The organism is Pseudomonas putida, from assembly GCF_002025705.1.
Lineage (GTDB): Bacteria > Pseudomonadota > Gammaproteobacteria > Pseudomonadales > Pseudomonadaceae > Aquipseudomonas > Aquipseudomonas putida_J.
The window spans coordinates 2,074,208-2,186,501 of the sequence record NZ_CP018846.1; the positions used below are offsets into that span (position 1 = coordinate 2,074,208).

98 protein-coding genes and 1 pseudogene (2 of these 99 cut by a window edge) are annotated in these 112,294 nt (G+C 64.7%); 52 read left to right on the forward strand and 47 right to left on the reverse strand.

The window, feature by feature from the left end; all coding sequences use genetic code 11:
* A protein-coding gene (locus BUQ73_RS09440) for an IS5 family transposase (RefSeq protein WP_152031532.1) occupies positions 1 to 434 on the reverse strand; the annotation gives its coding sequence in 2 pieces (ribosomal slippage) (positions 1 to 90 and positions 93 to 434; 855 coding nt in all) (it extends 423 nt beyond the left edge of the window).
* Between the two features lie 511 nt (positions 435 to 945).
* On the opposite strand from BUQ73_RS09440, the gene BUQ73_RS09445 reads away from it, so the two are divergent.
* Positions 946 to 1,227 (forward strand): hypothetical protein, encoded by a 282-nt coding sequence (locus BUQ73_RS09445; RefSeq protein WP_079227598.1) that lies wholly within the window; start codon positions 946 to 948, stop codon positions 1,225 to 1,227.
* 358 nt (positions 1,228 to 1,585) lie between these two features.
* Here BUQ73_RS09445 and BUQ73_RS09450 read toward each other — a convergent pair whose 3' ends face one another.
* Entirely contained in the window at positions 1,586 to 3,010 is a 1,425-nt protein-coding gene (locus tag BUQ73_RS09450; RefSeq protein ID WP_079227600.1) for a PLP-dependent aminotransferase family protein, read from the reverse strand.
* A gap of 325 nt (positions 3,011 to 3,335) precedes the next feature.
* On the opposite strand from BUQ73_RS09450, the gene BUQ73_RS09455 reads away from it, so the two are divergent.
* Positions 3,336 to 4,748, forward strand: a complete 1,413-nt coding sequence (locus BUQ73_RS09455) for an amino acid permease (protein ID WP_079227601.1) — start codon at positions 3,336 to 3,338, stop codon at positions 4,746 to 4,748.
* Between the two features lie 3 nt (positions 4,749 to 4,751).
* Here the strand turns inward: BUQ73_RS09455 and BUQ73_RS09460 are convergent, their stop codons facing one another.
* The gene (locus tag BUQ73_RS09460) at positions 4,752 to 4,931 is read right to left on the reverse strand and encodes a hypothetical protein (protein WP_079230516.1); all 180 of its coding nucleotides are present in this window, start codon (positions 4,929 to 4,931) and stop codon (positions 4,752 to 4,754) included.
* 96 nt (positions 4,932 to 5,027) lie between these two features.
* On the opposite strand from BUQ73_RS09460, the gene tam reads away from it, so the two are divergent.
* Complete coding sequence (gene tam / locus BUQ73_RS09465) at positions 5,028 to 5,804, forward strand: trans-aconitate 2-methyltransferase (RefSeq protein WP_079227602.1); 777 nt, start codon at positions 5,028 to 5,030, stop codon at positions 5,802 to 5,804.
* Here the strand turns inward: tam and BUQ73_RS09470 are convergent.
* Positions 5,801 to 6,166, reverse strand: coding sequence for a DUF2784 domain-containing protein (locus BUQ73_RS09470; protein ID WP_079227603.1), 366 nt, complete (start codon positions 6,164 to 6,166; stop codon positions 5,801 to 5,803). The two genes, tam and BUQ73_RS09470, sit on opposite strands and share 4 nt — an antisense overlap.
* Positions 6,167 to 6,223: 57 nt before the next feature.
* Complete coding sequence (locus tag BUQ73_RS09475) at positions 6,224 to 7,093, reverse strand: LysR family transcriptional regulator (RefSeq protein WP_060485825.1); 870 nt, start codon at positions 7,091 to 7,093, stop codon at positions 6,224 to 6,226.
* Positions 7,094 to 7,337: 244 nt separating this feature from the next.
* On the opposite strand from BUQ73_RS09475, the gene BUQ73_RS09480 reads away from it, so the two are divergent.
* The 5 genes from BUQ73_RS09480 (at position 7,338) to BUQ73_RS09500 (ending at position 13,573) form a co-directional block, all read left to right on the forward strand.
* Positions 7,338 to 8,654: an MFS transporter gene (locus BUQ73_RS09480; RefSeq protein WP_027920426.1), complete on the forward strand. Its 1,317-nt coding sequence runs from the start codon at positions 7,338 to 7,340 to the stop codon at positions 8,652 to 8,654.
* Between the two features lie 14 nt (positions 8,655 to 8,668).
* Positions 8,669 to 10,060, forward strand: coding sequence for an FAD-dependent oxidoreductase (locus BUQ73_RS09485; protein ID WP_079227604.1), 1,392 nt, complete (start codon positions 8,669 to 8,671; stop codon positions 10,058 to 10,060).
* Between the two features lie 95 nt (positions 10,061 to 10,155).
* The gene (locus BUQ73_RS09490; RefSeq protein WP_051097568.1) at positions 10,156 to 10,866 is read left to right on the forward strand and encodes a YebC/PmpR family DNA-binding transcriptional regulator; all 711 of its coding nucleotides are present in this window, start codon (positions 10,156 to 10,158) and stop codon (positions 10,864 to 10,866) included.
* A gap of 148 nt (positions 10,867 to 11,014) precedes the next feature.
* Positions 11,015 to 11,959 carry a LysR family transcriptional regulator gene (locus BUQ73_RS09495; protein ID WP_027920423.1) on the forward strand — a complete coding sequence of 315 codons (945 nt, stop codon included), beginning with the start codon at positions 11,015 to 11,017 and terminating at the stop codon, positions 11,957 to 11,959.
* A gap of 201 nt (positions 11,960 to 12,160) precedes the next feature.
* Entirely contained in the window at positions 12,161 to 13,573 is a 1,413-nt protein-coding gene (locus BUQ73_RS09500; protein WP_079227606.1) for a DOPA decarboxylase, read from the forward strand.
* Between the two features lie 149 nt (positions 13,574 to 13,722).
* Here the strand turns inward: BUQ73_RS09500 and BUQ73_RS09505 are convergent, their stop codons facing one another.
* Positions 13,723 to 15,096 (reverse strand): MFS transporter, encoded by a 1,374-nt coding sequence (locus BUQ73_RS09505; protein WP_079227607.1) that lies wholly within the window; start codon positions 15,094 to 15,096, stop codon positions 13,723 to 13,725.
* Positions 15,097 to 15,573: 477 nt separating this feature from the next.
* Between BUQ73_RS09505 and quiC the strand changes: the two genes are divergently transcribed.
* The 4 genes from quiC (at position 15,574) to BUQ73_RS09525 (ending at position 18,858) form a co-directional block, all read left to right on the forward strand.
* Positions 15,574 to 17,481 (forward strand): 3-dehydroshikimate dehydratase QuiC, encoded by a 1,908-nt coding sequence (gene quiC, locus BUQ73_RS09510; protein ID WP_079227608.1) that lies wholly within the window; start codon positions 15,574 to 15,576, stop codon positions 17,479 to 17,481.
* Between the two features lie 195 nt (positions 17,482 to 17,676).
* Positions 17,677 to 18,165: a chalcone isomerase family protein gene (locus BUQ73_RS09515; RefSeq protein WP_079230517.1), complete on the forward strand. Its 489-nt coding sequence runs from the start codon at positions 17,677 to 17,679 to the stop codon at positions 18,163 to 18,165.
* Positions 18,166 to 18,177: 12 nt separating this feature from the next.
* Positions 18,178 to 18,711, forward strand: coding sequence for a DUF3833 domain-containing protein (locus BUQ73_RS09520; RefSeq protein WP_079227609.1), 534 nt, complete (start codon positions 18,178 to 18,180; stop codon positions 18,709 to 18,711).
* Between the two features lie 9 nt (positions 18,712 to 18,720).
* Positions 18,721 to 18,858 carry a DUF2256 domain-containing protein gene (locus tag BUQ73_RS09525; protein WP_079230518.1) on the forward strand — a complete coding sequence of 46 codons (138 nt, stop codon included), beginning with the start codon at positions 18,721 to 18,723 and terminating at the stop codon, positions 18,856 to 18,858.
* Positions 18,859 to 18,882: 24 nt separating this feature from the next.
* Here the strand turns inward: BUQ73_RS09525 and BUQ73_RS09530 are convergent, their stop codons facing one another.
* Positions 18,883 to 19,131, reverse strand: a complete 249-nt coding sequence (locus tag BUQ73_RS09530; RefSeq protein WP_079227610.1) for a CsbD family protein — start codon at positions 19,129 to 19,131, stop codon at positions 18,883 to 18,885.
* Positions 19,132 to 19,321: 190 nt separating this feature from the next.
* Here BUQ73_RS09530 and BUQ73_RS09535 point away from each other — a divergent pair, with 190 nt between their 5' ends.
* Entirely contained in the window at positions 19,322 to 20,002 is a 681-nt protein-coding gene (locus BUQ73_RS09535; protein WP_079227611.1) for a dihydrofolate reductase family protein, read from the forward strand.
* A gap of 37 nt (positions 20,003 to 20,039) precedes the next feature.
* A complete protein-coding gene (locus BUQ73_RS09540; RefSeq protein ID WP_027920415.1) occupies positions 20,040 to 20,711 on the forward strand; it encodes a TetR/AcrR family transcriptional regulator in 672 nt (223 codons plus the stop codon).
* 6 nt (positions 20,712 to 20,717) lie between these two features.
* Here BUQ73_RS09540 and BUQ73_RS09545 read toward each other — a convergent pair whose 3' ends face one another.
* Positions 20,718 to 21,725 carry a GlxA family transcriptional regulator gene (locus BUQ73_RS09545; RefSeq protein ID WP_079227612.1) on the reverse strand — a complete coding sequence of 336 codons (1,008 nt, stop codon included), beginning with the start codon at positions 21,723 to 21,725 and terminating at the stop codon, positions 20,718 to 20,720.
* Between the two features lie 324 nt (positions 21,726 to 22,049).
* On the reverse strand, positions 22,050 to 22,949 hold the full coding sequence (locus BUQ73_RS09550; protein ID WP_079227613.1) for a LysR substrate-binding domain-containing protein: 900 nt from the start codon (positions 22,947 to 22,949) through the stop codon (positions 22,050 to 22,052).
* A gap of 176 nt (positions 22,950 to 23,125) precedes the next feature.
* On the opposite strand from BUQ73_RS09550, the gene BUQ73_RS09555 reads away from it, so the two are divergent.
* Both BUQ73_RS09555 and BUQ73_RS09560 read left to right on the forward strand, forming a co-directional pair.
* Positions 23,126 to 24,391 (forward strand): serine hydrolase domain-containing protein, encoded by a 1,266-nt coding sequence (locus tag BUQ73_RS09555; RefSeq protein WP_237772761.1) that lies wholly within the window; start codon positions 23,126 to 23,128, stop codon positions 24,389 to 24,391.
* A gap of 66 nt (positions 24,392 to 24,457) precedes the next feature.
* Complete coding sequence (locus tag BUQ73_RS09560; protein WP_079227615.1) at positions 24,458 to 24,670, forward strand: PLDc N-terminal domain-containing protein; 213 nt, start codon at positions 24,458 to 24,460, stop codon at positions 24,668 to 24,670.
* 41 nt (positions 24,671 to 24,711) lie between these two features.
* Here the strand turns inward: BUQ73_RS09560 and BUQ73_RS09565 are convergent, their stop codons facing one another.
* Complete coding sequence (locus tag BUQ73_RS09565) at positions 24,712 to 25,038, reverse strand: hypothetical protein (RefSeq protein WP_079227616.1); 327 nt, start codon at positions 25,036 to 25,038, stop codon at positions 24,712 to 24,714.
* Between the two features lie 202 nt (positions 25,039 to 25,240).
* Between BUQ73_RS09565 and BUQ73_RS09570 the strand changes: the two genes are divergently transcribed.
* The 4 genes from BUQ73_RS09570 (at position 25,241) to BUQ73_RS09585 (ending at position 29,773) form a co-directional block, all read left to right on the forward strand.
* A complete protein-coding gene (locus BUQ73_RS09570) occupies positions 25,241 to 25,648 on the forward strand; it encodes a RidA family protein (RefSeq protein WP_079227617.1) in 408 nt (135 codons plus the stop codon).
* Positions 25,649 to 25,893: 245 nt separating this feature from the next.
* The gene (locus BUQ73_RS09575) at positions 25,894 to 26,829 is read left to right on the forward strand and encodes an IS110 family transposase (RefSeq protein WP_079226748.1); all 936 of its coding nucleotides are present in this window, start codon (positions 25,894 to 25,896) and stop codon (positions 26,827 to 26,829) included.
* Positions 26,830 to 27,047: 218 nt separating this feature from the next.
* Positions 27,048 to 27,542: a GNAT family N-acetyltransferase gene (locus tag BUQ73_RS09580; RefSeq protein ID WP_079227618.1), complete on the forward strand. Its 495-nt coding sequence runs from the start codon at positions 27,048 to 27,050 to the stop codon at positions 27,540 to 27,542.
* A 140-nt stretch (positions 27,543 to 27,682) separates the two neighbouring features.
* Entirely contained in the window at positions 27,683 to 29,773 is a 2,091-nt protein-coding gene (locus tag BUQ73_RS09585) for a putative bifunctional diguanylate cyclase/phosphodiesterase (RefSeq protein ID WP_079227619.1), read from the forward strand.
* 133 nt (positions 29,774 to 29,906) lie between these two features.
* Here BUQ73_RS09585 and BUQ73_RS09590 read toward each other — a convergent pair whose 3' ends face one another.
* Positions 29,907 to 30,731, reverse strand: coding sequence for an aldo/keto reductase (locus tag BUQ73_RS09590; protein WP_079227620.1), 825 nt, complete (start codon positions 30,729 to 30,731; stop codon positions 29,907 to 29,909).
* Positions 30,732 to 30,956: 225 nt separating this feature from the next.
* On the opposite strand from BUQ73_RS09590, the gene BUQ73_RS09595 reads away from it, so the two are divergent.
* Complete coding sequence (locus BUQ73_RS09595) at positions 30,957 to 31,835, forward strand: DMT family transporter (protein WP_027920406.1); 879 nt, start codon at positions 30,957 to 30,959, stop codon at positions 31,833 to 31,835.
* A 155-nt stretch (positions 31,836 to 31,990) separates the two neighbouring features.
* Here BUQ73_RS09595 and BUQ73_RS09600 read toward each other — a convergent pair whose 3' ends face one another.
* Genes BUQ73_RS09600 through BUQ73_RS09610 form a run of 3 tightly spaced genes read right to left on the reverse strand, consistent with a single transcriptional unit; the run spans position 31,991 to position 35,809 of the window.
* Entirely contained in the window at positions 31,991 to 33,442 is a 1,452-nt protein-coding gene (locus BUQ73_RS09600) for an aldehyde dehydrogenase family protein (RefSeq protein WP_079227621.1), read from the reverse strand.
* The gene (locus tag BUQ73_RS09605; protein ID WP_079227622.1) at positions 33,439 to 34,407 is read right to left on the reverse strand and encodes an NAD(P)-dependent oxidoreductase; all 969 of its coding nucleotides are present in this window, start codon (positions 34,405 to 34,407) and stop codon (positions 33,439 to 33,441) included. Before BUQ73_RS09605 ends, BUQ73_RS09600 begins: the two co-directional genes overlap by 4 nt.
* A gap of 10 nt (positions 34,408 to 34,417) precedes the next feature.
* Positions 34,418 to 35,809, reverse strand: coding sequence for an NAD(P)/FAD-dependent oxidoreductase (locus BUQ73_RS09610; protein ID WP_079227623.1), 1,392 nt, complete (start codon positions 35,807 to 35,809; stop codon positions 34,418 to 34,420).
* Between the two features lie 197 nt (positions 35,810 to 36,006).
* On the opposite strand from BUQ73_RS09610, the gene BUQ73_RS09615 reads away from it, so the two are divergent.
* Positions 36,007 to 37,068, forward strand: a complete 1,062-nt coding sequence (locus BUQ73_RS09615) for a GlxA family transcriptional regulator (protein WP_079227624.1) — start codon at positions 36,007 to 36,009, stop codon at positions 37,066 to 37,068.
* A gap of 147 nt (positions 37,069 to 37,215) precedes the next feature.
* On the opposite strand, the gene BUQ73_RS09620 is transcribed toward BUQ73_RS09615, so the two are convergent.
* From BUQ73_RS09620 to BUQ73_RS09630, 3 genes are read right to left on the reverse strand one after another with little or no spacing between them, the layout of a single operon-like run.
* Complete coding sequence (locus tag BUQ73_RS09620) at positions 37,216 to 37,554, reverse strand: RidA family protein (protein WP_079227625.1); 339 nt, start codon at positions 37,552 to 37,554, stop codon at positions 37,216 to 37,218.
* A gap of 11 nt (positions 37,555 to 37,565) precedes the next feature.
* The gene (locus BUQ73_RS09625; RefSeq protein ID WP_079227626.1) at positions 37,566 to 37,916 is read right to left on the reverse strand and encodes a cupin domain-containing protein; all 351 of its coding nucleotides are present in this window, start codon (positions 37,914 to 37,916) and stop codon (positions 37,566 to 37,568) included.
* An 11-nt stretch (positions 37,917 to 37,927) separates the two neighbouring features.
* Positions 37,928 to 39,307 carry an MFS transporter gene (locus tag BUQ73_RS09630; RefSeq protein ID WP_079227627.1) on the reverse strand — a complete coding sequence of 460 codons (1,380 nt, stop codon included), beginning with the start codon at positions 39,305 to 39,307 and terminating at the stop codon, positions 37,928 to 37,930.
* Positions 39,308 to 39,656: 349 nt separating this feature from the next.
* On the opposite strand from BUQ73_RS09630, the gene BUQ73_RS09635 reads away from it, so the two are divergent.
* Positions 39,657 to 41,135, forward strand: a complete 1,479-nt coding sequence (locus tag BUQ73_RS09635) for an FAD-dependent oxidoreductase (protein WP_079227628.1) — start codon at positions 39,657 to 39,659, stop codon at positions 41,133 to 41,135.
* 108 nt (positions 41,136 to 41,243) lie between these two features.
* Here the strand turns inward: BUQ73_RS09635 and BUQ73_RS09640 are convergent, their stop codons facing one another.
* The 3 genes from BUQ73_RS09640 to BUQ73_RS09650 form a co-directional block, all read right to left on the reverse strand.
* Positions 41,244 to 42,026 carry an NAD(P)-binding domain-containing protein gene (locus tag BUQ73_RS09640; protein ID WP_079227629.1) on the reverse strand — a complete coding sequence of 261 codons (783 nt, stop codon included), beginning with the start codon at positions 42,024 to 42,026 and terminating at the stop codon, positions 41,244 to 41,246.
* Between the two features lie 12 nt (positions 42,027 to 42,038).
* Complete coding sequence (locus BUQ73_RS09645) at positions 42,039 to 43,358, reverse strand: NAD(P)/FAD-dependent oxidoreductase (protein ID WP_079227630.1); 1,320 nt, start codon at positions 43,356 to 43,358, stop codon at positions 42,039 to 42,041.
* A 156-nt stretch (positions 43,359 to 43,514) separates the two neighbouring features.
* Entirely contained in the window at positions 43,515 to 44,054 is a 540-nt protein-coding gene (locus BUQ73_RS09650; RefSeq protein WP_079227631.1) for a GNAT family N-acetyltransferase, read from the reverse strand.
* A 108-nt stretch (positions 44,055 to 44,162) separates the two neighbouring features.
* On the opposite strand from BUQ73_RS09650, the gene BUQ73_RS09655 reads away from it, so the two are divergent.
* On the forward strand, positions 44,163 to 44,786 hold the full coding sequence (locus BUQ73_RS09655; protein ID WP_079227632.1) for a glutathione S-transferase family protein: 624 nt from the start codon (positions 44,163 to 44,165) through the stop codon (positions 44,784 to 44,786).
* 88 nt (positions 44,787 to 44,874) lie between these two features.
* Here the strand turns inward: BUQ73_RS09655 and BUQ73_RS09660 are convergent, their stop codons facing one another.
* The gene (locus tag BUQ73_RS09660) at positions 44,875 to 46,962 is read right to left on the reverse strand and encodes a TonB-dependent receptor family protein (RefSeq protein ID WP_079227633.1); all 2,088 of its coding nucleotides are present in this window, start codon (positions 46,960 to 46,962) and stop codon (positions 44,875 to 44,877) included.
* 499 nt (positions 46,963 to 47,461) lie between these two features.
* On the opposite strand from BUQ73_RS09660, the gene BUQ73_RS09665 reads away from it, so the two are divergent.
* The 8 genes from BUQ73_RS09665 to BUQ73_RS09700 all read left to right on the forward strand — a co-directional run bounded on the left by BUQ73_RS09665 (position 47,462) and on the right by BUQ73_RS09700 (position 56,971).
* Entirely contained in the window at positions 47,462 to 49,159 is a 1,698-nt protein-coding gene (locus BUQ73_RS09665) for an ABC transporter substrate-binding protein (protein ID WP_322114588.1), read from the forward strand.
* A complete protein-coding gene (locus BUQ73_RS09670) occupies positions 49,156 to 50,088 on the forward strand; it encodes an ABC transporter permease (protein ID WP_079227635.1) in 933 nt (310 codons plus the stop codon). Before BUQ73_RS09665 ends, BUQ73_RS09670 begins: the two co-directional genes overlap by 4 nt.
* A gap of 21 nt (positions 50,089 to 50,109) precedes the next feature.
* A complete protein-coding gene (locus BUQ73_RS09675; RefSeq protein WP_079227636.1) occupies positions 50,110 to 51,354 on the forward strand; it encodes an acyl-CoA dehydrogenase family protein in 1,245 nt (414 codons plus the stop codon).
* 13 nt (positions 51,355 to 51,367) lie between these two features.
* Positions 51,368 to 52,720 carry an LLM class flavin-dependent oxidoreductase gene (locus BUQ73_RS09680; protein WP_079227637.1) on the forward strand — a complete coding sequence of 451 codons (1,353 nt, stop codon included), beginning with the start codon at positions 51,368 to 51,370 and terminating at the stop codon, positions 52,718 to 52,720.
* Positions 52,702 to 53,757 (forward strand): NADP(H)-dependent aldo-keto reductase, encoded by a 1,056-nt coding sequence (locus BUQ73_RS09685; RefSeq protein WP_079227638.1) that lies wholly within the window; start codon positions 52,702 to 52,704, stop codon positions 53,755 to 53,757. Before BUQ73_RS09680 ends, BUQ73_RS09685 begins: the two co-directional genes overlap by 19 nt.
* Before the next feature lie 123 nt (positions 53,758 to 53,880).
* Positions 53,881 to 54,729 carry an ABC transporter permease gene (locus tag BUQ73_RS09690; RefSeq protein WP_079227639.1) on the forward strand — a complete coding sequence of 283 codons (849 nt, stop codon included), beginning with the start codon at positions 53,881 to 53,883 and terminating at the stop codon, positions 54,727 to 54,729.
* Positions 54,726 to 56,375 carry a dipeptide ABC transporter ATP-binding protein gene (locus BUQ73_RS09695; RefSeq protein ID WP_079227640.1) on the forward strand — a complete coding sequence of 550 codons (1,650 nt, stop codon included), beginning with the start codon at positions 54,726 to 54,728 and terminating at the stop codon, positions 56,373 to 56,375. Before BUQ73_RS09690 ends, BUQ73_RS09695 begins: the two co-directional genes overlap by 4 nt.
* Positions 56,376 to 56,728: 353 nt before the next feature.
* On the forward strand, positions 56,729 to 56,971 hold the full coding sequence (locus BUQ73_RS09700) for a hypothetical protein (protein ID WP_079227641.1): 243 nt from the start codon (positions 56,729 to 56,731) through the stop codon (positions 56,969 to 56,971).
* 342 nt (positions 56,972 to 57,313) lie between these two features.
* On the opposite strand, the gene BUQ73_RS09705 is transcribed toward BUQ73_RS09700, so the two are convergent.
* Positions 57,314 to 57,769 (reverse strand): REP-associated tyrosine transposase, encoded by a 456-nt coding sequence (locus BUQ73_RS09705; RefSeq protein ID WP_079227642.1) that lies wholly within the window; start codon positions 57,767 to 57,769, stop codon positions 57,314 to 57,316.
* 545 nt (positions 57,770 to 58,314) lie between these two features.
* Here BUQ73_RS09705 and BUQ73_RS09710 point away from each other — a divergent pair.
* From BUQ73_RS09710 to BUQ73_RS09740, 6 genes are all read left to right on the forward strand, one after another.
* Positions 58,315 to 59,907 (forward strand): ABC transporter substrate-binding protein, encoded by a 1,593-nt coding sequence (locus BUQ73_RS09710; RefSeq protein WP_416171821.1) that lies wholly within the window; start codon positions 58,315 to 58,317, stop codon positions 59,905 to 59,907.
* The gene (locus BUQ73_RS09715; protein WP_079230519.1) at positions 59,904 to 60,890 is read left to right on the forward strand and encodes an ABC transporter permease; all 987 of its coding nucleotides are present in this window, start codon (positions 59,904 to 59,906) and stop codon (positions 60,888 to 60,890) included. The genes BUQ73_RS09710 and BUQ73_RS09715 overlap by 4 nt, the downstream gene beginning before the upstream one ends.
* Positions 60,887 to 61,750 carry an ABC transporter permease gene (locus BUQ73_RS09720; RefSeq protein ID WP_079227644.1) on the forward strand — a complete coding sequence of 288 codons (864 nt, stop codon included), beginning with the start codon at positions 60,887 to 60,889 and terminating at the stop codon, positions 61,748 to 61,750. Before BUQ73_RS09715 ends, BUQ73_RS09720 begins: the two co-directional genes overlap by 4 nt.
* Positions 61,747 to 63,459 carry a dipeptide ABC transporter ATP-binding protein gene (locus BUQ73_RS09725; RefSeq protein WP_079227645.1) on the forward strand — a complete coding sequence of 571 codons (1,713 nt, stop codon included), beginning with the start codon at positions 61,747 to 61,749 and terminating at the stop codon, positions 63,457 to 63,459. The genes BUQ73_RS09720 and BUQ73_RS09725 overlap by 4 nt, the downstream gene beginning before the upstream one ends.
* Before the next feature lie 162 nt (positions 63,460 to 63,621).
* Complete coding sequence (locus BUQ73_RS09735) at positions 63,622 to 64,833, forward strand: acyl-CoA dehydrogenase family protein (RefSeq protein WP_079227647.1); 1,212 nt, start codon at positions 63,622 to 63,624, stop codon at positions 64,831 to 64,833.
* Positions 64,830 to 66,212, forward strand: coding sequence for an MFS transporter (locus tag BUQ73_RS09740; protein ID WP_079227648.1), 1,383 nt, complete (start codon positions 64,830 to 64,832; stop codon positions 66,210 to 66,212). Before BUQ73_RS09735 ends, BUQ73_RS09740 begins: the two co-directional genes overlap by 4 nt.
* Before the next feature lie 82 nt (positions 66,213 to 66,294).
* Here BUQ73_RS09740 and sfnR read toward each other — a convergent pair whose 3' ends face one another.
* From sfnR to msuE, 3 genes are read right to left on the reverse strand one after another with little or no spacing between them, the layout of a single operon-like run.
* A complete protein-coding gene (gene sfnR / locus BUQ73_RS09745; protein WP_079227649.1) occupies positions 66,295 to 67,395 on the reverse strand; it encodes a sigma54-dependent transcriptional activator SfnR in 1,101 nt (366 codons plus the stop codon).
* Positions 67,396 to 67,404: 9 nt separating this feature from the next.
* Positions 67,405 to 68,589 (reverse strand): acyl-CoA dehydrogenase family protein, encoded by a 1,185-nt coding sequence (locus BUQ73_RS09750; RefSeq protein ID WP_079227650.1) that lies wholly within the window; start codon positions 68,587 to 68,589, stop codon positions 67,405 to 67,407.
* Between the two features lie 9 nt (positions 68,590 to 68,598).
* Entirely contained in the window at positions 68,599 to 69,159 is a 561-nt protein-coding gene (gene msuE / locus BUQ73_RS09755; protein WP_079227651.1) for an FMN reductase, read from the reverse strand.
* Positions 69,160 to 69,936: 777 nt separating this feature from the next.
* Between msuE and BUQ73_RS09760 the strand changes: the two genes are divergently transcribed.
* On the forward strand, positions 69,937 to 71,424 hold the full coding sequence (locus tag BUQ73_RS09760; RefSeq protein ID WP_079227652.1) for an aldehyde dehydrogenase family protein: 1,488 nt from the start codon (positions 69,937 to 69,939) through the stop codon (positions 71,422 to 71,424).
* A gap of 169 nt (positions 71,425 to 71,593) precedes the next feature.
* Here the strand turns inward: BUQ73_RS09760 and BUQ73_RS09765 are convergent, their stop codons facing one another.
* Together BUQ73_RS09765 and BUQ73_RS09770 are read right to left on the reverse strand one after the other, a co-directional pair.
* The gene (locus tag BUQ73_RS09765) at positions 71,594 to 72,442 is read right to left on the reverse strand and encodes an ABC transporter permease (RefSeq protein WP_079227653.1); all 849 of its coding nucleotides are present in this window, start codon (positions 72,440 to 72,442) and stop codon (positions 71,594 to 71,596) included.
* Entirely contained in the window at positions 72,439 to 73,455 is a 1,017-nt protein-coding gene (locus tag BUQ73_RS09770; RefSeq protein WP_079227654.1) for an ABC transporter substrate-binding protein, read from the reverse strand. Before BUQ73_RS09770 ends, BUQ73_RS09765 begins: the two co-directional genes overlap by 4 nt.
* Before the next feature lie 214 nt (positions 73,456 to 73,669).
* Here BUQ73_RS09770 and BUQ73_RS28595 point away from each other — a divergent pair, with 214 nt between their 5' ends.
* Positions 73,670 to 74,056: a hypothetical protein gene (locus BUQ73_RS28595; protein WP_237772804.1), complete on the forward strand. Its 387-nt coding sequence runs from the start codon at positions 73,670 to 73,672 to the stop codon at positions 74,054 to 74,056.
* Entirely contained in the window at positions 74,053 to 74,322 is a 270-nt protein-coding gene (locus tag BUQ73_RS28600; RefSeq protein WP_416171809.1) for a hypothetical protein, read from the forward strand. Before BUQ73_RS28595 ends, BUQ73_RS28600 begins: the two co-directional genes overlap by 4 nt.
* Here the strand turns inward: BUQ73_RS28600 and BUQ73_RS28940 are convergent.
* Together BUQ73_RS28940 and BUQ73_RS28945 are read right to left on the reverse strand one after the other, a co-directional pair.
* The gene (locus tag BUQ73_RS28940; RefSeq protein WP_371260267.1) at positions 74,307 to 75,062 is read right to left on the reverse strand and encodes a methyl-accepting chemotaxis protein; all 756 of its coding nucleotides are present in this window, start codon (positions 75,060 to 75,062) and stop codon (positions 74,307 to 74,309) included. The genes BUQ73_RS28600 and BUQ73_RS28940 overlap by 16 nt on opposite strands.
* Before the next feature lie 150 nt (positions 75,063 to 75,212).
* Positions 75,213 to 76,451, reverse strand: a pseudogene (locus BUQ73_RS28945) (chemotaxis protein); the annotation flags it as partial.
* 487 nt (positions 76,452 to 76,938) lie between these two features.
* On the opposite strand from BUQ73_RS28945, the gene BUQ73_RS09785 reads away from it, so the two are divergent.
* A complete protein-coding gene (locus tag BUQ73_RS09785; RefSeq protein WP_079227655.1) occupies positions 76,939 to 78,258 on the forward strand; it encodes a Na+/H+ antiporter family protein in 1,320 nt (439 codons plus the stop codon).
* Between the two features lie 4 nt (positions 78,259 to 78,262).
* Here BUQ73_RS09785 and BUQ73_RS09790 read toward each other — a convergent pair whose 3' ends face one another.
* The 3 genes from BUQ73_RS09790 to BUQ73_RS09800 all read right to left on the reverse strand — a co-directional run bounded on the left by BUQ73_RS09790 (position 78,263) and on the right by BUQ73_RS09800 (position 82,842).
* Positions 78,263 to 79,270, reverse strand: coding sequence for a FecR family protein (locus BUQ73_RS09790; protein WP_079227656.1), 1,008 nt, complete (start codon positions 79,268 to 79,270; stop codon positions 78,263 to 78,265).
* A 161-nt stretch (positions 79,271 to 79,431) separates the two neighbouring features.
* Positions 79,432 to 81,201 (reverse strand): acyl-CoA dehydrogenase C-terminal domain-containing protein, encoded by a 1,770-nt coding sequence (locus tag BUQ73_RS09795; RefSeq protein WP_079227657.1) that lies wholly within the window; start codon positions 81,199 to 81,201, stop codon positions 79,432 to 79,434.
* A gap of 18 nt (positions 81,202 to 81,219) precedes the next feature.
* Entirely contained in the window at positions 81,220 to 82,842 is a 1,623-nt protein-coding gene (locus BUQ73_RS09800) for an acyl-CoA synthetase (RefSeq protein ID WP_079227658.1), read from the reverse strand.
* A 194-nt stretch (positions 82,843 to 83,036) separates the two neighbouring features.
* Here BUQ73_RS09800 and BUQ73_RS09805 point away from each other — a divergent pair, with 194 nt between their 5' ends.
* The 6 genes from BUQ73_RS09805 to BUQ73_RS09830 all read left to right on the forward strand — a co-directional run bounded on the left by BUQ73_RS09805 (position 83,037) and on the right by BUQ73_RS09830 (position 89,516).
* Positions 83,037 to 84,443: a sensor histidine kinase gene (locus BUQ73_RS09805; protein ID WP_079227659.1), complete on the forward strand. Its 1,407-nt coding sequence runs from the start codon at positions 83,037 to 83,039 to the stop codon at positions 84,441 to 84,443.
* Between the two features lie 12 nt (positions 84,444 to 84,455).
* On the forward strand, positions 84,456 to 85,085 hold the full coding sequence (locus tag BUQ73_RS09810; RefSeq protein WP_079227660.1) for a response regulator transcription factor: 630 nt from the start codon (positions 84,456 to 84,458) through the stop codon (positions 85,083 to 85,085).
* A gap of 112 nt (positions 85,086 to 85,197) precedes the next feature.
* The gene (locus tag BUQ73_RS09815) at positions 85,198 to 85,671 is read left to right on the forward strand and encodes a MarR family winged helix-turn-helix transcriptional regulator (RefSeq protein WP_027920375.1); all 474 of its coding nucleotides are present in this window, start codon (positions 85,198 to 85,200) and stop codon (positions 85,669 to 85,671) included.
* A 30-nt stretch (positions 85,672 to 85,701) separates the two neighbouring features.
* Positions 85,702 to 86,895, forward strand: coding sequence for an HlyD family secretion protein (locus BUQ73_RS09820; RefSeq protein ID WP_079227661.1), 1,194 nt, complete (start codon positions 85,702 to 85,704; stop codon positions 86,893 to 86,895).
* Positions 86,892 to 88,427 carry a DHA2 family efflux MFS transporter permease subunit gene (locus BUQ73_RS09825; protein WP_079227662.1) on the forward strand — a complete coding sequence of 512 codons (1,536 nt, stop codon included), beginning with the start codon at positions 86,892 to 86,894 and terminating at the stop codon, positions 88,425 to 88,427. The genes BUQ73_RS09820 and BUQ73_RS09825 overlap by 4 nt, the downstream gene beginning before the upstream one ends.
* Positions 88,428 to 88,769: 342 nt before the next feature.
* Positions 88,770 to 89,516 (forward strand): SDR family oxidoreductase, encoded by a 747-nt coding sequence (locus BUQ73_RS09830; RefSeq protein WP_079227663.1) that lies wholly within the window; start codon positions 88,770 to 88,772, stop codon positions 89,514 to 89,516.
* Positions 89,517 to 89,526: 10 nt separating this feature from the next.
* Here the strand turns inward: BUQ73_RS09830 and BUQ73_RS09835 are convergent, their stop codons facing one another.
* The 5 genes from BUQ73_RS09835 to BUQ73_RS09855 all read right to left on the reverse strand — a co-directional run bounded on the left by BUQ73_RS09835 (position 89,527) and on the right by BUQ73_RS09855 (position 96,519).
* A complete protein-coding gene (locus BUQ73_RS09835; RefSeq protein ID WP_079227664.1) occupies positions 89,527 to 91,587 on the reverse strand; it encodes a hybrid sensor histidine kinase/response regulator in 2,061 nt (686 codons plus the stop codon).
* A 63-nt stretch (positions 91,588 to 91,650) separates the two neighbouring features.
* The gene (locus BUQ73_RS09840) at positions 91,651 to 93,279 is read right to left on the reverse strand and encodes a PAS domain-containing sensor histidine kinase (RefSeq protein ID WP_079227665.1); all 1,629 of its coding nucleotides are present in this window, start codon (positions 93,277 to 93,279) and stop codon (positions 91,651 to 91,653) included.
* A 58-nt stretch (positions 93,280 to 93,337) separates the two neighbouring features.
* The gene (mapR, locus tag BUQ73_RS09845) at positions 93,338 to 94,747 is read right to left on the reverse strand and encodes a GntR family transcriptional regulator MpaR (protein WP_079227666.1); all 1,410 of its coding nucleotides are present in this window, start codon (positions 94,745 to 94,747) and stop codon (positions 93,338 to 93,340) included.
* 39 nt (positions 94,748 to 94,786) lie between these two features.
* Positions 94,787 to 96,157 (reverse strand): cytochrome c oxidase accessory protein CcoG, encoded by a 1,371-nt coding sequence (gene ccoG / locus BUQ73_RS09850; protein ID WP_079227667.1) that lies wholly within the window; start codon positions 96,155 to 96,157, stop codon positions 94,787 to 94,789.
* Positions 96,158 to 96,279: 122 nt separating this feature from the next.
* Positions 96,280 to 96,519, reverse strand: a complete 240-nt coding sequence (locus tag BUQ73_RS09855) for a DUF3203 family protein (RefSeq protein WP_079227668.1) — start codon at positions 96,517 to 96,519, stop codon at positions 96,280 to 96,282.
* A gap of 238 nt (positions 96,520 to 96,757) precedes the next feature.
* Here BUQ73_RS09855 and BUQ73_RS09860 point away from each other — a divergent pair, with 238 nt between their 5' ends.
* On the forward strand, positions 96,758 to 97,276 hold the full coding sequence (locus tag BUQ73_RS09860; protein WP_079227669.1) for an MgtC/SapB family protein: 519 nt from the start codon (positions 96,758 to 96,760) through the stop codon (positions 97,274 to 97,276).
* Between the two features lie 532 nt (positions 97,277 to 97,808).
* Here the strand turns inward: BUQ73_RS09860 and BUQ73_RS09865 are convergent.
* The 3 genes from BUQ73_RS09865 to BUQ73_RS09875 all read right to left on the reverse strand — a co-directional run bounded on the left by BUQ73_RS09865 (position 97,809) and on the right by BUQ73_RS09875 (position 100,063).
* Positions 97,809 to 98,708 (reverse strand): hydroxymethylglutaryl-CoA lyase, encoded by a 900-nt coding sequence (locus BUQ73_RS09865; RefSeq protein WP_079227670.1) that lies wholly within the window; start codon positions 98,706 to 98,708, stop codon positions 97,809 to 97,811.
* Between the two features lie 14 nt (positions 98,709 to 98,722).
* Positions 98,723 to 99,121, reverse strand: coding sequence for a MerR family transcriptional regulator (locus BUQ73_RS09870; RefSeq protein WP_027920364.1), 399 nt, complete (start codon positions 99,119 to 99,121; stop codon positions 98,723 to 98,725).
* Positions 99,122 to 99,184: 63 nt separating this feature from the next.
* Positions 99,185 to 100,063 (reverse strand): helix-turn-helix domain-containing protein, encoded by an 879-nt coding sequence (locus BUQ73_RS09875; protein ID WP_079227671.1) that lies wholly within the window; start codon positions 100,061 to 100,063, stop codon positions 99,185 to 99,187.
* A gap of 129 nt (positions 100,064 to 100,192) precedes the next feature.
* Here BUQ73_RS09875 and pobA point away from each other — a divergent pair, with 129 nt between their 5' ends.
* From pobA to BUQ73_RS09890, 3 genes are all read left to right on the forward strand, one after another.
* Positions 100,193 to 101,380 (forward strand): 4-hydroxybenzoate 3-monooxygenase, encoded by a 1,188-nt coding sequence (pobA, locus tag BUQ73_RS09880; protein ID WP_079227672.1) that lies wholly within the window; start codon positions 100,193 to 100,195, stop codon positions 101,378 to 101,380.
* 300 nt (positions 101,381 to 101,680) lie between these two features.
* Entirely contained in the window at positions 101,681 to 103,483 is a 1,803-nt protein-coding gene (gene ggt, locus BUQ73_RS09885; RefSeq protein WP_079227673.1) for a gamma-glutamyltransferase, read from the forward strand.
* 70 nt (positions 103,484 to 103,553) lie between these two features.
* A complete protein-coding gene (locus BUQ73_RS09890; RefSeq protein WP_079227674.1) occupies positions 103,554 to 104,435 on the forward strand; it encodes a LysR substrate-binding domain-containing protein in 882 nt (293 codons plus the stop codon).
* A 144-nt stretch (positions 104,436 to 104,579) separates the two neighbouring features.
* Here the strand turns inward: BUQ73_RS09890 and dctM are convergent, their stop codons facing one another.
* The 7 genes from dctM to BUQ73_RS09925 all read right to left on the reverse strand — a co-directional run.
* Positions 104,580 to 105,863 carry a C4-dicarboxylate TRAP transporter large permease protein DctM gene (gene dctM, locus BUQ73_RS09895; protein ID WP_079227675.1) on the reverse strand — a complete coding sequence of 428 codons (1,284 nt, stop codon included), beginning with the start codon at positions 105,861 to 105,863 and terminating at the stop codon, positions 104,580 to 104,582.
* Positions 105,863 to 106,495 (reverse strand): TRAP transporter small permease, encoded by a 633-nt coding sequence (locus BUQ73_RS09900; protein WP_079227676.1) that lies wholly within the window; start codon positions 106,493 to 106,495, stop codon positions 105,863 to 105,865. Before BUQ73_RS09900 ends, dctM begins: the two co-directional genes overlap by 1 nt.
* Before the next feature lie 69 nt (positions 106,496 to 106,564).
* A complete protein-coding gene (locus BUQ73_RS09905; protein WP_079227677.1) occupies positions 106,565 to 107,563 on the reverse strand; it encodes a TRAP transporter substrate-binding protein in 999 nt (332 codons plus the stop codon).
* A 258-nt stretch (positions 107,564 to 107,821) separates the two neighbouring features.
* Entirely contained in the window at positions 107,822 to 108,640 is an 819-nt protein-coding gene (locus BUQ73_RS09910; protein WP_079227678.1) for an HpcH/HpaI aldolase/citrate lyase family protein, read from the reverse strand.
* Positions 108,637 to 109,836: a CaiB/BaiF CoA transferase family protein gene (locus BUQ73_RS09915; RefSeq protein ID WP_079227679.1), complete on the reverse strand. Its 1,200-nt coding sequence runs from the start codon at positions 109,834 to 109,836 to the stop codon at positions 108,637 to 108,639. The genes BUQ73_RS09910 and BUQ73_RS09915 overlap by 4 nt, the downstream gene beginning before the upstream one ends.
* An 18-nt stretch (positions 109,837 to 109,854) precedes the next feature.
* Complete coding sequence (locus BUQ73_RS09920) at positions 109,855 to 111,204, reverse strand: MmgE/PrpD family protein (protein WP_079227680.1); 1,350 nt, start codon at positions 111,202 to 111,204, stop codon at positions 109,855 to 109,857.
* Between the two features lie 10 nt (positions 111,205 to 111,214).
* Positions 111,215 to 112,294, reverse strand: partial view of an acyl-CoA dehydrogenase family protein gene (locus BUQ73_RS09925; protein ID WP_079227681.1) — the 3' portion only. 84 nt of this gene lie beyond the right edge of the window; only the last 1,080 of its 1,164 coding nucleotides appear in the window; its start codon lies beyond the right edge, outside the window — the gene reads right to left on this strand; its stop codon occupies positions 111,215 to 111,217.

Consider the following 112,294-nt stretch of genomic DNA (forward strand, 5'->3'; position numbering starts at 1 on the left):
GTTAGCGTCGCAGAGCATGTGGATTTTGGTTGTCAGGCCACCGCGACTGCGGCCTAGAGCGTGATCGGCAGGCTCGTCAGGCCCCCTTTTTTCCCGGCGCCAGAAGAGGCTCGGGTTGCGCGTACAGCAGTTGAGTCGATCATCCAGGTTTGCAAATCGATCAAGCCTTGCTCATTCAATCTCAGGTGCAAGCGTTTGAGCATCTGATCGAAGGTGCCCTGGTTTCGCCAACCCCGAAACCGTTGATACACCGTTGACCATGGGCCGAAGCGTTCCGGCATATCTCGCCACGCAGCGCCCGAACATAGTACCCAGAGCACGCCATCGAGCATCAGGCGGTCGCTCAGGCGGGGCCGCCCCCGGCCATGGGTTTCAGTGAAAAGATCGGCGACCACAGTCCAGGCCTCATCCGAGAGTTCGTAACGCTTTGCCATCACAGAATTCCTTTCCGTAGATGGCCGGGAACCCTACAGAATTTCAGCGTCCAAAGGGCGCCGATTGGGTTTCTCGGGATTTCGTACAGAGCCTAGAGCCACGCGCGCAGCGATCGATTTCACAGGCGCAGAAAATGCCAAGGCGAACACCCCGCCGCCCATGCTTCACCAGCACCGTCTCCCATAAATGGCTCCCCTACAATGGATTCAGACCATTCCTACAAAATTGGGCTGGAGGTCTCTGGGGCTGGGAAATACCCTACAAGTCCTGTCGACAGGCGTCTGATTGTTCCTGGGAAGCGCACCCTCTAGGCTTTTCGGGTCGCTGAGGGTTCAGCGATCGGGTGTGGAAACCCGGCAATTCGTATGGTGACTTGTTGTCATGACAGCTGTGCACGGGAGGCTTTCGCGCCTACCGGGTTCGCCATACGCCTGGTTTTCCACCCCGTGTGCAGCTGTCACCCCAATGTGTGGAAACGGACGGGTGGCACATGATCAGTATGGTGCCGATATGAAAAAGCTCGTTCCAGACCCACCTCACACCTTCGGTCATCCGAATGACAGATCCCTGTCCCGCGCCATCAGCGATGACATCGTTCCCATGGAATATGTACTGCTGAATGTCTCCAACTACCTGACCTTCGCCTATAGCGACAGTCGCCAGGCGCTTGAGCGTGTCGAGGATGAAGAGACTCGGCAGTTGTTGCTGCATGGGCTGCGGGCGATACAGATTGCCTGGGGGCAGGCGGATGCGCTGGCTTCGGCTTTGGAGCGCAAGGGGCTGGGGAGGTAGGGCGGGGGATTGGGGCTGGGGCTTACAGGTGCTTGCCTTGACAGGTTCAGCGCCTATGAGATCGAGCGCCGCCCGCGCGGCGCATCGCGGATGAATCCGCTCCTACATTTGTTGCAACGTGGCCATGCCTGTGAGGCCATGGATGTCAGCCTTGTTAGCATGACGGGATTTGGAAGTGTGCATTGATGCTGCCTCACATGACTTGAGACATGCGCCAGGCAGGCGACCATGGCGTATCAGGTTCGGCACGTTGCAACAAATGTAGGAGCGGATTCATCAGCGATGCGCCGCGTGGGCGGCGCTCGATCTCACAGGCGCTGAAAATGCCAAGGCGAACTCCCCGGCCTCATCACAATCCTTACAACCCACCCCGCCGCACGTGCTTCACTAGCACCTTCTCCAACAACTCCCACATCGCCGGATCCGTACTGAACGCCACATTGAACCGCATCCAGCCGGTCGGCTTGGCATCGACCATGAACAACTGCCCAGGCCCGAGCATGATGCCTTTCTCCAGCGCATCGTCCAGCAACGCCGCACTGTCCGGAATCGCCGGGTGGCGGGTCCAGATATACATCCCTTCATCCGATTCGATGAACAGTTCAAAGCCCAATCGATGCAGATGCCGCCCAACCTCCTGATGTGCCTCGGCCAGGCGCTGGCGCAGGCGCTTGAGGTGCTTGCGCCAGCGCCCGTCGATGATCGCGGCATACACCACCCGTTCCATCACCTGCGAAGTGGTCAGCCCCGAGCGCATCTTCAGGTGCAACAGCTTTTGCGAAAGCTCCGGGTTGGCCAGCAAATAGCCGACCCGCACGTTGGGCGAGATGCTCTTCGAATAGCTGCCCACGTACACCACTTGCTGCAGGTGGTCGAGGCTGGCCAGGCACGGCTGCGGCTCGGCGACCATGTCGGCGTACAGATTGTTTTCCACCAGGCGGAAACCGTGCTGGCTGGCCAGCTGCAGCAGGCGGTGCAGCTGCGGCAGCGGTGTGCGTGAGCAGGTCGGGCTGTGCAGGTGCGGCTGGGTGAAAAACGCGGTAGGGCGGTGGTGCGCCAGCAGTTGCTCAAGGTGGTTGAGGTCATAACCGTTCGGCGTGCGTGGCACGCCGATCAGCGTTGCGCCCTGGGTGCGCAGGATGCTCATCAGGTTCGGGTAGCCGGGGTCGTCCACCAGCACCACATCACCAGGGCGTACCAAGGTGCGTACGGCAAGGTCCAGCGCCTGGCTGGCGCCGTGGGTCAGCATCAGTTGCGCCGGATTGCAGACGATCGACAGCTCCTGCTGCAGGTTCTGCGCGGTCAGCGCACGCAGTTCCGGCAGGCCCATCGGGTCGCCGTAGCCAGACAATTCCAGCGGGCTGCCGGCGACCTGGCGCAGGCCGCGGCGCAGGCCTTCTTCGTACATCCAGTCGTTGGGCAGCCAGCCGCAACCCGGTTTGAACGGCAGTTGGCGGGTCTCGAAGATCTGCTGCAGGTACCATTCGGAGTTGAACGATGGTCGACTGGCGTCGGCCTCGGCGGTATGAGTGTCCAGCAGTTCGGCCGCGGCACGGTTGACGAAGAACCCCGCATTCCCCTTGCTCACCAGCAGCCCCTGAGCCACCAGGCGGTCATACGCCTCGACCACGGTGAAGGTGCTCACCGAATAGGTCGCCGCGAAGGCGCGGATCGACGGGACCTTGGCGCCTGGCTTGAGGGTCTGGTTGTCGATCAGCTCGCGCAGGCCGTCGATGATCTGGTTGACCAACGGCGTGGAGGAGTCTGGATGTAGTTCGAACATTCGGGGCCTTCAAAGGTGCTGAACGCCAAGCGCCAGCGGGGTGTATTGCATCGGCGGCCTGTACAGTGCAGTGCGAGATTCATGCCACTGTGCATGGCTCTATACGTCGGACATTTTTACATTAGGTGTCAGATATCGCCACATAAAGCATGTTCAGTTCGCCTCAGGTGCCAACCTGGGGCGCGTCAGCAGGCCGCCACGGAAGGCCTGCGTGTGTTTGCGCACACCATCCTGCCCGCATTAGCACTGATGTACAGGTGAAACCGAGAGCCATCGGGGTTTCACAGTTTTCCTTGGATAAAAAGAAGCACGGGGTACACAACTGATGGACGCAACATCCACAACCACCACCGCGAAAAGCGGGCACGAGAGCAAGCTCAGTGCCTCGCTCAAGTCGCGCCACCTGACGATGATGTCGATCGCCGGGGTTATCGGCGGCGCCTTGTTCGTCGGTTCCGGCAGCGTGATCCACAGCGCCGGCCCGGCCGCAGTCCTGGCGTACCTCGCCGGCGGCATCCTGGTGGTCCTGATCATGCGCATGCTCGGTGAAATGGCGACTTCCTCGCCCGACACCGGCTCGTTCTCCACCTACGCCGACCGCGCGATCGGCCGCTGGGCCGGTTTCACCATCGGCTGGCTGTACTGGTGGTACTGGGTCATCCTGATGGCCTGGGAAGCCTATGTGGCGGGCAAGATTCTGCATGGCTTCTTCCCCGACGTGAGCGTCAACGTGTTCGTGCTGGCCACGACCTTGCTGCTGATCACCGTCAACTTCTTCAACGTCAAGCACTACGGTGAGTTCGAATTCTGGTTCGCGCTGATCAAGGTGATTGCGATCATCTGCTTCCTGATCGTGTGCGGCGCTGCCGTGATGAACATCTGGCAGTTTGGTGAAGTGCGTGGCATGAGCCACCTGACCGCCGAAGGCTTCATGCCCAACGGCATCACCACGGTCATCGGTGCGCTGCTGGGTGTGATGTTCGCCTTCCTCGGCGCCGAAATCGTTACCATCGCTGCTTCCGAAGCCAAGGACCCGGCCACCCAGATCGTCAAAGCCACCAACTCGGTGGTATGGCGTGTGTGCCTGTTCTACGTCGGTTCGATCTTCCTGATCGTCTGCCTGGTACCGTGGAACGACCCGCAGCTGGGCGTTTCCGGCTATGGCGCCTACCGCCGTACCCTGGAGCTGTTGGGCGTGCCGCACGCTGAGTTGCTGATGAACTTCGTGGTGCTGACTTCGGTGAGCAGCTGCCTGATCTCGGGCCACTACACCGCTTCGCGCATGCTGTTCTCCCTGGCCCAGCGTGGCGACGCGCCGTCGTTCTTCAAGATCACCCGCGCCGGCACCGGTGTACCGGTATTCGCGATCATCGGCTCCTGCGCCGTGGCCGTGATCTGCGCGCTGATCAACTTCAGCGAAACCCTGCGCCCGAAAGACGTGCTGGAAACCCTGATGAACACCACCGGCATGATCGCCCTGCTGGTGTACCTGGTGATCGCCTTCTCGCAGCTGCGCATGCGCCGCAAGCTGATTGCCGAAGGCAAGGAAGTGCGCCTGCAGATGTGGCTGTTCCCATGGCTGACCTACCTGGTGATCGGCTTCATCATCGCCGCACTGGTGACCATGGCCTTCATGCCTGATTACCAGATCCTGGTGATCTCCACCGGCATCGCCGCGGCTGTCGTGGTGGCGATGGGCGTGATCCACCAGATCCGCTCTGGCAAGCAGCAACACTAAGCGTCACTTGCTGTTGGAAACGGCCGGCTCCCTTGGGGACCCGGCCGTTTCGCGTTGTTGGGCCTGGGGTTTTTCTGCGGGCATGTGGAATGTCTGGTTCATCCAGGGGGAACCGAGCAGGGCGGCGGCGGCAATCAGGGCCAGGATGGCGAGGGCCAGGGATATCTTCATCGGCATGCGCATGCAGGTACTGACCTGAAGCATAGGCCGCCAGTTCAGGTTCATGGGCGGCGGTACATGGCTTATGCTCACACCATTGCCCGCCAAAAGGAGCCTTCCATGGCCTGGTCCGCCACCCAGTATTCCCTGTTCGAAGACGAACGCACCCGCGCCGTGCGCGACCTGCTGGCCGCCGTGCCGCCCCGCCCGGTGCGCCATGCCACCGACCTGGGCTGCGGCCCAGGCAACTCTACCGAGGTGCTGCTGCAGCGCTGCCCGGATGCCCAGGTGACAGCGCTGGACAGCGACAAGGACATGATCGACAAGGCCCGCGAGCGCAAGCGCCTGCACATCCCGCGGGTGCGCTGCGAAATCGCCGACATCAGCGCCTGGTCCGCCCCCGAACCCCAGGACCTGATTCTAGCCAACGCCTCGCTGCAATGGGTGCCGGACCACGGCTCGCTGTATCCGCGCCTGGTGCGCCAGCTGAGCGAAGGCGGCAGCCTCGCGGTGCAGACCCCGGACAACCTCGACGAGCCTGCGCACCGGCAGCTTCGCGAGATTGCCGGCCGTGGCCGCTGGGCCGACAAGTTCGCCGATTTCAGCCTGCCGCCGCGGCATAACGCGGGGTTCTACTACGACCTGCTCAGCCCGCTGTGCACGCGGGTGGATGTGTGGCGCACCACCTATCACCACCCGCTGGCCGGTGGCGCCGAGGCGGTGGTGGAATGGTTCAAGGGGTCGGCCCTGCGGCCCTATCTGGCGAAGCTGGATGAAGACGAACAGGCAGATTTCCTGCAGATGTACCTGCAGGCCATGCAGCATGACTACCCGCCCGCTACCGATGGCAAGGTGTTGCTGCCGTTCCCGCGGCTGTTCGTGGTGGCGACCCGTTAAGGTCGGCGCCAACGCCGGATCACGTGGCCGTAGATGGCCAGGTTTAGCAGCAGCACGACGCCGCCCAGCAGCAGCTGGATCTGCGGCGTCAGGCCGGCGGGGTAGATCAGCGGCCAGATGTAATGTTCGACGAAGCCGCCGTGGTAGCCCGCGTCGCCGGCCGCCAGGCGCATGCGGTTTTCCCAGTCGGTGAGCGGGCATTCCAGGTGCAGCCCTTCCACCGCCAGGCCCCAGGCCAGGGCGGGGAGGTGCAGGAGCAGGGCGGGGCGCCACCTGAGCACCAGCAGGCCGCCGAACAGGACCAGCAGGATGAAGGCCAGGTGCAGCAGGACCAGGGCGTCGGCGGCTATTCGGTAGAACATGGTGGATGAGGCTGCAATTGAGGTATTCCCAGCATAGTTGGATAGCCTGTACCGGCCCTACAACCCTTCCTGAACCATCTGCAGGAAGGTCGCCACCACCCGCCGTGAACGCTGTTCACTCAGGCACACCAAGGTCTCGGTCAGGTGCCGCTGGCAATCGACAATCGGCAACGCACACACCCGCGCATCCGCGCCAAACTCGGCTGCCGACACCACCCCCACGCCAATCCCCACTACCACGGCCTCGCGCGCTGCCTCGCGCCCTTCCACCTGGATCGCCGGGCGAATGCGCAAGCCTGCGCGCTGCATCTCTTCCTCCAGCGTCTGCCGCGTCACCGACCCCGGCTCACGCAGCACCAGCGGCGTGTCGTCCAGGTCCGCCAGGTTGATCGAGCCGCGGCTGGCCCACGGGTGGTTGTGCGAGACGAACGCCACCATCGGGTCGCGGCGCAGCGGCACGCAGTACAGCCGCTCGTCATCGACATCGCGCCCGAGCAACGCCAGGTCGGCCTGGTAACTGAACAGCCGTGAAAGCGACTCATCGGTGTTGCCCGTTTCGACTTTGACCTGGATGCCCGGGTAGCGCTGGCAGAAGCGGGCGATCTGCGGCAGCACGTGTACCGGCGCATCCACCGCCAGCACCAGGCTGCCGGTGTGCAGGGCTCGTGAATCCTGCAGCAGGTCATGGGCCTCGGCCTCGCAGGCGAACAGGCGCTGGCTGATACCCAGCAGGCGCTCGCCCAGGTCGGTCAATTGCACCGAGCGCTTGTTGCGGTGGAACAGCAGCACGCCAAAGCGCTCCTCGAGCTTGCGCACCTGGTCGGACACCGCTGGCTGGGTCAGAAACAGCTTTTGCGCCGCGCGGGTGAAGCTGCCATGCACGGCTACCGCATGGAACGCCTTGAGTTGAGCGTGGGAAACCGACATGCCGACTCCAGTAACAAGCTGAACTTATGTGTGAAATACGATAAATCGATTTTATTTATCAGTCAGCAACTGTTTCCATACGTTTCAACCCGAGGCCGCCGCCATAAGCAGCGGCCGGGCCATGGCCCGCACACCGGTGCCATCTGACCAGATGACGAGCCTTCGTCATGCAGTGCGCAACACAACAACAAGACAGGCGTTTTTTAACAATCTGCCGGCACACTTGAGCAAGAGGTCAGAGTCAATGAATCAGTCACTAGCCGCGATGAAACGCTGGCGCATCCAGATTTTTGCTATCACCTGGCTGGCCTACGCCGCCTTCTACTTCACCCGCAAAGCCTTCTCGGTGGCCAAGCTCGGCATCGGTGAAGACCCGACATTCATGCTCGACAAGGCCGCCATGGCCAACCTCGACGCCATCTACCTGGCCGCCTACGCCGTGGGCCAGTTCACCTGGGGCATGCTCGCCGACCGTTTCGGCCCGCGCGTGGTGGTGCTGGGCGGCTTGCTGATTTCGGCGGTGGCTGCGGTGGTGATGGGCAGTTACGCCACCTTCCCGATCTTCGCCACCTGCATGCTGATCCAGGGGCTGGCGCAATCCACCGGCTGGGCCGGGTTGTGCAAGAACATCGGCAGCTTCTTCCCGGCTTCGCAGCGCGGGCGGGTGCTGGGGCTGTGGAGTTCGTGCTACGCCTTCGGTGGCCTGGTCGCTTCGCCGTTCGCCGGCTGGTGGGCGTATACCCTGGTAGGCACCTGGCACGCTGCGTTCTTTTCCAGTGCTGCGGTGGTGGCCGGTGTGGCCGTGCTGTTCTTCTTCCTGCAGCGCAACAAGCCGGAAGACGTCGGCCTGCCGGCAGTCGAGCCAGAGCCGCAGAGCATGGCCCCAGGTGGCAACCTGTGCAGCGTATGGGCGCCGCTGCGCGAGATCCTGCGCAACCGCACCGTGCTGACCCTGGGCCTGGCCTACTTCCTGTTGAAGCCTGCGCGCTACGCCATCCTGTTGTGGGGCCCGGTGATCGTCTTCGAGCAGATGCCTTCGGTCGGCAAGGTCGGCGCGGCGATCATCCCCACCGCTTTCGAACTGGCGGGGCTGCTCGGCCCGATCATCATCGGCCTGGCTTCGGACAAGCTGTTCGGCGCCCGGCGCATGCCGGCCTGCGTGATCAGCCTGGTGCTGCTGACCGTGACCCTGGCAGCGTTCATGGCGGCCATGCACACCGGCAGCATCGTGATGGTGGTGGCCTTGCTGTTTGTCATGGGCCTGACCCTGTACGGGCCGGACTCGATGATCAGCGGCGCGGCGGCGATCGATTTCGGCACGGCCAAGGCCGGCGCTACCGCAGCGGGCTTCGTCAACGGCTGCGGCTCGGTGGGCGCGGTGCTCGGTGGCCTGCTGCCGGGCTACTTCGACAGCGTCACGGTGTTCATCGTGTTCGCCGGTTGCGCGCTGTTCTCGGCCCTTGTGCTGCTGCCGCACTGGAACAGCCGCCCGGCCGGTACGCCCCAGGCCAATGACGTGGCACCCAACACCAGCATGGCGATCAAGCCACTGCGTACCTGAAGGAAAGCGAGCGAATGAGACCCTTTTGGCTGCAACAGGCCCTGGAATCGGAGCAGGACGCGGTGTGCCCGCCCCTTGAAGGCGATACCCGCTGCGATGTGTGCATCGTCGGCGGGGGCTACACCGGGTTGTGGACCGCGCTGATGCTCAAAGAGGCGGTGCCGGCGCTGGACGTGGTGCTGATCGAGGCCGATATCTGCGGCGCCGGTGCCAGTGGCCGCAATGGCGGATGTGCATTGTCGTGGTCGGCCAAGTACTTCACCCTCGAACGCCTGTTCGGGGTGGCTGAGGCGGTGCGCCTGGTGCGCGAGTCGGAGCGCAGCATCGGGGCCATCGGTGCGTTCTGCGCGGCCAATGGCATCGATTGCGACTACCGCCCGGACGGCACCCTGTACACCGCCACCAACCAGGCTCAGGTCGGTGGCAGCGATGCGGTGATCGCGGCGCTGCAGCAGAAGGGGATCAATTCGTTCGAGCGCCTGCCACTGGACCAGGTCCAGCAGCTGGCTGGTTCGGCGCGGCACCTGGAGGGCTGGTTCTCGCCAGCCGCCGCCACCGTGCAGCCGGGCAAACTGGTGCGTGGTCTGCGCCGGGTCGCCCTGCAGCGCGGGGTGCGCATTCATGAAGGCACGGCCATGACCGGCCTGGAACACGGCGCCCCGGCCCAGGTGCGCACCGCCGGCGGGACGATTCGCGCCGACCGTGTGGTGCTCGGCCTCAATGCCTGGATGGCGCGGGCCTTCCCGCAGTTCGAGCGCAGCGTGGCGATTGTCTCCAGTGACATGGTGATCACTGAACCTTGCCCCGAACTGCTGCGCGAGATCGGCCTGAACACTGGGGTCAGCGTGCTCGACTCACGGATTTTCGTGCACTACTACCACAACACCAGCGATGGCCGGCTGATGCTCGGCAAGGGCGGCAACACCTTCGCCTACGGCGGGCGCATGCTGCCGGTGTTCGACCAGCCATCGCCGTACCGGCCGCTGCTGCGCGAAAGCCTCGGCGAGTTCTTCCCGGCGTTGGCCCAGGTACCGCTGGCGGCCAGCTGGAACGGCCCGTCGGACCGCTCGGTGACCGGGTTGCCGTTCTTCGGCAAGCTGGACGGGCAGGGCAACGTGTTCTATGGCTTCGGCTATTCCGGCAGCGGGGTCGGGCCGTGCCACATGGGCGGGCAGATCCTGTCGTCGCTGGCGCTGGGCCTGGATAACCCGTGGACCCGTTCGCCGTTGGTCAAGGGGCCGCTGGGGCTGTTCCCGCCCGAGCCTATCCGCTACCTCGGCTCGCTGATGGTGCGCAACGCCATCCGTCGCAAGGAGCACGCCGAAGACCGTGGCGTTCGGCCGCGCCGGCTGGATGTGCGCCTGGCGCGCTTCGCGGCGGCGGCGGGCAAGGCCGACAAAGCGTGAGATTACTTGTCGATCCACTGCCCGAGGGCGTATAAACTGCTCCCACTTTTGGCCGGTCGCTTCCTGAACCGGCCGCTGAAACAAAGAGAGTCGACATGGGCGCACAGTGGAAAGCCAAACATAGAGAAACAGCTGCCAACGCCAAGGGCAAGATCATGGGCAAGCTGGCCAAGGAAATTCAGATCGCGGCCAAGTCCGGCGCCGACCCGGACATGAACCCGCGCCTGCGCCTGGCCATCGTCCAGGCCAAAAAAGCGTCGATGACCCGTGAGACCCTTGAGCGTGCGATCAAGAAAGGCGCAGGCCTGGACGGCGAGGCGGTGCAGTACCATGCCGTCAGCTACGAGGGCTTCGCCCCGCACCAGGTGCCACTGATCGTCGAGTGCCTGACCGACAACGTCAACCGCACCGTGGCCCAGATCCGCGTGCTGTTCCGCAAGGGCCAGCTGGGCGCCAGCGGCTCGGTGACCTGGGACTTCAACCACGTCGGCCTGATCGAAGCCACTCCGGAAGGCGATGCCGACCCTGAAATGGCCGCTATCGAAGCCGGTGCCCAGGACTTCGAGGAAGGTGAAGAAGAGGGTTCGACCCTGTTCATCACCGATACCACCGACCTGGATGCCGTGCAGAAGGCGCTGCCGGAGCATGGCTTTACTGTCACTTCGGCGAAGATCGGCTACACCCCGAAGAACCCGGTGAGCGCGGCCAGCCTCAGTGCCGAGGCGCTGGCCGAGGTTGAAGCGTTCCTCGAAGCGATCGACGAGAACGATGACGTGCAGAACGTCTACGTTGGCCTGACCGCTTAATCGCTGGGGCCGCTTTGCGGCCCTTTCGCGACACAAGGCCGCTCCTACAGGTACAGCGCCGCTGTCAAATGTGGCGCTGTCCTGTAGGAGCGGCCTTGTGTCGCGAAACGAGGGCGAAGCCCTCGCCAGCATCCGGAGCCGAACACCGATGAACCCCACCTTCGCCTCCCTCAGCCTCGCCCACCTGCGCACCCTCGACTGCCTCCTGCAGCTCAAGAACCTCAGCCACGCCGCCGACCGCCTGGGCGTCAGCCAATCGGCCCTGAGCCGCCAGCTGGCCCATCTGCGTGAAGCCTTCGACGACCCGCTGCTGGTACGCCAGGGCCGCGGCTATGTGCTCAGCGAACACGCCGAGGCCCTGGTCGAGCCCTTGCGCCAGGTGCTCGAAGAGCTCCAGGCCCTGCGCCAACCCGCCACCTTCGACCCGGCCCGCTGCGAGCGGCGCTTCTGCCTGGCCGCCTCCGACTACGTGGCCGAGCACATGCTGCCGCTGCTGGTGGCCGCGCTGGAACAGGAAGCCCCGGGGGTGTCCATCGACTACCGCACCTGGCAGGCCGGGCAGTACGCCTTGCTGGCCAGTGGCGAGATCGACCTTGCCACTACCTTGTTCGACGAATCGCCGCCCAACCTGCATGGTCGCCTGCTCGGTGAAGACCGAGCGGTGTGCCTGATGCGCCGGGATCATCCATTGACCGCTCTGCAGGTGCTTGGGCAGGACGACTACCTGGCCTATAAGCACGTGCGCATTTCCGGCGGTGGTGACAAGGACAGCTTCATCGATCGCCACCTGCGCGCCCAGGGTTTGCAGCGGCGGATCAGCCTGGAGGTGCCGTTCTTCTCGGCCACCGTGCAGGTGCTCGGCAACAGCCAGGCGCTGGCTACCGTGCCCGAGCACATCGCCCGGCAGCTGTGCCGCCTGCATGGGCTGGCGTGGCGGCCGCTGGGGTTTGTCGAGCATACCCAGCGCTATTGGGTGGTTTGGCATCAGCGCTTGCAGGCTTCGGCCGAGCACCGCTGGTTGCGTAACCGGGTGTTCGAGCTGTGGCGCCAGTCGCAGTTCGGTGTGCAGGGCGCCGTTGCGCAATTGCCATAGCAGGTATGCGCAAAGCGGGGTTATTCGCCTGGGCGCAGGCGCCTAGACTGGGGGCATTGTGTGGTCTGCGCCGGCCTCTTCGCGGGTAAACCCGCTCTCACAGGTGTTCCACTGCTCTCAAGACCTGTGGTGATCCTGTGGGAGCGGGTTTACCCGCGAAAAGGCCGGCGCAGACAGAAGATAAGCCACAGGAGAGCGCGCGTGACCCCAGAACAATTCCGCCAGTACGGCCACCAGCTGATCGACCTGATCGCCGACTACCGCCAATCCGTCGGTGAGCGCCCGGTCATGGCCCAGGTCGAGCCGGGCTACCTCAAGGCCCAGTTGCCACAAGGCGCCCCACAGCAGGGCGAGCCGTTCGAAGCCATCCTCAAAGACGTCAATCAACTGGTCATGCCTGGCCTGTCGCACTGGCAGCACCCGGATTTCTACGGCTACTTCCCGTCCAACGGCACCCTGTCGTCGGTGCTTGGCGACTTCCTCAGCACCGGCCTCGGTGTGCTGGGCCTGTCGTGGCAATCCAGCCCGGCGCTAAGCGAGCTGGAGGAAACCACCCTTGACTGGCTGCGCCAACTGCTTGGCCTGTCGGCCCAGTGGAGCGGGGTGATCCAGGACACCGCCTCCACCAGCACCCTGGTGGCGCTGATCAGCGCCCGTGAGCGTGCCACCGACTATGCGCTGGTGCGCGGCGGCCTGCAGGCCGAGGCCAAGCCGCTGATCGTCTATGTCAGTGCCCATGCCCACAGCTCGGTGGACAAGGCCGCGCTGCTGGCCGGTTTCGGTCGCGCCAACATCCGCCTGATCGCCACCGACGAGCAGTTCGCCATGCGCCCGGAGGCGCTGCGGGCTGCCATCGAGCAGGACCTGGCCGCTGGTAATCAGCCTTGTGCCGTAGTCGCCACCACAGGCACCACGACCACCACCGCCCTCGACCCGCTGCGCCCGATCGGCGAAATCGCCCAGGCCAACGGGCTGTGGCTGCATGTCGATTCGGCCATGGCCGGCTCGGCGATGATCCTGCCGGAGTGCCGCTGGATGTGGGATGGCATCGAGCTGGCCGACTCCGTGGTGGTCAATGCGCACAAGTGGTTGGGTGTGGCGTTCGATTGTTCGATCTACTATGTGCGCGATCCACAGCACCTGATCCGGGTGATGAGCACCAACCCGAGTTACCTGCAATCGGCGGTGGATGGCGAGGTGAAGAACCTGCGGGATTGGGGGATTCCACTGGGACGGCGGTTCCGTGCGTTGAAGCTGTGGTTCATGTTGCGCAGCGAAGGGGTCGAGGCATTGCAGCAGCGCTTGCGGCGGGACCTGGAGAATGCGCGCTGGCTGGCGCAACAGGTGGAAGCGGCGGCGGAGTGGGAAGTGCTGGCGCCGGTGCAGTTGCAGACCTTGTGCATTCGCCATCGGCCGGCGGGGTTGGAAGGGGAGGCGCTGGATGCGCACACCAAGGCTTGGGCTGAGCGGTTGAATGCGTCCGGGGTGGCGTATGTGACGCCGGCGACGCTGGAAGGGCGGTGGATGGTGCGGGTTTCGGTGGGGGCCTTGCCGACCGAGCGCGAGCATGTGGAAAAGCTTTGGCGGAACCTGCAGGAAGTGGTTAAAGGCTGACATCGCTGGGGCCGCTTTGCGGCCCTATCCGACCGGTCCGGCGCCCCGGCAAGGCCGCTCCTACAGGAGTGCGCGATTCGCTTGTAGGAGCGGCCTTGCCGGGGCGCCGAACCGGTCGGATAGGGCTGCAAGGCAGCCCCGGCAATCTGTCAGTTGCTCACTGCCTGAAGGCTACCTTTGCGACTGGCCTCGAAGGCATCTTTGTCCATCGGCTTGGCCTCTGGATTGCCCAGGTCTTCCATCGCCATGCGGTGGGTCTCCGGCGCAATGTAGGCCGCCAGTGCGCACACGCAGGTGATGAAGAACGCCAGGCCACCGATCACCAGCGGAATGTTGTCCGAGCCCGGTGGCGCCACCAGGGCGAACAGCGCCGGCAGCATGGCAGTCAGCATGGTGCCGATGTTCTGTGCGATGGCCATGGCCGACACGCGGTAGCGCGTATGGAACAGCTCTGGGTAGAAGCTCGGGAACACCGCGTTGTAGCCCTGGTAGACCATGCCCCACATCACGATCGAGGCGGCGAAGGCCAGCGGCACGTTCTGGATGCTGATCGCATACAGATAGACGAACGCCAGCAGGCCAGAGCCCAGGCAGCCAGCGATCATGGTCGGGCGGCGGCCGATCTTGTCGGACAGGTTGCCCACGAACGGAATCACCAGCACCGCGACGATGTTGCCCACCACCGGAATCCACAGGTACACGCTCTTGTCGAAGCCGATGCCATAGGCCGGCTGCACCGCGTAGGCCGCGCCGAAGATGGTGGCGACCACCGGGATCACGTTCATCAGGGCCATGAACATCACCAGCACCATGTGCTTCCAGCTGTGGCGGAACGCTTCGCTGATCGGCGACTTGGCAACCTTGTCCTGTTTCTCTTCCTTCACGAACGCCGGGGTTTCGTGCACTTCCTTACGGATGATGAAGCCTGCGACCAGCACGAAGGCGCTCATCAGGAACGGAATGCGCCAGCCCCAGTCGTTGAAGGCTTCGCTGGGCATGAAGTAGGCCAGAGGCAGGAACACCGCCGCCGCCAGCACCTGGCCGGCCTGCACACCCTGCAGGGTGAAGCTGGCGTAGTAACCTCGCCGGCCGAACGGGGCATGTTCCATGATCATCGAACTGGCCCCGGAGATTTCGCCGGCCACGGCAAAGCCCTGGACCAGGCGCAGCACCACCAGCAAGGCCGGGGCCAGCAGGCCGATGTCGTGGTAGGTCGGCAGCAGGCCGACGGCCATGGTCGACAGGCCCATCAGGAACATGCACAGCAGCAGCACGTTCTTGCGTCCGCGGGTGTCACCCCAGTGGCCAAGCACAAAGGCCCCGACCGGGCGCGCCAGGTAGCCCACACCATAGGTGGCCAGCGAGGCGATGATGGCCATTTTCGGGTCGGTGTTGGGGAAGAAGATCTGCGGGAAGATCAGCGCCGCAGCCTGGGCATAGATGAAGAAATCGTAGTATTCGAGTGCCGAGCCAATCCATCCGCTGGCGGTCGCTTTCTTGGCTTGAGAGCTTGAGTGGGCCATCGTTGTCTCCGTTGTTCTTGTAGGTCGCCGCACGGCTGGCGTCGCCAAGGGCGGCCAGAGGGGTGCGATCGCTTGTCGGGAGTAGGGCGTGCGTTATAGCGCGGGCGATCGCAGGCGGTGTCTGCAAAGGGAGGACGAACGAGCAGGTGCGGATCGCAAGGCGATGGAGGTGTGCATAGGTCGGTACCCGGTTTATTGAACTTATTATGTTGTGACGTTGGGCTTGTCTGCGCAGGTTGTGCCGAACGACCGTCAGGGCAGAAGAGGGCGGTCGGTGTGCCTGCGTCTGGGTTCATGGTTGCTTAGGGTTGGCAGTGAATCAATTCGCCAAAATCGGTTTTGTGCGGTAATCGAACGCAAAACTAACCATTCCGTACAAACAGATTGCCGGGCCGACTGTACCTGCGAATAATCAACAGTGCCAGGAACCCCGAGGGGTTTCGGCCCGTCGTCCGTCCAATAACAAGGAACTCCCCCATGCAGCGTTCGATAGCCACCGTGTCCTTGAGCGGCACCCTGCCGGAAAAGCTCGAAGCCATCGCCGCCGCCGGTTTCGACGGCGTCGAGATCTTCGAGAACGACCTGTTGTACTACGCCGGCAGCCCGCGTGAAGTGCGGCAGATGTGCGCCGACCTCGGCATTGCCATCACCTTGTTCCAGCCGTTTCGTGATTTCGAAGGTTGCCGCCGCGACCGCCTGCAGAAGAACATCGACCGTGCCGAACGCAAGTTCGACCTGATGCAAGAGCTGGGCACCGACCTGGTGCTGGTGTGCAGCAACGTCCAGGCCGATGCCCTGGGTGATGAACAGATCCTGGTGGATGACCTGCGCCTGCTTGGCGAGCACGCCGGCAAACGCGGCCTGCGCATCGGCTACGAAGCCCTGGCCTGGGGGCGTCACGTCAATACTTACCAGCAAGTGTGGAATCTGGTGCGCCAGGCCGACCACCCGGCGCTGGGGGTGATCCTCGACAGCTTCCACACCCTGTCGCTCAAAGGCGACCCGGCGGCGATCCGCGACATCCCTGGCGACAAGATCTTCTTCGTGCAGATGGCCGACGCGCCAATCCTGAACATGGATGTGCTGGAGTGGAGCCGCCACTTCCGCAACTTCCCGGGCCAGGGCGAAATGGACCTGGCCGGCTTCCTTGCGCCTATCCTCGCCACTGGCTACCGCGGCCCACTTTCGCTGGAAATCTTCAATGACGGCTTCCGCGCCGCGCCGCCACGGCAGAACGCCGCCGACGGCCTGCGCTCGTTGCTGTACCTCGAAGAGCAGACCCGCCTGCGCCTGGAGCAGGAAGGCACTGCCATCGAACCGGGCGTGCTGTTCACCCCGCCGGCTGCCAGTGGCTATGACGGCGTGGAATTCCTCGAATTCGCCGTCGACGAGGCCGTCGGCGCGCGCCTGGGCAGCTGGCTCAAGCGCCTGGGCTTTGCCGAAGCCGGCAAGCACCGCAGCAAGGACGTGCGCCTGCTGCGCCAGAACGACATCAACATCGTGCTCAATGCCGAGCCGTACTCGTTCGGCCACAACTTCTTCGAGGCCCACGGGCCTTCGCTTTGCGCCACCGCCCTGCGGGTGAAGGATGAGCATGCTGCGCTGCAGCGTGCCACCGACTTCCGTGGCCAGCCATTCCGTGGCCTGGTCGGCCCCAACGAATGCGAAGTGCCGGCCGTGCGTGCGCCGGACGGCAGCCTGATCTACCTGGTGGAGCAGGGCAAGGAGGGGCCGTCGCTGTACGACACCGACTTCCGCCTGGACCCGGCCGCCAGTGCCAGCGGCGGTCTGCAGCGCATCGACCACATGGCCCTGGCGCTGCCGGCTGAGTCGCTGGACAGCTGGGTACTGTTCTACAAGAGCCTGTTCGACTTTGCCGCCGACGACGAGGTGGTGCTGCCCGACCCGTACGGCCTGGTCAAGAGCCGCGCCTTGCGCAGCCAGTGCGGCAGCCTGCGCCTGCCGCTGAACATCTCGGAGAACCGCAACACCGCCATTGCCCATGCGCTGTCCAGCTATCGCGGTTCGGGTGTGCACCACATCGCCTTCGATTGTGCAGACATCTTCAGCGAAGTGGCGCGGGCGAAGGAGTCCGGCGTGCCTTTGCTGGAGATCCCGCTGAACTACTACGACGACCTCGCAGCACGCTTCGATTTCAACGACGAGTTCCTCAGCGAGCTGGCGTACTACAACGTGCTGTACGACCGTGACGCCCAAGGTGGCGAGCTGTTCCACGTGTATACCGAGCCGTTCGAAGAGCGCTTCTTCTTCGAGATCATTCAGCGCAAGGGTGGCTATGCCGGGTATGGCGCGGCGAACGTCGCGGTGCGCCTGGCGGCGATGGCCAAGCGGCGTAGCGGGGCGGTGCGCAAGCCGGTCTTGTGATCATCGGTTGAGAGCTTGCCTGTTCCCCATCCTGTGGGAGCGGGCAAGCCCGCTCCCACAGGGACAGTGCAGGCTTCAGAAAAAACCTCAAAAAGCTATACATAAAACTATTCTTGTATAGAAATCCCTCCCGGTGCACCGTCCGTGGTACTCAAACCTTCGGCCATCAGCGCACTCACCCTGGTCACTCTGATGATGCTGACCCAGTCCGCATCCGCTGACTGGCAGTCCTCTCTGCCCAGCGCCCAACTCTCGGGCAGCGGCGATTTCACCTGGTTCGGCCTTCGTCTCTACACCGCCCGCCTGTGGCGCGCGGGTGCTGCCTGGACCTGGAACGAGCCGTTCGCCCTCGAACTGACCTACCACCGGGCGCTTTCCCGGAACACCTTGGTACAGGCCAGCATCGAAGAAATGCAACGGCTGGCGAAGCCGCCATTGGCCAGCGATACCGTCGAGCGATGGTCGGCCACCCTGACTGAAGCTTTCGTGGATGTGCGCCCTGGCACACGCATCACCGGGCTGTATCTTCCTGGCCACGGTTGCCGCTTTTATGTCGATGGCCAGCTCAGCCTGGAAGTGACCGACCCAGCCTTGGCCCGTGCGTTCTTTGCCATCTGGCTGGACCCGCGGTCCCGCGATGCGCAGTTGCGCGAACGTCTGTTGGGGGTTGCCGCAAACGACTGAGGAGGGCGAAGCATGTACAAGGCGTTGTTGATGGTCGCCTGCCTGCTGCTGGGCAGTTGCAAGGTGGGTGTCGAGCATTATGCGCAGGAGCAGCCGCGCCTGGACCTGGTGGCGTTCTTCTCGCAGCCGGTTCAAGCCTGGGGCATTTTCCAGAAGCGCTCGGGCGAAGTGGTCAAGCGCTTTCAGGTGCGCATCGACAGCCGCCGTGAAGGCGAGCGGTTGATCCTCGACGAGCACTTCCTGTACAGCGATGGCACGCGCCAGCAGCGCACCTGGACGCTGACCCCCGACGGCCCGAACCGCTGGCGCGGCACCGCCGGTGACGTGATTGGCGAGGCAAGTGGCGTGGTGGCGGGCAATGCCCTGCAATGGCGCTACCAACTGGACCTGCCGGTCGATGGCCGGCACTGGACCATGGACATGGATGACTGGATGTACCTGATGGACGAGGACACCCTGATCAACCGCACCCGCATGAGCAAGCTGGGCGTTGAGGTCGGGCAGATCAGCTTGTTCTTCCGCCGTATGCCATCAGGCACACAGTGACACATGAAGATGAACAAGCCTGTGCCAAGCAAGATCTGCCCCGTCTGTGGCCTGCCGTTTAGCTGGCGCAAGCGCTGGGCGCGGTGCTGGGACCAGGTGCGCTACTGTTCTGAACGTTGCCGTCGATCAAGCAAGCGCAGTGTCTGAGGGCCCAACGCTTTGCGCTGGCAATCAGCGCCGCAACAGGCGGCTTACAAACAGCGCAAGCCCTGCTGCCACTGCCAGCGACGTCAGCGGTTTCTCCCTTACAAAAGCCGAAACGTTATCCAGTGCATCACCATAGCTTTTGGTGAGCTGGCCCGATGCCTGGCGCGCATCCCCCTCAGCTTCCAGTGCCGGATCATCCAGCCACTTGCCAGCTGCGCTCTGCGCCTTGCCGGCCACTTTCTCTGCTACACCTTCGATCTGTTCACGTTTCATGATTGATCAAACCTTCCTGTGAATGGCATTGGGCTTATCGCACAGGGTTAGGGGGCGCAGACTGTGGCTTAGTTCCATGGCGCAACAGCGTGGTTGGCAATTACACGTCGTCGGGGCTCAAACCCTGGTCATCTATGCTTGTGTGGCATGTATTCAGATGACGTGAACCATTCGAAGCGAGAGGGCAACCATGAGCAAGGTATTCGTCAACATCGGCCTGACCCTTGATGGCTACATGGCCCCGGAAGGCATGGACATCGCGCACTGGGACAGCCCCGAGTACAAGCACTGGGGCGCCAGGTGGGGGGAGCTGATGAGCTGGATCCTCAAGCAGCGGTACTTCCGCGAAAACCTGATGTTCGCCCCGGGCGGCGAAACCGGCCCGGTCAACGACATGCTCCGCCACACCATGGAGCGTACCGGTGCCGCCATCATGGGCAAGCGCATGTTCGACCAGGGTGAGCGCAGTTGGCCGGAAGAAGCACCGTTCCATTGCCCGGTATACGTGCTCACCCACGAAAAGCGCGAACCCTGGGTGCGCCCAGGCGGCACGACGTTCCATTTCTGCAACGATGGGCCAGCGCAAGCCCTCGCCAAGGCGATGGAAGTTGCAGGCGAACGCGACATTCGCATCTCCGGCGGCGCGGACGTGATACAGCAGTACTTGCGCATGGATGCCATCGATGAACTGGAAATTGCCCTGGCCCCGGTGCTGTTTGGCAGTGGCAGGCGCCTGTTCGAGAACCTGCACGAGCCCGTGGCGAAGCTTCGGGTCGACAAGGTATTCCACACCCCGGACGCAACACACCTGCGCTACGTGCGAGCCTTCGACCATCAGCCCGCTTCCCTGCATCCCCCCACTCACGGATAATCCCTACCCAATTCCAATAATCACCCCGTGAGCCCCCATGACCGACCCCGTAGCCCCCCTCAGCCCGCCTGAACCCTCGGCTACGCGCCAACCGCGCAAGAACAACCCCGAGAAAACCCGCGAGGACATCCTCCAGGCCGCCATCAACGAGTTCGTCCAGCAAGGCCTGGCGGGCGCGCGCGTGGATGCCATCGCCGAGCGTACGGCCACCTCCAAGCGCATGATCTACTACTACTTCGGCAGCAAGGAGCAGCTGTACGTCGAGTGCCTGGTCAAGCTCTACGGCGATATCCGCAAGACCGAGCAGAGCCTGGACCTGGAGTCGCTGCCGGCCGAGCAGGCGATTCGCCGGCTGGCCGAGTTCACCTTCGACCACCACGACCGCAACGTCGATTTCGTGCGCATGGTCTGCACCGAGAACATCCACTACGGCGAATACGTCAAGAAGTCCCCGGCCATCCGCGAGATGAGCAGCCTGGTGCTGCAGGCATTGAGCAGCACCCTGGAGCGTGGCGTGAAAGCGGGCGTGTTCCGCCCAGGCATCGAGGTCATCGATCTGCACATGCTGATGAGTTCGTTCTGCTTCTACCGGGTGTCCAACCGCCACACCTTCGGCGACATCTTCCAGATCGACCTGGCCGACGAGCAGGTCAAGCAGCGCCACCGGCAGATGATCTGCGACGTGGTGCTGAGCTACATCCGCGCCTGACCCTGCTTACTCGCCCAGCCGTTGCTCGCGTGACGGCGGGTAGCCGAAATAGGCGGCGTAGCACTTGCTGAAGTGCGACACCGAAACGAAGCCGCAGGCCACTGCCACTTCCATCACCGACAGGTCGGAATACTGCAGCAGGCGGCGGCTCTTGGTGATGCGCAGTTCCATGTAGTAGCGCCGCGGCGAGGTGCCGAGCTGGGCCTGGAACAGGCGGTCGATCTGCCGGCGCGAGCGGCCGCTGTAGGCGGCCAGCTGGTCGAGGCTGAGGGTTTCTTCGAGGTTGTTTTCCATCAGCTCGACAATGGTGCGCAGGTGCAGGCTCATGGACTTTTTCGCCCCAGGGCCGACCTGGCGGTAGCGCGCGCCAGAGAACGACAGGATTTCTTCCACGCCTTCGGCCAGGCCGTCGCCGTACAGGCGGCGCACCAGGCCGAGCATGAGTTCCATGGCGCCATTGGGGCTGGCGGCGCTGAGGCGGTCGCGGTCGAGGGTGAAGCTGGCCGGGGTGATGCGGGTTTGCGGGCTGCGCTCGGACAGGCTGGCGCGCTGTTCGGGGTGGATGCTGCAGCCGTAGTCGTCGAGCACGCCGGCACGGCCGAGGAACCAGGCGCCGTTCCACAGCCCGCCCAGGGCCATGCCGTGGGTCGCGCAGTCGCCCAGCAAACGGTCGAGTTCGGGGTATTTCAGCGGCGTACGCAGGCCGCCGCAGACGATCAGCAGGTCGAGTTCCTTGAGTTCGTTGGCGGACAGCTCGCTGGCGACCAGTTCCAGGCCCAGGTCGCTCAGCACCCGGTCGCCCTTGAGTGACAGCGGAGTGAAGCGGAAGCTGTCGGCGCGCAGCAGGTTGGCGGTGACCAGCACGTCCATGGCCACGGTGAAGCTGGCCATCGAGAAATGCTCGAGCAGGATGAAGTCGACGCGGTAGGGGGCCTCGGGGCTTCCGGCGCTGGCCTTTAGCCGCAGCATGTTGCTGGTGCTGGTCTTCTTGCTGAACTGGCGTGGGGTGGGCACTCTGGACTCCGCTTCCTGGCTGGCCAGCAGAGTGTGGCGGCAGCGTGCGGGAAAGACAATCGCCAGCGGGCACGTGTCGTATTGCAGGTCGTGTTGAGGCAACTGGACTGGGTAGCAGGCGCGGTCACTGTGGGAGCGGCCTTGCGTCGCGAAAGGGCCGCAAAGCAGCCCCAGAACCTCAATATCACGCAGGGATCGCTGGGGCCGCTTTGCGGCCCTTTCGCGACGCAAGGCCGCTCCCACATGGGCCACCTCAAGCCTGGTGCCTTGCTCAGGCCTGGCAGTCGGCGAACACCTTCCCCTGTTCCAGCACGAAAGCCGGCTTCAGCACGCGGCGTTCGGGAAGCCGCCACGCAGGTTCTCCCGCAGCCAGGCCATGAACCACAGCGCATCCTCGCCGGGCGTGGGTGTCGGGCTCAGTACCTGGTAACTTTCCAGCGCCACCCCTTGGGCCACGCAGCGTACCAGGCTACCGTCGGCCAGCTCTTGTGCCACCAGCACTTCGGTGGCCAAGGCAATGCCATGCCCCGCCTTGGCCAGGTTCAGCACAATGTCGTTGCTCACATGGGAGGTGTCGGCCTTGACGCATTGCCGTATGCCCTGGGCGGCGAACCAGCTGCTCCACCAGCTGCCACTGTCGACATGGATCAGTTTGCACCTGGGCAGGTCGGCCACCGCCAGCGCCAAGGGCAGCGTCGCCCTGAAAGCGGGTGAGCAGACGGCAAACACCTCTGGGCGGATCAGTACTTCGTGCACTCCCGACAATTCCCCCGGCAAGCCATAGGCGATGGCCAGGTCCGCCTGGCGGGCATCGACGCTGGTGAAGGTGGCGTTGGGTTCGATGGCGATCTTCAGCTCCGGGCGCAGGGCCTTGAGCGCCTCGATACGCGGAGTCAGCCAGCGCGAGGCGAAGGCGGGCACGCACAGGATCCGCAGCCAGCGCTCGGGTACCCGGCGGCCCACCACCTGGCCGGCATGGGCCAGCATCTTCAAGGCCTCCGAGACGGATTGGTAGTAATAGGCGCCTTCCGGGGTCAGGCTCACGCCCCGCGGCGAGCGGTCGAGCAGGCGCACGCCCAGCCAGTCTTCGAGAATCTTCACATGCCGGCCGATGGCGGGCTGGGTCACATGCAATGCCTGGGCGGCGGCGACGTAGCTGCCCAGGCGCGCAGCGGCCTCAAAGGCGCGCACGGCGTTCAGGGGAGGGAGCCGGTCGAGGGTCATGGGCAAACCTGAGCTTGTTAGTTTTTTTAATAGTGGCTGCAAATTTATTGTGCTTTTCCGGCCCTGGCAACTTGTCCAGACTCGCTGGGCGTACTTCCACACCTTGCGAGGAGCGGCCCATGCCGGCATTTCCAACAATAAGAACATCCCTGACTGCCTTGGCCGTCGTAGCAGCCATGAGTGGCGTGGCCCACGCCGCAGAAGACAAAGGGCCATGCGGCGTGCCAGGGTTGAAAACCTGCCCGCAACCCTTCGACAAGACATTGCCTGCGGCCAAGGACATGCTCAGCTGGGACCAGGCCACCCGGGTGGTCGGCTTCCGCAATACCTACCGCCTGTATGGCGGCGATGTGTTCAGCACCCAGGGCGCCAAGCCGTTCCCGCTGCCCGAAGCGGCCCACAAGCTGGCCGCGGTGCGCTACACCCTGGACGGCAAGCCACAAGGCATCGCTGACTATGAGCGCAACCAGAGCGTCACCGGCCTGCTGATCCTCAAGGACGGCAAGGTCGCCTACGAGCACTATGCCCAGGGCAACACGCCACAGACCCTGTGGACCTCCCGCTCGGTGGCCAAGTCGGTGGTCAGCGTGCTGGTCGGGGTAGCGATCAAGCAGGGCAAGATACATTCGGTAGACGACAAGATCACCCGCTACATCCCCGAGCTCGAAGGCACCGCCTGGCAGGACGTGACCCTGCATCAGTTGCTGCAGCACACCTCGGGCGTGGTCTGGGACGAAAACTACGCCTCGAAGGATTCCGACTTCTCCCACATGACCCAATGCGAAGCGACGCCGGACCCTTACACCTGCGTGTTCAACCTGGTGAAGTCGGTGAAGCGCAAGCCAGGTGTGAAACCGGGCGAAGTGTGGTCGTACAACACCGGCGGCGCCTGGCTGGTCGGCCGGGTCCTGGAAAATGCTACCGGCCAGACACTGGCCAAGAACCTCGAAGCGCAGATCTGGAGCCGCTACGGCATGCAGCAGGACGGCGTCTGGCATGCACTGGTGCCGGGCAAGGTCGACATGGGTGGGCATGGTTTCAACGCCACGCTGCGGGACTGGGGCCGCTTTGGCCAGTTCGTGATGAGTGGCGGCCAGTTGCCAAGCGGCGAAAAACTGTTGCCGGATGACTGGATCGCCCGCTCCACCCACTGGACCCAGGCCAAGGGTTCGGTGACGGCGGCGGCGCCGAACGGGCAGTACGGTTACCAGTGGTGGTACAACGCACCGGCTGCCGATGCCAACCTTGAGCCGAAGAAGACCACGACCAGTGACCAGACCTTCTGGGCGCTGGGCATCTACGGCCAGACCATCGCGATCAACCCGGCCGAGAAACTGGTGATGGTGCAGTGGTCGACCTGGAAGAACGCCGAAACGCCGAGTTCCCTCTATGACGAGCAGGCGGTTTTCGTCAACGCGGTGTCCCAGGCCTTGCACCCATAGCAAATCGGAATGAACCCTCACCGTTGGCTGTAACCCAACCCCTTACATGCCAACGGGAGAGTGCTCATGGAAATCGGAACGATCTGGATCATTGTCGCGGCCTTGGTCATCCTGCTGGAGATCTTCGCCATCTGGCACATCATCGGCAGCGATCGGCGCGCGGAACGCAAGATGCTGTGGATCGTGTTCGTGGTCTATGCACCGTTCCCGGGGTTGCTGTTCTGGGCCTGGCGTGGGCCACGGGCGGTGAAGGGCAGGGCGGTGCTGCAGGAAAAATGACGGCAGCGGTATCAGGCGCGCGGCGCCTGATACCGGTGGCTTCAGTCGGGGCTGATGCCGATCTTGATGGCCGGGTCGAGGCCGCTGACCATCAGGCTGCCGGCGAAGCCGACCGTGTCCTGCACTTCCAGCGCCTTGAATGCGTCACGGATGCGGGCACGGATCGACTTGCCGGCCTCCTTGCGTTTTTCATCAGGGGTACCTGGGGACAGGACCAGCTCACCGTGAAGCGTCGTTTCGACCTTGCCGGAGGTCTTCCAGCCCATTTCTTCACGCAGGTGAGTGCGCGCTGCTGCGGCGTCAGCCTCATGGTCGCTGTTGACCGGGCTGATGGTATAGGCGAGTTGGAACGCGTAGGACTTGCTCATGGCTTTTCCTTCAGTGAAGCGGCGCTGCGCCGCGGCTCTGGCCTCCATGCCGGGAGCTGCAATCTAGCGAACTGCGGGCCGTATTCCTACATACGCGGTGTTGAGCTTCATTAGCGCAACAAAGAAAAATCCTACAGCTGCTTGACCTCTACCTAACTCGAGCCAACAGACTCGGACGCTCATTCACACGAAGGAGCGTTCCATGACCCACGCATTCCAGTTGTTCAATCCTCAAGGCCTGTACGACCCCAGCGCCAATGCCTATTCCCATGTTGCCGAGGTCAGCGCCGGTAGCCGCCTGCTGTTTATCGCGGGGCAGGGTGGGGAGGATGGCAATGGGCAGCTTTCACATGAATTCGCCGAACAGGCCCGCCAGGCACTGGCCAATCTGCAGACTGCGCTGGTTTCGAAAGGGGCAGGCCTGGCACAGGTGTTCAAGCTGACGTTGCTGATTGTCGATCACAGCGAGGCGCGGTTGGCGCAATGGGTGGCCGAGGCGGACAGGGCCTGGGGCGGGCACATGAAGCCGACCTGCACGCTGATACCGGTAGCGCGCCTGGCGCTGGATGGCATGCTGGTGGAGATCGAGGCCGTGGCCGCTGTGGCATAAGCCTGTGACGGCCTATTCGCGGGTAAACCCGCTTGTGTCTTGGCGAGGGAATAGAATCTGAAGTGAGAGCGGTGAATGGCAAGCTGATAGCCCGAGGTGCCTTGAGCACGTGTGGGAGCAAAAGCTGCCATTCACCGTTCCACTTTGGCGAGAGCCCGAACAGTTGGATGAGGGCCGTAATCTCGAATCACAAGCGTGGGCCAAGCCAAAGCGCTCTCACTCCTTGAGTTTAAGAGGGTTTGGCCATGTCTTCCTCTGTCGGCATCGATGTTTCCAGTGCCACACTTGCCGTTCACATCCGCCCTGAGGGTGTGAACTTCAGTGTTTCCAATGACTTGAAAGGATTTCAACTGCTCGTCGAAAAGCTTGGCGGGTATGCAGTTTCAATGGTTTTGCTCGAAGCTACCGGTGGTTACGAGTGCAATGTCCTCAAAGCGCTGCAGGATGCCGACTTTCCGGTTTGCCGGATCAATCCCAGTCGTGCCCGGGACTTTGCCAAGTCGATGGGTAAACGCGCCAAGACCGATCCCATTGACGCCGCTGTTTTGGCTCACCTGGCTGAAGTGATGCCCCCACGGCCTTGCCAGGTGATGACACCTGAGCGAGCTTTGCTGCGCGAACTGCTTATGCAGCGGGATCGCTTCGTCCAACAGCGCGACGATGACAAGCGGCGTCTGAAGCAGGCGCGGGCTATCAGTGTTTGTTTGCGGTTGGAACAACACATTGCCTATCTGAAGGGTGAAATTCGAGCGCTGGAACAGGAGATCGCACAGCAGGCAGCAGCTTTGCCTGATGATCGTGTCAAACAGCTCACGCAAGTCAAAGGAATTGGTCTGATTACTGCCGGAAAGCTGATGGCCTTGCTGCCAGAGCTGGGCCAGGTGGATAAGAAGGAAATTGCCGCCTTGGTCGGTGTTGCGCCATTCAATCAGGACAGCGGCAAGCAGTCGGGCAAGCGTTCAATCTGGGGTGGGCGCTCACAAGTCAGGCGGGCGCTCTATATGGCCTGTTGGGTGGTGATCCGGCATAACAAAGACTTCAGCGAGCGTTACAACGCGCTGCGAGCGCAGGGGAAATGCGCGAAGGTAGCAGTGGTGGCGTGCATGCGGGTATTGATAGTGCGGCTGAACGCGATGCTCAAGACTGGAACGCCCTGGCAGGAACAGGTAGTTCACTCATAGGATCCAGCCTTGCTGGCGATGCCTGACAGAGTCGGGCTCGGGGCGCTACGCGCCCCATCGCTGGCAAGGCCAGCTTCCACAAGAAGACAGTTGCTCCCACAGGTACTGTGCAGAACTCAGACCAGTGATGAACCTGTAGGAGCGGGTTTACCCGCGAAAGGGCCAGTGCAGGCAATACAAAAGCCTTAGAATGGTCTTTTCCCCGAGCCATCCCCACCATGCTGCCCATCGAACTGTTGCCCACCACCCCCGACCAGGCCGAACTGATCCGCAACCTCTATCAGTTCTACGCCTATGAGTCCTCCGACTGGGAGCAGGAAGACGTCGAGGTGGACGGCCGCTTCTACATCCACGAAGAACACCTGCAGCGCTACTGGCAGTCCCCAGGCTGGAGCGCCAGCCTGGTGCTGGTGGATGGTTTCATCGCCGGCTTCGTGCTGGTCGAGCGCAGCGAACTGCCCGGCATCGAAGCGCTGGAACTGGCCGACCTGTTCATCCTCAAGCGCTACCGGCGCCAAGGCATTGGCCGCGCCGTGGCCAACCAGTTCCTCGCCAGCCCAGGTGACTGGCTGCTGCGCTGCTATGCCCTGGACCCGATCGCAGTGGCGTTCTGCAAGGCTGTGGTGGCCGACCTGCACCGGCCGGTGCAACAGATCTTCCCCGACGATGGGCCGGACCTGCTGACCTACCAGGTGACTTCCGTCCTCCACTGACTGCTGGTTGATACAGCAAAATTCTGTGACCCACTTCACAAAACTGACTCGCAAGGCATAATGCCAGCACTGCTTTACAAGACTCGGCCAGCTCTGGCTGGGGGTTCCTTTCGTGCACGTCGCAGGTTCAGGTAAATTTCATGTCGCTAGTCGCAAGCCCCGACATCATGTACCGGCTGTTGATCCAGAGCGTGGTGGACTATGCCATCTACCTGCTCACCCCCGACGGTTTTGTCGCCAACTGGAACCCCGGCGCCCAGCGGGCCAAGGGCTATCGCGCCGAGGAAATCGTCGGCCAGCATTACTCGCTGTTCTACAGCGAGACCGAGCGTGCCGCCGGCTTGCCCGAACAGAACCTGGAACAGGCTCGCAGCACCGGCCGTTTCGAAGAGATCGGTGCCCGCCTGCGCAAGGACGGCACGGCCTTCCACGCCCATGTGGTGATCGAGGCGGTACGTGACGACCACGGCCAGCTGGTCGGCTTCGCCAAGGTCACCCGCGACATTTCCGAGCGCCGCCAGCAGGAGCTTGAGCTTTTGCAGGCCAAGGAACTGGCCGAGCAGTACAGCCAGGAAATGGCCAACCTGTCGCAGTTCCTCGACTCGGTGATCGCCAACATCCCCGCCAGCGTCATCGTTCAGGACCTGGAAAGCCAGCGCATCCTGCTCGCCAACCAGCAGGCCGAGCGCCTGTTCGGTGGCCGTGGCAAGCCAATGATCGGCCACACGCCCGGGGAGTGTCTGGCACCTGCTGCGGCGCAATACCTGGAGACCCAGCTCAGCCGTGGCGCGCGCAGCAGCAAGGGCTTTGCCGCCGAAACCCGTGTCGATACCGCCTGTGGCCCGCGCACCTTGCGCAGCCGCGCATTGCTCAGCCAGCAGTGCGAGGGCCAGGCGGATTACGTGCTGTTCGTGGCCGAAGACGCCACCGAAGAACTGGCCGCCCATGCGCAGATCCACCACATGGCCCACCATGACGCGCTCACCGGGCTGCCCAACCGCACCTTGTTCCACGAGCGCCTCAAGCAGGCCCTGGTGCGCGACCACGAAGGTGAAAAGCTCACCGCCGCGCTGTGCCTGGACCTGGACAACTTCAAGAACATCAACGACTCCCTCGGCCACGCCTTTGGTGACAAGCTGCTGCGCGCGCTCGGCAAGCGCCTGCGCCGCGAGTTGCGCGAGCACGACACCCTGGCCCGGCTGGGCGGTGACGAATTCGCCGTGGTGCTGACTCACCTGGACAGCCGCGAAGCAGCCTGCAATACCGCCAGACGCCTGATCGAGGCAATCTGCCCGCCATTCCAGATTGAGGGCCACCAGTTCTCGGTGGGTGTGAGCATCGGTATCGCCATCGCCCCCGACGACAACGACCAGGCCGAGCAACTGCTCGGTTACGCCGACATGGCCTTGTACGAGGCCAAGCGCAACGGCCGCAACCGCTATGAGTGCTTCCACCTCGAACTGGATGTCGCCGCCCGCCAGCGCCGCCTGGTGGAAACAGACCTGCGCACCGCCCTGCACCTGGGGCAATTGCACCTGCACTACCAGCCGGTGGTGGATCAGCTGACCAACAGCGTGACCGGCTACGAAGCGCTATTGCGCTGGGAGCACCCGACCCGGGGCATGGTCATGCCCATGGACTTCATACCCATCGCCGAGGAAACCGGGCTGATCCACGAGCTCGGCACCCGCGCGTTGAACCTGGCGTGCCAGGAGGCGGCCAGCTGGGGTACCGAGCAGACCGTATCGGTAAACCTGTCGCCGGTGCAGTTCAAGAACGCCAACCTGGTCCACATCGTGACCCTGGCCCTGGCCGACTCTGGGCTGGCGCCGCAGCGCCTGGAGCTGGAGATCACCGAGTCGGTGCTGCTGGGCAACAGCGAAGAGAACGTGCGCACCTTGCGCGCCCTGAAAGACCTGGGTGTGTCGATTTCGCTGGATGACTTTGGCACTGGCTACTCGTCGCTGGGGTACCTGCGTTCGTTCCCGTTCGACCGCATCAAGATCGACAAGTCGTTCGTGCATGACATGTGCGACAGCCGCGAAGCGATGTCGATCATCCGCGCAATTACCGAGCTGTCCAACAGCCTGATGATCAAGACCACGGCAGAAGGGGTGGAGTCGGAGGAGCAGATGCGGCGGCTGCGGGCGGAAGGGTGCTCGCATTTCCAGGGCTACCTGTATGGGCGGCCAGCGCCGGCCAGTGAGCGGTTGAAGCAGGTTTGTGTGTAACGTTTGAGGGCCCTGGGGGCTGCTTTGCAGCCCAGCGCGACACAAGGCCGCTCCTACAGGGGAACGCTTGTAGGAGCGGCCTTGCCGGGGCGCCGGACCGGTCGGATAGGGCCGCAAAGCGGCCCCCGGTTTATCAGCTATTCCAGTCAGGCGCAAAGTCCGGGCTGACCACCCGCTGATCCTTCGGCAACCCGGCAATCAGTGCCCGGTCCGCCTCATCCAGCCGCACCTCCAGCGCTGCCAGGTTGGCCAGCTGGTTTTCCCGGCTGCTGGCCTTGGGAATCACCGCCACCCCATCCTGGTCCAGCAGCCACTTCAACGCCACCTGGCTCGGCAGCACGCCATGCTTGCGCGCGATCTCGCGGATCACCGCCTGCTCCGCCGCACGGCCGCGGGCCAGCGGGGTGTAGGCGGTCAGCAGCAGGTCATGCTGGCGGGCGTAGTCGAGCAGCGGTTGCTGGCTGAGCAGCACGTGGTACTCGACCTGGATCGCCGACAGCGGCGCGCCCAGATCCTCGATCACCCGGCGCAGCAGGCCGAGCGGGAAGTTTGCAACACCGATGCTGCGCGCTTTGCCCTCGTCGCGCAGGGCCACCAGGGTTTCGATACTGCGGGCCAGGTCCCAGTCCTTGCCGGGCCAGTGGATGTGGAACAGGTCGACTTGCTCGGTGCCCAGCGCACGCAGGCTGTCTTCCAGCGACTGGCGCATGGCCTTGGGCTCCAGGCGGTCCCACCAGACCTTGGTGGTCAGGTGGATCTGCTCGCGCGGCACGCTGCTGTCGCGCAGCGCCTGGCCGACGGCGGCCTCGTTGTCGTAGGCGGTGGCGGTGTCGATGTGCCGATAGCCCAGCTCCAGCGCCTGGTGCACCGCGCGGGTACACGCGTCGCCGGTCATCGGCCAGGTGCCCAGGCCGATGCAGGGCAGGTCAAGGCCGTTGCGGGTGGTGAGCCGTTGCATGAAAACTCCTTGTTCGAGGTCGAGGGTCCGTTATCGATGGTGCGCGCTTTGCCAGGCACGGGCCATGCGGGTGAAGTGGAAAGTGGTCGATAAGCGAACGGAATGGCAAACGTCCCACGTAAAGCGTGGAAATGAACTTCCTCAAGTTGTCGTATCTCTTCTAGAATCCGTGCTGTCGCACCTTCCCCTGGCGCAGCATGCAGCCGCGCCGCCGTCGAGAACGCCATGAGTTCCAGCACCCCGCTGTCCGGAGTCAACCAACCCCTGCGCGGCATCGCCCTGGTGGTGGTGGCGACGCTGCTGTTCGCCAGCCACGATGCCTTGTCCAAGTTCCTCGGTGGGCTGTACCCGATCGTCATGGTGGTGTGGGCTCGCTATGTGGTGCACACGTTGCTGATGGCCGGCATTTTCCTGCCCAAGGCCGGCCTGAATGTACTGCGTACGCGGCGCCCGGTGTTGCAGACCTTGCGCGCGCTGAGCCTGCTGAGCACCAGCCTGCTGTTCACCACCGGCCTGCAATACCTGCCGCTGGCCGAAGCGACCTCGGTCAACTTCCTTGCGCCAGTGCTGGTGACCGCGTTGTCGGCGCCCTTGCTCAAGGAGCGGGTGACAGCAGGGCAGTGGGTGGCGGTGGTGCTGGGCTTTATCGGTGTGCTGGTGGTGGTGCACCCCGGTGGCGCGATGTTCACGCCGGCCATCCTGTACCCGTTCGGTTCGGCGCTGGGCTTCTGCTTTTACCAGCTGCTCACGCGCATCCTGGCGGCTTACGACAGCCCGACTACCAGCAACTTCTACGCCGGGTTGTGCAACACCTTGGTGATGAGTGCGCTGGTGCCGTTCTTCTGGGAAGTGCCGCGCTGGGACCATGGGTTGCTGATGCTGGCCCTGGGTGGTTTCGGCATGAGTGCGCATCTGCTGCTGACCCAGGCCTTCCGCCATGCCGCACCTGCGTTGCTGGCACCGTTCAGTTACTGCCAGATCGTGTTTGCCGGGTTGCTGGGGTTGCTGATCTATCGCCAGGTGCCCGACAGCGCGAGCCTGCTGGGGATTGCGATCATCTGCCTGAGTGGTCTTGGGGCTGCCTGGATGCAGCGCAAGAAGTGAAAGGTATCTGCTGGGTTTGAAATTGCTGGGGGCGCTTTGCGCCCCTATCCGACCGGTCCGGCGCCCCGGCAAGGCCGCTCCTACAGAGAAACGCGGCCTCCCTGTAGGAGCGGCCTTGGGTCGCGATAGGGCCGCAAGGCGGCCCCATGGCCCTGTCAGGCCAACTGGTAGGTGGTCTTCACCCGGGTAAAGAACTGCCGCGCATGGGTCCCTTGCTCCCGCGACCCCAGGCTCGATGCACCATTGCCACCAAACGGCACGTGGTAATCCACCCCCGCCGTCGGCAGGTTGACCATCACCATGCCGGCCGAACTGTTGCGCTTGAAGTGTTCGGCATGGCGCAGCGAGGTGGTGACGATCCCGGCCGACAAACCAAACGCAGTGTCCTCGGCGGCGGCAAAGGCTTCGTCGTAGTCACGCACCTTCAGCACGCTCAGTACCGGCCCGAAGATCTCTTCGCGGTAGATGCGCATGTCCGCTGTCACCTCGGTAAACAGCGCCGGGGTGAACAGATACGCCCCCGCCGCGTTTTCCACCTGCTCGCCACCACACACCAGTTTCGCCCCTTGTTCACGGCCGCTGGCCACGTACGCCAGGTTCTGTTCCAGCTGCCGGCCATCGACCACCGGGCCGATGTCGGTGCTGGCCTGCAACGCATCGCCCACCTTCAGCGCACGGGTACGCTCGGCCAGGCGTGCGACGAAGGCATCGTGGATGCCCTCGGTGACGATCACCCGCGAACTCGCCGTACAGCGTTGCCCGGTGCTGAAGAACGAACCGTTCAGCGCCACTTCCACCGCCTGCTCCAGGTCGGCATCGTCGAGCACGATCAGCGGGTTCTTGCCGCCCATTTCCAGCTGCACTTTCTTCATGCCCTCGGCCGCCAGCCGGGCGATCTGCCGGCCGGTGTTTTCCGAGCCGGTGAAGCTGATGCCATCGACCAGCGGCGAGCGGATGATCGTGTCGCCAACACTGCGCCCCGGCCCGATCAGCATGTTGAACACACCTGCCGGCAGGCCGGCGCGGGAGATGATCTCGGCCAGTGCCCAGGCCGAGGAGGGCACCAGCTCGGCGGGCTTGAACACCACGCAATTGCCGAAGCACAGCGCCGGGGCAATCTTCCAGGCCGGGATGGCGATCGGGAAGTTCCACGGGGCAATGATGCCGACCACGCCCAATGGCTGGCTGAACACGTCGATGCCCACGTCCTGGCGCACCGACTGGTACTTCTCGCCCTCGGCGCGCAGTGCCTCCTGGGCGTAGAACTTGAACGAGCGCCCGGCGCGGTCCACTTCACCGAGCGCCTCGCGGACGATCTTGCCTTCCTCGCGGGCCAGCAGGGTGGCCAGCTCCTGGCGGCGGGCGAGGATCTCGCTACCGATGAAGTCCAGCGCGTCAGCGCGTTGCTGCGGGTTGCTGCGCGCCCAGCCGGGTGCGGCACGGCGGGCGGCGGTCAGGGCCTGTTCGGTCAGCGCCTGATCGGCGCGCACGAAGCGCTCGATCACTTCGTCAGGGTTGGACGGGTTGCGGTTTTCCAGCCTGTCGCTGCCGCTGTCCAGCGCGACGAAGGCGCCATCGACGTAACTGCTCTTGGTAACCAGGGTCATGCGCTACGGATCCTTTTGCTGGCGTTATGGCGGGCGACGAAGTCGCTGATGTTGTCCACGGCGCTGTCCATCAGCTGCTGCATGGCGTCTTCGCTGCTCCAGGCGATGTGCGGGTTGAGCAGGAAGTCGTCACGGCCGATCAGCTGGAACAGTGGGTTGCTTGGGTGCAGCGGTTCGACCTCCACCACATCCAGGGCCACGCCGCCCAGGCGGCCGTTTTGCAGCGCAGCGATCAATGCCGCCTCATTGACCACACCACCACGGCCGGTATTGACCACCACGGCATCCGGCTTCATCAGTGCCAGGCGGTCAGCATCGATCAGGTTGTAGGTTTCGGGCGTCAGCGGGCAGTTGATCGACAGCACGTCGCAGCTGCGCAGCAGTTCGGCCAAAGGCCGGCAGTCGGCACCACGGCGCTTGCCCGCACGGTCCTCGAACAGCACCTGCATGCCCAAGGCGCGCGCCAGCTCGGCCAGGCGCACGGCAATCGGGCCGCTGCCGATGATCGCCAGTTGCTTGCCACGCACATCGCGGATGCGGTGGTCGAAGTAGATGTTCTTGTACTCGGCCTCACCGGCATGTACCTGGCGCATCAGCCGGGTGAAGGCGGCCGGGCGGCGGAACAGTTCGAGGATCATCGCCAGGCTGTGCTCGGCCACGGTGTTGGCGGCGTAGCCCGGCACGCTGGCCACTTCGATGCCGTGGGCGTTGCAGTAGTCGACATCGACGATGTCGCGGCCGGTCAGGGCCAGCGAGATCATTTTCAGCTTGGGCAGCTGGCGCAGGTGCTCCTCACGCAGCGGCACGCTGCAGGTGAAGGCGATGGTGGCATCCTTCAGGTGCTCCAGCATCTGCTCAGGGTGGGTGTAGGCAAACTGCTGCCAAGTGTGCTCGCAGTCCGGGCGCTTGAGCCGGGTGGAGGGCGCCAGTCCCTCGTCGTCGAGCAGGACGATATGTTCGCTCATGCTGTCTTCCTTATTTTTTCTGCGCCGGCACATAGCCGGCCGGGGCCATGCTGACCAGTTGGCGGGTGACGAAACCGGCGTCCTGGTCGTGGTCTTCCAGCGATTCCTTGCGTACCAGGGCATCACGCACCATGTGCGCGCCGAAGAAGCGGAATGGCTCTGGCGGCAGCAGCTTCATCTTCTGATTGACCAGGCCGCAGTTGGCCCACTCGTCATTGGCATGGGTAGCCAGCGACTTGATGATGCGGCTGGCGAACACGGTGGTGGCCACGCCATTGCCCGAGAAACCGATGCCGTAGCTCACCGTCTGGTGCTGGTCGAGGTAGCCGAAGTTGGGCAGGCCTTTCATGGCCCGGTCGATCGGGCCGGTCCAGCTGCTCACCACTGGCACATCTTCCAGCTGCGGGTACAGGCGGCGCAGTTCGGCGGCGACCTTGTCGGCGGCCGGCGAGGGTTTTTCATACAGGTTGCCGATGCGCCCGGCATAGGCGAACTGGCCCAGCGGCTTGCCGAATACCACACGGCCATCCGGGGTGTTGCGCCAGTAGTTGAGCACGGTGCGCGAGTCGGTCATGCATTCGCCACGGCTGAAGCCGATGGCGTCGAGCTTGGCCTTGACCGGTGCGGTGGCCACCATGTCGCTGGACATGATCGCGATCATCCGGCGCAGCTCGGGGAACTGCGCACCCCAGGCGTTGAGCGCCAGCACCACATGGTTGGCCTTCACATGGCCTTTGGCAGTGTGCACCACCGGGTGCTTGCCGCGGACCAGGTGGGTGAATGGCGATTTCTCGAAGATCTTCACCCCCAGCTTCAACGCCACCCGGCGCAGGCCACGGGCGAGCATGGCCGGCTGCACGGTGGCGGCGTTAGGGTCGAAGATGCCGCCCAGCACCAGCGGCGAGCCGACGCGGCCGCGGATGCTTTCGCGGTCCATTTCCTGGAACGGGTTGACGTCGAGTTTCTGCAGGCCGTCGGTGAGCACCCGCCAGGAATTCATCTGCCGCTGGTTGGTCGCGGTCCACAGCCAGCCGTCCTTGCGGTACTGGGCATCGATGCCGTGTTCCTGGCAGAAGCTGCCGATCTCGTCGATCGCCGATTCTGCCGCCTCGCAGATGCGCCGCGCCTCGACGTCGCCGCAGATGGTGCGCACCGACAGGTACTTGCCCCACCAGTTGGTGGCGATGCCGCCGTTGCGCCCGCTGGCGCCAGAGCCGCAGCGGTCGCGTTCGACGATGACGATGGACATCTGTGGGTGTGCCTGCTTCAGGCGGATGGCCGACCACAGGCCAAGGAAGCCGCCGCCGACGATACACACGTCGGCTTGAATCGAATCCTGCAGGGCAGGGGCCAGGTCGCTGTCCAGGTCGAGTGCCTGGGCATACCAGAATCCGCGGTACATGAGGGGTGCCTCTGAGCATGTTGTTGTGGCTACATGATGCTCAGCACGGCGTGTGGCCCGATATTACAGTCATGACAATTGATAGAACGGCGGCGCGTTTTGTCATGGACTTACTATTTGTCGTGCGGCATATGATATGCCGGACGCCGGGTGCACCCTACAATGGCGTTATTCAGCAGGTCATGAGGCCGACGTTCATGGTTGCGCAACTACAAGAACAACAATCACAAACCCCCGAGCCCACCGCGCAGATCAAGCCAGAGCTGCGTGTCGGTTTCGTGCTGATGAACCAGTTCACCCTGGTGCCGGTGGCCGGCCTGGTCGACTCGTTGCGCTTTGCCGCCGACAAGTCGTTCCGCAGCCAGCAGGTTTACTGCCAGTGGGACTGGATGACCCTCGACGACCAACCGATCACCGCCAGCTGCGGCATGCCGATTTCGCCGACCAAGTCGCTGAACCTGTTCGCCCAGTACGATTACGTGGTGCTGGCGGGCGGCCTGCTTGGCGAAACGCGCAATCCGCCGGGCTGGCTGCTCGACGCCTTGCGCGACGTGCATGCCGCCAACATCCCGATCATCGCCCTGTGTTCCGGCTCGTTCGTGCTCGGCAAGGCCGGCCTGCTCGATGGCCGCCGTTGCGCGGTGCATTTCACCTTGCGCGACGAGTTCCGCGAGCGCTTCCCGCTGTCGACCATGGTCATCGACAAGAGCTACGTCGATGACCGCGGCATCATCACCTGCCCGGGTGGCACCGCCATCGACCTTGCCGCCAACCTGATCCGCCGCCACTGTGGCGCGGTGCGGGCGCAGAAGGGCCTGGAGTATCTGCTGGTGGATGAGCGGGCGGAGGAGGCGAGCGACAAGGCTGCCAGCGACAGCGTGTACCAGAACGACCGGGTGCAGCGGGCGATTGCCTTCATGCGCGCCAACCTGGATGCGTCGATGACGCTCAAGGCCGTGGCCGAGGCGGTGGGCACCCACCCGCGGCAGTTGCACCGCGAGTTCGTCGCCAACACCCAGGAGCCGCCCGCCAACTACTGGCGCAAGTTGCGCCTGGACCATGCACGGCGCCTGCTGGTGAACACCAGCCAGAACATCACCACCATCGCCCTGACCTGCGGGTTTTCCGATGCGTCGCATTTCATTCTGTGGTTCCGCAAGCAGTATGGTGAAACACCTTACAGCTTCCGCAAGCGCCGGCATGAAGTGGAGCGCTTCGACTGGCATGGCGACAAAGTAGGCCTGGACCCGGATCTGTAACCTGCTCGTGTAGGAGCGGCCTCGTGTCGCGAAAGGGCCGCAGAGCGGCCCCAGCAATCTTTGCATTTAAGCTGAAAGCCTGGGGCTGCTGTGCAGCCCTTTCGCGACACGAGGCCGCTCCTACAGGTGATTTGCCAGTCAGTTCAGCTAAAGCTGCCCGAACGCCTGAATCTCGATCCGGTATTCAGGCGTCGCCAACGCGGCCCCCACACAAGCCCGCACCGGCGGCTGGCTCCCGACCCAGGCGTCATACACCTCGTTCATCGCCGCAAACTCGCCCATGTCGGCCAGCCAGATCTGCATGCGCGTGAGGTTCTGCTTGCCAGCCCCGATCTGTGCCAGCCACTGCTCCAGCTGGGCCAGCACGCAGCGGGTCTGCGCGGCGATATCACCGGCTTGCAGGGCTACCAGCCCCGAGGTCTCGATGCGCCCATCCACCAGCACCATCTGGCTGGCCCGTGGGCCTGGGTTGATCCGTTCGATCATCTGCCAGCTCCTCAGAACAGCACGTAGGTTTTGCGCAGGGTTTCGTGGATGTGCCACACCCCTTCGCAGTTTTCCGGGAACAGCACCGCGTCGCCGGCACGCAGCTCGACCGGTTCGCCGCCGTCGGGGGTGAAGGTGCAGCTGCCGCTGACGATATGGCTGAACTCGCGGTTCTTGAGGAAGCGGCGGAACACGCCCGGGCTGCTTTCCCACACACCGATGCTGGCGCCGACCGCCTCATCGGTCTGGTCCTGGGCTGATGCTGCGTGGGCGATCGGTTCGCCGATCGGCAGGCGGGCAGGGGTCGCTTCGCCCAGCAGCGAGGCAGGGGCATTGCGGACAACGGTAAGGACTTGGCTCATTACGGGTTCCTTCAGGCTTTACGAGCGACAGTTTTGTAAGTTGGCGAAGCAGTGGCGGCTTGCCCACCCAGGGCTGCGGCCTGCTGCAGGTCGAGCTTGCTGGTCTCGGGGGCCAGCCACCAGGAGATCAGCGCGCCGAACAGCGAGATCAGGGCCGCAGCGAACATGGTGTTGGCCACGCCATAACTGGCCAGGGAGATCGGTACCAGGTAGGTGCCCACGGCGGCGCCGATGCGCGACAGCGAGGTAGCCAGGCCCACGGCGGAAGCGCGGATCTCGGTAGGGAACAGCTCATTGGGGTACACGTATTCCAGCACCTGGGCACCGCCGATCAGCACCGCGTAGGCGCCGAACAGCACCAGCACGGTGGTTGGCGAAGCGTCAGGGAACACGCCCAGCAACACCAGCGACAGGCCTGACCAGAGGAAACTGTGGATCAGCATCTTGCGCCGGCCCAGGCGGTTGATCAGCAGGGTCGCCACCAGGCAGCCGAGGGTGAACAGGAAGGTGATGGCGATCGAGCCGTAGGCGGCCCAGTCGCCGGTCAGCTTCAGCGCCTGCAGCACCTTCGGGGCGAAGGCATAGATGGCGAACAGCGGCACGATGGCGCAGGTCCAGAACAGCGTGACGAAGGCCATGCGCTTGCCGTAGCCAGAGTGGAACAGCGACCACAGCGACACCGGTTTGCCGCTGCTTTGCTCGGGCAGGTCGGCAACCGAGTAGCTCGGGCCATAGACCTTCTTGATCACCGCGTCGGCTTCGGCGGTGCGGCCCTTGCTCAGCAACCAGCGCGGCGACTCCGGGGTGCCGCTGCGGGCAATCAGGAACAGCACGCCCGGCACCAGGGCGCTGGCCAGGACCCAGCGCCAGCCGTCGTCACCGCCCACGCGCAGCAGCAGCTCGCCCACCACGTAGGCCACGGCGGCGCCGGCGAACCACATCAGCACCATGGCGGCAAGCAACGGCCCGCGCTGTTTGCGTGGCAGGAACTCGGCCAGCAGCGACGTGGCGATCGGGTAGTCGGCACCGACCGCGATGCCGATCAGCAAGCGCCAGGCAAACAGCGCCCAGGCCGATTCGACCCAGAACTGTGCCACCGAGAAACCGACGATGGCGATCAGGTCCACCAGGTACAGCACCTTGCGTCCGTACTTGTCGGTGAACCAGCCACCGATAAAGCCGCCAAGGAATACGCCGATCAACGCCGATGCAGCGATCAGGCCTTCCCAGAAAGCCGACAGCTGCAAGGCGTTGGTGATCTGCAGCATGGCCACGCCGATGATGCTCAACACATAGCCATCGAGGAACGGGCCGCCAGCGGAGTAGACGGTCAGTTTGCGGTGGAAGGCGTTCAGCGGAGCATCTTCGACAGAGCGTTTGGATGTGGTCATTCAACTTGCCTCTTGTTGTTATTCACGCATCAGCGTCGCGGCACTATGGCACTGGCCTCGCGGGGCTCCATATAACGGCTGGGACGAGTCATGGGATGCGCTGGCAAGGCCTGCTCGGGGCTTATGCAAGTTGTCCTGGATGTTCTAGAGGGAAGGGTGAGGGCTTTTCTATCGTGGGCTGGCGGACAAACTTTGCATTTGCCCTGCTGGCCTCTTCGCGGGCAAGCCCGCTCCCACAGTCACTGCACACTGCTTGAAGTCTGTGCAATCCCTGTGGGAGCGGGCTTGCCCGCGAAGAAGGCGACGCAGACCTTCCAGAACAAGCACAAGAATCCGGAAACTGAAGATCATGACCCGTCCCCCCTTGGAATCGTTCGACGGCGACCACTACGACGTGGTGGTCATTGGCGCCGGTGCGGTTGGCTGCGCCGCCGCCCGGCAGCTCGCCGCACGCAACTTCCGCACCTTGCTGGTCGACCGTGGCGACATCGGTGCCGGCACGTCGTCGCGCTCCAGCCGCATGCTCTATTCGGGCCTGGGCTACCTGGCCGCGCGCTATCCGCTGTGGCAGATCCCGTTTCGCCCGCTCGACATGTGGCAACGCCTGCGCTACACCCGCCAGGTGATGCGCTGCCGCGCCGAGCTAGTGAAGGACATGCCCGGGCACCTGACCAGGCACCGTTTCCATTACCCGTTCCGCAAGGGTGACCGCTACCCGCCGTGGCTGGTAGACATGGGCTTCCGCCTGGTCGAGGCGCTCGGTGGCTGGAAGGTACCGCTGGCCTACCGCCGCCAGTCGGCGCAGCAGGCGGCCGAAGACAGTGCCATGGCCGCCGGCCTGGGTGGGCCGCTGCGTGGTGTGGGGGTGTTCGAGGAATACATGTACGCCTGGCCCGAGCGCATCTGCGTCGACACCGCGCTGGATGCACAGTGGCGCGGCGCGACGGTGCGCACCTACACCCGCGTCAGCCAGCTGCAGCGCAGCGAAGGCCAGTGGCGGCTGACCCTGGACGAACAGGCACCCGAAGCCCTAGGCCAGGCGCACGTGACAGCCAAGGTGGTGATCAACGCCGCAGGGCCCTGGGTTGATCGTGTGGCGGGCGCAGCCGATAACGGCCCGCGAGTGCTGGGCATCAAGGGTGTCAACGTCATGGTACGGCTGCCCGAGGCCTATCGCGGCCAAGGCCTGGAGGCGTTCTCCAGCAAGGGTGAGCCGTACTACGTGTTCCCCTGGCGCGAATTCCACTTCATCGGCCCGACCGAGTCGCACTTCACCGACGACCCGGACACCGTGCGCGTCGAGGACGGCGAGGTCGACTACATCCTCGCCGAGGCCAACCAGCTGTTCCCCGCCCTGCAGCTGACCCGTGCCGATGTGCAGCACTGCTGGTGCGGCGTGCGCCCGACCTCGACCCTGGATGGCCGCAGCACCTACCTGCCGGTGCGCCTGAGCGAGGCGGCCGGCAAGCCGAACCTGCTGACCCTGACGGGCTCGACCATCATGCTCCATCGCCATGCGGCGCGGGTGATCGCCCGTGGCGTCGAGGCGCGGCTGGGCAAGCGGGGCAAGGCGCCCAAGGGCATGATCGAACGCGAGCGCATCGATGGCGACGACATTGCCCGCATCGTTGGCCGCGAGCATGTAGTCAGGCTGGTGGACCTGGTGCGTCGGCGTTTGCCGTGGGGGCTCGACCCGGACCTGGGGCGTGAGCGGGTGGAGCAGCTGTCACACCGTGCGGCAGTGGCGATGGGCTGGTCGGAAGCGCGGCGGCAGGAAGAATTGAAACACTTTGAAGAGGACACTGCCCGGGTGTATCGCCAGCTCTAGATATGCATGAAGGCTGCAGGCCTCATCGCGGATAAATCCGCTCCTACAGGGATCGCATAGCCCTTGTAGGAGCGGATTTATCCGCGATAGGGCCAGAACGGGTAAACGCTATCGCCCAGCCAACCCCGAACGGGTCAGCAAGGCATCCAGCACCACCTCGCAAGCCGCCCCCCAGCTGGCACTTGCCGGCTGATGCATCAGCACCGCCAAGCCATCGGCAGTAAAGGTCCCGGGCGTGGCAATGGCCTGCCCCAGGGCCTTCAAGGTGTACTCCGGCTGGTGCTGCGCGCTGGTCACGCAGTCCTGCATGTTGCCCAGCACCAAAGCACGCGCCTCAGCCGCCGGCAGGCCCTTGTCGGTCAGCCACTGCTGCAGGTCATGCAACAGGAAGTAGAACCAGCCATTCATGCACGCTGCCACCGTGGCCAGCTCGAATGCCGGCTCATCCTGCACCACCACCAAGTTGCCCAAAGGCCCCAGGGACTGCTCGGTCAGCGCGTCCGCCGGGCAAACCACCACGGTGGACTGGTTGTACTGCGCCGCATACGACAGCATCACCCGCACGCAATGCGCGCCAGGGAAGGCCGTGGCCAGCAGCGCCAGGCTGACCCCGGCGGCCAGCGATACCAGGCGCTGGCCGGGGCGCAGGCGCACCTCGCTGGCCAGCTGCCCCAGTGAGTCCGGGCGCACGCCGAGGATCACCAGGTCAGCCTGGTCGACCACCGCCTGGTTGCTCGGCAGTACCTCACAACCGTGCTCGGCCGCCAGCACCTCGGCGCGCTGCGCGTTACGTGGCGACAAGTAGAGCTTGCCCCCGAACCCGCTGCGGCGCAGGCCGACCACCACTTTTTCGGTCAGCTCGCCGACCCCGAGAATACCCAGGCTATGCATGTTGCCTCCTTATCAGCTTTCCAGGCCGGCGCGGCGCTGGCCCCAGTGCAGGTTCAGGTTGACCCCGACACTCAGCAGCGGTTCCGGCGGGTTGCGGTTGGGCCCGTCGGAGCCAAGCAGGAAGTCGATCAGCTCGTCGCGCTCGCCGCTCAGCCAGTCGGCCAGCAAGGTACCGGTGGCAGTACCGCGGGTGATGCCCAGGCCGTTGCAGCACAGTGCCGCGTGCACGTTCGGCGCCAGGGTGCCGAAGTGCGACAGGTGGTTGCGCGACAGGCACATCGAGCCACCCCAGGTGAACTCGAACGGCAGCCCCGAGAGCATCGGGAAGCGCCGTTCGAACGACTCGCGGTGCTGGCGGCCGGCACGGTCCAGGTAGCGCTGTTGGGCACGGCCATTGGCATTGAAGCTGAAGCTGTTGCGCACCAGCAGGCGCTGGTCCGGGGTGCGCCGCAGGGTGCTGCCGAACGGGTCGGCAGGGATGATGCCCCAGGTGGCCTTGCCACCCAGGCGAGCCTGCTCGTCTTCGGTCAGCGCACGGGTCATGCTGGCGTAGGTGAAGATCGGCAGCAGGCGGCCCGGCAGGAAGCCGAAGTACGAGGCGAAGGCGTTGTTGGTCAGCAGCAGCTGGTCGGCGACGATCTCGCCGTGGGCGTGCTTGAGGGTGATGCGCCGGCCTTGTTCCAGGCGGGTGATGGTGGTGCCTTCGTACAGCGTGACGTTACCTGGCAGGCTTTCGGCCAGACCCTTGGCCAGCGCGGCCGGCTGCAGCAGCTGGGTGCCGGGGGTGTACAGCGCCTTGCGATAGAAACCGGTGCCGAAATGTTCGGGCAGGTCGCGGGCGTCGATCATTTCATAGGCTTGGCCGAGCTTGTCGAGGCCGCTGCGATAAGCCTCCAGCACCGCCAGCCCCTTGTCTTCGACCGCGGCCTGGTACTTGCCGTCCGGGCGGATCTGGCAGTCGATGCCGTGCTGGTTGATCAGCCCGCGCAGGATCGACTGGGCGCGCAGGTTGAGCTTGAGGTTCATCCGTGCGGTGGCCAGATCGCCGATGTAGTCAGGGGCGCCGATGTCGTGGGGCAGGTCGATGGCAAAGCCGGAGTTGCGCCCCGAGGCGCCGAAGCCGACTTCCTGCGCCTCGACCAGGATGATTTCGTCGTCAGGGTGGTGAAGCGCCAGTTGCCGCGCCGCGGCAAGGCCGGTGAAGCCCGCGCCGAGCACCACCCAGCGCGCCTCGCTCCGCCCCCGGTGCGCGGCGCGTGGCTGGCGCTTTGGGCTGAGGTGGAACCAGCCGCAACCGTTGTCGTCCGCGGGGGTAGAGGTGTTTCTGTACATGGGGGTTTTATCCGTGTTGTTTTCTCCACTATCGCACCGGGGGTGGCGAGGGGCATATAACGCGAGGGACGGGAGTTGGGATGTTTTGGCTGATGCCCTCACCGCCGGCAAGCCAGCTCCCGCACGGACTGCACAGTCGTCGGAACCTGTGGCGGGTTACGCACTGCCCATGCGCCCAGCCGCTGGGCGGCGATAGAGCGGCCGCGGGGTACTGGGGTCGAGCTCGGTCAGCTGGCTGCCAGCCGCCACGAACCCGGCACGTTCGGCCAGGCGCTGGCTGGCGTGGTTGTCGATGTCGGTGGTAAGCCACACCGGGGCATCCACGGCGTCCAGCAGGCAGGTCAGCGCTTCGCGCATCAGGCCCTTGCCACTGCTGGCCCGGTTCGCCCAATAGCCCACTTCATACTCGTCATTGCCGGGGCGCAGGCCGATGCAGCCAATCACTTCGCCGCTGTCTGCGGCCAGCACGAAATAGCGCTTTTCCTTGGCCGGGTCGAGGAACTCCTCGGCGCTCAGTTGCAGGCTGTCGCGCACTTCACTCAAGGTCCAGTCAGGCTTGGCCCAGGCCAGGAAGGGTTGGTGCAGGGGGTAGCTGTCGATCAGGGCCTGTTGCAGCTGCAGGGCGAAGGCGGGGGCGGGGCGGACCAGCAAGGTGCGTGGAGTGGACAGCGTACGGGGCAGCGTGGGGTAGGGCATGGTGGCCTTCCTGGCGGGTTGATCGGCGCATGTAAGCATACTTTTGTGTAGTCTGTGTTGACCCCGCGTGGGCCAGCCGATCATTCAATGGAAACTGAAGGTCACCCTATGTCCGACTACAAGCTGCATTGCTTCGCCGAATCCGGCAACGCCTACAAGGCTGCGCTGATGCTTGAACTCACCGGCCAGGACTGGCAACCGGTGTTCGTCGATTTCTTCAATGGCCAGACCCGCGAGCCGCAATGGCGCGACGAGGTCAACGAGCAAGGCGAGGTGCCTGTGCTTGAGCATGTAGGGCAGCGGCTGACCCAGTCGGCGCTGATTCTCGAGTACCTGGCCGAGCGCACCGGCCAGTTTGGCCCGCGCGACGACAACGAGAAACGCGAGATCTGGCGCTGGATGCTGTTCGACAACCACAAGTTCACCAGCTACTACGCTGTGCTGCGTTTCCTGCTGTGCCTGAAGAATACTGGCGAGACCGATGTGACGGGCTTCCTGCGTGAGCGCGCCACGGCGGCGTACCGGATTGTCGATGCGCACCTGGCAAAGACGCCGTTCATGGTGGGCGGGCGGCTGACCATTGCCGACCTGTCGCTGGCGGGGTATGTGTTCATGCCGGAGGATACCGGGATCGTGTTGACCGAGTTCAGCCATATCGAGGCGTGGAAGCAGCGGATCCAGGCAGTGCCGGGGTGGAAGCACCCCTATGACTTGATGCCTCGCACGGCATAAGCCTGTACCGGCCTCTTCGCGGGTAAACCCGCTCCTACAAGGTCCGTGTAGGAGCGGATTTATCCGCGATAGGCCGCCACAGGAAAAATCAGTAACGAACCTCAACCCCTACATAAGCCCCGATCCCATCCCCCGGCCAGAACGACGCAGTATCCAGCCCGCGCGCGTTGTACACCGGCGTCACAGCCGTCACGTACGCCTTGTTCGCCAGGTTCTTCAGGTCCAGCGACACCTTCCAGTTGCCCTTCGGCGCTTCATACCCCAGGTTCGCCCCCCAGATCGTGTACGACGGCGCATACAGGCTGTTGGCATAGTCCACCGCCGTGCGCGATGCCGATTGCACATTCACCCCGGTGTACCAGCCGCTGTGGTCCTGGTACTGCAACTCGCCCTGGTAGATATGCTTGGGCACGCCCGGCAGCTGGTTGTCGCCGAAGGTGTCGTCATGCCGGTAGTAGAAATCGTTGTAGGTGTACGACTGGCGCCAGCGCACCAGGTCGCCCTGGTGGTTGTCCCACAGGCGCGTGTTGAGCCCGGCCTCGACACCCTGGTGGATGGTCGGCGAGGCGTTGAACGCGCCGGTAACGGCTGCCGCGGTAGAGGTGGCGGGGATGATCTGCACGTTCAGCAGCTCGTCGTGGATCCACGAACGGTACAGCGCCAGGCTGCCGTCGAAGATACCGTGCGAACCCTTGATGCCGACCTCGAAGGTGTTGGCCTTCTGTTCCACCAGCGGGCGGATGTACGGCAGGGTCGGGCCGGAACCTGAGTACTCCCATGAGGCGGGTGGGTCGATGCTGCGGCTGAAGTTGGTGAACACCTGCAGCTCAGGGCTGAACTCGTAGCGCAGGCCGATACGCGGGGCGACGCTCCAGTTGTCGTAGTCGACGTGCTGCGGGAAGGTGGTGGTGTTGGGGTTCACCGCGTAGTCGATGTTGACTTTGCGCCGCACGTTGATGAATGACACGCCACTGGTGAGCCACAGGTTGTCGACCAGGTTGATGTCGTTGCCCAGGGCGATTACCCGGTCGAACGAGTCCTTGTAGTTGACCTGCTTGAGCGACACCTTGTCGCCGTTGGCCGAATCCACCCCGCCGCGCAGGTGCTGGGTCGAAGTGAAGGCGATGTTGCTGCGGCTCTCGTGGCCGAACAGGTAGTCGACGCGGTCGTAGCCCAGCAGCAGGCCGAGGTCGTGCCAGTCCCAGTAGCTGGGGTTGCTCGGGCTGCGCGGGCTGTTGGTGTGGCGGTAGTCGTGGTACGACAGGCCGAAGGTCAGGCGTGCATCGTCGTCGAAGGTGTAGGTGGTCTTGCTGCCGACCCAGATGCTGCCCGGGCGGCGCGCACCGGCGCCGCTGCTTTCGGCGGTGGCGCTGGCCCGGCGCGGGTGGTGCAGGGCGTTGTCGAGGGTGGTGGCGCTGGGGTCGTTGTGGGTTTCGTCGCGGTAGCGCAGCAGCAGGCGGGTTTCCAGCTTCGGGCTGAAGCGGTAGCCAGCGTTGGCGACGATGCCAGAGCTTTTCGACAGGCTGTAGTCGCGGTAACCGTCGTTGCGGTAGTTGTCGGCCTGCAGGTAGTAGTCCAGGTCGCCTTCGACGCCGCCGTAGCTGATGCTCTGCTTCTGGTAGTGGTAGCTGCCGGCCTCGGCGCGCACGCGCAGGCCGGGGGCGCTGTAGCCGCTGTGGTTGACGAAGTTGACCGCGCCACCGAGGGTCAGCGCGCCGTACTGGAAGGCGTTGGCGCCGCGCAGGATCTCGGTGTAGTTGACGCCGCTGGCGTTGAGGAATTCATACGGGGTGCCGCCGGGGCCGGTCAGCGGCAGGCCGTCGAAGAGGAACTTGATGCCTTCGCGAAAGTAGCCGGGCGAGGTGTTGGCACCAGAGCCACGGATCGAGATCTTCGCCGCGTCGTTACCGCCGGTGGACTGCACGAACACGCCGGGCTGGTAGGCCAGGGTGTCCTGCAGGGTGGCGGTACGGCCTTTGGCGACCTCTTCGCTGTCGACCACGCTGGTGCCGCCAGGCACTTCGGCGAGGGCGCTGGCGGCCTGTTGCACTTCAGTCTGCTTGGCGGCCTGCACGGTCACCGTGCCCAGGGTCGGGTCAGCGGCCAGTACCGTGGCCGGGGCCAGCAGGGCCGTGGCCACGGCCAGGCGCAGTGGATGGAGTTGAATCGCACGCATCGTTGTATTCCTTGAAAGTCATCGTAGGTCCTCGGCGTTCTATGGGAATAGTCAGGCCTGTCAAAACAGGTGAGAGCAGTTTCTGTGCCAGCTGGCAAAAGGCCTGAAAGTTGGGCGTTTGTCGGGTTGTTAAGTGTGTGGTGGTGAACGAAACAGTAAGTTTTGTTGTGCCTGTGTTGTGTTTCGAACAGCGCCGGTTATATACAAATATCCAAATTAATCGGAGAGCCGTGTGGGAGCGGGTTTACCCGCGAATGCGGCAGTAAGCCCACCGCCGTATTCGCGGGTAAACCCGCTCCCACAGAGCTTGAGCCGCCTGGCTGTTGGTATTCCAACAGCGAGCGGGCAGTTTGTTTGCCTGGCAAATTTGGTTATTTACCAATCCCCAGTAAATACGCACGTAAAAGGCTGGCACGACAACTGCAACAACACTTTATGTAGCCGTCTATATAAAGGGCCTGCTGTGCAGCCAAATGTCCGATTATTCAAGTTATGCCTGTTGGCCAGTGCGCTGTTAGTTGCCGCCTGTTCACCCGCCACGCCACCACCCACCCAGGGCACCCTGAAAGGCGAAGCGGTCAGTGAAGTGAATGGCGTGATGCGCTACCCGGCCAGCGACTTCGTCGAGCAGCAGGCTGGCCAGCGCGGCGGCACCTTGCGCGTGTCGGCTGCGACCGACGCCGGCAGCTTCGATATCCACGCGTTGTCCAACGGCAACATGCAGTGGATGGGGCGCATTCTCTTCGACTGCCTGGTCTACCAGGCCGAGGATGGCACCCTGACGCCGTGGCTGGCCAAAAGCTGGGAGATCAGCGCCGACGGCCTGACCTACACCTTCCACCTGCGTGACGACGTCACCTTCAGCGACGGCGAACGCTTCGACGCCGAAGCGGTGCGGGTCAACCTCGAACACATGCGCGACCCGAAGACCAAGTCGCCGCTGGCCGCTGCCTACATCGCGCCCTACCTGCGCGGCAGGGTGGTCGATGCTTTCACCTTCGAGGCCACCTTGAGCGCGCCCTATGCGCCGTTTCTCGATGTGCTCTCGCAAGCCTGGCTGGGGATGATCTCGCCGCGGCAGATCAGCGAGGCGCCCGCGACCATCGCCAGCCAGCCGATCGGCACCGGGCCGTTCGTGTTGACCGGATGGGTGCGTGACCAGCGCGCCAGTTTCACCCGCCGCCCGGGCTACAACTGGGCGCCTGCGGCGATCAACCACCAAGGTGAAGCCTACCTCGACGGCATCGAGCTGAGCTACGTGCCCGAAGCGATGATCCGCTATACCTCGCTGGAAGCCGGCGACAACGACATGGCCCTGGACGCCCCGGCACAGAACGCAACGGCGATCCGCGCCAACCCGCAGCTGACCTTGCGCAACCGCATCCGCAAAGGTAACCCGGCGCGCAGCATCACCTTCAATGTCGAGCGCGTGCCGTTCGATGACGTGCGGGTGCGCCAGGCGGTGGCCAAGGCCATCGACCGCGACGGCCTGGCGTGGATCTCCGGTTTCGGCGAGTACCTGGCCAAGGGTGACTTTCTTGCGGTGAACACCCCCGGCTACGACCCGGTGGCGCGCGATGCGCTGGCCTTCGACCCGGCAGCAGCGGCGCGGCTGCTCGATGCCGCCGGCTGGAGCGGGCGTGATGCCGAGGGCTATCGCACGCGCAACGGCCAGCGCCTCGGGGCGACCTTGCTGACCTACGACAACCCGGCGTTCCCGGCCAATGTCTCGGTGGCCGCCCAGGCGGACCTGCGCAAGGTCGGCTTCGACCTGCGCATCGAGCTGCTGCCGATCAGCAAGGTCATGGAGCTGCGCTACCTCGGCAACTTCGACGCCCTCGGCGGCGGCTACTGGCACACCAACACCGCCGACGGCCTGTACATCCTCTACCACAGCCAGTCGATCCCTAGCGCCAGGATGATCGGCCAGAACGTTGGCCACTTCCGTGATGCCAGCCTTGACCAATTGCTCGGCGAAGCCCGCCGCAGCACCGACCCGGCGCAACGCCGCACGCTGTATCGCCAGGCCCAGCAACGCCTGGGCGAGACCGTGCCGGCGGTGCCCTCGGTGGAAAGCCAGATGCTGCTGGCCTACCGCAATGTGCTTGGCGGCGTGCTGTTCGACGGCTCGCACAACGTTCCGCTGTTCACCAGCGTGTGGCTGGACGCTCGAGCACAGCAAAAGGAGCAACCATGAACCTGCTACTGACCTTGCTGCGTCGCCTGCGCGACGGCGTGATCGTGTTGTGGGCGGCGGCCAGCCTGACCTTCCTCGGCATGCAGCACAGCGGTGGCGACACCGCCCTGGCCATTCTCGGTGGCCCGGACGCCATGCCAAGCGCAGCAATGCTGGCCCAGGTGCGTGCCGAATATGGCCTCGATCAGCCGCTTTGGGTGCAGTACGGCCATTACCTGCTGCGCCTGGCCCAGGGTGAGCTGGGCGAGTCGTACCGGTTGCGCATTCCGGTCGGCCAGGCGATTGCCGAGCAGGCCGGCGCGACCCTGGCCCTGGCCAGCAGCGCGGCCGTGCTGGCCGTGCTGCTGGCGCTGGCCTCGGCGCTGCTCACCGCCAACCGTGGGCGACGCCTGCGGGCGCTGGTGTCGGGCATCGAACTGGTGCTGTCCTCGGCGCCCAACTTCGTGATCGGCACGGTGCTGCTGCTGGCTTTCGCCTTCTACTTCCATGTTTTGCCGCCGTCCGGTTCCAGCGGCTGGCGCTCGCTGCTGCTGCCCAGCCTGGCCCTGGCGCTGCCGATCGCGGCGGTGCTGGCCCAGGTGCTGCGCCAGTCGCTGGAGCAGGTGCTGGAGCAACCTTTCATTACCCAGGCCCGCGCCCGCGGCATGGGCGATACCGCGGTGCGCCTGCGCCATGCCTTGCGCCACGCCCTGGTGCCACTGGTGACCCTGGCCGGCTACGTGTTCGCCAGCCTGCTCGGCGGGGCCGTGGTGCTCGAACTGCTGTTTGGCCGGCAAGGCATCGGCCGCCTGATGCTCGACGCCACCGCCACCAAGGATGTGCCGCTGGTGCTCGGTGTGACCCTGCTGGCAGCGGCCATCTACGTGCTGGTCAACCTGCTGGTGGACCTGGCGACCCACGCCATCGACCCGCGCACCGCGCGCCCCTGAATTCACGAGAAAGGAACCGTCATGAGTCAAACCCCGATTACCGATGCCGAACTGGATGAGCGCTTTGCGCCGTTGTACGCGCGCATCGCCGAAGGCGCGGTGGCCCGCGAGCAGCAGCGCACCCTGGCCCATGAACCGGTGGCCTGGCTGCGCGAAGCCGGCCTTGGCGCCCTGCGCGTGCCGCGCAGCCACGGCGGCCTTGGCGCGACCTTGGCGCAACTGCTGCGCCAACTGGTACGCCTGGGGCAGGCCGACTCCAACCTGCCGCAGATCTTCCGCGCCCACTTCGGTTTTGTCGAAGGGCGCCTGTCGTCCAAAGACGCTGCGTCCCAGGATTACTGGTTCGCCCGCGTGGTCGCCGGTGAGCTGTGGGGCGCGGCCATGGCCGAGCGCACCGACAGCACCGGCAATACCGTGCAGCTCAGTGAAGGCGAGGGCGGTTACCGCCTGGACGGTGAGAAGTACTACTGCACTGGCACTCTCTACGCCGACTGGGTCGCGGCGGTGGCCAACCACGGCGACGACTTCATCAGCCTGGCGGTGCCGACCCGGGCGGCGGGCGTGGAGCGGGTCGATGACTGGGACGGCTTCGGCCAGCGCCTGACCGGCAGCGGTACCACGCGCTTCACCCAGGTGAAGGTGCAACCGCAGCATCTGCTGCGGCGTTTCGCCAAGGGCGAGTTGCGCGCCGAGTCCTACCTGACTGCGTTCTACCAGGCGGTGCATTTGGCAACGCTGGCGGGCATCAGCCGTGCGGTGCTGGCCGACGCCGTGGCCTTCGTCCAGGGCCGCACCCGCGCCTTTGGTGTGCCGGGGCAGTCGCAACCGGCCGCCGACCCGCTGGTGCAGGCAGTGATCGGCCGGCTGTCGAGCCTGGCGTTCGCCGCCGAGGCCCAGGTGACTGCCGTGGGCCAGAGCCTGCAGACGGTGTTCGAAGCGGGGCAGCAAGGCGAGGTGCCTGAGCAGCTTTACACCGACGCCGAAATCCACGCGTTCCAGGCTCAGCAGATCGTTCTGCCGCAGGTGCTGCAAGCGTGCTCCTTGCTGTTCGAGGTCGGCGGCGCCTCGGCCACCAGCAATGCCCGGCGCCTCGATCGCCACTGGCGCAACGCGCGCACCCTGGCCTCGCATAACCCGGCGATCTACCGCGAGCAGGCGCTGGGCGACTATTACCTCAACGGCATCAGCCCGGCTCAGGCCTGGCGTGCCCGCCATGCTGCTGCCAGCCAAGGGCAAGGCAGCGGCGACGAAGCCAGCGCGGTCTGAACAGGAGAACCCCATGACCACCAAACAGATGAGCCTGGGCATGAACATCCTGGGCTTCGGTTCGCACTCCGGCGCCTGGCGCCAGGGCGAGGCGGCGCTCGATGCCTATATCGACGTCAACTACTACCGCGACATCGCGCGCATTTCCGAGCGCGGTTGCCTGGACGCGATCTTCCTCGCCGATGGCCCGGCGCTGCCGCCGGATGTGTCCGCCCAACCCGGCGGGCGCCTGGAGCCAACCGTGCTGCTCACCGCCGTAGCCGCCGCCACCGAGCGCATCGGCGTGATCGCCACCTGTTCCAGCACCTACAACGAACCGTTCAACCTGGCCCGGCGCATCGCCTCGCTGGACCATATCAGCGGCGGCCGTGCAGCCTGGAACGTGGTCACCAATGCCGGTGACGCGGCGGCGCAGAACTTCGGCCTGGCAGGCGCGCCGCTGCATGTCGACCGCTATGGGCGTGCCGAGGAGTTCGTCGATGTGACCCTGAAACTGTGGGACAGCTGGGAAGATGACGCAGTCATCGGTGACCGCGCCGCGGGCCGCTTCGCCGACCCGCGCAAGGTTCACACCCTGGACTTCCAGGGCAAGCACTTTCAGGTAAAGGGCCCGCTGAACCTGCCGCGCTCGCCCCAAGGGCGGCCGGTGCTGGTGCAAGCCGGTTCCTCCGAAGGCGGCAAGGCACTGGGTTCACGCTATGCCGACGCAATCTTCACCACCCAGACCACCTTGGCCGACGGCCAGGCGTTTTACCAGGAGATGAAAGCGCGCGCCAAGGCCTGGGGGCGCAACCCGCAGCACCTGAAGATCATGCCGGGCCTGTCGACCGTGATCGGCAGTACCGAGGCCGAGGCCCATGCACGTTTTGACCAGCTCAATGCCTGGCATGGCGAGCATGGCCTGCTGCAGCAGGTGGCGGGGCGCATCGGCATCGATGCCCGCGAGCTGGACCCGGACGCGCCGTTGCCCTGGGAACGGATTGGCGCGGTGGCGGACTTCGAGCGGGGGTCCCATGGTTTTCTCGAAGCCCAGTTGAACCTGGCACGCAGCGAGAACCTGACCATCCGCCAGCTGTCGCGGCGGATTCTGGTGGGGCATCGGTTGGCCGTCGGCACACCGGAGCAGGTCGCCGACACCCTGGCCGAGTGGTTCCTGGCGGGGGCGGGGGATGGCTTCAACATCATGCCCGACATGTTCCCGTCCGGTGCACGGGTGTTCGTCGAGGAGGTGGTGCCGTTGCTGCAGAAGCGCGGGCTGTTCCGCACCGAATACACCGGCACCACCCTGCGCGAGCACCTGGGCTTGCCCAAGGCCGAAAACCAGTTTGCAACCCAAGGAGTCGCACCATGCGCTACCGCCCACTAGGCCACACCGACCTTAAGGTCAGCCTGCTCAGCCTCGGCACCATGACCTGGGGCCACCAGAACAGCGAACAGGACGCCCACCAGCAACTGGACGCTGCCATCGCTGCCGGCATCAACTTCATCGACACCGCCGAGATGTACCCCACACCCACCCGCGCCGAAACCTGGACCACCACCGAGCGCTTCATCGGCAGCTGGATCAAAGCCCGCAGCAACCGCGACAAGCTCATCCTCGCCAGCAAGATCGCCGGCCCGGCCCGTGACCCGGGTGGCCAGGCGCACATCCGCGATGGCCTGTCGCACCACGACCGCAAGAACATTGTCGCCGCCCTGGAAGGCAGCCTGCGCCGGCTGAACACCGACTACCTGGACCTCTACCAGCTGCATTGGCCCGACCGCAGCAGCAACTTCTTCGGCATCCGCGAATACCCCTACGTCGATGACCACCCGCAAACCGCCGCCATTGCAGAAACCCTCGCGGTGCTCGACGAGCAGGTCAAGGCCGGCAAGGTGCGCCATATCGGCGTGTCCAACGAAACCCCATGGGGGGTGGCGCAGTTTCTGCGGCACAGCGAAGACCAGGGCCTGGCGCGTATTGCCAGCATCCAGAACCCGTACAGCCTGCTCAACCGCCTGTACGAGAACGGGCTGTCAGAGTTCAGCCACCGCGACGGCGTCAGCCTGCTGGCCTATTCGCCGCTGGCATTCGGGGCGTTGACCGGCAAGTACCTGAACGGGGCCAGGCCGGAGGGTTCGCGGTTGTCGTCGGTGTATCGCACGTTCAACCGCTATGGCAGTGACGAGGCCAACAGTGCCATTGGCAGCTATGTGCAGATTGCCCGGGAGCATGGGCTGACGCCGGCGCAGTTGGCCTTGGCCTTCGTGATCCGCCAGCCGTTCGTGGCCAGTGCGATCACCGGGCAGACCACCTTGCTGCAGTTGCAGGAGAACCTCGGTGCTTTGGAGGTGCAGCTCAGCGATGAAGTGCTGGCTGAGATCCAGGCCGTGCACCGCCGTATTCCCAACCCGGCGCCGTAGCCCGCATGGCAAGGGCTTCGCCCTTGTTCGCGGCTAAAGCCGCTCCTACAGGTTTTGTGCAGCCCCTGTAGGAGCGGCTTTAGCCGCGAAGAGGCCAGCACAGGCGATAAAGAAAGGACAGACATGAACGCGATTGCATTGACACCGACCACAGTGACCAGGCGGTGGCAGGTTCGCCCCGGCTTGATGCTGGCCTGGTCCATCCTGGCCCTGCTCCTGCTGGCAGTAGCCTTCCCTGGTTGGCTCTCCCCAACCGACCCCTTGGCCGCCGATGCGCGCCTGGCCTACCTCCCGCCCAATACCAACTTCTGGCTCGGCACCGACGAAAACGGCCGCGACGTCCTCAGCCGGCTGATCCACGGCGCCCGTCCATCGCTCTACATCGGCCTTGCCGCCACCCTGGTCGGCCTCGGCCTGGGCACTTCGCTCGGCCTGGTCGCAGGCCTGGCCCCGGCCTGGCTGGACAACCTGCTGATGCGTGGCGTCGATGTCCTGCTGGCCTTCCCCGACCTGCTGCTGGCGCTGGTCATCATTACCCTGTTCGGCCAGGGCACCAGCAACCTGATCCTCGCCGTCGGCATCGCCTCGGTCCCACGCTACGCCCGCCTGGTCCGCGCCCAGGCCCTGACCATCCGCCACGCCGGCTTCGTCGAAGCTGCCGTGACGCTGGGCCGCAAACGCTCGGCTGTGGTGCTGGCCCACGTGCTGCCCAACGCCGTGCAACCCGTGCTGATCCTGGCCTGCATCGGCTTGGGCGGGGCCATTACCGCCGCCGCCGCGCTGAGCTTCCTCGGCTTCGGCGCACCTCCGCCGGCGCCCGAATGGGGCGCGATGATGGCGGTGGCGCGCAACTTCATGGCCAATGCACCCTGGCTGATGGCCTGGCCGGCATTGGCGATCACCCTGACCGTCATTTCCATCACCGTCATCGGCCGCGACTGGCTGCGCCGTAGCGAGGGCAGAACCCCATGAGCATCTTCGAAAAGCACCCGGCACCCCTGGTGGACATCCGCGGCCTGCGCGTGAGCTTCAACGGTGTGCCGGTGGTGCACGGCGTCGACCTGCAACTGCATGCCGGGCAATGCCTGGCGCTGGTGGGCGAATCGGGCTCGGGCAAGAGCGTCACGGCGCGTACCCTGGTCGGCCTCACCGGGCGCGGCGCTCAAGTGCAGGCACAGCGCCTGGCCTTTGCCGAGCAGGACTTGCGTCAACTCGGCGAAAACGACTGGCAGCGTTTGCGAGGTGGGCGTATCGGCTTCGTCATGCAAGATGCCCTGGGCTCGCTCGATCCGCTGCGGCGCGTGGGTGCCGAGATCGAAGAGCCGCTGCTGTTGCACACCGACCTGGGTGCCGAGCAGCGTCGCTTGCGGGTGCTCGAACTGCTGCGCGAGGTTGGCGTGCCGGAGCCCGAAGTCCGTGCCCGGCAATACCCGTGGCAGTTGTCCGGGGGCCTGCGCCAGCGCGCGCTGATTGCCTCGGCCATCGCCTGCCAGCCGCGCCTGCTGATCGCCGACGAGCCCACCACCGCGCTTGATGCCACGGTACAGGCGCAGATCCTTGACCTGCTGGAGCAATTGCGCGCGCGCGACAACAGCCTACTGATGGTCAGCCACGACCTGGGGGTGGTTGCACGCCTGGCTGACTGGGTGGCGGTGATGCGCCATGGTGTGGTGGTGGAGCAGGGCAGTGTCGAGCAGATCCTGCAGGACCCGCAGGACCCTTATACCCAACGCCTGCTGAGCGCAGCGCGGGCGGTGCATTTTCAGCGTCCGCTGGTGCCGGCGCTGGCGCTGGTGGAGGACACCGTGGACGAGCAACCCTTGGTGCTGGAAGCACGCGGCCTGAGCAAGGCTTTCGTCGGGCCGGACGGCAAGCCGCGTGAGGTGCTGAGCGATGTGTCCCTGCAACTGCGCGCCGGGCAGACCCTTGGTGTGGTCGGCGAATCCGGCTCTGGCAAGAGCACGCTGGGCCGCATCCTGCTGGGCCTGGAGCGACCGGAGCAGGGCAGTGTGCAGTTGGCCGGGCAGGACTGGCTGGCACTTACCACCGCACAGCAGCGCCAGGCCCGGAAGGGGATTCAGGTGGTGTTCCAGGACCCGTTGGCCTCGTTCGACCCGCGTTATACCGTGTTGCGTGTGCTGGCCGAAGCGCTGGCCCAGGCCGGTGTACCGCGTGGCTTGCAGCGTACCGAGGCGGCTGCGTTGCTGGAGCGGGTGCAGTTACCGGTGGGGCTGCTGGACCGTCGCCCGCTGGAGTTGTCTGGCGGGCAACGCCAGCGCATCGCGATTGCCCGGGCGCTGGCCATGAAACCCAAGGTCTTGGTGCTGGATGAGCCGGTTTCGGCGCTGGACGTGTCGGTGCAGGCGCGGATCCTGGCATTGCTGGCGGAGCTCAAGGCGGAGTTGAACCTGGCTTGCCTTTTCATTTCCCATGACCTTGGCGTGGTTGAGCAAGTAAGCGATCAGGTGCTGGTGATGCAAGCGGGCCGTGTGGTGGAGCAAGGGCCGGTGGCGCAGGTGCTCGGGCAGCCACGTCATCCCTACACCCGAGCCTTGCTCGATGCGGTGCCGCATCTGCCGGCGGCGCGACCTAGGTGGTTTGAGCGGATTGCAGTGTAAACCTGTGCCGGCGTTTTCCCGGGCTTGCCCGCGAAAGCGCCAATGCAGGCAGTAAAAAATCAGATTTAACCGCTTTCTTGTAGTCCATTTCCCAAAGATACTCTTCCCCCGCATTTTCCGTTGCGGTTGCTCTGGTAGGGCTCTAGTCTCGGCCTGTCGCTGCTCATCAGCGACACGGCTTTGACAGGTCGTAACGGTATTATGCATGTGGCTCGCCTGATATGGCGGCTGTACGTGGGGCACGCTTGCGTGCGCCGGAACTTGCATAGTCCGCCGGTCTGTCAACCCATGTACAGCTGCCACCCGAGTGTTTGACAGCATTCAGGGGGAAGCGCCCTCAAAAGGACCATGCGATGTTGAAGATTGTCCCCGATCCACCCCACGATATTCATTCCCTAGAAGACACCCTCATCCAGGCCACGGACTACGCCCTGTGCGCGGCGACTGTGGTGCATCAGGCATTGCTGCTGCAGCCCAAGTCGCCGGCGTCGATTCTGATGATGGCCTCGATGCATGAGATGGAGGCGCTGCGGGCTTTGCTCGAATCCGCGTTAATCCAGGTACAGATGCCCAGTGGGCCTCGGACGTTGCACTGAGGCTTGAGTGATGTGCTGGCCGGGCTGGCCAATCGCGGATAAATCCGCTCCTACAGGTTGTGTGGTTCTTGTAGGAGCGGATTTATCCGCGATGAGGCCCGCCCAGGCATTCGAGAATTCTCAGGGAGATTGACCAATGACCACAGACGACACCCAATGCACCGTCGGCAAGACAACGTTCTTCCAAGGTGAAAATCAGGCCCACCCGCTGTTTCGCATCGAACCCGGCATTCCTTGCCTGTGAGATCGAGCGCCGCCCGCGCGGCGCATCGCGGATGAATCCGCTCCTTGTATGTTGCAGCGTGCCGAACCTGTCAGGTCCTGGTTGTCAGCCTTTGGTGATCAGATCCAGATTGCATCCCAATGTGGATAGTCCCCGATTCTGCTTACCAGGCCTGCTCTGATGGGGTTGGCAACAATGTATCTTGCGGCCTTTACCACATCATCTTCCCTGCGTAAGGCCCGGTCGTGATATCCGTCTTGCCAGACCGGGGCCGCAATGGTTCCTGCCTTACGCAATTCGTGGCTCGACCTTGCTTTGAAACGGCGCATCAGTGTGCTCAGGGTTATCTCTTTGAGTTCGATCAGCCAATGTATATGGTCAGGCATTACCACCCATGCCAGTGAGTGACAGCTGTTCTCCTGATCAGCAAGACGCAGGTGCCTGATTACGGTTCGAGCGCGTAGCAAATCCAGGAACAGGGGGTGGCGGTTCTGCGTGACGGTTGTGAGCAGGTAGAGCCTGCCGGGCTCTGAACATCTGCCTCGGCGTAGCAGGCAACCTTTTTGTGGGGGCATGTTGGTTATCCATGAACGTGTGTCTTCCCTTTCAGCCTAGTTTGGTGGGAGTAGGTTCAGGTGCAGTATGGTTTGCAGATGTGTCTGTGATGTTCGACGCAAGAGGGGTTGCGCCTATCAGATCGAGCGCCGCCCGCGCGGCGCATCGCGGATGAATCCGCTCCTACATTTGTTGCAACGTGCCGAACCTGTTACGCCATGGGCGCCAGCCCTGGTGCATGACTTGAGCCGTACAAACCGGCTGACAACCATGGCCTCACTGGCATGGCCACGTTGCAACAAATGTAGGAGCGGATTCATCCGCGATGCGCCGCGAGGGCGGCGCTCGATCTCATAGGCGCAACCTCGCTATCGACGAACACTGTTGCCCCCCAAACACCCCCCAGACATTTTGCCCCCGCCCCAGCACCAAATCGCCCCCAAACCCCAGCAAAATCAACCCCTTGAACCCGGCACAACTCCTGCAACAGGCCTTTCACAGCCCAGTCCCCGCAGGAGCGCCCTTGAACACACCCATCCTCCCTCTGATACCGCTCTGCACCGCACTGGCCTTGCTCGGCTGCGAAAAAGCCGGGCAGCACAGCGCGCAAAGCACAACGCCACAGCAGGGCGGCACCCTGGTCTACGCTACCGACCGCGAGCCCACCTGCCTGGACCCCCACGTGGCAGGCGACATGCCCCAGGTGTTCGTGGCCCAGCAGTATCTCGACTCGCTGGTTTCGATGGACAGCCAAGGCCAGATCGGCCCCTGGCTTGCCAGCCGCTGGGACGTCTCCCCAGACGGCCTGCGTTACACCTTCCACCTGCGCCGCGACGTGCACTTCACCGACGGCACCCCATTCAATGCCGAAGCGGTCAAGGCCAACCTCGACCACATGGCCAACCCCAAGACCCAGTCCAGCACCGCAGGGGGTTATATCCGCCAGTACCGCGGCACCAAGGTGCTTGATCCCTACACCGCCGAGGTCACCTTGGCGACGCCATACGCCGCGTTCCTCGAAGTCCTCGCCCAGGGCTTTCTCGGCATCCAGTCACCCACCGCGCTGCAGCGCAGCCGCGACGAAAACTGCGAAAGCCCGGTGGGCAGCGGGCCGTTCAAGGTGGTGCGCTGGGACCGGCAGAACCAGGTGGAACTGGTGCGCAACCCGGACTACAACTGGGCGCCGCCGACTGCGCAGCATCAAGGCCCGGCCTACCTCGAACGCATCGTCTGGAAGTTCATCCAGGAACCCTCGGTGCGCTTTGCCTCGCTGCAGGCCGGTGAGGTCGACGTGATCGAAGCGCTGCCGCCAGAGTCCCACGAGGCGGCACGGCGCAACCCCGACGTCGACCTGATCATCGCCCAGCGCCCGGGCAACCCCACCAACGGTACCTTCAACCTGCGCCGGGCGCCGTTCGACGACATCCGCGTGCGTGAGGCCTTCGTGCGTAGCGCCGATGTCGAGGGTGCGCTCAAAAGTGTCTACTTCGGCGAGTTCCCCCGCGCCGGTGGCCCGCTGAGCATGGCCACGCCGTTCTACAGTGGCGACTTCGAACACAACCAGGACTACGACCCGGCCCGCGCCGCCAGGCTGCTCGACGAAGCCGGCTGGACTGGCCGCGACAGCGAGGGCTACCGCACAAAGAACGGCCAGCGGTTGCGCGCCGTCGTGCTGATCGGTGCGCGCACGCCACCGTCGGAACTGACCCTGTGGGAGCAGGTGCAGGCCACCACCCGCCAGGCCGGCCTGGAGCTGGTGCTCGACCAGATGAGCGACGCCCAGGTCACCGCTCGCCAGGCCGCCTGGGACTACGACATCCGCATCGGCTACTGGAATACCAACACCCCCGACGTGCTGCGCATCATCTTCACCAGCGCATTCGTGCAACCGGCCGGGGTCGGCGGCTACCACCAGAACTCCTCCGGCTACGCCGACCCCGGCTACGACGCGTTACTCGACAGCGCCCTGGCCACCCAGGACGCCGACCAGCGCCGCCAGCACTACTTCAAGGCGCAGCAACAGGCCGCCGCGCGCTACCTGCAACTCACCACCTACCCGCAAAGCACGCGCCTGGGCATCTACAAAACCGCCCACGGTGTGCGTCTGGAGCCTTCGCTGGCGGTGACCTACCTCTATGACGCATGGGTGAACAAATGAGTACGACGACACTGGCGATAACCGACCCGCGTCGCGAACGCCTGGCTGCCCTGGGCCGGCGCGCTGCCATCCGGCTGGGCGGCGGCGTGCTGGTGCTGTGGGCGGTGGCGACCCTGACGTTCTTTGCCCTGCGCCTGATGCCAGGTGACCCGGTGCTGGCGATTCTCGGTGGCCCCAGCGCCAACCCGACGCCGGAAGCGATCGAGGCCGCCCGCGTCGAGTTCGGCCTCGACCAGCCATTGGCGGTGCAATACGTGTTCTACATCGGGCGCCTGCTGCACGGTGACCTGGGTGTGTCCTACTCGCAGCACCTGCCGGTCACCCGCGTGCTGGTCGAACAGGGTGGGGCAACGCTGGAGCTGACCATCGCCGCGTTGGCACTGGCCTGGCTGCTGGTCCTGCTGCTGACGGTGGTCACGGCCGGGCGTGGCCGGGTGGTGGGCGGCATCGCGTCGCTGGCCGAAACCCTCAGCGCGGCCTTGCCGCACTTCTGGCTCGGCGTGGTGCTGCTGGCCGTGTTCGCCTTCGGCCTGCGCTGGTTCCCGCCTGCCGGTAGCGACAGCTTTGCCAGCCTGGTGCTGCCGGCGTTCTCGCTGGCGATTCCGTTGGCCGGCTTCATTGCCCAGGTCACTCGCGAATCCCTTGAGCTGACTCTCGAACAACCCTTTGTGCTCACGGCTCGCACACGGGGGCTCAGCGACCTGGCCGTGCGTTTTCGCCATGCCCTGCGCCACGCCTTGCTGCCTGGCGTTTCGCTGTCGGGCTGGGCCATCGGCGCGTTGATAAGCGGTGCGGTGGTGTGCGAGGTGATCTTCTCGCGCAAGGGCATCGGCCGCCAGCTGTACCAGGCGGTGCAGGCCCAGGACATGCCACTGGTGATCGGCATCAGCCTGGTGGTGGCGGCCGGTTATGTACTGGCGAACATTCTGGTCGACCTGCTGTACCAGTGGATCGACCCACGGCAACAGGAGGCTGCAGCATGACTGACCTGACCCTTGAACGAACCCTCGCACCATTGCATCGCCAACGCCAATGGACGCTGCCGCCACTGGGCGCCAGCCTGGCGATCCTGTTTCTGTCGGCTTTGATTCTGGCCGCGCTGGCGCCCGGGCTGTTCACACGCATCGACCCGCTGGCCATCGTCCCCCGTGATGCGTTCCAGCCGCCCAGCTGGGCGCACTGGCTGGGTACCGACCAGTCGGGCCGGGACATCTTTGCGCGGATCATCCACGGCGCGCGGCAGAGCCTGCTGATCGGCGTGGCGGCCACCGCCATTGCCATGGCCATTGCCATCACCCTCGGTTTGCTCAGCGGCCTTGGCGGCGCGCGGGTGGACCGCGCGCTGGGCTGGTTGCTGGAGGTGCTGTTCGCCTTCCCCAGCCTGGTGCTGGCGCTGTTGTTCGTGGCGGTGTTCGGCAGTGGCGTCGGCCCGTTGATCGTCGCCACCGGGTTGGGTGGTGCGCCGGGTTATGCGCGCATGGTGCGCGGCCAGGTGCTGGCAGTGCGCAACGCCGGTTACATCGAGGCGGCGCGGGCATTGGGGCACCCGACCTCGCGCATCGTACTGCGCCAGTTGCTGCCAAACGCGATGCGGCCATTGGTGGTGACACTGACCATGGGCGTGGGCCAAGCCATCGTATGGGCTTCGGCGCTGAGCTTCCTCGGCTTGGGCGCCAGGCCCCCTGCGCCGGAGTGGGGGACCATGTTGTCCATGGGCCGCGGCTTCATCGCCAATGCCTGGTGGCTGACCTTCTTCCCCGGCCTGTTCATCGTCCTTACTACCTTGGCCACGACAGTGACTGGCCGCTACATCCAACAACGCCTGGAGGGCCGCCTGCCATGAACGACAAGACCTTGATCGTCGAAGGCCTGAGCGTGGCCTTTGCGGGCCATAGTGTGGTGCGCGACCTGTCCTTTACCTTGCCGGCTGGGCGCTGTGTGGCGTTGGTCGGCGAGTCCGGTTCGGGCAAGAGTGTCAGTGCCCGCAGCCTGGTTGGCCTGGCCGGCGCCAAGGCGCAAGTGAGCGCCCGCCAGCTGAGTTTTGCCGGGCATGACCTGCTCGACCTAGGCGAACGCCAGTGGCGCGAAGTACGCGGCAAGGACATCGGCTTCGTGCTGCAGGATGCGCTGGTGTCGCTCGACCCGTTGCGGCCGGTAGGCAAGGAAGTGCTCGAAGTGCTGCAGACTCACCGCTACGGCGACCGCCAGTCACGTGCTGCGCGGGTGCATGAGCTGCTTGAGCGGGTAGGTGTGCCCGACGTCGAGCTGCGCGCTCGCCAGCGGCCCGGGCAATTGTCCGGTGGCTTGCGTCAGCGCGCATTGATCGCCAGTGCCCTGGCCCTGGACCCTGCACTGGTGATCGCCGACGAGCCGACCACTGCCCTGGACGCCACGGTGCAGGCGCAGATCCTCGAGGTGTTCCAGCAGATCAAGGCCCGCGGCGCCTCGCTGCTGATCATCAGCCACGACCTGGCGGTGGTTGCGCAACTGGCCGACGACGTGGTGGTGCTGCGCCACGGCGAAGTGGTGGAGCAGGGGCCGATGCAGCAGGTGCTGCGCCAGCCGCGCCACCCCTACACCCGGGCCCTGCTGGCCGCGGTGCCCGCCGAGCACCCGCGCGGCAGCCGGCTGTCACCAGAGCGGGCAGGTGTGCGCCGTGAGCCGCGTGCACACGCTCACAGTGATGTACTGCTGGAAGGGCGTGGCCTGGGCAAGCGCTATCTCGGCCCGGACGGGCTGGGTCGCCAGGTGCTGCAAGGTGTCGACTTCACCCTGCGCGCCGGGCGCACCTTGGGCATCGTTGGCGAATCCGGCTCGGGCAAGACCACGGTGGCGCGCATTGCCCTCGGCCTGTTGCAGCCTGACCAGGGTGAAGTGCTGTACCGCGGCCAGCCTTGGAACCGCCCGGCCAATGCCGTAAGCGAAGCAGTGCGCCGGCCATTGCGCCGCGAGATCAGCGTGATCTACCAGGACCCGCTGGGCTCGTTCGACCCGCGCTGGAGCGTGGCGCAAATTCTTGATGATGCCTTGCAGGTGGCCGGTATCGAAGCGGCGGCCCGGCCGGCGCGGATTGCCGTGCTGCTGGGCCAGGTGCGCTTGCCGGTGGAGCTGGCCCAGCGCCGGCCATTGCAACTGTCTGGCGGCCAGCGTCAGCGAGTGGCGATCGCCCGGGCGATTGCCAGCGAGCCGAAGGTGATCATCTGCGATGAACCGGTTTCGGCCCTGGACGTGTCGGTACAGGCCCAGGTGCTCGATCTGCTGACTGATCTGCAGGACGAGCTGGGCCTGGCCTACCTGTTCATTTCCCACGACCTGGGGGTGATCCGCCATGTCAGCGACGATGTGCTGGTGATGCGCCACGGCCAGGTGGTGGAGCAGGCGCCGGTCGAGCAATTGTTCGAGCGCCCGGCCCACGCATACACCCAACGGCTGCTTGGCGCGGTACCACGCCTGCCCGGCAGCGGCGCCGCCCTGGTGGTGCCACCGCTGGACCTGGAACACGAAGCCTTCGACCTGTTCGACGAAACCCGCCTCTGGAAAATCGCGATCTGACCAGTATCACCAATTTCAGATGAATAGCAGGGACTTGTGGGAGCGGGCTTGCCCGCGAACACCGGCGAAGCCGGTGCCATTCACCGCGTCGAATGCTTCGCGGGCAAGCCCGCTCCCACAGGATCTGCGTTGCTGACTCAAGTGTTGTTAAAGGACTGAACCATGACCACATTCCAACGTTTTCCAACCCAGGCTCCCGCCACCGACATCGCGCAGCTGAAGGCCCGCATCGTCGCCTTGTTGCCAGCCATCGGCGCAGGCGCCGCCCAACGCGAACGCGAACGCCAGCTGCCCCACGAAGCCATCGCCCAACTGGCGGCCGCCGGGCTTTACACTGTGCGTATACCGACCCGGTACGGCGGCCCTGGCGGCAGTGTCAGCGATGTGATCGAACTGCTGCTGCAGGTCGCCGCAGTCGACTCCAACGTCGCCCAGGCCCTGCGCCCGGGCTTCGCCTTCGTCGAAGGCCTGCTGGCCGCGCAGGGCGAAGGCGCCGAGAAGGAGCGCGAGCGCTGGTTCGCGCGTTACCTGCAAGGCGCGGTGATCGGCAATGCCGGCTGGGAACTGGGCGGCGCCAACGGCTCCATCGCGGCACGCCTGGTACGCGAAGGCGAGCACTACCGCGCCAACGGCAGCAAGTTCTACAGCACCGGTGCATTGTTCGCCGATTACGTCAGCGCCGTGGCGCTGGACGAGAACGAGCAGCCGGTGTCGTTCATCCTGCCGCGTGACCGCGAGGGCCTGGAGCTGGTCGATGACTTCGACGCCATGGGCCAGCGCCTCACCGCCAGCGGCACCACGCACCTGCACAACGTGCGGGTCGAGGCCAGCGAGATCCGCACGCGTACCGTCGAGGAGGGCAAGCGCACTGTCGTCACACCGTTCCTGCAGCTGTTCCTCGGTACCGTGCTGGCCGGCATCGCCCGCAACGCGCTGGAAGACGCCACGCGCTTTGCCCGCGAGCATGCCCGTCCGATCAAGCACAGCACGGCCAGCCGTTCGGTGGATGACCCCTACGTGGAACTGTCGGTAGGCGATATCGCCGCCCGTGCCTATGGCGCCGAGGCCCTGGTGCTCAAGGCTGCGGCAAGCATCGACAAGGCCTGGGCCGCGCAGCTGGATGAAGCTGCCGTCGAACAGGCCGCCATCGAAGTCGCGCAGGCCCAGTACCTGGTGGCCGAGCTGGCACTCAAGGCGGGCGAAACCTTGTTCGATGTCGGCGGTGCCTCCACCACTGGCCGCCAGCACAACCTTGACCGGCACTGGCGCAACGCCCGCACCGTGGCCAACCACAACCCGCGCCAGTGGAAGGCGGCGGTAGTCGGTGCCTGGCAGCTCAAGGGCACCCGCCCGCCAGTCTCGGGGCTGTTTTGACCGCCCAGCCGGCGTTGCTGGCCGGCCATCTGCAAAGCCCCAAGGTGCCGGTGATCATCGGCGCCGCGCTGTTCATGGAACTGCTCGACAGCACGGCGGTGATGACCGCCTTGCCGCAGATGGCCGCCGACTTCGGCGAACCGGGGCTGCGCATGAACCTGGTGGTATCGCTGTACATGCTTGCCCTGGCGCTGTGTGTGCCGGTCAGCGGCTGGGCCGCCGAGCGCTTTCGCCCGCGCCAGGTGATGTTGCTGGCGATGGGCCTGTTCACCTCTGCCTCGCTGGCCTGCGCCCTGGCCGAAACGCTCTGGCAGCTGTGCCTGGGGCGCATGCTGCAGGGCGCGGCGGGGGCGTTGATGACGCCGGTGGGGCAGGTGATCATCCTGCGCTGGTCGAGCCGTGAACAGTTGCTGCAAGCCATGTCGTGGCTGGCCTTGCCGGCCTTGGTCGGGCCCCTGATCGGGCCACTGCTTGGCGGCTTGCTGGTGACGGTGCTGTCGTGGCACTGGATCTTCCTGATCAACCTGCCGATCTGCCTGGTCGGCTGTTGGCTGATACTGCGCCATGTGCCGGACTACCCGGCACGGCCGGTGCCGCCGCTGGATGTACGCGGGCTGTTGCTCAGTGGAGGCGCCCTGGCCATGCTGGTGTTCGGCCTGGAGTCGTTGGGGCTGGGGCAATTGCCACGGGCCTGGGCCCTGGCGCTGGTTGCCGCTGGCCTGGCCTGCGCCCTGGGCTACCTGCTGCATGCGCGGCGCCACCCCAGCCCACTGGTCGATCTGTCGCTGTTGCGCTTGCGCAGTTTTGGCGTGGCCCAAGCCGGCGGCGGGCTGTTTCGCCTTGGCTCGGCGGCGCAGCCGTTTCTGATCGTGCTGTTGTTGCAGAACTGCCTGGGCATGAGCCCGCTGGCGGCCGGTTGGCTGGTGGTCAGCGGTGGCGTGGGGGCGCTGCTGATGAAGCTGTTGGCGGTACCGTTGGTGCGGCGCTATGGCTACCGCCGGGTGCTCAGTTGCAATGCCGTGGCCAGCGCTGCAGGGATCGCCCTGTGTGCCAGCTTTGATCGCGATACCGCGGTCTGGCTGATGGCTGTGGTGCTGTTCGCGGCAGGGCTGGTGCGTTCACTTCAGTTCTCGACCTTGGGTGCTGCCAGCTATCAGGACGTACCCGGTGAGCGCTCGGCGGCGGCCAGTTCGCTGTCGGCGATGTCGGTGCAGTTGACCATGGCCATGTCGGTGAGCCTGGCCGGGGTGCTGTTGGGTGTACTGGCCGGCGTTGATGGGCGCAGTGAAACTTCAGTGACGGATATCGCCACGGTGATGCTGCTGTGCGCAGCAATGTGCGGATCGTCGGCGCTGGTGTTCCGACGACTGGCGGGCTGACGGTTCGCGGATAAATCCGCTCCTACAGGATTGGTGTAGGAGCGGATTTATCCGCGAGAGGACGGCATAGACATCCACCTTTTCAGATCGACAACCGCACCACCCGAGCATCCAGCACCGGCTCTTCCTGCGCCCGGCGCTTGTTCACCACCAGCTCCCCGATCGCAATCAGCCGCGTGCGTGTGACGTTGCGCGACAACCCCAGCAACTGCGCGGTATGCACCTGGTTGTAATGGCAGAAGTGGTACGCCGAACGCAGCAGGGCATTCTCGACCTTCTCGTACAGATCCCCGGGCTGTTCTTCATACAACCGGCTGAACGCCTGTTGCAGCAGATCCTCCACGCCATGGCTGGCAGGTTCTTCCTCCTGGCGCTCCAGGCGCAGGTTGGACAAGCGCAGGTCCTGGGCTTGCACCAACCCGTCGCCGCAGGTCAGCAGGCTGTGGTGGATGACGTTCTCCAGCTCACGAATATTGCCTGGCCAGCTGTATTCGACCAGCTTGGCCTGGGCCTTGGGGCTCAGCTCCACCGGCCCGTAGCCCAGCCGCTCGCTGTAGCTGCGGATGAAGTGCCGGGCCAGTGGCAGGATGTCGCCTGGCCGGTCACGCAATGGATGCAGCTGCAAGGTCACCACGTTCAGCCGGTAATACAGGTCTTCACGGAAGTGCCCGGCATTGATCGCTTTCTCCAGCTGCACGTTGGTCGCCGCCAGCACCCGCACATTGATCGGGATGCTCTTGCGCGAGCCCAGGCGTACCACTTCGCGCTCCTGCAACACGCGCAGCAGCTTGACCTGTATCGGCAGCGGCAGGTCACCGATCTCGTCGAGGAACAGCGTGCCGCCATTGGCCTCTTCGAACCAGCCGGCCTTGGCCGCCAGGGCGCCCGTAAAGGCGCCTTTTTCATGGCCGAACAGCTCGGCCTCGACCAGCGATTCGGAGAACGCACCGCAGTTGACCGCGATGAACGGGCCGTTGCGCCGGCCGCTGAGGTTGTGGATGTGGCGCGCGACCAGCTCCTTGCCCGTGCCGGTTTCGCCAATGATCAGGACGCTGGCCTCGCTGGGGGCGACCTGTTGCAGGTGGGCGAGCAGCGCCTGCGACCTTGGGTCTTCGAAGACCTGTGCGGTCGCCCTGATCGAGGTAGCCAGTGTCGGTGACGGGGGGAGGGTCAGCAGTTGCATGAGCGATCCTTAGGAATAGAAGGATGGGGCGGGGCGCTTGCCGCCGAGGGCCCACTCGCCGAGCTCGTGGATACGGTAATCCACTGGGTCGTGCAGGGTTTGCGTCCTCAGGTTGCGCCAGTGTCGGTCGAAGCGCAGTGAAGCGTGGGTGGCGCGGGCGCCTGTGACCTCGAACAGGCGGTTGCAGATGTCCAGGCCGTGGCGCGTGGCCGCGACCTTGGCGGTGCCGATGGCCAGGGCCAGGTCGCCACGTTCCTCGGCGCTCAGCGCCTGTTCCTTGGCCCAGGCGCTGTCGAGCTGGCGGGCGGCGCGGGCGATCAGCAGGCGTACGCTCTCAAGGCCGACCCAGAACTCGCCGTAATGGCGCAGCACGTAAGGGTCTTCGGCGCTGCTGGCAGCAGTTGAGCGGAACCACGGCCGGCTTTCCTTGAGGCTGTACTGGCGCGCTTCGTCGAAGGCACCTTCGGCAATGCCAAGGAACAGGTTGGCGAAGTGCAACTGGGCGATCAGCGGGCGCAGGGCGGCGAACGGTGTGCTCAACGGGCCGGGGTCGAGCAGCAGTTCGCCGTGCTCGACGCGCACCCGTTCGAAAGTGGCGCTGCCACTGTCGGTCTGGCGCTGGCCGATGTTGTTCCAGTCGTTGTGCAAGGTGATGCCAGTGCGCCCGCTGGGGATGGCGGCGATCAGCAGCTTGCCGCCAGCACGCTCGTCCACCGCCGAGGCGATCAGCATCTCCGAGTCGCTGGCGCCGGAGCAGAAGCTCTTCTTGCCAGAGAACTCGCACCAGCCGTCGAAATGCTTGACCACGGTGCGGGTGTCCAGCGGGTTGAGTGCATTGCCCCAGAACCAGTGCTTGCGCGCGGTCTGCTCGAACCAAGGTTGCCACTGGTCCGGGCGCGAGAACAGGCGCACGGTGGCCAGCATCAGGTGGTGGAAGCCGAACACATGGGCGAGCGAACTGTCGACCCGGGCGAACTCGCGTACCACCTCGAAGGTGTCATGCCAGTTCGCACCCTGGCCGCCGAACGCCTGTGGAATCACCAGCGACAGCAAACCGCTGCTGCGCAGGGCATCGCGTTCGGCCTTGGGCGTGCCACCGCGCTCGTCGCGCTCCACCGCGGTCTGGGCGAACTGCATGGCCAGTTCGCGCGCTACTGCCAGTGCCGGGCGGGCCGCATGCAATGGTGCATTCATGGCGGCTCCTCAGGCGCTTTGACGGAGTGCGTGATGGGCGCCGAACAGCGGCACGGCGCGTTCGGCGGCCAGGCGGATGCGCGCATCAAGGGCATCGCTGGAAACACGGTAGTCGGCAAGCTCGGCCTGGCTGGCGTAGACGCCGATCGGCAGGGTCAGGGCCTGCAGGAAGCTGAACAGCGGGCGCAGTTGGTGATCGAGCACCAGTGCGTGGCGTTCGCTGCCGCCGGTCGCGGCGAGCAGCACTGGGGTATCGACCAGTGCGTCCTGGCCGATCAGGTCGAACAGGTGCTTGAAGTGGCCGGGGAAGCTGCCGCGGTAGACCGGCGCGGCCACCACCAGCAAGTCGGCCTTTTCCACCAGGCGCAGCTGCTGCTCCACGGCATCGGGCAGTTCGCTGCGCCACAGCGCGGCGCCCAGTGGCCGGGCGATGTCACCCAGTTCGATCAGGTGTGGCTTGATATGCAGGTGCTGGCCCAGTTCGGCGAGGATGGCCTCGGTCAGGGTCAGCGTGCGCGATGGGCGGGCAGTGCCACCCGAAAGGGCGACGACGTTCAGTGGGGTGCTCATGGGCAGGTCTCCGGTTCTTGTTGAGCGGGGGACTTTGCTTGAGCAATCGTCGTGCCGATTTATTAATTCGTTTTAGATCAACAGGTTGCGTATTTCAGAGAGCTACCGGTGTTGCCTTGTGGGCGTTGTTTGTTGATCAGGTGTTGCGCTGCAGACAGTTGGCCTGATGTTGGCGGCTGTACAGTTGGGAGAGTTATAGCGGAATTGTTTTTTAATAAAAAAGAATAAGAATTTATATTCTTATGCGATTTTTGTTTTTTCAGGTTTACCGCGGGAGTGTGTCGGGGCACACAGGTGCCTGCCTTTAGATGTTCTGCGCTTATGAGAGAGAGCGCCGCCCGCGCGGCGCATCGCGGATAAATCCGCTCCTACATTTGTTGCAACGTGCCGAACCTGCAACGCCATGGTCGCCTGCCTTGGCGCATGTCTTGAGCCTTGCAAACAAGGCTGACAACCATGGCCTGACAGACATGGCCACGTTGCAACAAATGTAGGAGCGGATTTATCCGCGATGCGCCGCGCGGGCGGTGCTCGATCTCACAGGCACAGAAGATCTCAAGGCATAAAAAAAGCCCGCTGACCGAGCGGGCTGAAAGGAACAACGCTTGCGTGATTCAGTGAACGCAGTGTGCCGAGCGGCCCGGGTTGGCGATTTGGCCAGCGTGACATTCTCTTGAGGCTGCCTGACAAAACGCCATGCGGGGCTGGCAGGCGGGTAGGCGGGCGTTTGAAGATCGGCCGGCACACCTTTTTGCACTGCCATCCAGGAGTCATGTCATGAGCGATATCCAGCTGTTACCTGCCGTGGTCGAGTTCCTCGACAGGCCCCATGGCCACTTCATCGAGGGCCAGTACCTGGCGGGCGAGGCGGGGCCGTCGATCGATATCCATGACCCGTCCAGCGGCACGGTCATCGGCCGGGTGGCCGAGGCCAGCGATGCCGAGGTCGAACGAGCGGTGCGCAGTGCGCGGCAAGCCTTCAAGGGGGCCTGGGCCGAAACTTCGCCCTATCAGAAAGGTGTGGTGCTGAACCGCCTGGCCGATCTGATCGAGGCCAATGCCGAAGAGCTGGCGCAGCTGGAAACCCTGTGCTCGGGCAAGTCGATCAACCTCACCCGGGGCCTTGAAATCGCCCAGAGCGTGGTGTTCCTGCGCTACTTCGCCGGTTGGGCGAGCAAGATCACCGGGCAGACCATGACGCCGTCGATCCCGTCGTTCGCCGGCGAGCGCTACACCGCGTTTACCCTGCGCGAGCCTGTAGGGGTGGTGGCCGGGATCGTGCCGTGGAATTTCTCGGTGATGATCGGCATCTGGAAAATCGCCTCGGCGCTGGTCACCGGTTGCACCATCGTCATCAAGCCCAGCGAGTTCACCCCGCTGACGCTGCTGCGCATCGCTGAACTGGCCATCGAAGCAGGTGTGCCGGCAGGCGCGCTCAACGTGCTGAACGGCCGTGGCCAGGCCGGGCAGCGGCTGATCGAGCACCCGGACGTGGCCAAGGTGGCCTTCACAGGTTCCGTGCCGACCGGCATTGCCGTGGGCAAGGCGGCCATGGCGGCCAACCTGACCCGCGCCACCCTGGAACTGGGCGGCAAGAATGCCGCGGCGCTGTTGGCCGATGTCGACGTCGACGGCGCGGTGGCCGGGATCGTGCAAACGGCCTACGTGCACCAGGGGCAGGTGTGCGCATCGCCCGAGCGCCTTTACGTGCACCACAGCAAGGTCGAAGAGTTCACCCGCAAGCTGGGCGCGGCGCTGGGGCAGATGAAGATTGGCTCGGCGCTCGACCCTGAAGCGCAGTTCGGGCCGTTGGCCAATGCTGCGCACCTGCAGAAGATTCTCGGCTTCTTCGAGCGCGCGCGGGCCAACAACACGGTGATCTGTGGTGCCAGGGCGGTTGACCGGCCGGGGTACTTCGTCGAGCCGACGGTGGTGCTGGCCAATGGTGCCAACGACCCGTTGCTGCATGAGGAAACCTTCGGGCCGATCGTCTGTGTGTTGCCGTTCGACAATGAGCAAGAATTGGTCGAGCTGATGAACGACAGCCCGTATGGCCTGACTGCCAGCCTGTGGACCAACGACCTGTCCAAGGCACTGCGGCTGATTCCGCAGATCGAGGCTGGCACGGTGTGGGTCAACATGCATACCTTCCTCGACCCGGCGGTGCCGTTTGGCGGGACCAAGGCCTCCGGGGTGGGGCGTGAGTTCGGCAGTGCGTTCATCGAGGATTACACCGAGTTGAAGTCGGTGATGATCAGGTACTGAACTGACGCGCACACCTGTAGGAGCGGCCTTGCCGGGGCGCCGGACCGGTCGGAACGGGCCGCGAAGCGGCCCCGACGATTTTGCGACATGCATAGATCCTGGGGCCGCTTCGCAGCCCGTTCCGACCGGTCCGGCGCCCCGGCAAGGCCGCTCCTACAACAGATCGCGTTTAGCGGGTGCTGCGCCCATAGGCCTGGCTGATGCGGTCGATCACCATCGCCAGTGCGACGATGGCCAACCCCGCTTCCACCCCTTGGCCGACATTGAGCGTCTGGATCCCCGCCAGTACATCCTCACCCAACCCACGGGCACCGATCATCGAGGCCACCACCACCATCGACAAAGCCATCATCACCGACTGGTTGAGCCCGGCCATGATGCTTGGCAACGCCAGCGGCAGGGCGATGCGCCGCAGCCGCTGCCAACGGCCGGCACCCAGGCCGTGGGCGGCCTGCAGCAACGAGGGATCGATCTGGCTCAGGCCCAGCTCGGTCAGCCGTACCAGCGGCGGCAGGGCATAGATCACGGTGGCGAACACTGCCGGTACCTTGCCCAGCCCAAACAGCATCAGCACCGGGATCAGGTAGACGAAGGCCGGCAGCGTCTGCATCACGTCCAGCACCGGCATCAGCAGGCGCCGGGCCAGTGGGCGAGTGGCCAGGAGAATGCCCAGCGGCACACCGATCAGCACACACAGGCCGGTACTGACCAGCACCAGGGCCAGGGTCTGCAGGAGTTTGTCCCACAGCCCGAGCATGCCGATGAACGCCAGCAGCGCGACCAGCACCACGCTGCGCAGCAGGCTGCGGCTGGCGTGCCAGGCGAGCAGGCCGACCAGCAGCAACAGCAGCCACCAGGGCATCAGGCGCAGCAGGTTCTCCAAGCCTACCAGCAGTTGCAGGAGTTGATCGGAGACGCTGCGCAGGTGGTCGCCATAGCGCAGTACGAGCCAGTCGACCAGGCGGTTGATCGCGTCGGCGAATGACACTTGCAAGGCGGCGGGGAAGCCAGCACTCACAGGCTGGCCTCGACCTTGCTGGCCACGTCAGCCGGTAGCCAGGCCTTCCATACATCCGGGTTGGCGCGCAGGAAGGCCTTGGCGGCATCGGCAGGCTGCTGGCGTTTTTCGTTCATCTCGGCCAGGGCCTTGTTCAGCCGGTCGATGGGCAAATCGACTTTTTCGAACACCGCTACCAGCTCCGGGTAGCCATCGCGAAAGGCTTTGGACACACCGACCGACAGCTTTGCCGGCAACGACTGGCTGCCTTTCGGATTGGGGTTTTTTGCGTCGGTCAGGGTGGCCCAGGCCGCGGCATCGAACGCTGGCTCCTGCAGCCGCACCAGGTCGTAGCGGCCAATCAGCGGGGTAGGGCTCCAGTAATAGAACAGCACCGGCTGGCCGCGGCGGATGGCCGAACCGATTTCAGCGTCCAGCGCGGCGCCCGAGCCACTGCGGAAGTTGTTGTACAGGCCGTCGAGCCCATAGGCCTTGAGCTTCTGGCTGTTGACGGTTTCGGAGGTCCAGCCGCTGGGGCTGTTGAGGAAGCGGCCCTTGTCGGGCATCTCGGGGTCGCGGAACACCTGCGGGTAGCGCTTGAGGTCTTCAACGCTGCGCAGTTCCGGTGCCAGCGGCTTCAGCCCGCGAGCCGGGTCGCCCTTGATCACATAGGCCGGTACCCACCAGCCTTCTTCGGCATTCTTCACCGTGTCGCCCAGGGCGAACACCTGGCCGGCCTGCTCGGCCTTGACCCAGGCGGGGCTGCGCCCGGCCCATTCTTCGGCGATCACCTGCAGGTCGTTGCGCGCCAGCGCCACTTCCATGCTCACGGTGCTGCCGGGCAGCGTGTCGGTGGGGTAGCCGTAACCGTGCTCGACGATCAGGCGCAGGATCTCGGTGGTCAGCGCGCCGCTTTCCCAATTGATGGCGCCGAAGTGGATGGGCGCGCGGGCTTCTGCCGAGGCGGCGCTGTCGGTGCTGGCCAAGCCTATTGCAAGCAACAGGCCGGCCAGCAGCGTTGTAACTTTTCTCATCAGGACCTCGAAGGTTGTCGCTCCTTGTGCCGGGCAAGTGTAGTCCACCGGTCAAGGCGCCTTGGCGCCAACTGCGGAACAGCTTCTGTCTGTCAATGAATGGTAGTGGCTGCAAGGTTTTGCCCCTCGCCCGCATTCGCAGGGCTGTAGCGACGACAGGAGTACGAGATGAGCTTGAATCTGGATTTCGTGTATTACCGGAATTTCACCTTCGATGGGCACTTTCCTGCCATCGCTGCACGACAAGACCTGGTGGGATGTCACCCGGGCGTTGAGCCAGCGTGGCGCTGTGGTACTGAATGCCGCGTGCAACGGCACGAGTGCGGCCGATGACCGCGCTGGCACGACCGCAGGCTATGGGGTGGACCTGGACCAGTGGCGTTACTTCGACGACCACGGCGACGCGATTCTGGTGGGCGCCTGCCATTCCTGGGATGGCAAACCCCATCAGTACTCCAATTACAACTACCGCTACCGGATGCTCAATGCCTGGGGCGACAGTGTCGCGACGCTGGGTTATGGCGTTCAGCAAAAAAGGACGGACACGACCGCGACTACACCGACAACTATAGCGGCACCTCCAGCGCCACGCCGCTGGTGACTGGCGCACTGGCGTTGATCCAGTCCTACGCCATTGAACAGCACCACCTGTACCTGAACGCCAACCAGATGCACCTGCTGGTGATGCAGTCTGGCTACAAGGATGCCACGTTGCCTGCTAGCGACAAGTTGCCGATGGGCGCCCGGCCGAACGTGCTGGGCGCCTTGGTATTGCTCGATCAGATCCTGCAGGCCGGCAGGTTTCACCTGCCGGATGATGGTTTCTGCGGCGACGACTGCGCGCCGCAGGGTCAGACCCGGAACTGATCCATCAATGCCTGCTGCTGGTTGGCCAGGCTGTTCAGCGACTGGCTGACCCGCGCGGATTCGTTGGCTTGCCCCGACAGCGACTCGGTGACATCGCGGATGGTCGCCACGTTGCTGTTGATCTCTTCGGCCACCGCGCTCTGCTCTTCGGCGGCCGAGGCGATCTGCAGGTTCATGTCGGTGATCACGCTCACCGCCTGGCCGATGCGCTGCAGCGCGGTCACGGCCTGGCCGACTTGCTCGACACCGCCCTGGGCCTGGCGGTGGCTGTGGTCCATGCTGCCGACCACATCGCGGGTGCCGGCTTGCAGGGCTTCGATCACCTGGCGGGTTTCTTCCACCGATTCCTGGGTGCGCTGGGCCAGGTTGCGCACTTCGTCGGCAACCACGGCAAAGCCACGCCCGGCCTCACCGGCACGGGCCGCCTCGATGGCGGCGTTGAGCGCCAGCAGGTTGGTCTGTTCGGCGATCGAACGGATCACCTCCAGCACCGAGCCGATCTTCTCGCTGTTCTGCGCCAGGCCTTCGACTTCGGTCATGGCCGCGCTCATGTTGGCGGCCAGGGCATCGATGCTGGTGGTGGTGCGGTCGATCACCGCCAGGCCTTCGCGGGTGGCCTGGTCGGCCTCGCGCGCAGCTTGCGCGGCTTGGGCGGCGCTGCGGGCGACGTCCTGGGCGGTGGCGCTCATTTCGTGGGAGGCAGTGGCCACCTGGTCGACCTGGCGGTACTGCTGTTCCATGCCGGCACTGGTTTCAGTGGCGATGGCCGAGGACTGGTCGGCGGTGCCGCGGGCGGCCTGCACTGAGCGTTTGACCTCGGCGATGGTCGGTTGCAGCTTGTCGAGGAAGCGGTTGAACCAGCCGGCCAGCTCGCCGAGTTCATCGCGCTTGTCGTAGGTCAGACGGCGGGTCAGGTCGCCTTCGCCGCTGGCGATGTCCTTGAGCATCGCCGCCACGCCGAGGATCGGCCTGGTCACGCCCCGGGCCATCAGCCACACCAGCAGCAGGCCGGCGATCGCGGCAGCCAGGCCCAGGCCTAGCTCCAGCAGGGTGCCGCTGGTGTTCAGGGTGTCCAGCTCTTGCTTGAGCGCTTCGGCGGGGCCGGTCAGGGCATTTTCCGGCACATCCAGCAGCACGCCCCAGGGCTGGGCGCCGGGGATCGGCTCGAAGGCGGCCAGCACTTTCAGGCGTGCCTGGTCGTGGAGGATGCTGAGCTTGCCATTGGCCAGTTTGCGCACCAGTTCGGCGCCTTGGCGCGGGTCGACCTGGTCAAAGCGCTGGGCCAGCTTGCTGGCGTCGGCGCTGTAGCCGGCCAACAGGCCGACTGGGCTTAGGATGCCGACCGTGGTGCGGCCCTCGTAGAGGCTGCGGCTGGCGTCCTGGCTAAGGGCCTGCAGGCTGTTGAGGTTGATGTCGATGGACAGGGTGGCAATGATCTTGCCGTTGACCGCCAGTGGGAAGACGATGCTGGTCATCAGCACGCGCTGGCCGTCGATGTCATAGAAGTACGGCTCCACCACGCAGACTTTGCCGGTGCTGCGCGGGCAGCTCCACCAGGTGTTTGCCGGCTGGCCGCTGGGGCCGATCTCGGTGTTGGCCATGTCGTGTTCGGGCAGGGCCATGGCGGTCAGCTGGCCCGCGCGCGGCTGCGACCAGTACAGGGCGAAGCGCCCGGTCTCGTTGCTGCCCAGCTCGGGTTTACCGGCGAACAGGCTGTCCTTGTTGTCCAGCGCATTGGGCTCGAACACCAGCGACAGGCCGAGCAGGTCAGGGTTGGCCTGCAGCGCGGCGCGCACCTGGCGGGTCAGGTCTTCGCGCAGGTCGAAGGCGTCGAGGAAGCGTTTTTCCGCCTGTTCACGCAGGAACAGCACCTGGCGCGAGAAACCTGCGCCGTACTGGTAGGCGTCCATGAACTGGCGGCGGATGTTCAGGGCCTGCACTTCGCCTTGCGACTCGATACGCGCCTGCGCGGCTTCGGTGAGCATCTGCATGCTGCTGGCCTTGACCAGGTCCGAGCTGTGGTCCATGCGGTACAGCGAGAGGCCGACCAGCAGGGTGACGATGCCGGCGAGGCAGAGACCGGCGAGCAGGGTGATTTTCCATTGGATGGAAAGTTGTCGCAAAGGCATGGGGGCGAATCCCTTTTTCTGGCAGTAAGGGTTTTGGTGTTGGGGCTGGGAGGTGTTTGCCTTGAGGTATTCGGCGCCTGTGAGATCGAGCGCCGCCCGCGCGGCGCATCGCGGATAAATCCGCTCCTACATCTGTTGCAACGTGCCGAACCTGTTTCGCCATGGTTGCCAGCCTTGGCGCATGTCTTGAATCGTGCAAACCGGCTGACAACCATGGCCTTCAGGCATGGCCACGTTGCAACAAATGTAGGAGCGGATTTATCCGCGATGCGCCGCGCGGGCGGTGCTCGGTCTAACAGGCGCTGAAAACCTCAAGGTAGGAACCTTTCAGCATCCCCCTTTATCGGCTCTGGCCATTTTTTCTTTATTCAAACATTCAATTTAAAATGCCAGCGAAATACGCCGCAATATGGCGCTTTTGACATATCACGCCCACTCCTTCAGAGTGCGCGCTTTTTTGTCTGCCACTAATGAGGAACCCCCAACCATGAATGCAGTGATCGCCGCGGTCGGCATCATGCTGATACTCAGCCTGTCCCGCGTGCACGTGGTCATCGCCTTGATCATCGGCGCACTGGTCGGTGGCCTGGTCGGCGGCCTTGGGGTCGAAGGTACGCTCAAGGCCTTCAACGGCGGCCTTGGTGGCGGCGCCACGGTGGCACTGTCCTACGCCTTGCTCGGCGCCTTCGCCGTGGCCATTGCCAAGTCGGGCCTGGCCCATGCCCTGGCCGACCGCGCCCTGAGCATGATCGACCGCCAGGGCCATGCCAATGGCGGCAAGGTCAAATGGCTGCTGATCGGCCTGATGCTGGTGGTGGCAGTGTCGTCGCAGAACATCCTGCCCATCCACATTGCCTTCATCCCGCTGCTGGTGCCGCCGCTGTTGTACGTGCTGACGCGCCTGCGCATCGACCGTAGGCTGATCGCCTGCGTGATCACCTTCGGCCTGATCACGCCGTACATGTTCCTGCCGGTGGGCTTTGGCAACATTTTCCTCAACGAGATCCTGTTGGCCAATGTCGCCCGGGCCGGGGTCGATGTCAGCGGGGTCAATGTCACCCATGCCATGGCCATCCCGGCGGCCGGCATGTTCGCCGGCCTGCTGCTGGCGGTGTTCATCAGCTACCGCAAGAAGCGTGACTACGACCTGGCGCGCATCGAGCAGGTCGAGCAGGTCAGTGTGCAGTACAACCCGCTGACCCTGTTGGTGGCGGGGCTGGCGATCGCCGCGGCGTTCGTCGTGCAACTGTGGCTGGACTCGATGATCATCGGCGCCATGGTCGGCTTCCTGATCTTCTCGCTGTCGGGGATCGTGCGCTGGAAGGAAACCGACGACCTGTTCACCGAAGGCATGAAGATGATGGCCATGATCGGCTTCATCATGATCGCCGCTTCCGGTTTTGCCGATGTGATGAAGGCCACTGGCGAGGTCAACAGCCTGGTCGCGACTTCAGCGCAGTGGATCGACCACAGCAAGGGCATTGGCGCGTTGCTGATGCTGCTGGTGGGGTTGCTGGTGACCATGGGCATCGGTTCGTCGTTTTCGACCGTACCCATCCTGGCGGCGATCTTCGTGCCGCTGTGCGTGCAACTGGGCTTCGACCCGCTGGCCACGGTGTGCATCGTCGGTACCGCAGGTGCCCTGGGCGATGCTGGCTCGCCGGCTTCGGACTCGACCCTCGGCCCGACTTCGGGGCTGAACGTGGATGGCCAGCATCACCACATCTGGGACACCGTGGTCCCCACCTTCATCCACTACAATCTGCCGCTGCTGGCGTTCGGCTGGCTGGCGGCGATGACGCTGTAAGGCGTCAGCCCTTGTCGGGCGGTGGCGAAATGCTGTTGAGGACGGTGCTGCCGTCCTTGCTGCGGGTCAGGTAGACCGGCAGCACTTTGGGCAGGTTGTCCACCAGCCGCCCGACCTCGCGGGTGTTGTAGATGCCGCTGATGCGGATACGCCCGGTGCTGGGGTCGGCCAGCAGCAACGGGGCATCGAGGTAGCGGTTGATCACCGGCAGGGCCTGCTCCAGGCTCAGGTTGTCGAGCACCAGCTTGCCGCTGCGCCAGGCCAGGCTGTTGTCGTAGTCGTCGTTCTCGGCGAGTTGCGGCTCGAAGTCACCGGTGTGGTAGCTGGCCTGCATGCCAGGGCCAAGGCGGTAGCCGCCAGCGCTGCCATCGCTGCTGACCAGTACCGAACCCTGCACCAGCGTGACCTTGACCTGGTCCTGGTACTTCCAGACATTGAACTGGGTACCGGTGACGCGGGTCTGGCCGCGCCCGGCGCGGACGATGAACGGGTGGCTGCTGTCGTGCTGCACCTTGAAGAAGGCTTCGCCACGCTTGAGCGTGACCTGACGCTGGTCCTTGTAGTTGAGGTAGGTCAGTTCGGTGTGGAGGTTGAGCTCGACCGTGCTGCCGTCGCTCAACTGCACGGTCTGCGTGTCGTTACCTGCTTCGAAGTGCTGGTAACGGTTGGGCAGCCAGCCTTGCTCCCAACCCACCCAGCCGGCCAGCGGCAATACCAGCAGGGCCAGCGCCGCAGCCGAAGCCAGTGGCCGCCAGTTGCGTGCCCTTGGTACGTGCCGCGCTGGCGGGTTGAAGTCGATGACCGTGGCCGTGCGGGGCAGCTGGTCGGCGGTTTGCCAGATTTCCAGCATCGCCTGGTATTCCTCGGCGTGACGCGGGTCGGCCGCCAGCCAGCGGGCGAACGCTTCACGTTCGACCAGCGAGCAATCGTCGGCGTGCAAGCGCATGCACCAGTGCGCGGCGGCGTCGGTGATGGCATCGTCTGGGCTGGGATTGAGGCGGTCTTGGTTCATCGTGGCTCCGGGTTTTGCGCATTCTACCCCTGCAAAGGGGCTCCCGAGAACCGAGGTAATGGCGAATGACTATCAGTTATGTGTGTTTTTCGTCGGTTTCGCAAGGGATTTCCAGCGTTTGAGAACGCTTCGCGGCAAGCGCGAAGCGCTCCCTTGCCGGGTCAGAACTGCTCGGCCGTCATCGCGTACAGGCTGGCGCTGCCGGCGCGGATGCTGGCATCCAGGGCCAGGCTGCGCGGCAGCAGGCGCTGGAAGAAGAACGCCGCGCTGGCCAGCTTGGCACCGTGGAAGGCCGGGTCTTCAGCGTGCCGGGCCTGGGCCACGGCAGCCATGCGCGCCCACATGTAGGCATAGGCGGTCAGGCCGAACAGGTGCAGGTACTCCACTGCCACGGCATTGACCAGGTTGGCGTCCTCACGCGCCCGTGCCCGCAGCCATTCGCTGGTGGCTTCCAGGCGCGCCAGGCTGGCTTGCAAGGCTTCGCGGTGCAGCGCTGCACCGGCACTGAAGGACCGGACCTCAGCGGCAAAGCACGCCAGGGCCAGGCCGCCATCGGCCAGCACCTTGCGCCCCAGCAGGTCGAGGGCCTGGATACCGTTGGTGCCTTCGTAGATCTGTGCGATGCGCACGTCGCGCACACGTTGTTCCTGGCCCCACTCGCGGATGTAACCATGGCCGCCATACACCTGCTGGCCTAGCACGCAGCTTTCCAGGCCATTGTCGGTGAAGAACGCCTTGGCTACCGGGGTCAGCAGGGCCACCAGGCGCTGGGCATGCTCGCGTTCACCGCCATCTTCGGCGTAGCGCGCCAGGTCCAGCTGCTGGCCGACATAGGCGGCGAAGGCACGGCCGCCTTCGGTGAAGGCGCGCATGGTCAGCAGCATGCGCCGCACATCGCCATGCTCGATGATCGGGTCGGCGACCCGTTCTGGCAGCTGCGGGCCACTGGCGGCGCGGCTCTGCAGGCGCTCGTTGGCGTAGCGTGCAGCGCTCTGGTACGACGCTTCGGCGCAGCCGATGCCCTGGATGCCGATGGACAGGCGCTCGTAGTTCATCATGGTGAACATCGCCGCCAGGCCTTTGTTCGGCTCACCGACCAGGTAACCCATGGCGCCGTCGAAGTTCATCACGCAGGTGGCCGAAGCCTTGATGCCCATCTTGTGCTCGATCGAGCCACAGTAGGCGGCGTTGCGCGGGCCAAGGCTGCCGTCGGCCTCGACCCGGTATTTGGGCACCAGGAACAGCGAGATGCCCTTGGCCCCGGCGGGAGCGTCCGGCAGCTTGGCCAGCACCAGGTGGACGATGTTCTCGGTCAGGTCCTGTTCGCCGCCGGTGATGAAGATCTTGCTGCCGCTGATCTGGTAGCTGCCGTCGGCCTGGGGTTCGGCGCGGGTGCGGATCAGCCCCAGGTCGGTGCCGGCGTGCGGCTCGGTCAGGCACATGGTGCCGGCCCAGCGGCCTTCGTACAGCGGCGGCAGGTAGGTCGCCTTCAGTGCTGCGCTGGCATGGGCATCGATGGCCAGGCAACTGCCGGCGCTAAGCGCCGAATACAGGCTGAAGCTGCAGTCGGCGGCGTAGAGCATTTCTTCGAACAGCACGCCGAGCATTTTCGGCATGCCCATGCCGCCATACTCGGGGTTGCCGCCCAGGCCGACCCAGCCGCCTTCACGGTAGGTCTGCCAGGCGTCGCGAAAACCGTCCGGGGTGGTGACCTGGCCTGCGTCGAAGCGCACGCCTTGCTCGTCGCCGTTACGGCTGAGCGGGGCGATCAGCTGGCCGGTGACCTTGGCGGCTTCCTCGAGAATGGCATCGGCGGTTTCGCCGTCGACGCGCTCGGCCAGGGCAGGCAAGCGCGCCCACAGGGCCGGGCCCTGGAACACGTGATGGAGGATGAAGCGCATGTCGCGCAGTGGAGCGGTGTAGTCGGTCATGTCAGGCTCGATAACGGTTCACAGGGCCTTGGCGCGGTCGCGCAGGACGTATTTCTGGATCTTGCCGGTGGAGGTCTTGGGCAGCTCGCCGAAGACCACGGTCTTTGGCACCTTGAACCCGGCAAGGTGCTCGCGGCACCAGCTGATGATGTCGCTCTCGCGGGTGTGCTCGTGGCCGGGCTTGAGGGCGACGAAGGCGCAGGGCGTCTCGCCCCACTTTTCGTCGGCACGGGCGACCACGGCGGCTTCAAGCACGGCGTTGTGCTTGTACAGGGTGTCTTCGACTTCGATGGTCGAGATGTTCTCGCCACCGGAAATGATGATGTCCTTGAGCCGGTCCTTGATCTCGACATAGCCGTCGGCGTGCCACACCGCCAGGTCGCCGGTATGGAACCAGCCGCCCCGGAAGGCCTCGGCGGTGGCCTCAGGGTTTTTCAGGTAGCCCTTCATCACCGTGTTGCCACGCATGAAGATTTCGCCCAGGGTGTTGCCGTCTTGCGGTACAGGTTGCAGGGTTTGCGGGTCAGCGACCATCAGGCCGTCGAGGGTGGGGTAGCGCACGCCCTGGCGCGACTTGATCCGCGCCCGCTCTTCCAGCGGCAGGTCGTCCCATTCTTCATGCCAGGCGCAGACGGTGACCGGCCCGTAGACTTCGGTCAGGCCATAGGTGTGGGTGACCCGAATGCCCATCTGCTCGACCGCGCCGATGACCTTGGCCGGTGGTGCGGCACCGGCAACCATGGCCTGCACCGGGTGCTCGATGGCGGCCTTGGCGGCGTCCGGCATGTTGACCAGGGCGTTGAGCACGATCGGCGCACCGCACAGGTGGCTGACCCGGTGTTCGCGGATCAGGGTGAGGATCTTCTGTGGGTCGACCCGGCGCACGAACACATGGGTGCCGGCCAGTGCGGTGATGGTCCAGGGGTAGCACCAGCCGTTGCAGTGGAACATCGGCAAGGTCCACAGGTACACCGGGCGGTGGCCCATGGCCCAGGTCATCTGGTTGCCGATGGCGTTCAGGTAGGCGCCGCGGTGGTGGTAGACCACGCCCTTGGGGTTGCCAGTGGTGCCCGAGGTGTAATTCAGCGAAATCGCCTGCCATTCGTCTTCGGGCCATTCCCAGGCGAAATCAGGGTCGCCTTCGGCCAGCAGCGCTTCGTAGTCGAGGTCGCTGACCGCACAGCCTTCGCCGTACTCGGGGTCATCCACATCGACCACCAGAGGTGGGTGTTCGAGCAAGGCCAGGGCGGCGGCGATCACTGCGTGGAACTCGCGGTCGGTGATCAGCACCTTGGCCTCGCCGTGCTGCAGCATGAAGGCGATGGCCTCGGCGTCCAGGCGCACGTTGAGGGTATTGAGCACGGCGCCGATCATCGGTACGCCAAAGTGCGCTTCGAGCATGGCCGGAATGTTCGGCAGCATCACCGCCACCGTGTCGCCGCGGCCCACACCGCGACCGGCCAGGGCGCTGGCCAGGCGCCGGCAGCGCTGGTAGGTCTCGCGCCAGTCGCGGCGAATGGCACCGTGGATCACGGCTGGGTAGTTGCCGTACACGGCGGCGGTGCGTTCGATGAAGCTCAGCGGGGTGAGGGCGACGTGGTTGACGGCAGCGGGCATCAGGCCCTGGGCGAAGATCGACATACGGTAATCCTGTAGGGGAGGCAGACGCAGCCTGTGCGTGTGGCCCCCCGGTGGCTGATTGTTAGCTCTGATCAGGGTGCGGGCAGCGCGCCGATGGCCGCTTGCCCCTGTCGCAGTTTTACGCGAACCGCTATCGTAGATGGAATATCGACTATAGCAATATAGTAAAACTACTATAAGAACGAGCACCGACCGTGAATCAGACCCTTTCACCCTTGCTCGCCAAGGACCCACAACCCAGCGTGCTGCTGGCTGCCGATGCCAGTGCCCTGGCAAGCAACCCCGCCTTGCAGGCACTGATCGGCGCCGGCGCCGCGCTGGCTGACTGGCTGCCGGGCAATTGTGCGGCGCTGGTGCGCGCCTGCCTGCGCCAGCACCGGGCAATCGCCGATGTGGAAAGACAGGTCGGCGAACGCATCCTGCTGTGGACGTTCATCCCCGATGATCAGGGCCAGCGGGTGCTCGCACGTTGCCGCGATGCCAGCGAGGAGCGCCACGGCATCCGCGAAGCCAGCCGTGCGCGGCGCCTGTACCGGCTGATCATCGAGAACACCACCGACCTCATATCCCGGCACAGCCCGGACGGCCGCTTCCTTGACGCCTCGCCGGCCGCCTACCGCCTGCTGGGCCGGTGGCCGGAGCAGCTGCGCGGCATGCCGGTGCGGGCCTTGCTGCACCCGCGCGAACGGCGCCAGGCGCTGCGCCAGGCCGCTGCGGCGCTGGACCAGGATGGTTACCACACCATGACTTGCCGCGTTCGGCATGCCAGCGGTGCTTATCGCTGGTTCGAGATCGCCAGCCGGGCGATCCGCGAGACTTACACCGGCGCCGTAGTGGAAGTGGTCAGCGTGTCACGCGACATTACCCTGCGCATCGAGGCCCAGGAGAACCTGGCCCACAGTGCCCGGCTCGCCACCCTGGGCGAACTGGCGTCGGGGATTGCCCACGAGATGAATCAGCCGCTGGCGGCGGTGGTCAACTATGCCAATGCCAGTCAGCGATACCTGCAAGGCCTGGAGCGTGACCCGCAGGCGCGTGAACGGGTTGGCCAGGGCCTGCAACGCATTACCGAACAGGCGACCCACGCCGCCGAGGTGATTCGCCGTCTGCGTGCCTTCCTGCGCAAGGGGCCGCGGCGCCTGCAGGCGGTGGAGGTGGCCGAAGTGGCGGCCGAAGCCATGCGCCTGTGCGCCTGGGAAGCGGCGCGTGATCAGGTCGCTGTCGAACTGCGCATCAGCGGGCAACTGCCTGCGGTGTTCGCCGACCGGGTATTGCTCGAGCAAGTGCTGCTCAACCTGCTGCGCAATGCCATCGAGGCCAACCGCGAGCAGCATGGCGCACAGCCTTCCCGTATCCTGCTCGGCGCCGTGCGCGAGGGCGACGGGGTGCTGATCGAGGTCGCCGACCAGGGGCCGGGCGTGGCCGCCGAGCGCCTGGATCAGATCTTCACCCCGTTCGGCACCACCAAAGCCGATGGGCTTGGCCTGGGCCTGAGCATGAGCCGCAGCCTGATTGAAGGCTTTGGTGGCAGCCTGTGGGCGCGTGCAGGTGAGGCGGGTGGGTTGGTGTTGTGCTGCCGGCTGGCAGTGAACCGGGGATAAGGAGAGGGCAGGGTGCAAGCGAAGGTTTATGTGGTCGATGACGATCAGGGCATGCGTGATTCGACGGTGTGGTTGCTGGAATCGGTGGGCCTGCAGGGCGTGCCGTTCGCCAGCGGCCAGGCGTTTCTCGATGCCTGTGTGGACGATGGGCCGGCCTGTGTGCTGCTGGATGTGCGCATGCCCGGGCTGGGCGGCATGGCGGTGCAGCAGGCCTTGCGCGAACGTGGCTTGCAGATCCCGGTGATCTTCGTCAGCGGCCATGCCGATGTGCCTATCGTGGTGCGGGCGTTCAAGGCCGGGGCGAGCGACTTTATCGAAAAACCCTACAGCGACCAGCTGCTGCTCGACAGCGTGCAGGCGGCGCTGGAGCGGGCAGGGCAAGCGCGCCAGGACGACCTGGTGCTTGCTGCGGTGCAGGCGCGGCTGGATGCGCTGACGCCCCGTGAGCGCGATGTGTTCGTGCCGCTGGCCCAGGGCTTGAACAACCGCGAGATTGCCGAGCGCCTCGGCATCAGTGTGAAGACCGTGGACCTGTACCGGGGGCGGGTAATGAAGCGCCTGCAGGCGCGAAGCCTGGCCGAGCTGGTTGGCATGGCGATCGCCTGTGGCGCGGTGCAAGCGCTGGGTTTGCGCGCCCTCTGAAACGTCGCCGGCAACGGCCGTTTCATGAATATTTGCATAGCCCCCTAATCAAAGCTTTGACATTCACTGCCTAGGCAGTAATATTTTTAAACAATTGCCCGAGCAGACCCCGATGTCCCATTTCACCCCGGAAAATTTCCAGACTTGCGCCATCGGCATGCTGCTGGGGCGTGCGGCGATCCTCAAGGACCGCATTCTCGACTGGCACCTCGAATCAGAGGGCGTCACCGCCGCACAGTTCAAGGTGCTGATCATCGTCACCCAGTACCAGGTGGATACCCCGGCCGAACTGTGCCGCTACCTGGGCCTGGACAGCGGTTCGATGACCCGCATGCTCGACCGCCTCGAGCAGAAGGGCCTGATCTTGCGCAACCGCTGCGCCGATGACCGCCGCCAGGTGCGCCTGGCGCTGAGTGACGATGGCCAGCGCCTGGCCGACCGCCTGCCAGAGATCGGCGCGGCGGCAATGAACGAACTGGTCGGCGTGTTGCAGCCAGATGAGCTGAAGACCCTCGAAGGCCTGCTGGCCAAGGTCCTGCTTGGTGCCGGCGACCCTCTGACGATCCGCCGCTTCGGCGATCGTTGATCCCTGTTACGCATATTCCAAGGTATTGTCATGGCCACTCCCACAGACACCTCAACTCCCTCCGCCGACGCCCCAGCGCCGGGCAAGCGCAAGGCCTGGCTGCTCGGCCTGTTGTTGCTGGTGCTGCTCGTCGGCGCGGGCACCTGGGCCTGGTACAGCCTGGTCGGGCGCTGGCACGAAAGCACCGACGACGCCTACGTCAATGGCAACGTGGTGGAAATCACCCCGCTGGTGACCGGTACCGTCACCAGTATCGGCGCCGATGACGGCGACCTGGTGCATGCCGGCCAGGTGCTGTTGCAGTTCGACCCGTCCGACAGCGAAGTGGCCCTGCAGTCTGCCGAAGCCAAGCTGGCGCGCACCGTGCGCCAGGTACGCGGGCTGTACAGCAACGTCGATTCGCTCAAGGCCCAGCTGGAAACCCGCCAGGCCGAACTGCAGAAGGCTCAGCAGAACTACAACCGGCGCAAGGTGCTGGCTGACAGCGGTGCGATTGCCGCGGAAGAAATCTCCCATGCCCGTGACGACCTGACCGTGGCCCAGGCCGCCGTCAACAGCGCACGCCAGCAGCTCAACACCAGCACCGCGCTGGTCGACGACACTGTGGTGTCCTCGCACCCTGAGGTGATGGCGGCCGCGGCCGACCTGCGCCAGGCCTACCTCGATCACGCCCGTACCACCTTGGTGGCGCCAGTGACCGGCTACGTCGCCAAGCGCACCGTGCAGCTCGGCCAGCGCCTGCAGCCCGGCACTGCGACCATGGCGGTGATCCCGCTGAATGAAGTGTGGATCGACGCCAACTTCAAGGAAACCCAGTTGCGCGAGATGCGCATCGGCCAGCCGGTGGAAATCAGCGCCGACCTGTACGGCAGCGAGGTCAAGTACAGCGGCACGGTTGACAGCCTCGGCGCCGGTACCGGCAGCGCCTTCGCCCTGCTGCCTGCGCAGAACGCCACCGGCAACTGGATCAAGATCGTCCAGCGTGTGCCGGTGCGCATTCACCTGAGCCCTGACCAGCTCAAGGACCACCCGCTGCGCATCGGCCTGTCCACCGTGGTCGAAGTCGACCTGCACGACCAGAGCGGCCCGACCCTGGCCCAGCAGCCACCGCAGCAGGCCAGCTACACCACCCAGGTGTATGACCGCCAGCTGGGCGAGGCGGACCAGCTGATCGCCCGGCTGATCCACGAAAACAGCGCCACTGGCAAGACGGCGCAGCGATGAGCAACAACGCCCCGGCCCAGTTCACCCCGCCGAGCCTGTTGCTGACCACCATCGGCCTGTCGCTGGCGACCTTCATGCAGGTGCTCGACACCACCATCGCCAACGTGGCGCTGCCGACCATTTCCGGCAACCTGGGGGTGAGCTACGAGCAGGGTACCTGGGTGATCACCTCGTTCGCGGTGAGCAACGCCATCGCCTTGCCGCTGACCGGCTGGCTGAGCCGGCGCTTTGGCGAGGTAAAGCTGTTCATCTGGGCCACGCTGCTGTTCGTGCTGGCGTCGTTCCTGTGCGGTGTCGCCCAGTCGATGCCAGAGCTGGTCGGCTTTCGTGTGCTGCAGGGTGTGGTGGCCGGGCCGCTGTACCCGATGACCCAGACCTTGCTGATTGCCGTCTACCCGCCGGCCAAACGGGGCATGGCCCTGGCCTTGCTGGCGATGGTCACGGTGGTGGCACCGATTGCCGGGCCGATATTGGGCGGTTGGATCACCGACAGTTACAGCTGGCCGTGGATCTTCTTCATCAACGTACCGATCGGCCTGTTCGCCGCCGCCGTGGTGCGCCAGCAGATGCGCACGCGGCCGGTAGTCACCAGCCGCCAGCCGATGGACTACATCGGCCTGCTGACGCTGATCGTCGGTGTGGGCGCACTGCAGGTGGTGCTGGACAAGGGTAATGACCTGGACTGGTTCGAATCGTCGTTCATCATCATCGGCAGCCTGATTTCGGTGGTGTTCCTGGCGATCTTCATCATCTGGGAGCTCACCGACCGCCACCCGGTAGTGAACCTGCGGCTGTTTGCACACCGTAACTTCCGCATCGGCACCATTGTGCTGGTCGGTGGCTATGCGGGGTTCTTCGGCATCAATCTGATCCTGCCGCAGTGGCTGCAGACGCAGATGGGCTACACCGCCACCTGGGCGGGCCTGGCGGTGGCGCCGATCGGTTTGCTGCCGGTGATCATGTCGCCGTTCGTGGGCAAGTACGCGCACCGCTTCGACCTGCGGGTGCTGGCGGGGCTGGCGTTTCTGGCGATTGGTACCAGCTGCTTCATGCGCGCGGGCTTCACCAGCGAGGTGGACTTCCAGCACATCGCCCTGGTGCAGTTGTTCATGGGCATCGGCGTGGCGCTGTTCTTCATGCCGACCTTGAGCATCCTGCTGTCGGACCTGCCGCCGCACCAGATTGCCGATGGCTCGGGGCTTGCGACCTTCCTGCGTACGCTGGGGGGGAGCTTTGCGGCTTCGTTGACTACGTGGATCTGGATTCGCCGGGCGGACCAGCATCATGCCTACCTGAGCGAGCACATCAGCCAGTTCGACCCGGCCACGCGGCATACGCTGGAACAGCTGGGTGGGGCGAGTTCGCAGAACTATGCGAAGCTGGAACAGATCGTGAATGCACAGGCTTACATGATGTCGACGGTGGATTACTTCATGTTGATGACCTGGGTGTTTGCCGGATTGATTCTGCTGGTGTGGCTGGCCAAGCCGCCGTTTACGGCGAAGGCAGGGCCGGCTTCGGCGGGGCATTGAGGGCGTTCGGCTTAAGCTCTTCAGCGCCATTGAGATCGAGCGCCGCCCGCGCGGCGCATCGCGGATAAATCCGCTCCTACATTCGTTGCAACGTGCCGAACCTGCAACGCCATGGTTGCCGGCCCTGGCGCATGTCTTGAGCCGTGTAAACAAAGCTGACAACCATGGCTTGTCAGGCATGGCCACGTTGCAACAAATGTAGGAGCGGATTTATCCGCGATGCGCCGCGCGGGCGGCGCTCGGTCTCACAGGCGCTGAAAATGCTGTGGCGTACACCCCCTTGCCCTCACACGATCTTATCCCCTATCGTCACCGCTCCTTTCCCAAACCATCGGCAGTCCCATGGAGAAAGTCATCGTCATCACCGGTGCCAGCCGTGGCATCGGCGCCGCCACCGCCTTGCAGGCCGCCCGCGAGGGCTACCGCATCTGCATCAACTACCACGCCGACGACCAGGCTGCCGAAAGCATCCTCGCCCAAGTGCGGGCCCTGGGCGCCGAAGCCATCAGCGTGCGTGCCGACGCCAGCGTTGAAGACGAGGTGATCCAGCTGTTTCACCGCGTCGATCAGGAACTCGGCCCGGTGACTGCGCTGGTCAACAACGCCGGTACCATTGGCCAGCAAAGCCGCGTCGAGGACATGTCCGAGTTCCGCCTGCTCAAGGTGATGAAGACCAATGTCGTCGGCCCCATGCTCTGCGCCAAGCATGCCTTGCTGCGCATGGCCCTCCGCCATGGCGGGCAAGGTGGCGCGATCGTCAATGTGTCCTCGCTTGCCGCACGCCTCGGCTCACCCAACGAGTACGTCGACTACGCCGCCTCCAAAGGGGCGCTGGACACGTTCACCATCGGCCTGGCCAAGGAAGTGGCGGGTGAGGGCGTGCGGGTCAACGGCGTGCGACCGGGTTACATCCACACCGGTTTCCATGCCCTTTCCGGTGACCCCGATCGTGTGACCAAGCTCGAATCTGGCCTGCCCATGGGTCGGGGCGGGCGCGCCGAAGAAGTGGCCGAGGCGATTCTCTGGCTGCTGTCGGACAAGGCCTCGTACTCCACTGGCAGCTTCATCGAACTGGGCGGCGGGCGCTAAGCGCTGCCCGTCAGGGCAGCTCATCCGCCAGCAGCTGGCGTACCCGCTCGGCCAGTGCCTCAAGCTCGAAAGGCTTGGTCAGCACGCTGGTACCTTGCAGCAACTGGCCGTCGCTGAGCGCCGCACTCTCGTCGTAGCCGGTAATGAACAGCACTTTCAGGTGCGGATACCGTTGCCGGCACTGCTCAGCCAACTGGCGGCCATTGAGGTCGTCGGGCAGGCCGATATCGCTCAGCAGCAGGTCAGGTTGTTCGCACTGCTGCAGGTACGCCAGCGCGGCAGGGCCATTTTCGAAGGCCTCGACCTGATAGCCCAGCTCTTCCAGTACTTCGCCGACCACCAGGCGCAGCGCCGCCTGGTCTTCCACCAGTACGATGCGTTGCCTGCCCGAGCTGCTGGCCAACCCCTTGCTCGCTGGTGGCTGAATGGCCACAACGGGCTGTTCGTGATGACGCGGCAGGTACAGCTCGACCCGTGTGCCTTTGCCGGGCGTGGAGAGCAGGCGTAGCTGGCCGCCCGACTGGCGCACGAAACCATACGTCATCGACAACCCCAGGCCGGTGCCTTGGCCCATGGGTTTGGTGGAGAAGAACGGATCGATTGCCCGTGCCGCCACCGCTGCGCTCATACCGCAACCGGTGTCGGCCACGCTGAGCCGTACATAGTCCCCGGCGGCCAGTTCCAGCGGGCGTGCCTGCTCGCTGCCGAGGCTGATGTTGTCGCCCTCGATATCGATCGCGCCGCCACCCGGCATGGCGTCACGCGCATTGATGCACAGGTTGAGCAGGGCGCTTTCCAGTTGCGGTGGGTCGATGAATGTCGGCCACAACCGTGCGATGAAGTGGCTGCGCAAGGTGATGGACGGGCCGATGCTGCGGCGTATCAGCTCCTCCATGTCGTTGACCAGTGCCGCGACCCCGGTCGAACGCGGTTGCAAGGTCTGCTGGCGCGAGAAGGCCAGTAACCGGTGCACCAGCGCTGACGCCCGTTGCGCCGAGTTGCTGGACAGTTCGAGCAAAGGCCCCAGCTCTTCGTAGCGCTGCTGGCCCAGGCGCTGTTGCATCAGCTCCTGGGCATTGATGATGCCGCCCAGCAGGTTGTTGAAGTCGTGCGCGATGCCGCCGCTGAGTTGCCCCACGGCTTCCATCTTCTGTGCCTGGCGTAGCGCCTGCTCGGCTTTGGCCAGGCGCTGCTGCTCCTGTACTCGCTCGGTGATGTCATAGGCGAATAGATAGGCACCTAGCACGCTGTCATCGTGGTTGCGCAAAGCATTGAAACGCAGCTCGTAGTGGCGTTGTCCGAAAGCACCAAGCTCGATGAACTGTTCGCCTGCCAGCGCCCGTTGCCACATGGGTATGATCAGATCGCGGTCCCTGGGGTGGTCTTCCACCAATGCTGGCAGATAGTCGCCGACCTCAGGCATGCGCCCGTACAAGGCATGGAAATCGTGCCTGGCCTGGCGGTTGACCGCCAGCCAGCGCATGCCGGTATCCACCACATGCACGTTGACCACGCTATGGTCGACCAGCTCGGCAAACAGGCGGCGCTCGGCCAGTGCCGCACTGACCCGCTGCTCAAGCTCTTCGTTCAGTTGCTGCAGGGCCTGCTCGGCCTTGCGCCGCTCGGTGACGTCCTTGAACAGCACTGCGACCTGGCGGCGCTCTGCCGGCTCCACGCGGAAGGTGGTCACCGACAGCACATGGCCAGTGGCGACCAGTTCCTGTTCGAACTGCAGTGGCTCGCCGGTACGCAACACCTCGCCGTAGCGGGCGACCCAGTCGTCTGCCTCGTCTGGCACCATTTCCCGCAGCTTCTGCCCGACCACATTGGGGATCCCGGCATGCTTGGCGTAGGCCGCGTTGGCCAGTACGTGGATGTAGTCGCTGAGCGGGCCGTGGGGGCCGTCGAAGAATTCGATGATGCAGAAGCCTTCGTCCATGGTGTCGAACAGAAAGCGATAGATGTTCTGGTCTTGATCTGCGTGTTGCAGCAGCTTGGACTCCAGCTGTGCGTTACGTTGGCGCAGGGTTTCGATTTCCTGGCGCAGAGCGAGCAGGTCGCGGTGGGGCATGGCGACGTCCGACAGAAATGAATGGCCAGACTTTACCTGTCCGCAACGCAGCCGCATAGCGGCCTACAGCGGCAAGTGCCGATTTTCCAGCAGCTGTGCCACGTGCTGGTTGAGGGCTGCCAGCTCGAACGGCTTGTACAGTACGGCGCTGTGCCGGTCAGGGATGACATTGATCCGATTGCTGGCATAGCCCGTGATGTACAGCACCGCGATAGTGCCCGGCAGCTTCTGGCAGGCTGCCGCTATCTGGTAGCCATCGATGCCGCCCGGCAAGCCGATATCGGTGATCAGCAGGTGCGGGCGCAAGCCTGCCTGCAAGGCTTCCAGTGCGTAGCGGCCGTCGCTGAAGGCATGCACCCTGTGCCCCTGTTCCTCTAGCACTTCGCTGATCAGCAGGCGCAGGGTGTCCTGGTCTTCCACCAGCATCACCTCTTGAGGCGTTGCATGGCGCTCTTCGCGGGTTACTTTTGGCTGCTCGCTGGCTTGCGCGGCGGCGTCGCTGGAGGCCCGCGGAAGGTAGAGATGGATGCAGGCGCCGTGCCCCGGTTCGCTGACGATGCGCAACCGGCCGCCGGACTGGCGCACGAAGCCATACGCGATCGACAACCCAAGGCCGGAGCCCTGGCCCAGTGGTTTGGTGGTGAAGAAAGGCTCGAATGCCCTTTGCAGCACTTCGGCGGCCATGCCGACACCGCTGTCGCAGACGCTGACATGCAGGTAGGCACCGCTGGGCAGCTCCAGTGCACGGGCCTGCACTTCATCGAGCTGGGCGTTTTCACTGGCAATACGCAGCGTGCCCCCCAGCGGCATGGCGTCGCGGGCATTGATGCACAGGTTGAGCAGCGCGTTCTCCAGTTGATGCGGATCGATCTGCACCAGCCAGCAGTCGCTTTGGGTCTGGTCGATGAAGGTGATGCGCGCATCGAGCGAGCTGGCAATCAGCTCGTGCATGCCGGCCACCAGCTGTTGCACGTTCACGGCCTGGGGTACCAGCGTCTGCTGGCGCGAGAAGGCCAGCAGGCGCTGGACCAGCGAGGCCGCGCGTTGAGCGTTGTGCCGGGCGACACCGAGCAGCCGGGAGCTGTCCTGGTAGCGTTGCTCGGCCTGGCGCTGCTCGGCCATCTCCAGCGCGCCGAGGATGCCACCCAACAGGTTGTTGAAGTCGTGTGCGATGCCGCCGGTCAACTGCCCGACCGCTTCCATTTTCTGCGATTGGCGCAGGGCCTCTTCGATCTTGCGCAGGCGCTCCTGCTCGGCGACGCGCTCGCTGATGTCATAGGCGAACAGGTAACCACCCTGAATCCGCTGCTGGGCGTCGCGCAACGTGTTGTAGCTGATTTCATAGTGGCGCAGGGCATCGGGTGGGCCGAGGGCGATGGTGTCGATGAAGGCCTCGCCGGCGAGCACGCGCGGCCACACCGGTTCCAGCCATTTGATGATGTCAGGCTGGTTGGCAATGAACTGCGGAATGTAGTCACCCACCTGCGGCACGAAGCCGCGCAGGCGTTTGAAGGTTTCCTGCGCGGTGCGGTTGATCGCCAGCAGGCGGAAGTTTCGATCGGCCGCGAACACGTTGGCCTGGCTGTGGTCGACCAGTTCGCCCAGCAGCTTGTTGTTGGCCTGGGCCTGATCGATGCGCAGGGTCAGGTCCTGCAGCGCTTGGGGGGAAGGGGTCGAATCATCAGGCTGCATGGGGGGCGTACCAGCGGATGGGTCGCCCAACTATAGCTGCACTTGTTCACGCCTTCATTCAGAACGAGCGGATGATGCGCCCCAAGGTTTCCATGGCGCGTTCGGCGTTCTCGTTCCACGGTGTGCCGTAGTTCAGGCGGATGCAATTGCCAAAGCGTCGGGTCGGCGAAAAGATCGGCCCCGGTGCGATGCTGATGCCCTGGGCCAGGGCCATGTGGAACAGCTTCAGGGCGTCCATCTGTTCGGGCAGTTCCAGCCACAGGAAGTAGCCGCCGGAGGGCTGGCTGACGCGGGTCTGCGCCGGGAAATGGCGGGCGATGGCGGCCAGCATGTTAGCCTGCTGCCCCTCCAGGGCGTAGCGCAGCTTGCGCAGGTGGCGGTCGTAGCCACCGTGCTGCAGGTAGTCGGCGATGGCGGCCTGGGCGGGCATCGAGGCGCATAGCGAGGTCATCAGCTTCAGCCGCTCGATTTTCTGGGCAAAACGCCCCGCAGCGACCCAACCAATGCGGTAGCCCGGTGCCAGGCTCTTGGCAAACGAGCCGCAATGCATCACCAGCCCTTGGGTGTCGAATGCCTTGGCCGGTTTCGGGGCCTGTTGCGAGTAGTACAGCTCGGCGTAGACATCGTCCTCGATCAGCGGCACCTGATGGCGTCGCAGCAGTTCGACCAATGCCTGCTTCTTCGCCTCGGGCATGCTCGCACCCACCGGGTTCTGGAAGTTGGTCATGCACCACACGGCCTTGACCGGGTGCTTGTCCAGGGTCTGGGCCAGCACTGTCAGGTCCATGCCCTCGCGTGGGTGCACCGGGATTTCCACGGCCTTGAGCTTGAGCCGTTCCAGCACTTGCAGGCAGGCATAGAAGGCCGGCGCCTCGATGGCCACCAGGTCGCCGGGTTCGGTAACGGCCTGCAGGCACAGGTTCAGGGCTTCCAGCGCGCCATTGGTGATCAGCAGCTCTTCCATCGGCAGCATCAACCCACCGACCATGTAGCGCAGGGCGATTTGCCGGCGCAGCTGCGGGTTGCCCGGTGACAGGTCGGTGACCACCATGCGTGGGTCCATGGCGCGGCTGGCACTGGCCAGCGAGCGTGACAGGCGCTGCAGCGGGAACAGTTCAGGGCTGGGGAAGGCCGAGCCGAACGGCACGGTGCTGGGGTCCTTGATCGAGTCGAGGATGGAGAACACCAGGCCGCTGACGTCCACCTCGGTCGATTCGCTGAGTGGCTCTAGCGCTTGCGGTTCACTGAACTGGCGCGGGGCGTGGGCGTTGACGAAGTAACCCGAGCGTGGCCGTGCGCGGATCAGCCCGCGGCGTTCGAGCAGGTAGTAGGCCTGAAACACCGTGGACGGGCTGACGCCGTGGGTCTGGCTGGCATAACGTACCGAAGGCACGCGCTGGCCTGGGCCGAGTACCCCGGAGCGGATCAGTTCGGCAATGTCGTCGGCGAAGCGTTCGTAACGTTTCATGGGGGCTCGGCAGGCAAGGTGAACAATCAGTGTAAGGGATCAGCGGTTCAGTGGCGCCACGAAGCGGCTGCGGGCAACGCTGCGCACGGCGGGCTGGTCACTGTCGCGGATTTCGAAGGCCAGTTCCTGTGAGCTGCTGGCCGGGCGCTCGGCCAGCATTGCCACCGACACCGGCAGCTCGCTCATTTCGCCGGCCGGGATGCTGAACTCGGTGTTGCCGTGCAGTTCGAAGCCCTCGGCATCGAGCAGGCGCAGGCGGTAACGCTGGGGCTGCGCGGTCTTGTTGATGACTTTAAGCAGGTAGATGTTCTCGATCTGGCCCTGGGCGTTCTCACGGAACAGGCCACGGTCCTTGATCACGTCCAGCGACACCATCGGGCGCAACTGCAGAGCCACCACCAGGGCGCCGATCATCAGCACCAGCGCGGCGGCGTAGCCGAGCAGGCGCGGGCGTGCCCAGTGGGAGGTGCCACCTTGCAGGTTGTGCTCGGACTTGTAGCCGATCAGGCCGCGGGGGTAACCCATCTTGCCCATGACGTTGTCGCAGGCATCGATACAGGCTGCACAACCGATGCAGGCCATCTGCAGGCCGTCGCGGATATCGATGCCGGTGGGGCAGACCTGCACGCACAGGGTGCAGTCGATACAGTCGCCCAGGCCTTGGGCGCGGGCGTCGCTGCCTTTCTTGCGCGGGCCGCGGGACTCGCCGCGACGCGGGTCGTAGGCCACGGCCAGGGTGTCCTGGTCGAACATCACGCTCTGGAAGCGCGCATAGGGGCACATGTGCAGGCACACCGCCTCGCGCAGCAAGCCGGCATTGATGTAGGTGGCGGCGGTGAAGAACAGCACCCAGAACAGTGCCACGCCGCCGAGCTGCAGGGTAAACAGTTCATGGGCCAGTGGGCGGATCGGCGTGAAGTAACCGACGAAGGTCAGCCCGGTGAGTACGCCGATGGCCAGCCACAGGCTGTGCTTGAGCATACGCCGGCCCAGTTTGTTCAGGCTCCAGGGTGCTGCAGCCAGTTTGATGCGCTGGTTGCGGTCGCCTTCAGTGACCTTTTCGCACCACATGAACAGCCAGGTCCAGGTGCTTTGCGGGCAGCTGTAGCCGCACCACACCCGGCCGGCGTAGACGGTGATGGCGAACAGGCCGAAGGCGCAGATGATCAGCAGCGCCGAGAGCAGGATGAAGTCCTGCGGCCAGAAGGTTGCGCCGAAGATGTGAAACTTACTGTCGGCCAGGTCCCACAGCACCGCCTGGCGACCGTTCCAGTCGAGCCAGGCAGTGCCGAAGAACAGCGCGAACAACACGCCGGCGAAGGCTATGCGCAGCGTGCGGTACAGGCCGGTGAAGCTGCGGGTGTGGATGCCATCGGCAGCAATCTGGATGGCATGGATTCGGTCGGTCATGGTGTCGGTGCTCTTCTGGCCTCGATCAGGCACGAGCACTATGACCCCCGAACTGTTTTCAGCACAGGCTCAGGTCAGGCGATAAAAACCATATCAGTTTGTTGCAATTTGTGCCTGGAGCCTCAGATCACCGAGCCTGGCGTGCTGGCCTTCAAGTGCCTGCGGCTATCCACCGCACCTGCCACGGTCAGCGCGTCGGCCTCTGCTTCGGTGATCGGGAAGCGTTCGCCAGCAAGCATGGCCACGGACATGCGCAACTGTTCGTCGGTGATGATCTCGATCTCGGGGCCTTTGCCCTCGATGCGCAGCTTGTCGCCAATGAGGGTGCAGCGCTGAGTGCTTTCTTCGACTTCGATGGGCATGGTGGGGTCCTCCGGGGGCGGTTACAGGTTGTGACCACAGGCGAAGGGAGGTTGCTGCATCGGCTTGCCGGGTGGGCACTTTGCGGGCTGAGCAAGGGTCAACTTCATTAGGCACCAGTGCCGGCCTCTTCACGGGCAAGCGCGCTCCCACAAATAGTGCGCTTACCTCTGTGGGAGCGGGCTTGCCCGCGAAGAGGCCGGTGCAGGCAGAGCATCTCTTCAGCCCGGTACCCAATCCATGGATCTGATCTGGCAAACCATTCAGGCCGAATTCGCCGACATCACCAATAAACGCGAGGTCATCCAGGTTCTCGTTCGCCTGCTGATGGCCGCTGTACTGGGTGCAGTGCTGGGTTTCGAGCGCGAGCACAAAGGTAAGTCCGCCGGCGTGCGCACGCACATGCTGGTATCCCTGGGCGCGGCGCTGTTCGTGCTGGCACCAAGCATGGCCGGTGCTGATCAGCAGGCCTTGAGCCGGGTGATCCAGGGTATCGTCGCCGGCATCGGCTTTCTCGGCGCGGGCACCATCCTCAAGGGTAACGGCCAGGACACCAGCCACGTCAAAGGCCTGACCACCGCTGCGGGGTTGTGGATGACAGCTGCAATCGGCACCGCTGCGGGCATGGGGCGCGAAGCCACGGCGCTGGTCAGCACGGTGCTGGCGCTGTTGGTCCTGGGTACGATGCCGCTACTGGTGGAGAAGGTCGAGGGAGAGGACGAGGAGAAGCAGAACGAGGAGGGGGGCAGGAAGCACTGAGGGGAGCCGAAGCTCCCCTCAAAGCGTTGTTGCCTGCTCTTTTCTTATTATTGAGGCCGGCCTTTTATTGTTTTTGTAGGCTAGCCTTGGTGTCGCGTGCGACCCCCATCCGGGGTCAAGAGCAAACGTATTTTTTTGAGCGCTGACCTGCTTTCATCCTGTGGATCCGAGCCTGACTGCCGCTACCTTCAGGTAGTTTTATTGTTCTGTGTCAGTCCGCGGGGCGAACCCCTGAAAAGCCTGTCGACTCCAAAAAAATCTGCTTGCTGCGCCTCTGCCGTGTTGTTCTTGTTATGTCAGAGCCGTTACATGTTGTTTTTATTGGTTATCGCGTTTTTCTTGTTGTTGTACCAAACATATAGCAGGTGCCGTGCCAACTTTTGAAAATCCTTTAAAATCAACGGTTTGGCCGGGGTGAGCGAAATCCGGTGACCTGAAAATCTGTCGATTTGTTTCCCTGTTACCCGATTTTTTGCTGAAAACTGTGGGGGCGGTAACACTCACCCACACTCATGTGACACCTGTATGAAACTCATTGTGCGCTGCGTGCGCGTGCCACCCGCGAACCGTTGGCGCGCCCCAGTACGGCGCTGATACGCTGCCCGGCGGCGATCAGCCGATCGAGGTCGATACCGGTCTCGATGCCCAGCCCCTGCAGCAGGTACAGCACATCCTCGGTGGCGATGTTGCCGGTAGCGCCCTTGGCGTAAGGGCAGCCGCCCAGGCCTGCGACCGAGCTGTCGAACACGCTGATGCCTTCGAGCAGGCTGGCATACACGTTGGCCAGGGCCTGGCCATAGGTGTCGTGGAAGTGGCCGGCCAACTGCGCGCGTGGCACCACCGCCGATACCACCTCGAACAACCGCCGGGTATCACCGGCGGTGCCGGTGCCGATGGTGTCACCCAGCGAAACCTCGTAGCAGCCCATGTCGTGCAGGGCCTTGGCCACCGGTGCTACCTGCTCGGCGCTGACCCTGCCTTCATAAGGGCAGCCCAGCACACAGGAAACGTAACCGCGCACCCGCACGCCGTGGCTGCGCGCGGCCTGCATGATCGGTTCGAAGCGTTGCAGGCTTTCGCTGATCGAGCAGTTGATATTGCGCTGCGAGAAGGCCTCGGAAGCGGCGGCAAACACCGCCACTTCCTTCACCCCGGCCGCCAGGGCGTCCTCGAAACCGCGCAGGTTGGGCGCGAGTGCGGCATAGGTAACACCCGTGCGCTGCTGGATGCCGGCGAACACTTCGGCCGAACCGGCCATTTGCGGTACCCATTTGGGCGAGACGAAACTGCCGACCTCGATATAACTCAGCCCGGCGTCGGTCAGGTCATCGACCAGTTGCACCTTGTCGGCGACGCTGATGGGTTGGGCTTCGTTCTGCAGGCCGTCGCGGGGGCCGACTTCGACCAGGCGGACTGTTGCGGGCATGGGCATGGTGGGGGTTCCTGTCAGCGTTTGTCTTTATTGTTCAGGGTGGCGGCCAGGGCCTGTTCGCAGCGCTCCTGGGCGGTGTCCAGTTCCAGTTGCATCTGGTGGATGTCGAGCATCTGCTGTTCCAGTTGTGCGCGGCGCTCGGCGATCTTCGCCAGCATGCTGTGGAGCTGCTTGAGGTTGCCGCTACTGGGGTCGTACAGCTCGATCAGCTCACGGCATTCGGCCAGCGAGAAGCCGATGCGCTTGCCGCGCAGGATGAGCTTCAGGCTGACTTTGTCCCGGGCCGAGTAGATGCGCTCCAGGCCGCGCCGCTCGGGGCTCAGCAGGCCCTGTTCCTCATAGAAGCGGATGGCGCGGGTGGTGATGTCCAGCTCGCGGGAGAGGTCGGAGATGCTGTAGGTCTGGCTGCTCATGCTAGGGCTCGGCGTAGGGTATGCCAGTATCCTGAGGGCAGGTTGACGTATACGTCAAGCAGATCAGTCGGGCTGCCCCGAGCGCCGATACCCATTGGGTGTTTGCCCGCTCAGCCGCTTGAAGAACCGGGCGAAATAGGTAGGGTCGCTGAAACCCAGGCTGTCTGACAGCTGCCCGATGCTCATGCGCGTATAGATGAGGTTGCGTCGAGCCTCCAGCAGCAGGCGCTGATGGATCACCTGCAACGCGGTCTGCCCGCTCAATGCCCGGCACAGCTGGTTGAGCTGCAGGCTGGGGATATTCAGGCGCGCGGCGAAGTCTTCCACCGACAGGTGTTCGCGGTAGTGCGCCTCGACCAGCCGCAGGTACTGCCCGAGCAACTGCCGGTCGCGTTCGTCTCGGTTGCGTGGGGGCTGCCCCAGTTGCTGGCGGCGGCTGATCCACACCATCAGCGCGGTCACCAGTGCGTCGAGCATGGTCGCCCGCGCGGGGGCGTTGCCCTGGTATTCCTGATGCAGTGTTTCGATCAGGCCGCGCAACTGCACGCGGTCCTTGCCCAGCGGGTAACACGCCGCTTTCGCCAGCACCCCCAGCGGTGCACCCAGGCGCTGTTCGAGGTCGGCCACCAGTGCGGTGCCGAACGTCAGGACATGGCCCTGGATATCGGCGCTGAAGCGAAAACCGTGCACGGTCAGCGGCGGCACCACTTGTATCGCAGCCTCGAGGACTGTGCTGCGCACACCCTCGATTTCCACTTGGGCCTCGCCGCGCTGCACATACAGCAACTGGAACAGCTCGGCGTGCTGATGCGGCTTGATCTCCCAGTGGTGCAGGCGGCTGCGTGCCGGGATCGACTCGCAATGCAGCAGGTCGGTGCCGGGCCAGTGCTGGTTTTCGCCATATAACTGGAACAGTGGGACGCCGGGGAGGGTAGATCTCATGTCGTAATCGCCTGTCCGTTAATCGAACAATTTTTGTAAAAGTGCATTTTTTGCATCGGATAGCACACTTAATTGGCCGTTATTGCCAGTAAAAATGCAAGGGCTGATCCTAATAACGAGATAAAAACAATGAACACTCAGGTTGCAATCATCGGCGCGGGCCCGTCCGGCCTGCTGCTTGGCCAGCTGCTGCACAAGGCCGGTATCGACACAGTCATTCTCGAACGCCAGACCCCCGAATATGTGCTTGGCCGCATCCGTGCCGGTGTGCTTGAACAAGGCACCGTCGACCTGCTGCGCGAAGCCGGCGTTGCTGAACGCATGGATCGCGAAGGCCTGGTGCACGAGGGCGTCGAGCTGCTGGTCGCAGGCCGTCGCCAGCGCCTGGACCTGAAGCACCTCACCGGCGGCAAGACGGTGATGGTCTACGGCCAGACCGAAGTCACCCGGGACCTGATGCAGGCCCGCGAAGCCAGCGGCGCGCCGATCATCTACTCGGCCAGCAACGTGCAACCCCACGAGCTCAAGGGCGAACGCCCATACGTGACCTTTGAAAAGGACGGCCAGGTCCACCGCCTGGACTGCGACTACATTGCCGGTTGCGATGGTTTCCACGGCGTATCGCGCAAGAGCATCCCCGAAGGCGTGCTCAAGGAATACGAGCGGGTGTACCCGTTCGGCTGGCTGGGCATGCTGTCCGATACCCCGCCGGTCAACCACGAGCTGATCTACGCCCACCACGCGCGTGGCTTTTCGCTGTGCAGCCAGCGCTCGCAGACGCGCAGTCGCTATTACCTGCAGGTGCCGCTTGATGAACGGGTAGAAGACTGGTCCGACGAGCGCTTCTGGAACGAGCTCAAGGCGCGCCTGCCCGAAGACGTGGCGCAGCACCTGGTTACCGGGCCTGCCCTGGAAAAGAGCATCGCGCCGCTGCGCAGCCTGGTGGTCGAGCCGATGCAGTACGGCAACCTGTTCCTGGTCGGCGATGCTGCGCACATCGTTCCGCCGACCGGTGCCAAGGGCCTGAACCTGGCGGCCTCCGACGTAAACTACCTGTACCGGATCCTGGTCAAGGTGTACCGCGAGGGCCGTACCGACCTGCTGGAACAGTATTCGCCACTGGCGCTGCGTCGGGTGTGGAAGGGCGAGCGTTTCAGCTGGTTCATGACCCAGCTGCTGCATGACTTTGGCGAACACAAGGATGCCTGGGACCAGAAGATGCAGGAGGCCGATCGCGAGTATTTCCTGACCTCGCCGGCGGGGTTGGTGAACATTGCCGAGAACTATGTGGGGTTGCCGTACGAAGAGGTGGCCTGAGGCGCCGGGGTACGCCGACAGGGGGGGGGGCGCCTGTGGGATCGAGCGCCGCCCGCGCGGCGCATCGCGGATAAATCCGCTCCTACATTTGTTGCAACGTGGCCATGCCTGACAGGCCATGATTGTCAGCTTTGTTTACACGGCTCAAGACATGCGCCAGGGCTGGCAACCATGGCGTAACATGTTCGGCACGTTGCAACACATGTAGGAGCGGATTTATCCGCGATGCGCCGCGCGGGCGGCGCTCGATCTCACAGGCGCCGAAAATCTTTCGGCGACCACCCGAAAGGACGCAAGCCAATGCCCCGCCCCCCTTTATTCCTGAAAACCCTGATCACTACCCTGTGCCTGGCCGCCGCCACTGGCGTCACCTGGGCCGACCAGCCTCTACCCACCCCCCCGGAGCTGGAGTCCGGCTACCGTAGCGGCCTGCAGCCAGTGCACGCCAGCCGGCACATGGCGGCGGCCGCCAACCCGCTGGCCAGCGAGGCCGGGCGGGCGATGCTGCGTGCCGGTGGCAGTGCCATCGATGCGGCGATCGCCATGCAGATGGTGCTGACCCTGGTCGAACCGCAGTCCAGCGGTATTGGTGGTGGAGCATTCATCCTGTACTGGGACGGCCAGCGCGTGCAGGCCTTCGATGGCCGCGAAGCCGCGCCGGCAGGGGTGACGGAAAAACTGTTCCTGCAAGCGGATGGCTCGCCAATGCCGTTTCGCGCAGCGCAGATCGGCGGGCGGTCGGTGGGAGTGCCGGGCGTGCTGCGGGCGCTGAAACTGGCCCATGATCAGCACGGCAAGCTGCCATGGAAGGACCTGTTCGCGCCGGCCATCGCACTGGCGCGCAATGGTTTCGCGGTTTCCGAGCGGCTGCATGCACTGGTTGCCGGTGACCCTTTCATTGCCCGCTCACCGGCCATGGCGCGCTACTTCCTGGATGACCGGGGCAAGCCGCTGGCCGTCGGCACGACCCTGCGCAACCCTGCGCTCGCGCAGACCTTTGAGCGCATTGCACAGCAGGGCGTCGATGCCTTCTACGGCGGTGAGCTTGCCAAGGCCATGGTCGCTGAAGTGCGTCACCACGCCAATGCCGGGCAGTTGTCGCTCGAGGACTTGCAGCGTTACCAGGCCAAAGAGCGCGAACCGGTCTGTGGTCCGTACAAGGCCTGGAACATTTGCGGCATGCCACCGCCGTCGTCCGGTGGGGTGACTGTGCTGCAGACCCTGGGCATTCTCGATGCCCTGCAGCGCACATCGGCGCAGCGTGACCTGGCCGACCTGCCACCCCTCCAGGTGGCCTCAGTGGCGGGGCTTGAGCCCGCACCGCAGGCTGTGCACCTGATGGCCGAAGCCGAGCGCCTGGCCTATGCCGACCGGGCCCAATACCTGGCCGACAGCGACTATGTGCCGGTGCCGGTCAAGTCGTTGCTCGACCCGGCCTACCTCGCCGAGCGCGCCAAGCGGGTCGGCGAGTACAGCATGAAACATGCCCGCCCGGGCACTCCACACGGCGCCAATCTGGCACTGGCGCCAGACCGTTCGCCACTGCGGATTTCCACCTCGCACCTGTCTGCCGTGGACGACAGCGGCCAGGCCCTGGCCATGACCACGTCGGTGGAATCTGCCTTCGGTTCGCACCTGATGGTTGGCGGTTTTCTGCTGAACAACCACCTGACCGACTTTTCTTTCCTGCCAGCGGAAAACGGCAAGCCCGTGGCCAATCGGGTGCAGCCGGGCAAGCGCCCGCTGTCGGCGATGGCGCCAACCCTGGTGTTTTCACGCGCCTCTGGCGAACTGGTCGCAAGCCTTGGCTCCCCCGGAGGCTCGCAGATCATCGGCTACGTGAACAAGGCGTTGATCGGCCTGCTGGACTGGCATCTCGATCCGCAACAGGTGGCCAACCTGCCCAATTTCGGCAGCCGCAATGCGGGCACCGAAGTGGAGGCCGGGCTGGTCAGCCCGGCGCTGATCCGCCAGCTGGCTGCCTGGGGCCACGAGGTCACACCGATGACCATGACCAGTGGCATGCAGATCATCCAGCGCACGCCCGCCGGATGGGCCGGCGGTGCCGACCCGCGGCGCGAAGGGGTGGCGCTCGGCGATTAGCCAGCTGCATTGCCGGGCCAGGGCTTGCATGGTAGAAGTCAGTCTTGCCATTCAGTAGTTGAATACCAAGATGTCCATCAGCGTTAAATCGAATAGAGCCCTGTTCGACCTCGACCTGTTGCGCGCCATCGTCGTGGTGGCCGATTGCGGCAGCTTCACCACGGCCGCCGCGCGCCTGCACTCGACCCAGTCGACCATCAGCCAGAAAGTGCGCCGCCTCGAAGACATGGTTGGCCACCGCCTGCTGGTGCGTGGCAACCGCGACGTGCTGCCGACCGATGCCGGGCAGACCTTGCTCGGCTATGCCCGGCACATGCTGGCGCTGAACGACCAGATGCTCGAAGCCCTGGCCGGGGCCATGGTCGGGGTCACCGTGCGCCTCGGCGTACCTGAGGATTTCGTCGGCGGGCGCACCACCAATGCGCTGTCGGCGTTCAGCCGCCTGCACCCGCAGGTCAAGCTGGAAGTCACCAGCGGCCTGTGCCGCGACCTCAGCCAGGCCTACGACAACGGCGAGCTCGACCTGGTGCTGCTCAAACAGCGGCGCAACAGCCGCGAGGGCGTGGCCTGCTGGCCGGAGCGCCTGCAGTGGATCGACAGTGCGCGGTTGCCGGCATTCGAGCTGGACCCGATCCCGCTGGTGACCTTCCCGCCGCGGGGGCTGTACCGCGAGGACATGATCAGTGCCATCGAAGGCATGGGCCGGCGCTGGCGCATCAGCTTCACCAGCTCCAGCCTGAGCGGTATCCAGGCGGCGGTGGCCGATGGCATGGGCATCAGCCTGCTGCCGCCCCGGGCGGCGACCGGCGAGCACCGGGTGCTGGGGCCGGCGCAGGGGTTGCCGGAGGTGGACAGCTACGAGATCGTCATCGTGCACAAGCCGACGGCGGATGTGATGGTCAAGGATCTGGCCGGGGTGATGTCGCAGCTGCTGGCTGGCGGAGGTATCTGACGGCTTTTTGTAGGAGCGGCCTTGTGTCGCGAAAGGGCTGCGAAGCGGCCCCAGCAATCTCTGTGTTTACACGGAAACCCTGGGGCTGCTGCGCAGCCCTTTCGCGACGCAAGGCCGCTCCTACAAGGCGGTGCGGGCCTGCGGTCAAGGCATGCCGAGCCACTCCGGCAACGCCAGCGAAATGAACGGCACATAGGTCACCAGCACCAGGAACAGCAGCAGGATCGACAGCCACGGCAGCGCTGCGCGAATCGTCTGCCCCAGGGTCAGCCCGGTCACCGCAGAGGTGACGAACAGGTTCAGCCCCACGGGCGGGTGCACCAGGCCAATCTCCATGTTCACCACCATCACGATCCCCAGGTGAATCGGGTCGATACCCAGCTTCATGGCGATCGGGAAGAAGATCGGCGCCAGGATCAGGATGATCGCCGACGGCTCCATGAAGCTGCCGGCCACCAGCAGCACAATGTTGACCATGATCAGGAAACCGATCGGCGTCAGGCCCTCGGACATCACCCACTGGGTGATCTGCTGGGGGATCTGCTCGGTGGTCAGCACATGGGCGAAGAGCATGGCGTTGGCGATGATGAACAGCAGCATGATGGTCAGCCGGCCCGACTCCAGCAGCACTTTCGGGCAATCACGCAGGCGCATGTCCTTGTACACGAACAGCGCGATGAACGCCGAGTACACCGCTGCCACGGCGGCCGCTTCGGTGGGGGTGAACATGCCGCTGTAGATGCCGCCGAGGATGATCACCAGCAGCAACAGGCCCCAGAACGCACGCCGGGCGGTGCCCAGCCATTGGGCGAAGCTGGCCCGAGGCTGGGCCGGCAGTTTCTTGATGCGGGCAACGATGTAGATGGTGATCATCAGGAACACGCCAAGCAGGATCCCTGGTACCACACCGGCCATGAACAGCTTGCCGACCGAGGTCTCGGTGGCCGCCGAGTACACCACCATGACGATCGACGGCGGGATCAGGATGCCCAGGGTGCCGGCGTTGCAGATGATCCCGGCGCCGAACTCGCGCGGGTAGCCGGAACGCACCATGCCGGCCACGGCAATCGAGCCGACGGCCGCCACGGTAGCCGGCGACGAACCCGACAGCGCGGCGAACAGCATGCACGCCAGCACCGCGGCAATGGCCAGGCCACCCCGGATATGCCCGACGCAGGCATTGGCGAAATCGATCAGGCGCTGAGCCACGCCACCGGTAGTCATGAACGCGCCCGACAGCAGGAAGAACGGAATGGCCAGGAAGGTGTAGCTGTCAGACGTTTCGAACAGCTTGATCGCCAGCGAGCTGAGCGAGTCCTGGCTGAACATCAGGATCGACAGCGCCCCCGACAGGCCCAGCGAGATGGCGATCGGCACGCCGAGGAACATGAACACGAACAGCAGCAGGAACAGGCAGATAACCGTCATCAGTGGTGCTCCTCACCGGGGTTGGCCAGCTTGCTGGCTTCGGCGGCCTCGTCAGCCAGGCCCAGGCCGTACTGGCGGTGGGTGAACAGGCGGTAGAGGATTTCCAGGTAGCGGATGATCACCAGGGCGAAGCCCAGCGGCACGATCAGCGCGATATGGCCGACCTTGATGCCGTAGCGGTCGAGGTCCTCGGCGCCGATGCCGGCCACCAGCACTGCGCTCACCCACTTGATGCTCGCCACCAGGAACAGCCCGGCGTAGGCCAGGCAGCAGGCGCAGGCGATCATTGCCAGCACCCGTTGCACCGGCTTGCGGGTGCGCCGCACCAGCACATCGACACCGAGGTGGCCGGCGGTGCGCACGCCGTAGGAAATGCCAAAGAAGATCAGCCAGCCGAACAGCGCCTTGGTCAGGGCGATGCTCCAGGTCATGTCCTGGGCGTAGGCCATCAGGTGGTCGCCGATGCCCAGCAGCAAGTCGCTGGCGAATGCCCAGTGGTCACTGAGCGTGTAGAACATCGTGTAGAGGTTGTTCAGTGCCACGTAGATGAAGGTCACCAAGGTCATGGCCGCCAGGAGAAAGGCGATCATGCCTTCCTCGAAGTGCTCCCAGACACGCCTGAGCGATTGCATAAGGATTCTCCAGACAGAGAGAGGGCGGGCCACCCGCAGGAAGGGTGGCCGGGGCAGGGCGCAGGAGGGTCAGGACGGCTTGTTGGCGTCGTCAGCGGCCTTGATCAGGTCGGCGCCGATCTGCTCGGAGAACTTCTCCCACACCGGGCGCATCGACTCGCGCCATTGCTGGCGTTGCTCGGCGGTGAGCGGGTCGATCTCGCTGGTCTTGGCGTCGATGATCTTCTGCCGGGAAGTCTGGTTGAGCGCTTCGGCCTGCTTGTTCACCTCGACGGTGACTTCGTCCATGATTGTCTGCAGTTCGCCGCGCACGTCCTCAGGCAGGCCGTTCCAGAACTTGGCGTTGGTGATCACCATGTAGTCGATCAGGCCGTGGTTGGTCTCGGTGAAGAACGGCTGCACTTCGTTGACCTTCTGGCTTTCGTAGTTCGACCAGGTGTTCTCGGTGCCGTTGACGGTGCCGGTCTGCAGGCCCTGGTAGACCTCGGCGAAGCTCATCTTGCGCGGGTTGGCGCGGATCGCCTTGAACTGCTCCTCAAGCACGCTGGAGGCCTGCACGCGGAACTTCAGGCCGCGGGCATCCTTGGGCAGGATCACTTTCTTGTTCGCCGACAATTGCTTGAGGCCGTTGTGCCAGTAGGCCAGGCCACGGATGCCCTTGTCTTCCATCGAAGTCAGCAGCGCCTTGCCCTGCGGGCCTTGCTGGAAGCGGTCGACGGCGGCCAGGTTGTCGAACAGGAACGGCAGGTCGAAGATCTGCACCTGCTTGTTGTAGTGCTCGAACTTGGCCAGCGAGGGCGCCAGCATCTGCACGTCGCCGAGCAGCAGGGCTTCCATTTCCTTGCCATCGCCGAACAGCGAGGAGTTGGGGTAGACCTCGACCTTGACCTTGTCCTTGAGCTGCGGGTCGGCGGCGACGAGTTTCTGGAACATCAGCGCGCCCTGGCCCTTGGGCGTGCTGTCGGCCACCACGTGGGCGAACTTGATGATGATCGGGTCGGCGGCCTGGGCCAGGCCGGCCATGGACACTGCGGCGGCGCAGAACAGCGCCTGGGTCAGCTTCAACATCGGTGTCACCTCTGACTTATTTTTGTAGGAGGAGTTGGGTAAAGATGGACCAACGGGCTGCGTGTGGAGAATCAGCATTTGTGTAAGGCGGCGTTCGGCTGCGGTGAACGCCGGCGAGTGCAGCCTATGCGATCGCTGTAGGAGCGGCCTTGCGTCGCGAAAGGGCCGCAAAGCGGTCCCGGCAATCCTACCAAGTGGCGCCAAAATCCTGGGGCTGCTCCGCAGCCCTTTCGCGACGCAAGGCCGCTCCTACAAAGTTCAGTGTTTGTTCTGAGCCAGCAACCGCTGCGCCCGCAACACCACCGGCGCATCGACCATCTGCCCATCCAGCTGGAACGCCCCGGCGCCATTGGCCGCCTCGCTCGCCGCCAGCACCCGCCGCGCCCACGCCAGCTCTTCGGCACTGGGCGCCAGCGCCGCATGAATCACCGCCACCTGCCGCGGATGAATGCACAACGCGCCGCCATAGCCCATGTCATAGGCATGCCGCATGGCCCGCTGCAGCCCTTGGGCATCGGCGATGGCCGGGTACACCCCGTCCAGTGGCGGCGCCAGATCCGCCGCCCGCGAATGCAGCTGTACCGCCATGCGCGCCTGGTCGAGAAACTGCCGGGCCGCCTCGCTCTCGGTGTTCAAGCCCAGGTCCAGCGCCAGGTCGAGGCTGCCGAACGACAAGCGCTCGACGCCTTCTGCCGCCGCGATCTGCGCCAGCGCCAACAAACCCTTGGCACTTTCGATGATCGGCCACACCGGCTTGCCACCATGCCAGGCCACCGCCACTTGCGCGGCGTTCTCCACCTTGGGCAGCAGCAGCCCGGCAACCCCTGGCTGCTGCGCACAGAAGGCCAGGTCCGCCGCGTGCTGCTGATGCTGCGGCGCATTCACCCGCACCCAAACCGACGCCTGCGGTGTGGCCTGCAGAAACGCCGCCAGGTTGTCGCGGGCCTGCTGCTTCAGCGGCTCCTCGACCGCATCCTCGAAGTCGACGATGACCACATCGGCGCCCGCCGCCAGCGCTTTGGCGAAACGTTCTGGCCGGCTGCCGGGCACGAACAGTGCTGAGCGCACGGTGTTCATACCACGCCCCCCGAAACCAGGCTGGCCTGTTGTTCGGCCGTGAACCCCAGCTCGTCGAGGATGCCGCGTGTGTGCTGCCCCAGCGCCGGCACGGCGTCCATGCGTGGCGCGAACGCCGTATTGCGCCCCGGCGGCAGCAGCGCCGGCAGCTTGCCGGCCGGGCTGTCCACTTCGCGCCAGCTGTCGCGGGCCTGCAGCTGCGGATGCTGCCACACGCCGTGCATGTCGTTGACCCGGGCGTTGGCGATCTGGGCGTGTTCCAGGCGCGCCACCACTTCGTCGAGCGACAAGGCGGCAAACCGTTCGACGATGATCTGGCGCAGTACCTCGCGGTTTTCCGAGCGCTTGAAGTTGGCACTGAAGCGGTCATCGCTGGCCAGCGCCGGGTCCAGCAGCACCTTCTCGCAGAACAGCGCCCATTCCCGTTCATTCTGCAGGCCGAGCATGATCGTGCCGCCACCGCCAGTGGGGAAGGGGCCGTATGGATAGATGGTCGAGTGCGAGGCCCCGGCGCGTGGCGGTGGCGGCGCGCCGTTGTAGGCGTAGTACATCGGGTAGCCCATCCACTCCACCAGGCTCTCCAGCATCGACACATCGATGCGGCTGCCCAGGCCGGTCTTGTCGCGCAACAGCAGCGCCGACAGCACACCGGTGTAGGCATACATGCCGGCGGCGATGTCGGCGATCGAGCAACCGGCCTTGGCCATTTCCTCGTCGCCTGGGCCGCCGGTCACCGAGAGGAAGCCGCCCTCGCTCTGGATCAACAGGTCGTAGGCTTTCTTCTTTTCATACGGGCCTCCTGCGCCGTAACCGGAGATGTCGCAGACGATCAGGCGTGGGAAGCGCTGGTGCAGGCTTTCGAACGACAGGCCCATGCGTGCGGCTGCGCCGGGTGCGAGGTTTTGCACGAGCACGTCGGCCTTGGCCAGCAGGGCGTCGAGGATGCCGTCGGCAGCTTCCTGCTTGAGGTCGAGGGTGAGGCTTTCCTTGGAGCGGTTGGTCCACACGAAGTGCGAGGCCAGGCCGTCGACGCGCTGGTCGTAGCCACGGGCGAAGTCGCCGCTGCCGGGGCGTTCGACCTTGATCACGCGGGCGCCCAGGTCGGCCAGCTGGCGGGTGCAGAAGGGCGCGGCGATGGCGTGTTCCAGGCTGATGACGGTGATGCCGTCCAGCGGGCGGGGTGCGGTTGGAGTCATGGGTTCACCTGTTCATCATCAGTGCAGTGCGGCCAGCGAGCGCGCATCGCGCAGCTGCCAGACCTGCTCGATCAAGGCCTGGCCCTGGGCTGGGCTGCGGGCGCCGGAATAGGCCAGCAGGCGCTGGAACTTGGCCTCCAGCTCCGGGCGCGAGAGGGTGTTGCCGGGGTCGCCCTTGGGCTCGTCGATGGCGGCGCTGAAGTGGCGGCCATCACTGCAGGTGACTTCGACCCGGCCCAGCCAGCGGGCCGGGTAGGCGGCGTCCACTTCAGGGTCCAGCTGCATTTCGACCTTGTCGCGCAAGCTGGCGACCCGTGGGTCGGTCAACGCCAGGTCGCGGAATTCGATGAGCTGCGCGCAGCCATGTACGGCAATCAGGCCCAGCACGGTGCCCATGGAGAACTTGGCCTGGTGCACGGTAGCCGGAACGGTGACCCGGCCGAGCACATCGATGGCGCCCTGGTGTACACGGGTGACCACCTTGGCGATCTGCTCGTGGCTCAGGCCTTCGCGCTGCATGAGATGCAGCAGCGCGTCGGCGGCGGGGTGGGTGTGGCGGCACGAGGCGTGGAACTTGAACGAGGTTTCCACCAGTGCCCAGCGCGTGCCCAGGCGGTCGCTCAGGCGCGCCGGGTCGGCGTCGCTGGACATGCCGGCGGCCAGGCCCTGGTCACCTTCGAGGATATTGCGTGCACCGCTCAGGCCATCGGCCGTCAGGTAAGCGGCGAGCAGGCCATCGGCAGCGGCCTTGGCCGTGTGCAGCTGCTTGGAGTCGGCAGCGTCGCGCAGGAACTCCCAGAGCCCGGCGGCCTGGGTGCCGGCGCTACCTAGCAGGTTGATGAACTGCTCCTTGTCGAAACCCAGCAGCTTGCCCACGCCAACGGCAGCGGCCAGGGTGCCGACGGTGGCGGTGGTGTGGAAGATACGGTAATGGGAGCGGCCCAGGAATTCGCCGATGCGGATGCCCGCTTCGTAACCGGCGACAGCGGCCAGCAGCAGCTCCTGGCCAGACTTGCCGAGGTCCTGGGCCGCCGCCAGTACGGCGGAGAACACCACCGTTGCCGGGTGCAGCACCGAGCTGTTGTGCAGGTCGTCCTGCTCCACCAGGTGCGAGGCGGCGCCGTTGACCAACGCGGCGAAATAGGGCGATGAAGTGCGCCCGCTAGTCAGCACGCGGGCGCTGCCTTGGGCGGGGCCCATGCGCTCGGCATAGCGCTCGAACAGCGGGATCGGGTGCGCACCCTGGCTGGCCAGGGCCGAGCCGAGCCAGTCGAGGAACAGGTCTTCGGTGCGGGCCAGCACAGGGCCGGGGATCTGTGCGTAATGCAGGTCGGCGAGGAAGCCGGCCAGGGCTTGGGTATGCTGCATGTTCAGGCCCTCAGAAGCTACGCGGCAGTTCGAGCAGGTGCTCGGCCACGTAGGACAGGATCAGGTTGGTGGAGATCGGCGCTACCTGGTACAGGCGGGTTTCGCGGAACTTGCGCTCGACGTCGTATTCGCAGGCAAAGCCGAACCCGCCGTGGGTCTGCAGGCAGGCGTTGGCCGCTTCCCACGAGGCTTTGGCTGCCAGGTACTTGGCCATGTTGGCGCTGGCCCCGGCGTTCTGCCCGCTGTCGTACTCGGCGCAGGCGCGCCAGCGCATCAGGTCGGCGGCCTCGATTTCGATATGGGCCTCGGCGATGGGGAACTGCACGCCCTGGTTCTGCCCGATCGGGCGGCCGAACACCACGCGGTCACGGGCGTAGACACTGGCTTTTTCGACGAACCAGCGGCCATCGCCGATGCATTCGGCGGCGATCAGCGTGCGCTCGGCATTGAGGCCGTCGAGGATGTAGCGGAAGCCTTTGCCTTCCTCGCCAATCAGGCTGCTGGCCGGCAGTTCGAGGTTGTCGAAGAACAGTTCGTTGGTCTCGTGGTTGACCATGTTGGCGATCGGCTGCACGGTCAGGCCGTTGCCGATGGCTTCACGCAGGTCGACCAGGAAGATCGACATGCCCTCGGATTTTTTCTTCACTTCAGCCAGCGGCGTGGTGCGCGCCAGCAGGATCATCAGGTCCGAGTGCTGGATGCGCGAGATCCACACCTTCTGGCCATTGATCACGTATTTGTCGCCCTGACGCACGGCAGTGGTCTTGATCTTGGTGGTATCGGTGCCGGTGGTGGGTTCGGTCACGCCCATCGACTGCAGGCGCAGTTCGCCGCTGGCGAGCTTGGGCAGGTAGTGGCGCTTCTGTTCCTCGCTGCCATGGCGCAGCAGGGTGAACATGTTGTACATCTGCCCGTGCACGGTGCCGGAGTTGCCGCCGCACGCGTTCACCTCTTCGAGTATCACCGACGCCTCTGCCAGGCCCAGGCCCGAGCCGCCGTACGCTTCCGGGATCATCGCCGACAGCCAGCCGGCGTCGGTCATGGCTTTGACGAAGGCTTCCGGGAAGCCCTTTTCTTCATCGACCTTGCG

Coding starts and splice junctions, on each gene's coding strand:
- BUQ73_RS09445 (WP_079227598.1), top strand. CDS start 946: ATGAAAAAGCTCGTTCCAGACCCACCTCACACCTTCGGTCATCCGAAT.
- BUQ73_RS09450 (WP_079227600.1), bottom strand. CDS start 3,010: ATGTTCGAACTACATCCAGACTCCTCCACGCCGTTGGTCAACCAGATC.
- BUQ73_RS09455 (WP_079227601.1), top strand. CDS start 3,336: ATGGACGCAACATCCACAACCACCACCGCGAAAAGCGGGCACGAGAGC.
- BUQ73_RS09460 (WP_079230516.1), bottom strand. CDS start 4,931: ATGCGCATGCCGATGAAGATATCCCTGGCCCTCGCCATCCTGGCCCTG.
- tam (WP_079227602.1), top strand. CDS start 5,028: ATGGCCTGGTCCGCCACCCAGTATTCCCTGTTCGAAGACGAACGCACC.
- BUQ73_RS09470 (WP_079227603.1), bottom strand. CDS start 6,166: ATGTTCTACCGAATAGCCGCCGACGCCCTGGTCCTGCTGCACCTGGCC.
- BUQ73_RS09475 (WP_060485825.1), bottom strand. CDS start 7,093: ATGTCGGTTTCCCACGCTCAACTCAAGGCGTTCCATGCGGTAGCCGTG.
- BUQ73_RS09480 (WP_027920426.1), top strand. CDS start 7,338: ATGAATCAGTCACTAGCCGCGATGAAACGCTGGCGCATCCAGATTTTT.
- BUQ73_RS09485 (WP_079227604.1), top strand. CDS start 8,669: ATGAGACCCTTTTGGCTGCAACAGGCCCTGGAATCGGAGCAGGACGCG.
- BUQ73_RS09490 (WP_051097568.1), top strand. CDS start 10,156: ATGGGCGCACAGTGGAAAGCCAAACATAGAGAAACAGCTGCCAACGCC.
- BUQ73_RS09495 (WP_027920423.1), top strand. CDS start 11,015: ATGAACCCCACCTTCGCCTCCCTCAGCCTCGCCCACCTGCGCACCCTC.
- BUQ73_RS09505 (WP_079227607.1), bottom strand. CDS start 15,096: ATGGCCCACTCAAGCTCTCAAGCCAAGAAAGCGACCGCCAGCGGATGG.
- quiC (WP_079227608.1), top strand. CDS start 15,574: ATGCAGCGTTCGATAGCCACCGTGTCCTTGAGCGGCACCCTGCCGGAA.
- BUQ73_RS09515 (WP_079230517.1), top strand. CDS start 17,677: ATGCTGACCCAGTCCGCATCCGCTGACTGGCAGTCCTCTCTGCCCAGC.
- BUQ73_RS09520 (WP_079227609.1), top strand. CDS start 18,178: ATGTACAAGGCGTTGTTGATGGTCGCCTGCCTGCTGCTGGGCAGTTGC.
- BUQ73_RS09525 (WP_079230518.1), top strand. CDS start 18,721: ATGAACAAGCCTGTGCCAAGCAAGATCTGCCCCGTCTGTGGCCTGCCG.
- BUQ73_RS09530 (WP_079227610.1), bottom strand. CDS start 19,131: ATGAAACGTGAACAGATCGAAGGTGTAGCAGAGAAAGTGGCCGGCAAG.
- BUQ73_RS09535 (WP_079227611.1), top strand. CDS start 19,322: ATGAGCAAGGTATTCGTCAACATCGGCCTGACCCTTGATGGCTACATG.
- BUQ73_RS09540 (WP_027920415.1), top strand. CDS start 20,040: ATGACCGACCCCGTAGCCCCCCTCAGCCCGCCTGAACCCTCGGCTACG.
- BUQ73_RS09550 (WP_079227613.1), bottom strand. CDS start 22,949: ATGACCCTCGACCGGCTCCCTCCCCTGAACGCCGTGCGCGCCTTTGAG.
- BUQ73_RS09555 (WP_237772761.1), top strand. CDS start 23,126: ATGAGTGGCGTGGCCCACGCCGCAGAAGACAAAGGGCCATGCGGCGTG.
- BUQ73_RS09560 (WP_079227615.1), top strand. CDS start 24,458: ATGGAAATCGGAACGATCTGGATCATTGTCGCGGCCTTGGTCATCCTG.
- BUQ73_RS09565 (WP_079227616.1), bottom strand. CDS start 25,038: ATGAGCAAGTCCTACGCGTTCCAACTCGCCTATACCATCAGCCCGGTC.
- BUQ73_RS09570 (WP_079227617.1), top strand. CDS start 25,241: ATGACCCACGCATTCCAGTTGTTCAATCCTCAAGGCCTGTACGACCCC.
- BUQ73_RS09575 (WP_079226748.1), top strand. CDS start 25,894: ATGTCTTCCTCTGTCGGCATCGATGTTTCCAGTGCCACACTTGCCGTT.
- BUQ73_RS09580 (WP_079227618.1), top strand. CDS start 27,048: ATGCTGCCCATCGAACTGTTGCCCACCACCCCCGACCAGGCCGAACTG.
- BUQ73_RS09585 (WP_079227619.1), top strand. CDS start 27,683: ATGTCGCTAGTCGCAAGCCCCGACATCATGTACCGGCTGTTGATCCAG.
- BUQ73_RS09590 (WP_079227620.1), bottom strand. CDS start 30,731: ATGCAACGGCTCACCACCCGCAACGGCCTTGACCTGCCCTGCATCGGC.
- BUQ73_RS09595 (WP_027920406.1), top strand. CDS start 30,957: ATGAGTTCCAGCACCCCGCTGTCCGGAGTCAACCAACCCCTGCGCGGC.
- BUQ73_RS09600 (WP_079227621.1), bottom strand. CDS start 33,442: ATGACCCTGGTTACCAAGAGCAGTTACGTCGATGGCGCCTTCGTCGCG.
- BUQ73_RS09605 (WP_079227622.1), bottom strand. CDS start 34,407: ATGAGCGAACATATCGTCCTGCTCGACGACGAGGGACTGGCGCCCTCC.
- BUQ73_RS09610 (WP_079227623.1), bottom strand. CDS start 35,809: ATGTACCGCGGATTCTGGTATGCCCAGGCACTCGACCTGGACAGCGAC.
- BUQ73_RS09615 (WP_079227624.1), top strand. CDS start 36,007: ATGGTTGCGCAACTACAAGAACAACAATCACAAACCCCCGAGCCCACC.
- BUQ73_RS09620 (WP_079227625.1), bottom strand. CDS start 37,554: ATGATCGAACGGATCAACCCAGGCCCACGGGCCAGCCAGATGGTGCTG.
- BUQ73_RS09625 (WP_079227626.1), bottom strand. CDS start 37,916: ATGAGCCAAGTCCTTACCGTTGTCCGCAATGCCCCTGCCTCGCTGCTG.
- BUQ73_RS09630 (WP_079227627.1), bottom strand. CDS start 39,307: ATGACCACATCCAAACGCTCTGTCGAAGATGCTCCGCTGAACGCCTTC.
- BUQ73_RS09635 (WP_079227628.1), top strand. CDS start 39,657: ATGACCCGTCCCCCCTTGGAATCGTTCGACGGCGACCACTACGACGTG.
- BUQ73_RS09640 (WP_079227629.1), bottom strand. CDS start 42,026: ATGCATAGCCTGGGTATTCTCGGGGTCGGCGAGCTGACCGAAAAAGTG.
- BUQ73_RS09645 (WP_079227630.1), bottom strand. CDS start 43,358: ATGTACAGAAACACCTCTACCCCCGCGGACGACAACGGTTGCGGCTGG.
- BUQ73_RS09650 (WP_079227631.1), bottom strand. CDS start 44,054: ATGCCCTACCCCACGCTGCCCCGTACGCTGTCCACTCCACGCACCTTG.
- BUQ73_RS09655 (WP_079227632.1), top strand. CDS start 44,163: ATGTCCGACTACAAGCTGCATTGCTTCGCCGAATCCGGCAACGCCTAC.
- BUQ73_RS09660 (WP_079227633.1), bottom strand. CDS start 46,962: ATGCGTGCGATTCAACTCCATCCACTGCGCCTGGCCGTGGCCACGGCC.
- BUQ73_RS09670 (WP_079227635.1), top strand. CDS start 49,156: ATGAACCTGCTACTGACCTTGCTGCGTCGCCTGCGCGACGGCGTGATC.
- BUQ73_RS09675 (WP_079227636.1), top strand. CDS start 50,110: ATGAGTCAAACCCCGATTACCGATGCCGAACTGGATGAGCGCTTTGCG.
- BUQ73_RS09680 (WP_079227637.1), top strand. CDS start 51,368: ATGACCACCAAACAGATGAGCCTGGGCATGAACATCCTGGGCTTCGGT.
- BUQ73_RS09685 (WP_079227638.1), top strand. CDS start 52,702: ATGCGCTACCGCCCACTAGGCCACACCGACCTTAAGGTCAGCCTGCTC.
- BUQ73_RS09690 (WP_079227639.1), top strand. CDS start 53,881: ATGAACGCGATTGCATTGACACCGACCACAGTGACCAGGCGGTGGCAG.
- BUQ73_RS09695 (WP_079227640.1), top strand. CDS start 54,726: ATGAGCATCTTCGAAAAGCACCCGGCACCCCTGGTGGACATCCGCGGC.
- BUQ73_RS09700 (WP_079227641.1), top strand. CDS start 56,729: ATGTTGAAGATTGTCCCCGATCCACCCCACGATATTCATTCCCTAGAA.
- BUQ73_RS09705 (WP_079227642.1), bottom strand. CDS start 57,769: ATGCCCCCACAAAAAGGTTGCCTGCTACGCCGAGGCAGATGTTCAGAG.
- BUQ73_RS09715 (WP_079230519.1), top strand. CDS start 59,904: ATGAGTACGACGACACTGGCGATAACCGACCCGCGTCGCGAACGCCTG.
- BUQ73_RS09720 (WP_079227644.1), top strand. CDS start 60,887: ATGACTGACCTGACCCTTGAACGAACCCTCGCACCATTGCATCGCCAA.
- BUQ73_RS09725 (WP_079227645.1), top strand. CDS start 61,747: ATGAACGACAAGACCTTGATCGTCGAAGGCCTGAGCGTGGCCTTTGCG.
- BUQ73_RS09735 (WP_079227647.1), top strand. CDS start 63,622: ATGACCACATTCCAACGTTTTCCAACCCAGGCTCCCGCCACCGACATC.
- sfnR (WP_079227649.1), bottom strand. CDS start 67,395: ATGCAACTGCTGACCCTCCCCCCGTCACCGACACTGGCTACCTCGATC.
- BUQ73_RS09750 (WP_079227650.1), bottom strand. CDS start 68,589: ATGAATGCACCATTGCATGCGGCCCGCCCGGCACTGGCAGTAGCGCGC.
- msuE (WP_079227651.1), bottom strand. CDS start 69,159: ATGAGCACCCCACTGAACGTCGTCGCCCTTTCGGGTGGCACTGCCCGC.
- BUQ73_RS09760 (WP_079227652.1), top strand. CDS start 69,937: ATGAGCGATATCCAGCTGTTACCTGCCGTGGTCGAGTTCCTCGACAGG.
- BUQ73_RS09770 (WP_079227654.1), bottom strand. CDS start 73,455: ATGAGAAAAGTTACAACGCTGCTGGCCGGCCTGTTGCTTGCAATAGGC.
- BUQ73_RS28595 (WP_237772804.1), top strand. CDS start 73,670: ATGGGCACTTTCCTGCCATCGCTGCACGACAAGACCTGGTGGGATGTC.
- BUQ73_RS28940 (WP_371260267.1), bottom strand. CDS start 75,062: ATGGAACAGCAGTACCGCCAGGTCGACCAGGTGGCCACTGCCTCCCAC.
- BUQ73_RS09785 (WP_079227655.1), top strand. CDS start 76,939: ATGAATGCAGTGATCGCCGCGGTCGGCATCATGCTGATACTCAGCCTG.
- BUQ73_RS09790 (WP_079227656.1), bottom strand. CDS start 79,270: ATGAACCAAGACCGCCTCAATCCCAGCCCAGACGATGCCATCACCGAC.
- BUQ73_RS09795 (WP_079227657.1), bottom strand. CDS start 81,201: ATGACCGACTACACCGCTCCACTGCGCGACATGCGCTTCATCCTCCAT.
- BUQ73_RS09800 (WP_079227658.1), bottom strand. CDS start 82,842: ATGTCGATCTTCGCCCAGGGCCTGATGCCCGCTGCCGTCAACCACGTC.
- BUQ73_RS09815 (WP_027920375.1), top strand. CDS start 85,198: ATGTCCCATTTCACCCCGGAAAATTTCCAGACTTGCGCCATCGGCATG.
- BUQ73_RS09820 (WP_079227661.1), top strand. CDS start 85,702: ATGGCCACTCCCACAGACACCTCAACTCCCTCCGCCGACGCCCCAGCG.
- BUQ73_RS09825 (WP_079227662.1), top strand. CDS start 86,892: ATGAGCAACAACGCCCCGGCCCAGTTCACCCCGCCGAGCCTGTTGCTG.
- BUQ73_RS09830 (WP_079227663.1), top strand. CDS start 88,770: ATGGAGAAAGTCATCGTCATCACCGGTGCCAGCCGTGGCATCGGCGCC.
- BUQ73_RS09835 (WP_079227664.1), bottom strand. CDS start 91,587: ATGCCCCACCGCGACCTGCTCGCTCTGCGCCAGGAAATCGAAACCCTG.
- BUQ73_RS09840 (WP_079227665.1), bottom strand. CDS start 93,279: ATGCAGCCTGATGATTCGACCCCTTCCCCCCAAGCGCTGCAGGACCTG.
- mapR (WP_079227666.1), bottom strand. CDS start 94,747: ATGAAACGTTACGAACGCTTCGCCGACGACATTGCCGAACTGATCCGC.
- ccoG (WP_079227667.1), bottom strand. CDS start 96,157: ATGACCGACCGAATCCATGCCATCCAGATTGCTGCCGATGGCATCCAC.
- BUQ73_RS09855 (WP_079227668.1), bottom strand. CDS start 96,519: ATGCCCATCGAAGTCGAAGAAAGCACTCAGCGCTGCACCCTCATTGGC.
- BUQ73_RS09860 (WP_079227669.1), top strand. CDS start 96,758: ATGGATCTGATCTGGCAAACCATTCAGGCCGAATTCGCCGACATCACC.
- BUQ73_RS09865 (WP_079227670.1), bottom strand. CDS start 98,708: ATGCCCATGCCCGCAACAGTCCGCCTGGTCGAAGTCGGCCCCCGCGAC.
- BUQ73_RS09870 (WP_027920364.1), bottom strand. CDS start 99,121: ATGAGCAGCCAGACCTACAGCATCTCCGACCTCTCCCGCGAGCTGGAC.
- BUQ73_RS09875 (WP_079227671.1), bottom strand. CDS start 100,063: ATGAGATCTACCCTCCCCGGCGTCCCACTGTTCCAGTTATATGGCGAA.
- pobA (WP_079227672.1), top strand. CDS start 100,193: ATGAACACTCAGGTTGCAATCATCGGCGCGGGCCCGTCCGGCCTGCTG.
- ggt (WP_079227673.1), top strand. CDS start 101,681: ATGCCCCGCCCCCCTTTATTCCTGAAAACCCTGATCACTACCCTGTGC.
- BUQ73_RS09890 (WP_079227674.1), top strand. CDS start 103,554: ATGTCCATCAGCGTTAAATCGAATAGAGCCCTGTTCGACCTCGACCTG.
- dctM (WP_079227675.1), bottom strand. CDS start 105,863: ATGACGGTTATCTGCCTGTTCCTGCTGCTGTTCGTGTTCATGTTCCTC.
- BUQ73_RS09900 (WP_079227676.1), bottom strand. CDS start 106,495: ATGCAATCGCTCAGGCGTGTCTGGGAGCACTTCGAGGAAGGCATGATC.
- BUQ73_RS09905 (WP_079227677.1), bottom strand. CDS start 107,563: ATGTTGAAGCTGACCCAGGCGCTGTTCTGCGCCGCCGCAGTGTCCATG.
- BUQ73_RS09910 (WP_079227678.1), bottom strand. CDS start 108,640: ATGAACACCGTGCGCTCAGCACTGTTCGTGCCCGGCAGCCGGCCAGAA.
- BUQ73_RS09915 (WP_079227679.1), bottom strand. CDS start 109,836: ATGACTCCAACCGCACCCCGCCCGCTGGACGGCATCACCGTCATCAGC.
- BUQ73_RS09920 (WP_079227680.1), bottom strand. CDS start 111,204: ATGCAGCATACCCAAGCCCTGGCCGGCTTCCTCGCCGACCTGCATTAC.